The sequence below is a fragment of the Bacteroides sp. 1001302B_160321_D4 genome (genome assembly GCF_015667765.1).
GTDB classification, from domain to species: Bacteria; Bacteroidota; Bacteroidia; order Bacteroidales; family Bacteroidaceae; genus Bacteroides; species Bacteroides xylanisolvens.
On record NZ_JADPLO010000018.1, the window covers coordinates 1 to 80,771 of the forward strand.

Sequence of the window (80,771 nt, forward strand, 5' to 3'; positions counted from 1 at the left end):
TTTTATAGGATTAAGAAAGAAGAAGAGGAAAACCATCGAAATAAAAAAGAGATTACCACCAAATTTGACGAAGAACCTGAAAAACATAAAAACATCTGCCACCTGCAACCAAACGCATGTAATACAGTAGTTAATAAGTAGTTAGAACGTGGCAGATACCTGTGGCAGATAGGTTGCAGATAAAGTATCTGCAACACGTTATATAATCAAAGAAAAAGCCTTGATTCCTTTATGCAAAGCTATGGGATAATTGGGATCACTCTATGGAGAAATGACAGTGTCTCTACGGGGAAACGACAGTATCTGTAGTGTACTAAATAAGTTGACACTTCTTAAATGCGAAATTCCCATGAAAGAATTAAAAAAGAAGTACACTCCTTACACAGAATCCGAACGAATGTCTTATATTCGTGAGTATTTATCTACTTCGGAAACGAAGTATCAGTTTGCCAAACGTACCGGTATTTGCCGTCGTCTGCTGATTCTTTGGCTTGATAAGTATCATATAAATGATAAAGTTATGAGTACAGACCACCCCTCTTTCAACAAATACTCTGCTGAGTCTCTCAATGAACTGGAGAAAGAACTCGCTGCATTGCGTGCCGAAAATCGCAAACTTCAGCGTGCTCTTCAGGAGGAAAGTCTTCGTCATGAAGCTTGTGAGGAATTAATAAATCTTGCTGAGTCAACCTATCACATCAAGGTTCGAAAAAACTCCGATGCCAAGTAATCGATACCTTGTCACAGGGGAACTCTGCCCGTCATATGCGCGGTAGGCTACAGTTCCTCTGTGATTACTTCGGCATAACCAGACAAGGTTATTATAAGCATGTCAACAGAAAAAAGGAAATAGACATCCTCACATCAAGCATTGTGTTGTATTGTAATGAGTTACGTAAACTTATGCCTAAGGCTGGTATACGTGAACTCTATGCATGCTGTCTCCGCAAGTTTGGTGTCAGGATGGTCATTGGGCGTGATCAATGCTATAATATTTTTCGTGCTAATGGCCTGTGTCAACGTGTCAGACATGTGAGACCAAAGACAACAAATTCTAATCATAATTATTACATTTATCCGGACTTGCTAAATGTTACTCCTAAATTTGTAGCTGACACATTCGGTTCAATGGTTGTAGCGGACATAACCTATGTTGCCACGTACCAGGGATGGGCTTACCTGTCTCTTCTTACCGATGCGGGCAGTCGGGCGATAGTTGGATATGCCCTGTGCAAAACACTTGAAGCGGAAGGTCCCTTAAAGGCACTGAGGATGGCTATAGACTTTTACAACAGATACAATGTTGATTTGAGTAGTCTCATACACCATTCTGACCGGGGAGTGCAATACTGCTCAAACCTGTATGTGGATATGCTCAAGAAACATCATATCAATATTAGTATGACGCAGTGTGGAGATCCGCTACATAATGCCCTGGCTGAACGGATGAATAACACGATCAAGAATGGGTGGTTGTTTGACTGCGAAGATGACAGCTTTGAACAGTTGGATAAACGTATAAGCGACGCCATATATGCATACAATTATGTTCGACCCCATCAAGGTATACAAATGAAAACACCGATGGAACATATTCGTAAGTACGCGGAAAAAGGTAGTTGAAGTCCCGCTCGTCGGGACGGGTGCTCCCGCCCCTTGCCGCGAGGGCGATCCCCGAGCGAAGAGTTTTTGTTGTTTAATGAAGTTTACAGCCCGAAGTCTTGCATTTATAAGAAAAGATACATATGTTTGCAACATCTTTAATATGACAACTTATTAAGGAATTACAAAGGGACAAGTAAACTTATTTAGGTTTTAAAATATATTGAGTTAACTAACTTAGGTATAACAAACGAAGTTGTCAACTAAATCCAGTACAGTACAATCCTTACCTAGAAACTGTAGTGTCCCGCCTTAGAAACTCTCGTTTCCTGCCGTGGAAACTGTAATTTCTAATGCCGGAAACGACAGTTCCCCGCCTGGAAACGGGAAGTTAATGTATACAATAAACTTTTGCACTCATGGAGAATTAGTTTATGTAAGGTTTATACTGTGTTGCAGATACTTTATCTGCAACCTATCTGTCGCAGGTATCTGCCACGTTCTAACTACTTATTAACTACTGTATTACATGCGTTTGGTTGCAGGTGGCAGATGTTTTCATGTTTTTTCAACTTTATAGAGGAGGATTACGCATTAAAATTAGGGTCACAACCGTAAGTCATAAAACAAATTCACCTCTGTGTCCTCCGTGTCCTCTGTGGTGAAAACCGTGCAAGAATGAGCTAAATGATAATTTTCCAGTTAAACAAAATTATAACGCCCGTTCTTTGAGATATTGAAAACGAAATATTACGAAAATAATGATTATCTTTGAACCACTAAAAGGAAAATAACAATGAATGACCTGCTTCGTAAACTCCCTATCGGGATACAGACCTTTGAGAAACTTCGTAAGGGCGATTATCTATATGTAGATAAAACAGAGCTTGTATGGAAAATAGCTTATACATCTACTCCATACTTCCTGAGTCGTCCACGCCGTTTTGGTAAAAGTCTTCTTCTCTCTACCTTTGAAGCCTACTTTGAAGGAAAGAAAGAACTCTTCGAAGGGCTTGCCATTGAAAAACTGGAAACGAAATGGGAAAAGCATCCTGTGCTGCATCTGGATTTAAATGCCGAGAAGTACGATTCTCCGGAAAGACTTTATGATATCCTCAGCCGTCAACTCACCTTATGGGAAATCCAATATGGCAAAGGAATAGACGAGAACACTCTTTCCGGTCGTTTCTCCGGTGTCATCCGTCGTGCCTACGAACAAACCGGTAGCAGCGTCGTAGTCCTGGTAGACGAATACGACAAACCTCTGTTGCAAGCTTTAGGTAATGATGTCTTACTGGATGAATACCGTAAAACCCTGAAAGCCTTTTACGGAGTATTGAAAAGTGCCGACCGCTACCTGCGTTTCGTCTTCCTCACAGGAGTGACGAAATTCTCACAAGTAAGTGTATTCAGTGACCTCAACCAGTTGCAGGACATCACTTTATGGCCCGATTACGGAACCCTTTGCGGCATCACTCTTCAAGAATTATTGGATACCTTCCAACCGGAAATCAAGATACTTGCAGCCAATAATTCCATTTCTTATGATGACGCGGTACAACGAATGACACGTCTCTACGATGGCTATCATTTTTGCATTAATTCAGTAGGTATCTTCAACCCGTTCAGTGTACTGAATGTCCTGAAATCAAAAGTGTTCGACAATTACTGGTTCCAGACCGGCACACCGACTTTCCTCGTCGAGATGCTGCAAGAAACCGAATACGACCTGCGTACTTTGCTTGACGGGATCGAAGCACCGTCTTCCATGTTCTCCGAATATCGTGTAGATTCCAATAACCCGATTCCGTTGATTTACCAAAGTGGCTATCTGACGATAAAAGATTTCGATAGGGAATTTGGTAACTATCTATTGCAATTTCCTAATGATGAAGTCCGCTACGGCTTCATTAATTTCCTGGTTCCATTTTACACCGGAGTGAGAAACAGTGACCAAGGATTTTACATCGGCAAGTTTGTACAAGAACTTCGTTCGGGAGACTACGATGCCTTTCTTACCCGCCTGCAAGCCTTCTTTGCCGATTTCACCTACGAATTGAACGAGCAGACAGAGCGTCACTACCAAGTAGTTTTCTATATTGTCTTCAAACTTATGGGACAGTTCACCGATGCCGAAGTACGCAGCGCCCGCGGTCGTGCAGATGCCGTAGTGAAAACACCTAAATATATCTATGTCTTCGAATTCAAGCTGCATGACACAGCAGAAGCGGCATTGAAGCAGATCGACGATAAAGGCTATCTGATACCGTATCAGGCAGACGGACGTGAAGTGATAAAGATCGGGGTGGAGTTCAGTGCGGAAAAACGCAATATCAGTCGCTGGCTGGTGTGAACAGATAAAGTTAAATATTATCAGGAGTTACCCATATCCATGCGCGATAGCAACTTCTCCTATGAACAGGAACCAAAGGTAAATAACCGGAGTACACTCTACCTTCCCTGATTTTCAACGGATAAGTTGCGGACATTCGTTCATGTTCCTGCAAGGCTTCACCTTCCGAAGGATGATAATCAATCACAAAACGCCCTGTTGAACCAGAACGTACATAACGGTCATATAAAAAACGCGCAACAACTCCCATATTCATGCGCAGATTGATTTCCACACAGGGATGAATCCGAAAAACCGGCTTTTCATTTTCTGGAAACCGACAAATCATCATATCAACTCCAAGATAACCTTTATAAACGGTTCCTACCAACGCAGAAAGCCTATATTTCAAGCAGTTCTCCAAATCCGTCAAAACCTTTGAAGGGATATATTGCGAAAGTTGTTTCCAGATTGCCTCATTAGAAAACAAACGATTCCCTTCATACATTCCACTCTTTCCGGTATGGAAGAGGGAATATCCCATAAATGTCACTTCACCTGTACCATCGGAATAAAACTCCATGGCAAAATCCTCTACCTTATTATATATAGGTTCCGCAATGATTCCACCCTGCGAAGCAGCCACACGCGTACACCAACCGGATATAAAAGGAGTAAATATGCCTTTACACCAGTTCAAGCCTTTACCGCTTCCCGAAAGCGGAGCTTTCAACAGGCAGCATTCCCGCTCTTCCACAAAGGTTTTCCATTCTTCCTGTGTCTTCAAATAATAAGATTCTCCGCAGAAATATTCATTCAGTTGTAATTCCGGAAGTAATGAGACGGCTTTAGAACGATGGGAGTATTCCCGCAAACCGTCTAATTGCTCCATAGAAGGAAGCAGGGCTTCATCCATGCCCAGCCCTGAAAGCCGTTTCCGCAAAGCTACATCCCATCCCCAAGGACGAATATCCAAATTCGGTTCAATAGCAAGTTCCGGCTCTGTCATCAAATCAACCGAAAGTCCTAATAATTCCTGTATCTTCTTCACATAGCCGAGATTATAGGCGGAAGAAGCTAATACAGCACTCCCCTCCTCTACATACCACATCGGAAGCAAAGCCAACTCGGAAGCCATACGTCTGGCCGAAGCCGGAGCCATATAGTTCGTTTCGCCGCTAGCCAACGCCAAGTCATGTTCCGGATTGAATATATAAAGAGCCTTTTTTGTCATTTCAAATGAATTCAAAACTTTATTCTGCAAATATATACAGGAAATAGTCAGGAATGACTACAATAAACAGAAAGTTGGAATTAAACACACAATTTTGCCATCTCTACTTTGCAAATCCTAAAAAAAGCAGTATATTTGCCACCCGAAAAACAAAGAACTGAAATGGAATCATTCTACCGCACACACGCCTACCTCGTTGAGCACACCAATGCCCCCGTTCGCCGCGATCTTATGGACGAGATCGATTGGAGCGACCGCCTGATTGGTATCAAAGGGACACGTGGCGTAGGAAAAACCACTTTCCTTCTCCAATACGCCAAAGAGAAATTCGGGAACGACCGTTCCTGTCTGTTCATCAACATGAACAACTTCTATTTCTCGGGCCACAGCATTGTAGACTTCGCCAACGAATTTCAGAAACGTGGCGGAAAAGTATTGTTGATCGATCAGGTGTTCAAACATCCGGAATGGAGCAAAGAGTTACGCATGTGTTACGACCGTTTTCCTAACCTGAAAATTGTCTTCACCGGCTCGTCCGTAATGCGACTGAAAGAAGAAAATCTTGAATTACGTGATATCGCCAAGAGCTATAACCTGCGTGGATTTTCTTTCCGTGAATTCCTAAACTTGCAAACAGGCATGAAATTCAGGGCATATAGCCTCGAAGAAATTCTTAGCACTCACGAACAGATTGCCAAAGGAGTACTCTCCAAAGTTCGTCCGTTGGATTATTTCCAGGATTATCTGCACCACGGCTTCTATCCGTTCTTCCTCGAAAAGCGTAACTTTTCGGAGAATTTACTGAAAACGATGAACATGATGGTGGAAGTAGATATACTTCTCATCAAACAAATTGAACTGAAATATCTTTCAAAGATAAAAAAATTGCTATATTTGCTCGCTGTCGACGGGCCGAAAGCTCCAAATGTGAGCCAACTGGCAAGCGACATACAGACATCTCGCGCCACGGTGATGAACTATATCAAGTATCTGGCAGATGCGCGACTCATTAATCTGGTTTATCCGAAAGGGGAAGAATTCCCTAAAAAACCTTCAAAGATAATGATGCACAACTCCAACCTGATGTATTCCATCTATCCGGTGAAAGTGGAAGAGCAGGATGTGCTCGACACATTCTTTGCAAATTCTTTATGGAAAGACCATAAGGTACATAAAGGAGATAAAAACGTCTCTTTTATGGTAGACGAAGTAATGCCGTTCAAAATTTGCCAGGAAGGCGCAAAGATCAAGAACAATCCGAATGTAACGTACGCGTTGCATAAGGCTGAAATAGGTCGGGGCAACCAGATACCTCTCTGGATGTTCGGCTTTTTATATTAAAAGATTTATTTACTTAAATATTTAATTTAGTTATGACTAAACAGAAGAAATTCATCACTTGTGATGGTAACCAAGCTGCAGCGCATATCTCGTATATGTTCTCTGAAGTAGCAGCTATCTACCCCATCACTCCTTCTTCGACTATGGCTGAGTACGTAGACGAATGGGCTGCCGCAGGACGTAAGAACATCTTCGGCGAAACAGTATTAGTACAGGAAATGCAATCTGAAGGTGGTGCTGCCGGTGCAGTTCACGGTTCTCTTCAGGCTGGTGCGTTGACTACTACTTACACTGCTTCCCAGGGTCTTCTCCTGATGATCCCTAACATGTACAAAATTGCCGGTGAGTTCTTGCCTTGCGTATTCCATGTATCTGCTCGTACATTGGCTTCTCACGCATTGTGTATCTTCGGTGACCACCAAGACGTAATGTCAGCTCGTCAGACTGGCTTTGCTATGTTGGCTGAAGGCTCTGTACAGGAAGTTATGGATTTGGCTGGTGTTGCTCACTTGGCTACCATCAAATCTCGCGTTCCGTTCATGAACTTCTTCGATGGTTTCCGTACATCTCACGAAATCCAAAAGATTGAAATGTTGGAAAATGATGATCTAGCTCCGCTGGTGGATCAGGAAGCTTTGGCTGAATTCCGTGCCCGCGCACTGAATCCGATGAATCCGGTAGCTCGTGGTATGGCTGAAAATCCGGACCACTTCTTCCAACATCGTGAATCATGCAACAACTACTATGAAGCAGTTCCTGCTATCGTAGAAGAATACATGAATGAAATTTCTAAGATCACAGGTCGTAAATACGGTTTGTTCGATTACTATGGTGCAGAAGATGCAGAACGCGTAATTATCGCTATGGGTTCTGTAACAGAAGCTGCCCGCGAAGCTATCGACTACCTGGTAGCAAACGGCGAAAAAGTGGGTATGGTTGCCGTACACCTGTATCGTCCGTTCTCTGCTAAACACTTCTTGGCTGCTGTACCTAAGACTGCTAAAACTATCGCAGTTCTTGACCGTACTAAAGAACCGGGTGCTAACGGCGAACCTCTTTACCTTGACGTTAAAGACTGCTTCTACGGTGCAGAAAATGCTCCGGTTATCGTTGGCGGTCGCTACGGTTTGGGTTCAAAAGATACTACTCCTGCTCAAATCCTTTCAGTATTCGAAAACTTGGCTATGCCAATGCCGAAGAACCACTTCACTATCGGTATCGTAGACGACGTTACTTTCACTTCTCTTCCTCAAAAAGAAGAAATCGCTTTAGGCGGCGAAGGTATGTTCGAAGCTAAATTCTACGGTTTGGGTGCTGACGGTACAGTAGGTGCTAACAAGAACTCTGTAAAGATTATCGGTGACAACACTGACAAACACTGCCAGGCTTACTTCTCTTATGACTCTAAGAAGTCGGGCGGTTTCACTTGTTCTCACTTGCGTTTCGGTGACAATCCAATCCGTTCTACTTATCTGGTAAATACTCCGAACTTCGTTGCTTGTCACGTTCAGGCTTACCTGCACATGTACGATGTAACTCGTGGTTTGCGTAAGAACGGTTCTTTCTTATTAAACACAATTTGGGAAGGTGAAGAACTGGCTAAGAACCTGCCTAACAAGGTTAAGAAATATTTCGCACAGAACAACATTTCTGTATACTATATCAACGCAACACAGATTGCACTGGAAATTGGTTTGGGTAACCGTACCAACACAATCCTTCAATCTGCATTCTTCCGTATCACAGGCGTTATTCCTGTAGAACAAGCTGTTGAGCAGATGAAGAAATTCATCGTTAAGTCTTACGGCAAGAAGGGTGAAGACGTTGTTAACAAGAACTATGCTGCCGTTGACCGTGGTGGTGAATACAAGACTTTGGCTGTTGATCCTGCTTGGGCTAACCTTCCGGATGACGCAAAAGCTGAAAACAACGATCCTGCATTCATCAACGAAGTAGTTCGTCCGATCAATGCACAAGACGGTGACTTGTTGCCGGTATCTGCATTCAAGGGTATCGAAGACGGTACTTGGTATCAAGGTACTGCTAAATACGAAAAACGTGGTGTAGCTGCATTCGTTCCTGAATGGAATCCGGAAAACTGTATCCAGTGTAACAAGTGTGCATACGTTTGTCCTCACGCTTCTATCCGTCCGTTCGTACTCGACGCTGAAGAGCAGAAGGGTGCTAAGTTCGAACAACTGAAAGCTGTAGGTAAAGCATTCGACGGTATGACATTCCGTATCCAGGTGGACGTTCTCGACTGTCTGGGTTGCGGTAACTGTGCCGACATCTGTCCGGGTAATCCGAAGAAGGGTGGCAAAGCATTGACAATGAAACACCTCGAAAGCCAATTGGCTCAAGCTGAAAACTGGACTTACTGTGCTGAAAACGTGAAGACTAAACAACATCTTGTTGATATCAAGGCTAACGTGAAGAACTCACAGTTCGCTACTCCGTTGTTTGAGTTCTCCGGCGCTTGCTCTGGTTGTGGTGAAACTCCATACGTGAAATTGATTTCTCAATTGTTCGGTGACCGTGAAATGGTTGCTAACGCTACCGGATGTTCTTCTATCTACTCTGGTTCTGTTCCTTCTACTCCGTATACTACAAACGAAAACGGACACGGTCCTGCTTGGGCTAACTCACTGTTCGAAGACTTCTGTGAATTCGGTTTGGGTATGGAACTGGCTAACGAAAAGATGCGTGCTCGTCTCGTGAAAGTGATGAACGAGGCTATTGCTGCTGATTGCACTCCTGCTGAAGTAAAAGAACTGTTCGCTGAATGGATCAACAATATGCTGGATGCGGACAAGACTAAGGAATTGGCTGCTAAGATCATTCCGGTTGTTGAAGCTAACAAGGATAAATGTAACCACTGCAAACAAATCGCTGAACTGCAACAATATCTTGTAAAACGCAGCCAGTGGATCATTGGTGGTGACGGTGCTTCTTACGATATCGGTTACGGTGGTCTTGACCATGTAATCGCTTCCGGTAAGGACGTTAACATCCTCGTTCTGGATACTGAAGTTTACTCTAACACAGGTGGTCAGTCTTCTAAAGCTACTCCGGTAGGTGCTATCGCTAAGTTCGCAGCTGCTGGTAAGCGCGTACGTAAGAAAGACCTCGGTCTGATGGCTACTACTTACGGTTATGTATATGTTGCACAGATCGCTATGGGTGCTGACCAAGCTCAAACTCTGAAAGCTATCCGTGAAGCTGAAGCATATCCGGGACCATCTTTGATTATCGCTTATGCTCCGTGTATCAACCACGGTCTGAAAGCAGGTATGGGTAAGAGCCAGGAAGAAGAAGAAAAAGCTGTTAAGTGCGGTTACTGGCACTTGTGGCGTTACAACCCGGCTTTGGAAGAAGAAGGCAAGAACCCATTCCAATTGGATAGCAAAGAACCGAACTGGGAAGATTTCCAAGGTTTCTTGAAGGGTGAAGTTCGTTACGCTTCTGTAATGAAACAATATCCTACTGAAGCTGAAGAACTGTTCAAAGCTGCTGAAGAAAACGCTAAATGGCGTTACAACAGCTACAAACGTTTGGCTAGAGAAAACTGGGGTGCTGAATAATAGTAATACCCTATAAATATAAAACGGTAATCTTGTAGAAGATTACCGTTTTTTTATTGTATGAACTCTGTCTAACATAAACAATACTCCCTTTTTCCCACTAGAGTTCATGTCTATTTTATATTTAAAATTAAGAATAACAATGCTCCAATCTATTTATTCTCAGACTTCGGAATCCAACTATCCACCAACTGCCGATGTTCATCCCTCCATTTGCGGGCTATTTCTTCTTCATCCATCCGGGCATCCTTCATAGCTGTCATAAAAGAGCTAAGTTCTTCTGTCGTTAGTTTAATGTTGCCAAAGAATTCGGCAGCAAACGGATCTTTCTCACTGAATCCTTTCCATGCAATAGCATGTATTTCTTCCAAGTCTCCATATACTTTCTTCGGATCATCCAAGAATTTCAAGTCAAACTGGTCGAACATCCAATGCGGTGTCCACCCCGTAATGACAATCCATTCTCCTTTGTCCATCGCTTTTTTCAAAGAAGCCAGCATGGTGGAACTACTTGAAGTCATGAGGGTATACCCATCAAGTCCGTAAGCAGCAATGGCCTTATCGGTCGTCTTCATTATCCCTGCTCCCGCATCAATTCCTACTATTTCAGAAGAGAAACGGTCTTTATTAGCTTCCAGCTCACTAATAGACTGGATCGTAACATATTGAGGAACAACCAGTCCTACACGGGCTTCTCCATACACCTCACCCAGAAATTCGATGCTGTCTCCATACTGATCCATATAATCTTTCATCGTTATTGGTAACCAGGCATCCAAAAAGACATCAGATTTCTTTCCTGACATAGATACAAAGATGGGGGCAAGGTCAGCATTTTGCAGTTCAACCTCATATCCATGTTCTTCCAATACCACCTTTGCCAAATGACTCATGGCAATACCTTCCAGCCAATTGGCATAGGCTATTTTTACTTTCTTTTTCTCTAAGTCTGAATTAGTACAGGAAGCCAGCAAAAGCATAGCTGACAATACTATTCCTACTATTTTATATATTCTCATACGTATTTTATCCTTTCCGTTTAGTTCTTGTTTTTTCGTCCTGCCATTCCTTGTGTGATACGGTCTAAGATGATAGCTAAAATAACAACTGCGATACCACCTTCAAACCCAAGTCCGATTTTCATTTGGGTAATACCTTTCAATACAATTTCTCCCAGACCACCGGCAGCAATCATGGCAGCAATGACAACCATAGAAAGCGACATCATTATTGTCTGATTGACACCTGTCAGGATGGTTGGCAACGCCAAAGGAAGCTGCACTTTATACAATAACTGCCAACGGGTAGCCCCGAACGAACGGGAAGCTTCCACTACATTTTTAGGAACTTGCCGTATTCCCAATCCGGTAAGACGGACCACAGGAGGCATAGCAAAGATAATGGTGGCAAACACTCCCGGCACTGCTCCCAATCCGAAAAATAAAACGGCAGGAATCAGATAAACAAAAGCAGGCATCGTCTGCATCAAGTCGAGAACAGGACGGAGTATTTTCTCTGCACGCGGACTGTTTGCCGTCCACACTCCTAAAGGTACACCAACAATCAGAGCCAGACAGGTAGATGAAAAAACGAGAGCCAGGGTTTGCATAGTAGCCTCCCAAAATCCCATTCCATAAATCAGTAATAATCCCAATGCGGTGAAAATTGCCGTACCACGTCCTGCCTTCATCCATGCGAGTGCAGCAAGCACTAGAATGGTTATATAAAAAGGTATTCCAAAAAGTACGTGTTGGAATCCTATAATAAAACTACCGATGCCTGCATTTATGGCATCAAAGAAAGTGGAAAAATGTACCATCATCCAATTGATGACCGTCTCTATATATTGTCCTATATTTATCATAAATCTATTGCGTTTTGAATTATTTCGTTTATTTCTTCTTTATCTTTCCCCGTCACTTCGATGATTAAGGAGGAAAGCGGGATTGTTCCTAAAAACTCATGCGTCTCATCAATCACCCATACCGGCGAATTGCTCTTTGTCATTAAAGGAAGTATATCCTCCAACACTGTATCCTCCAATACAGAATGTACTTCTGTACGCACAATCGTTTCAATGGATTTTTCCTGTCTGCTACGTAACTTAAGCAGGTCGTTCAGACGTACTTCTCCGACCAGTTTATCATCGGCGTCTATGACAGGTAATACGGTGATATTCTTCGCACGCATCTTACGAATCAATACTTCAGGTCCCTCTTTCTTCAGACGGGCCACCAGTGGTTTGTCAATCATTAAAGAAGAAGCGGTGATAATTTTACTCCTGTCCACGTTTTCAACAAAACGGGCTACATAATCGTTAGCCGGTTCGGTCAGTATTTCTTCTGAAGTACCTACCTGCACCACCTCTCCGTCTTTCATAATCGCAATACGGTCGCCCAGTTTAATCGCTTCACTCAAGTCATGGGTAATAAAGACAATTGTTTTTTTCATCTTCGACTGCAAAGCCAACAGTTCATCCTGCATTTGCACGCGAATCAAGGGATCGAGCGCAGAGAAAGCCTCATCCATTAAAAGTACTTCGGGATTATTAGCCAGAGCGCGGGCCAGTCCGACACGCTGTTGCATTCCACCGGAAAGCTCGCCCACCATCTGATTTTCATATCCTTTCAATCCGACAAGCATCATACTTTCCATCGCTTTCTTCTCACGTTCCTCTTTCTTCACTCCTTGAAGTTCGAGGCCGAACGCGATATTGCTCAATACGGAACGGTGAGGTAACAGACCGAAATTCTGGAAAACCATCGCCAGTTCTTTCCGGCGAACCTGCAATAACTCTTTTTCGGATATTTTAGATATATCTACTCCGTTTACAAGCACTTGTCCGGCAGTAGGACGTATCAGACGATTGATACAACGCAGTAATGTCGATTTTCCACTTCCCGAGAGTCCCATTATCACAAAAAACTCTCCTTCATTAATTGAAAGATTGGCATCTTTCACTCCTACCGTACAACCGGTATCTTTCAGAATTTCCTCTTTACTCTTATCTTTTTTCAACATCTTGAGTGCTTTCTGCTTCTCGTGACCAAAGATAAGGTACAAATCCTTTATTTCTATTTTACTCATATAATATATTGGTTTAGATTATAATATTTGTTTTGTTTTCAACTGCCGCGTTCCTCATTCTCACTTACGATAAACAAGTTGAATGTTCGCATGGTTCAGTCATGTCACATGGTAACATGACGATCCGACGTTTTTAAATGGTTAAAGAAAACAGACTAAGTAGTTTAAAAGGAATAGAATTTGATAAGATTATCCTCTCAATGAACAGTAGAAAACAGTATTTTCATAAATAAATAACAGTCTGTTCTTGCATATTGTTGGCACAAAGGTAAGGAAAATAGATTAAATATGCAAATTTCATTCAGATACGGAGTAATTCCAAAGATGCTTTTTCAAGTCTACGCATCCATTTTGCTTGAAAGAGATCCCTTCTTCCAACAAGAGTTGTTTCTGCTCTGTCCACCCCGGAACAAGGCGTCCCGATGCATTGACAACCCGGTGACAAGGCACAGATAAATCATCCGGAATCTGTTTCAAAGCACGCCCCACCATACGGGAACATTGAGGCATTCCCAATAATGCGGCAATTCCCCCATAGGTAGAAACTTTACCTACCGGAATTTCCCGAACAACCTGATACACCTCTTGACAAAAGGATGCGGAGAGACTCGCTTTGTCTACTTTATAATCTTTCATCACTCAAACATTACTTTATTTCAGTTCCAAAACTAGATAAAAAGGAAAGAATTTGCAAATAATAAAAGTATTTCAAATAAAATATGCAACTTTATTTGCTTTATTTACAAATAATCCCGACCTTTGTACCCATTAAAAGCAACCCTATTATTAACAAAACAAGCACTGCTGTTATGAAAAAGAAGACAATTCTATTCGCTTCTTGTTTATTTGGAGTATTCGCTTTCAGCTCCTGTGAGAAGAACCTTTATGATGAAAGTAAACAACCCGAAAAAGAAATTCAAGTAAAAGACCTGAATATACCCGCAGGCTTTCAATGGAAATTAACTCAAGTAGCCGCAGGAACAGTAGCTGCTACTACCCCCACTATGGTTTCCTTCTTTTTGGATGAAGCATGTAGTAAAGAAGAGAAAATAGCCGACATTCCTGTAGATACAGAAATTTCAAGTCTCCCTTTGAGCATCCCAACCTACGTAAATACATTGTATGCCCAGTACAAAACCAGCACCAATGAAATCAAAAAAGTAGCCATACCTGTAAATGCAGATAGAAGTTTCTCACTGAACATTGCTAATGATGCCAAATCCAAATCTAACACCACCCGGTCAATCACTCGTGGGCATGATATAGAAGATGACATCCAATTGTCAAAAGGAGTCATTTCTCATCCCAAAGATGGTTGGGGAACAATCATGTTTGAAGACCAATTCCCATCATTAGGAGATTATGACTTTAATGATTTTGTAGTCAATTATAAGGTGCAGTTCCAAGGTATTAAAAAGGTTGACAAAAAATACACTGCACAGTATATACAAATAGGATTACGTCTAAAAGCTATCGGAGGAATATTCCCTTATTCTCCTTATTTAAGACTGAAAGAAATAGATTCTGACGAAGTGGAAAGTATAGAAGTTTATGAAACTAAAAACGTGATTCCTGCGATCGACGGAGTAGATCTTGTCCCCAATAAACATCTTATCATTGATTACAGCCCTTTAATTAAGAATCTGGCTAAACCTGCAGGCAGCCAATATTATAATACAGAAAAGAATGCTTTGGTAGCAACAAGTGATTTACCGGAGATCAATATTCTGATCACCCTAAAGAAGAGAAAAGAAGTAAAGGAAATATTAGAAGGCGATGAATTCGACTTGTATTTAAAACGTAATGATAGCGGAACAGAAATCCATATGAATGGTATTGAACCGATCACTTACCAATATCCATTCAATGATAAAAATCTGCTACCGGTATATACAAACGGGGACGAAGAAGATGATAATTATTATTTTAGTGCAGGACGCCTGATTTGGGGATTAAGAGTACCAGGCAACGCAGCACATGCTATTGAAAAAGCTAATTTCTTGGAAGCCTATAAAGGATTCGCAAAATGGGCGCAAAGTAGTGGCAAAAACGAACAAAACTGGTATAATCAAGGAAACGCAGATAAAAATTTATTGATTCATAACTAACACATATCAATAAATCCCGGTAAACATTGAAAATTCAAGTTACCGGGATTTATTGTATTCTGACGTGAATAGTTTTGATTCTATCCTTTCCTTTTCAGCAAATCTGTCGGACTTTCACCAAACTGCTCTCTATAACATTTGGTAAAATAAGAAGGAGAACTAAAACCGACTTCATAACCAATCTCCGCCACTGTCATATCTGACGAAGCAAGCAGGGAAGCAGCCTTCTTCAAGCGAGCGATGCGAAGCAATTCATTCGGAGAATAATTAGTCAGGGATTTTATTTTGCGATAGAGTTGCACACGACTTAATCCCATATCCTTACCCAAATCCTCTACATTCAAATTTGAATCTCCCATCTTTGCTTCAATTAAAGCCTTGAATTTTTCCACAAAGTCTTTATCCATATCACAGACATCCTCTTTCGCCAACGTTTGTCCGTCACCAAAGAACTGTTTCAGGCGGCGATGTGAATCTATCAGATTACGAACGCGTGCCAACAGCAATTGCGAACTGAAGGGCTTGGAGATATAAGAATCCGCACCTCCGTCATATCCCTGAATCCGTTGTTCATCCAAAGAACAGGCTGTCAATAGGATGACAGGGATATGGCAGGTTTGCAGTTCGCTTTTCAGCCGACGGCAACACTCTATTCCATCAATACCAGGCATCATCACATCAGAGATTATCAAGTCCGGAACATATTTCATTGCTTTGCGGATACCCTCCGAACCGTCTGCTGCTTCAATAACAGTATAATCGGTATGGAGTAATCCGCGTACATACGAACGGATATCTGCATTATCATCAATTACCAAAACAGAAGGTTTGGAAGAATCATAGCCTTTTTCCAGTTCCTCTTCTTCGACAGCTAAAGTTTCATTCAGGTTGGAAGAGGCAGGAGAACCGGGAGAAGCAGGATTTAAAGGAACTGCAGAGATTGATGACTTTAGAGAATCTTCGGCCAGAATAGTCTCACAAGTCTGTACCGGTAAATCAACGGTAAAGACAGTGCCCTGCTTTTCATCACTTTCCACAGAAATTGTACCTTTATGCAATTCAACGAAAGCTTTAACCAGTGCAAGCCCGATTCCCGAACCGGCGTGGTGCATGTCTATTTTATAAAAACGATCGAAAATACTCCGGATATGTTCGGCGGAAATCATTGAACCGGTATTGGCAACAGTAAAACGAATCCAGCGAGTATCCTCTTTCGTCAAGGAAGATAAACGAACCGTTATCTTTCCATTTTCCGGTGTGAACTTGAACGCGTTGGAAAGAAGATTAAAATAAATACGTTCCAACTTTTCCATATCCGCCAATGTATGGTAATCCGTATCCGGCATATTATCAAAAAAGAAATGAATGTGTTTCTTCCGGGCCGCTGCAAGGAATGATTCGTTCCAGCCCTCAAAAGAGGAAAGAACATCTACCTGAACAGGTGTATATTCCATCTTACCGTTCTCGTATTTACGGAAATCCAGAATCTGATTGACAAGACGTAAGAGGATATTCACGTTTCGTTGAATCAGCATCAACATTCGATGCTGATCTCCACTTAGTGTATGATCGGCCAATAAATGTTCTACCGGATCGGCAACCAATGTCAGCGGAGTACGGAAATCGTGAGATATATTTGTGAAGAACACCAGTTTGGCATGCGTTGCCTCTTCCAGTTGATGAGAAAGCTGGATAAGCTGATCCCGCTGTTCTTCCAGTTTATCCCGCTGTTCTTCTAATTGGTCACGTTGTTCCTCTAACTTGTCCCGTTGTTCTTCCAGCTGTTTCTTCTGCTCGGAAAGTTCCTTATTCAGACGATTTTTAGCACGAAGAGATTTATAGACCACCAATAATAAACCTGCCACCAATAGAAGAATAACCAAACCACCATACATCACCACCTGCTGTGTAGCAACCCGAGACAGATATCCGCCGATACGTCCGTTCAATGTTTCAATCTTCTGATCCAGTTCCGAGATATGAGTTGTCTGAAGTTGCATGACATGCGCATTTGTACGGTCGACCACCGCAGTGTTCATGACCGTTTCCCGGGGATAAGGCTTTTTCTCAAGGATATTCATTGCCAGTTGCATCACTTTGTCGCCATTGGTCGGATAAATAAAAGTAGCATTCAACACACTGTCGAGCACCATTTCCAATCCGTTACCTTTGCCGGGGAGAGCATCGATACCGACAAAAATCATTTCCTTCTCCCGTCCCACTTTCTTTGCAGCCTGATAAGCTCCCGGAGCAATACGGTCATTATGCGCATACACGGCGTCTATCTTCGGATGCCGACGGAGCATACTATCCATTTCCACTTCCGCCGGTTCACGCTCCCACGCAGCATCCGCTTTATCAATCAGTTTGATATCCGGAAAGTTACTGATAGCAGCCATAAATCCTTGATGGCGTTCCATGGCAGGAGTTGAGCCGCCCAGTCCGGTAAGTTCCACCACATTCCCTTTTCCTTTCAGGCTTGACGCAATATAATTACCTACCGCACGTCCTATTTCATAATTGTCGGCACCGATATAGGCAGTATATTTATCAGAAAGAATCTTCCGGTCTACCAGGATGACAGGTATTCCCTTTTGATAGGCTTCCTCTACAATCGGAGTCATGGGGGCCGCTTCGTTGGCAGAGATAATCAATAAGTCAACCCCTTCATCTATAAAATAATGAACGTCTTCCGCCTGTTTACGATTATCATCCGCAGCCGACCGGATTTCAACCGATACTCCATCATAAAACATTGCTTCGCGGAGAATTTCATCATTCATCTTATGCCGCCAGGAGTCATCGCTGCATTGCGCCACCCCGATACGGAAACGCGGTGCATCCTGCCGACAAGCCGTCATGCCAAGAAGACAGAGCAAGACTGCTATCCACTTCGTATATCCCATCATTCTAATCATTCTCATTTTTTTCGTATTTCTTTCTATGACCCAAATGGACGATTGAGAACAAAAATAAGAAATAAAACTGTGAGTATGCTATCTATCACCCGATTATTCTCATCACTACCCTCCAAAGAAATGCAAAACAGTTCCCAATATTCAACCGGAAACTATTAACAAAAGTATAAGACGTAATACAAACACTTAATCAATGTTATAAAACATCTCTTTTTATTTGGATTATTTGCAAATTTAGCAGAAGTCCGTATCTTTGCAATGTGTTTTTCATAGTATTAGATTTAAGGTTAACAAAGGTTGGAGCAAGGCGTTGCTCCTTTTTTTATGCCCCTACCTCTCATATCATACGAATCATGCAAAAAGAACAAGAGGTATATTCCCACGAATGAGATATACCTCTATACTTACTTTCCATCAAACAATTACATTAGTCTGTCTTTCAAAACCTGCGGAAGTTCGGGCATTGCACCGCTTTGCGTGCAGACATAAGCAGAAACTTCAACAGCAAGTTTGTGAGCTTCGGGAACCGGTTTTCCATTCAAAATGGAAGCACAGAAAGCAGCCGTAAAGGAATCACCTGCCCCCACCGTATCGGCAACCGGAACTCTCGGCGTCTCCTGGAAAGAGACAACACCCGGGGTAAACACATAACTGCCATTAATTCCGCAAGTCAGAATCAACATCTTCAGGTTGTATTTTGCCAACAGAATCCAACATTTATCCTGTAAGTCGATGCCGGGATATCCAAACATACGGCTGATGGTCACCAGTTCTTCGTCGTTTATCTTCAGAATGTTGCAACGGCGGAAAGATTCGCGCAATACCTCTTTGGTGTAGAAGTCCTGGCGGAGATTAATATCAAAGATTTTCAGTTGTCCGTCTATGTCGGGCATCGTATCCAGAAAACGGTTGATAGTGGCACGGCTCACTTCATTACGTTGAGCCAGGGAACCGAAGCAAACGGCACGCGTACTCAATGCCAAACGTTTCAGTTCATCCGTAAAAGGTATGTTATCCCATGCCACGCCTTCTTTGATTTCGTAACAAGGCACTCCCTCGTTATCCAGTGTCACCTGTACCGTACCGGTAGGATAATCCACTTGTTCAATCTGCGTTTTCAGTTTCTTTTCGTTGAATACGTTCAGAATCTCGTCTCCCAACTCATCTTTGCCCACGGCACTCACCACGCGACTGTCAAAACCAAACTGTGATACATGATAGGCAAAGTTTGCCGGAGCACCACCTATTTTCTTTCCTTCGGGCAACACATCCCAAAGTGCCTCGCCCATTCCTACGATTATATTATTCATGATCTACGGATTTTATTGTTTCCAAAGTTATAAAATTATTTTTTAATACGGAACGTATAGAACAAGAGATAAAGCACGCCCACTGTCATTACGGCTACTGCCCCACTCTGTCCCATGGCATCGGATGCTACTCCCATAGCCAACGGAAATACCGTGCCGCCGAACAGTCCCATAATCATCAGACCGGAAACTTCATTTTTCTTACCCGGCAGGTAAAGCAATGCCTGCGAGAAGACTACGGAGAACACATTGGAGTTACCGAAACCAATCAGACCGATGCATACATAAATCATTGTCTTGTCATGGAATATAAACAAACCTGCCATCGCTATCAGCATCATCACAACACTAATGCCGAAGAAAGACTTCGGTGACATCTTACGTAAAATGAAAGAACCGAGGAAGCAGCCTGCCGTACGAAAGATAAAATAAAGGCTTGTTGCAAAAGCCGCATCGTCGAGTCCCATGCCGAGACGTTCCATCAAAATCTTGGGGGCAGTGGTGTTTGTACCCACATCAATTCCAACGTGACACATGATACCGATAAAAGAAAGCAGGATAAACGGTTTGCCAAGCAAAGCGAGACATTGTCCGAAAGTAGACGGTTTGCCTTCTTCTTTTTCCTCTTTAATCTGTGTGACATTGAGCAATAGGATAGCAATGACGGCTACAATCATGTAAATCGGGAACAGGATGCGCCAGCCCAAATCAAAAGTCGGGATGGCTTGTGTCGCTCCCCACATGGCAATATAAGGAGCAAGGAAAGAGGCAATGGCTTTCACAAACTGGCCGAAAGTCAGGCTACTTGCCAAACGGTCGCCACGTACGATGTTAGAAAGCAACGGATTCAGGGAAGTCTGCATCAACGCGTTTCCGATGCCCAGAAGGGAGAAAGAAATCAGCATCAGCATATAACTGTCTCCGAAAACCGGTAATAACAAAGAAGCAAAAGTCACAAGCAAACTAAGCAATACGGTTTTCTTCTGACCGATGCGGCTCATCAACATGCCTGTGGGCACGGAGAAGATGAGGAACCAGAAGAATACCAGTGAAGGGAAGATATTCGCCTGCGAGTCCGACAAACCGAGGTCTGCCTTTACATAATTGGAGGCAATGCCTACCAGGTCAACAAATCCCATGGCGAAGAAGCAAAGCATCACCGGGATTAGTTTGGAAAGGGAAGAGTTTTTACTGTTTTCCATTGTTTTTTTTTATCTAAATATGTTATCATCATTAGTTTATATCATAAATCTAGGCACGGATTAAGCGGATTACACGGCTTCTCGAATGATGGCTGTCAGATAGCAACCGTGTAATCCGCGTAATCCGTGCCTAATAATATAAAATTATATTTTGCATGAGTACTTATTCTATTTATATCATGCAGTTATATGATTCAATTTACAATCTGCTGTTAGTCGTGTGGGTACTACCGTTAGTTATCTGTTCGTCGCCTATATGAATTACGCTCTCCTTATTGCATCAATACCTCAAGCCTACGGTATCTTTATCTTAAACCTACGGCATAGTAACCTTGAAGCTACGGTATTACTAACTTACCACGGCCGTGGTAGGAATTCGTCATGGCTGTGGGAAGATCTTTCCACGGCCATGGTAGGAACTCGTCACGGCCGTGACGAATCAGTAATACCGTAGGTTTAACACAAGTATATCCCTACTATCCACCTACTATCCCTTAAGGAAAGACGTATTCATCCATAGGGAAACATACAAAGAGCGCATAGGGCGAACAAGAGATATTTATGGCTTCAACTTATGGACCACAAACGAATCTACTTTATAAGCTCCTCCTTTACTGTAAAAATCGATATGATTGTAAGGTTCCGAAGGGAATACCTGATTGGTCATCACAAAACGTCCACCATCTCCAAAGGCTTCCACACTGGATTTATCCACAAACAGACGGAGTTTCAATGCCTCTTTGCCGCCTTGTTCCTCGTTTCCACCTTGTTCAATTGCTGTCCAGGTCAACATCGGGAAATTCTCATTGAAGCTGACCTCTCCGCTCTTGCGACGATCCATTGAGAATTTCTTTTCTTTCATGTCATACTGCATATCCACTTCTTCGCCTTTGTCATTGTAGAGACGGAAGCCGATTACGTCTGCATGTTGATTTTCAATCGTCAGTTCTATTTCGTATGCACCGTCATTGCTGGGAATCATTTCTTTAATTGTGCGTGTTCCGTTTACTTTGAACGAGCGTTTCTTGGAAGCATCACGCAAAGCCAGCAGTTCGGGAGAGGGAGCTGATTGGAGGTAAGTCTCACCATCTACGGTAAACAGGCTCAAGTCGCGGGGAACGGAGTTCGGGCTACGGTATTGGGAGGTAGGAACATCGTTGGCGTATTGCCAGTTGCTCATCCATGCGATAGCGATGCGGCGGTTGTCGGGAGCATCACTCCAAGTCACGGTGGCATAATGGTCTTTTCCCCAGTCCATCCATTTGGTTTTGGAGGGTGATTCGTTTACAAACTCTTTTCCGTTGAAGGAGCCTACAAAATATTGAGTAGCACTTCCTCCGAAAGGACCTCCGGGATTCAAATTACAAAGCAGCACCCATTTCTTATCATTGGTACCTTCTACTGGAAGTTCAAACAAATCGGGACATTCCCAAACACCACCATGTGCACCTTGCCCTTCACCGAAACGACTTTCAAAGGTCCAATCTTTCAGATTAGGAGAAGAGAATATCTGCATCTCCTGCCCTACTGCTAATACCATGATCCAGCGTTTGGTGCTTTCATACCAAAATACTTTCGGGTCGCGGAAGTCACGCGCTTCGGACGTCAGTACCGGATTATTCTCATATTTGGTGAAAGTACGTCCGTTGTCAGTACTGTAAGCAATGCTTTGTACTTGTCGGTCACTGTTTTGTGTATAGATGGCGATAATGGCACCTGCACCAAAACCAGCTGTATTATCAAAATCGACAACTGCCGAGCCACTGAAAATTGTCCCCAATGCATCGGGAGCAATAGCTACAGGAAGATGTTTCCAGTTTACAAGATCTTGGCTGATAGCATGTCCCCAACTCATATTTCCCCATTTGGAACCATAAGGATTGTATTGATAGAAAAGGTGGTATTCACCGTCTTTATATACCATTCCATTAGGATCATTCATCCACCCATAAAGAGGTGAGAAATGATAAGTAGGACGGAACTTTTCACGGTTGCCCGTATCGAACGTGTCGGACAATTTCATTTCCTTGCAACAAACAGCAGAAAGTTTCCCCCGTATAGGATCATTCGAGCCTAATTTAAATTTCAACAGTATGTTTTTACCAGCATAAGCCGAAAGATCCAGCGGAACAAAATAGTCCACTCTGTTCACTGCCAGACGAACATCCGCAACATTCACCTCTTTATTATTAACGATCATGCTGACACGTACATCAGGCATTACCTCCTCTACAGGTAAAAGCAAATAACGTTGATTTGTATTTATCTGTACCAGGCAATGTCCTTCACCCAAATCTTTTATTAATAAGGAAGAAGTATCGGCCGAAGCATCCAAAAATGAGAAAATCATCATAACCAGAATAGTCAAAAAGGTCTGTACTTGTTTAAACGAGAATAATACATTCATGTCAGATGGTATTAGAGTTAATTATTAATATTCAATGTCTTCTATTTGTCACCATGCAAAGATAGGTGCAACGGATAGTTACACCTATCACTTTTGTTTCAAAAGATAAAAAAAATGTTACCGATCTATTTCTTAGCGCTTAGATAATGTAATATATTCTTCGTCATGAGCACAATATTATCTTGATAAACGTTTATATTACTATTCTGATTCCATTCGTAAGCAGCCAGACCGAGAGCTATACATGTACCTTGATATTCCGCTGTCGGAGCAAACTCTACCATTCCGGCACAACAATAATCCGTTACGTGTCCCCAAGTCGCCAAAACGGTAGCTTTATTTTCTTCTTCAAACGCTTTCACCACATTTCCTGCATTGGGATAAAGAGCGGGGAAGCCATAAGAATTCAAGTCCCACATACAGTTATGGTCTTCACGCCGTCCAGGCCCGATCAACGGGAATGTTTCATGGGGGAATTGGGAAGAAGTAACCATACCAGCAAAAACCGGATGAGCCCGATGATCATACTCCATTCCGATATTGGCATTAATTGTCCAAATGTCTGCCCCATCTCCTCCTTCACCATCTGCAAATATTCCGGGAGCGCGTTCGGTACGTCCAAATGGTACAACCAATTGAGTCGCATGATTGCTTAAGAACAGATTTCCGCCATTCTTATAATAAGTAGCCAACGCGGCAATTGCATCAGCAGACAAAGGTAATTTATCCCATCCTGCTCCAATGCCGACACGGTCTATATGTACCCAAATAACATCATAAGCAGAAAGGTCCTCATCAGTCAATGTAGCGGAAGTAATGACTTTACCATTTACAAATTGCTTCTTGAACCACGCATAGGAAGCTTTTTCATCATCATCTTCTATCTCTTCGGGAGTATCATACGTTATCACGTAAGCTGCATTTGTCAAATCCTGCGCTTCGGAAGGTTTCACCTTTATATTTTCTTCCGTCACTCCACAATCTATCACTTCGGACGACTCGCTGATATAAAATACCTGATTGCTGCTCGTATTCTCTATCGTGAAACTTGCGAAACGATTATTTTCACCTTCCGCAGCATTTACAGTCACAGGGTTTTCTATATTGTCACTCCAAGACACCTGAATGGTGTTCGATGTGAAATGATTATATTCGCCTTTCACATGAATCACGCCATAGTCTGCTTCTTTGCCATTGAGTTGATTTTCGCTTCTGTTTACAGTGAACAAGTTATCGCTTATCAGATTGTTTTGTCCGCTTATATCAAAGAAAGTCATTTTGTTTCCTGTAAATTCATTATCCGAGATATTCACCCGGTTACAACCTATAAAATTAGCACAGCGATCATCATTTGCCGTTAGTTTGTTGTGAGAAAATATCAGATTACTTTCTCCGGAAATACGTGCCGTTACACCGCCCTGTGTTGAGCCGAATACAGAATTGGTTACCATATTCTGTATGCCACCATTCATATCAATGCCATTCACTACATCGGTTGCATCTATCCGAGCTAATGTTATGGCGTCACACCCTTGGAGTTTAATGCCCTGGTACATATTTTCCATTTTAATATTGAAGAAGTGCAGGCGGTCATTATCATGTTCTACATAAATTCCGGTTCCCTGATGGTCCCCCTTCCCCACAAGCGTAAGTCCGTTTACCTCCACACCGCTAATGCGGTTTTTGCGTCCGTCTATATCGGCAACAGGGGCAACGTGTAACGCATATTCGGCATTTCCAAGCACCAGACGACTTTCCCGCGTATCGGCAGCAGCAGTAACCGCTTCATCGTTCACACCTTTCAATGTTACGAAATTACGCGTAAGTTGAATGGGACTATCCAAACGAAAAGTACCTTCGGGAATAAGTATCGTTCCTCCCTCGGGCGGAAGATCGGCTATAATAGCATTTATAAGATCAGCACAATCAGTGGACCCATCGGTTGGAAGTCCGAATTGGGTTATGTCTATAATCTTCTGACCGTTACATTCATCACAGAGAGTATAGGTATCGTCATTGCTGCAAGATGTGCCCAACATCAGGAGCATTCCGCTTATTAAGAATTTATTTATCTTCATGGTGTTACTATATTAATAATGGTGTATGTTGAGGAGGTTATTCTACTATGCTCACCTTATCAGATGATACACAATTAGAAACTTCAGTTCCTGAGTTCACCAGGAATACCCGATAACTCTCCAAATTATCTATAAAGCAGTTTTTGAACACATTTCCTGTTCCTTGAGTAGCATTTACGGCCACAGCATCAGTATAAGCCCATTCACATGACAAACTGTTGGATACAAACATATTGTTGTTACCCTTTACATTGATTATGCCAAAGTCATCACCATGGTCGAGCATCTGATTTTGAAGAGCTCCGGTAAGCCAAAAAATATTCTTATTTACCCGATTATCATTACCACTCAACACGAGAATACCATTGTAGTAGCTTTTAAAATTATTACCTTCAACAATACAGTTATTACAACCATCAAGCACTAAATTTTCACGCCCGTCAGGATAGACCTGATTATTAACAAACGAAAGTTTGTTCACTCCCTGCGCCTTACAGGTTATGCCAGTGGGCTGAGCACCCAGTTGGCAATTCTTGATATTAATATTCTCGCCACCAATCAGCACCATACTATTGGGAAGCTCACATACCCAGCAATTGATTATCTGCATGTTTTTCGCTTGTTCTATCTTGACGCCTGTATGCAAATTTATACCAATAATATTAGAAAGCATTCCATCATCACTCGTACCGGCAAAGTGTATGCCGATGTTCTTAGCTTCCGTACCACCGGACACCATCAGGTTCATAATCTTTACACCCTTCACGCCTGTCTCTACTTTTATAGCAGCTTCGGCATTACGCGCCACCAATTTACTTCCGCCACCAGGGCCCAACAACTCATTTATTCCATTCACATCAATATTGCTACGCATACCGGGATTCAACCCTTTGAATGTCACATTGTGCTTATTAATCACAATGGGAGCGTCGAGCACAAAATCACCTTCAGGAATAACCACTACTCCCCCTTCGGAAGGCAAGGAAGCAATAGCACTATTAATGGCTTTCGAACAATCCGTCTTTCCATCGCCAACAGCTCCGAATGTGGTAACATCGCCTTCGATTTCAGTATGAGTGCCATAACACAACAGATTATCATCACTATCGCAAGCCGTGAACAAACACAGACAGAAAGTGCTAAGCAAATATCTTTTTATTTTCATCATATTTATATTTAAGGAATTTATACTAGTTAAACTTACCATATCCGGGATTCTGCACATAATTGCCTTCAGAGAAGTTATATTGTGCATTGGGAATAGGCAAATATTCATCTCTACCACGAACAAAGCGAGCACCACGATAATAAACGCGCTTATTCTGCTCCACACTAATGTAACTGTTCATGGTTTCCGCAGCAATCCCCCAACGTACCAAGTCGAAGAAACGGTCACCTTCCATAGCAAACTCCATACGGCGTTCCCAACGTAATGCCTTGCGGGCAAAGTCCTGACTCCAGCCCTCAGCAGGATATTCGCCTATCAGATAATTAGCTGCATCCTGTTCGGAATGTTTAAAGTCTTTTACATAAGGACTATTTTTGGCACGCAGACGAATACGGTTAATAATTTTGCGAGCCTCTTCCAGTCCGGTAGCTTCGCCAATCTCTATCAAGGCTTCAGCCTTCCATAACAATACATCAGCATAGCGGATTATCTGCCAGTTGAGATGAGAAGCTCCCCAAGGCCAACCTTGGAACATATCTTCACTTTCAGGCGAGATGTAGAAGCGCTTTGTACAATTAAAGCCATATTCACCGCTGTTACGTATCCAGTTTGCTTTACAAGGCTCAACGGTATATGTTTTCCAAGTGATACCAGGACGACCGGTAACGAAATCCAAACGAGGATCCACAGTTGCATCAATGTTGGTGAGCTCACTTCCTTCGTATATTCCATAGTCATCGGCGTTGAAAGTATCAAACAAAGGCAATCCATAGTTATCTGTCTTATAGGCATTGATCAAGTTCTGACTGGGTAAGAAAAATCCGTCACCACCATAAGGACCTTTAGGAGCATTCAACAGATTACTCCAGTTTATATTCCCGGCACCATCGGTTTCATCATCCATCGAATATTGTACGGCAAACACAGACTCTACCCCATTTTCATATTCCAATTGATCAAGTTTCTGAAAATCGTTCAAAAGAGTATATGCCTTTCCTTGCGCACCTACTTTGTCGCAAAGAGTCACCACTTCAGCTAACAATTGTTTATCAATAGCAACCACTTGGTTATTATCATCTTGTCGGTAAGCCTGATAAAGTCTAGCTTTGGCAGCATAAGCATAAGCAATGTTCTTAGTGACACGCCCTACTTGAGATTGAGTATCAGGCAAATCGTTAGCAGCATCAAGAAATTCTTGTGCTATTTTACCCAGAAGTTCTTCACGGGTAAACTGATTGTTGGGAATGTACTTATAGTCATCATTTTCCACATTCTCATCAAAATAAGGTACTTGCTTGAAAAGGCGAACCAGTTCAAAGAAGAAGTGTGCACGAATCACTTTCATTTCGGCTTTACGACTTTTAATCATCGGCAAAGCGTTCTCATCAAGCGTATTCATTACCCGCAATGCGCTGTTACAACGTTGCAAGCAACAATAAAGTTGAAACCATTTTTCGTCGGCATTGCCCCATGTAGCATCTATTTTAAAGGTTTCAAGCAGCGTACAAAAGTCTCCATCATTTACACCGCCACCACCTTTGTAGGCATTATCCGAACGTACTTCACCATACGTCCAATTGGTCATCGGCACCCAGTGCATATCACGATTAGGACCTTTCAATCCTGCATAAGCTGAAGTAACCAAAAGCTCTACACCATCGGCCGATGATAACAAATCGTCATTGAGTGTACCCTGAGGTTTAATATCTAGAAAACGACTCTCATCGCAACTTGCCAATAGTGCCATCACACCTACTGCAAAGATATATTTCAATTTCATAATGTTCTGTATTTAGGATAAAAATTAAAAACCAAGTGATAGACCGAATGTATAGGTACGAGGTTGGGGATATGGATAGCCCAATCCTTCCGGGTCGGCACCAGTATAATTAGTCAGCGTAAAAACGTTCTGTGCTTGCAGATACAAACGCAAATTGGAAAGATGCGCTTTCTTAATCCACTTATCCGGGAAAGTATAACCCACAGTTAGAGTTTTCAACTTCACATAAGAACCATCTTCAATAAAGAAAGTGGAACTGCGTGTTTCTACATTATTATCAACCACAGTCAATGCAGGGATATCACAATTATAAACTCCGGTTTGCTCATAAGCATTCCAAGCATGCATTGCATCCATCAAACGTACAGAGTGATTACCTGTCCAACCTTGAAAAAGGTCGGTATAAAACTTGGAATTGTTCCATGCATCGCGAATCATACCATTGAAGAATACAGAAAGGTCAAATCCTTTGTAAGATGCACCGATGTTCAAACCACCAATAAATCTAGGTTGGTCACTCCCTTGCCAATCCATATCAGCAGTATTGATAATGTTATCACCGTTAAGGTCTTTGTAGCGAATACGCCCTACGCCGGGAGCACCAATCTGTACATCATATTTGCTTAGGTATTCATATACCTCCTGTTTTGTTTTGAATACACCATCAGCTTTATAGGACATCCATGATCCGTAAGGTTGACCTACAATAGTTTTGTCCACACCATTACCACCTCCCCAAGTATATTTGATTACATCCGGAAGTTCGGTAATTTCATTTTTATAATAGGAAAGGTTGAACGAAATATCATACTTGAAATCCTTTATTTCATCTCGCCAAGTAAAGGTTGCTTCCACACCGCTATTATCCATACTGGCAGCATTGTACCATTTATATCCACCTTCACCGATCACTCCTATATAAGGTTTCTGGATTAACATACCAGTAGTCTTTTTTTGAAAATAATCCAGTGTCAGTCCCAAACGGTTGTCAAAGAAAGCAGCATCAATACCAAAGTTCAGTTGTTTGGTCTCTTCCCATTTCAGGTCGTTGTTACCCGAACGGTCTTTCTGTACTCCGGGCAATACCGTTGTACCATCCCCATTGAAATTGTATGAGCCATTGGACATGTTAGTGTAATAGAGGTTGTAAGTAGCATTGTTATCAATCTGATCATTACCATTTATCCCCCACGATGCACGCAATTTAAGATCTGAAAGCCAGTTTTGCGTACATTCCATAAATTTTTCACGCGATACTCTCCAACCGGCAGATACTGAAGGAAAGATAGCAGAATTATTCCCTTTACCGAAACGTGAAGAAGCATCACGACGCACTGTTCCTGATATAAGGTATTTATCATCAAACGCATAGTTCACCTTACCAAAGTAAGAGACCATAGCATAGGTAGAAGCATTGTTACTCACACTTTTTCCTTCAGTTACAGTGTCTAAGTAACGATAATCGAGATCTTCTATCACCAATCCGCGACCATATCCCTGTAAATGTTCACCATTCTCTTTCTTAGCTTCAGTTCCTATCACTGCACTGATATTGTTCTTCCCAAGGTCTATGCTATAATTGGCAGTGTTCGACCATACCCATTGCACGCTATTATCTTGTCGTACGGTCAGTTCATTTACATCTACCTTACGATCGGCTTCACTCCATTTGGGGACGAAAGTTGAGTTGAAACCGGTAGTATAGTTCAAACCAAATTGACTCTTCAACACTAGATTTTTAATGGGTTCCACTTCCAAATAAACATTGCCAAAGATACGCCAACTTTTGTGACGATTATTGGCTTCATTGTCTGTCAAGCGAATGGCATTCGGCTTATCCCCCAATATATCCACATAGCCACCGGCATACCCTCCATTTTCATCATACACAGGAATGGCCGGATGCTGGGCAATAACCAATTCTTCTATACCGGCAGGATTAAGATGCTCCAACCAGTGATTCACCGAAATACTTTCACCCACACGCACTTTACCATCTACAAAGCGAAAATTAGAGGCTAAACGCGAATTAAAACGTTCGTAGTCTGTATTACGGCAAAGACCATCCTGATTCATATAATTTAAGGTAAGAGCCACATTCCCATCCTTAAACCCTTTAGAAAGAGAAAGATTATAATTTTGCATTAAAGCCGTACCAAATATTTCCTTTGCCCAATCAGTGTTGCCCGACTTTATTTTCACTCCATTCTGGTCAAAATAATATTCTTGCAGTTGGGCCTTTTCTCCATTTCCATATACTACACTATTGGGATTGGTTCCAAAAGTATTTTTATAAGCCTGCCAATACACATCACCCCATTGGTAAGCGTCAAGCATATCAATACCACCAGTAAAAGTCTGGGCAGTGAGCGACATATCAAAACTTACTTTTACATCGCCTTCCTTAGCACGTTTTGTGGTGATAATAATGACACCATTGGCAGCTTGCGCACCATAAATGGCAGCCGAAGCTGCATCTTTCAACACCTGAATGGATTCAACATCATTGGATGAGATAATAGAAGCCACATTATCATGTGTCTGAACACCGTCTATTACATAAAGAGGAGAAGAATTGTTGATGGTAGTAATACCACGTAACTTAGTATCTGTGTTACCACCTCCGGGTTTACCATCAGTTGTTACGTTCATACCGGCTACACGTCCCTGCAAACCTGACATCACATTACCAGTAGGTATGTCAGCCACCTCTTTCATCTTCACTACAGCTACCGAACCTGTCAGACTGGCTTTCTTTTCAGCCATATAACCTGTCACAACCACTTCGTCAATCATCTTAGCATCCTCTTCCATCACTATCTTCAATGAAGGTTTAGCGGCAATAATTACTTCTTTATATCCTATATAAGAAATTGCCAATAATGCATTCGTTGGTACACTAAGAGTAAAGTTACCATCCAAATCTGTGATAGTTCCAGTTGATTTAGAATCATTTTGCACTACGGAAGCACCAATAATTGGTTGACCATCAGTCTTTGAAGTAACGTTTCCTTTCACTGTTATGTTTTGCCCCCAAAGGACTGACATGAAAGTAAACAGGAAACAAACGCTACAAAGAAGTTTTTTGTTCTTCATAATACTAAGCATTAGTTTGATGTTATTAAATTAAAAGTACGAATTTTACTAAATCGATGATGCAAATTACGGTTGATTTATATCAAACGACTGAAAAAAATGTTTCAAAGGCTATAACATTTGTTGCATAGAACGCTATTTTATAGGGTTTTATACATTATTCTTCGAAATAGAAGAATTATAGAATATCTATTCTCCAGTAAGTATGGAAAATATTACCTTTGCAGGTGATAAGAACTTAAAAAATGGAGTTAACTACTGGTTGTAGTCAACTGAAAAAATCAACGATATGAAAACAATCTCCAACAAACAACTCACGATTCAAGTATCTCCTCACGGAGCTGAACTCTGCAGCATCGTCGCCAATGGAAAAGAATATTTGTGGCAAGCCGATCCTGCTTTTTGGAAACGTCACTCTCCTGTCCTATTCCCCATTGTCGGGAGCGTATGGGAAAATGAGTATCGTAACGAGGGGATTCCTTATACGCTTACTCAACATGGTTTTGCCCGTGACATGGAATTTACTCTTATTTCTGAAAAAGAGGATGAAGTACGTTACCGCCTTGTCAGCAATGAAGAAACTTTGCATAAATACCCTTTTTCATTCTGTCTGGAAATAGGCTATCGCATCCAGGGAAAGAAAATTGAGGTTATGTGGGAAGTAAAGAATAGCGGTGAAAAGGATATGTATTTTCAGATTGGGGCACATCCAGCTTTCTATTGGCCGGAGTTCGATGCAAGCAATTCTGAAAGAGGGTTCTTCGGATTTGACAAGGAAAACGGTTTGAAATATATTCTCATTTCAGAAAAGGGATGCGCTGATCCTTCCACAGAATATTCTTTAGAGTTGACAGACGGATTATTACCACTGGACACGCATACTTTTGATAAAGATGCTTTGATACTGGAAAATGAACAGGTCCGTAAAGTTACCTTATATAATAAAGAGAAACAGGCTTATCTTAGTTTACATTTTAACGCTCCGGTAGTCGGTCTTTGGTCTCCACCTGCAAAGAATGCTCCTTTCGTCTGCATCGAACCTTGGTACGGACGTTGCGACCGCGCACATTATACTGGTGAATATAAAGATAAGGACTGGATACAGCACTTACAACCGGAAGAGATATTCCAAGGAGGATATACAATTGAAATTGATGAATAATTGATGAATAAAAAGTAGCTGCCGGATTTCACATCTGACAGCTACCAAATACCTAATTCTAATCTACAAAACCTAACTTATAAATCTAACCTATGAATCCTTAAAAAGCAATCAATACTTGTTGCTTTCACTGAATCTATGCAAACATCTATTGTGTAACTTCTACTTCTATTATAAACCCAACCGATACGCATTGAATGAATCTACTTGAAATGAACCTCCTTTGCTATAAAAACACATACGGTTGTATGGTTCCGATGGAAAGATAAGATTAGTCATTGCTACCTTTCCTCCATTCAGGAATATTTCTACAGAACATTTATCAACAAAGACATCCAACGTATATTTATTCTCTTTCTTTATCGGTGCCCAGGTAGCTAATGCGAAATCATCTATATAATTGATGGAAGTCGTCTTTCTACGGTCGTGAACCTCTATTTCATGAGGTACACTCTTCTTTCCGAAATCCACGATACCACTTTTCGTCCGGTCCATAACCAATCTCTTTTCCGGAAGATTGAAGTAGATATCCACCTTTTCCCCTTTATCATTAAAGAGGCTGAGTCCCATAATCTCCGCTTCCCCGACGGTAATTTCCAATGCCAGTTCATAAGCACCATCATTATTAGCCAATAAAGAATCAATATGATAATCATTGGCAACCGTAAATGCCGGAATTTCTTTCTTTTCTTTTCGCAGAGTCTTTATCTCCGGTACCGGAGCTGCTGAAAGATAAATTTCACCGTCTTGTGTATAAAGACTTAACTCACGCGGCAAAGCGTTAGCACTACGGAATTGCTTTGTCGGAACAATATTACAATATTGCCAGTTACTCATCCAAGGAACAGCAATCGTTCGTTCTCCAGTGTTTGAGAAACAAACGGTAGCATAGTGATCTTTGCCCCAATCCAACCATTTCGTGACATTCGGCTGACTGTCACAACTGAATTTCTTTCCATCAAAGTCTCCTGTAAAGTATTGAGTGGCACTTCCTCCGAAATAACATCCTGGATTGACGTTCACTATCAATGCCCATTTCTTACGGTTCAGATCTCCATCCACCGGAAGTTCCACCATGTCCGGACATTCAAATTGACAAGGTTGTACCCCGTATCCTTCTCCGAAATTACTCATATAGTTCCAGTCCTTCAGATTCTTAGAGTCATAGAAACGCATTTCTTTATCGGCGGAGACAATCATCACCCATTTATCTTCCGGTTCATACCGGAACACTTTTGGGTCACGGAAATCTCTCAAACCATCAGCAGGGCACAAGATGGGGTTCTTCTCATATTTAATAAATGTCCGTCCATTATCCTTGCTAAAAGCAAGACATTTGACCTGCCCGTTTTTGTCACTGGCAGAAGTATAAAAAACCAGGATGCTCCCTACTCCATACCCCGCTACATTCTCCTGATCGACAATAGAGCTGCCGGAAAAGATATGTCCCAATGTATCACGGGCAATAGCTGGGGCCAAATGTTCCCAATGTACAAGGTCCTTACTGACAGAATGTCCCCAATGCATATTTCCCCATTTAGAACCGTAAGGGTTATATTGAAAATACAAATGATATTCTCCATCTTTATACACCAATCCGTTGGCATCATTCATCCAGCCATAGAGAGGAGTATGATGGTAAACAGGGCGGAACTTTTCCGTATTGGCTGTATCAAAAGTATCAGATAGCTTGATTTCTTTCCAGCAAAGTGCATCCTTTGATTTATTACGAACACGGACGGTGGCAGCCTTCGCTCCGGCAGGCAAAGCAAAGGGAACAAAATAGTCCACTTGAGTCTGTGCCAGACGAATATCCATATCGGTATCCGCAGCCTCTCCGGTATCAAGCAGAACCTGACTTTCCGCAGCTTCCTCTTCTATAGGAAGCAATATATAATTAGTCGGATTGGTAATGTGGATGACAGTCAGGCTATCCCCTTTCTGTTCCAAGGTCAACTTGCTTTTAGTGGTGTGGCAATAAATCAGTCCGTAAGAGACTGCCAATGCAAGTATTGCACCTTTACATAGTTTCATCCAAGGGTTTGTTTTCATGGCAACAAAGTATTCCTAATTTATACAAGCTTTTAATCCAAAATAGACGAAGGCAAAGATAGGGGGTATCTTCGCCTTCGCCTATAAACTTTGTTTCAAAGGGTATCAAATTTGATACAAATCCTAAGAATTTTCTTTTATCATCCAAGAATAAAGACCTGTAACCTCTTTGTTTTCCTGAATTTATTTTTCTACTTTTGAAGCCAATCTTTATTCTTCTACTTATGCCAGCAAATAGAAATGCCTTAATCCGTTATAAAACAATTGATAACTGTCTGCGTAATCCTTATCGACGCTGGACGTTGGAAGATTTGGTAGATGCTTGCTCGGATGCCCTTTATGAATACGAAGGCATCGATAAAGGCATAAGCAAACGTACGGTACAAATGGATATACAGATGATGCGCAGCGAGAAGCTGGGTTATAACGCTCCGATTGTGGTGTACGAAAATAAATACTATAAATACGAAGATCCGGAATACAGCATTACACAAACTCCGCTGAACGAACAAGACCTGAAAACGATGTCGGAAGCAGTGGAAGTGTTGAGGCAGTTTAAAGGCTTCTCCTATTTTACGGAAATGAGCGATATTATCAACCGCCTGGAAGATCACGTTGCTTCTGCCCGGATGAAAACCACTCCTGTCATTGACTTTGAAAAGAATGAATCATTGAAAGGACTGGATTATCTGGATACGATCTATCACGCGATTGTAAACGAGCATCCGATACAGCTCAAATATCGTTCGTTCAAGGCACGTTCGGCCAACAGCTTTATTTTTTATCCTTATCTATTAAAAGAGTATCGCAACCGATGGTTCGTTTATGGTGTCAGAGGAAACGGACGGATCTTGCAAAATTTAGCTTTGGACAGAATACAATCATTGGAGGTTCTGCCACAAGAACATTACATAAAAAATACGTTCTTCGATCCGAACACGTTCTTCGATGATCTGGTAGGAGTCACTAAAAACACTGGAAGTGTAGCGGAGAAAGTCGGTTTCAAGGTAGCGGCTGCCGAAGCACCTTACATCATAACCAAGCCTATACACCGCAGCCAGCAAGTGGTGGAAAGATTAGCTGACGGAAGTGTCATACTGGAAATTGAAGTCGTCATCAACCATGAGTTAGAACGAGTATTCTTCGGATATGCCGAGGGAATACAAGTTCTTTATCCGAAGACTCTGGTAGAATTGATGGGTAGGAAACTAAAAAAGGCTGCTGAACAATATACCCATTCGAAATGAAAAGGGAACACGCCCAATTATCCTATCTGACATTCAAGAAAAACAAAAAAGCATGGAGAACCTGTCTATTGTTCAACTATGGAAACTTTATTCTTCAAGTAAGGCTCTCGCACATTCGTACCCTTCCTGATAAAACTCTGTCAGCTTTTGCACATCTTTCTCGATGCGGTCTACGGCTACAGGTTTTAACGGGCGAATAACAATAATCTGTCCTTCATCCTCCATGCGCTCTACCATTTCCAACTGCTCATTATAAACAGCACACCGCCGACTTAACGCTTCGCGCAACTTCGGATATTTCCGATATACAAACGAAGGGATACGAATGTCTTTCGAATCTTTCCGATACCCTCGGTTACGGGTGAGTACCACAACATTTCTCGTGCAGCCATCCGTAATGGCTCTTTGCAAAGGAATGGAATCTACAATTCCTCCGTCGAGCATGGGAACCCCGTCTACATAAGTAATAGGACATACAAAAGGGAGACTGCTGGATGCGCGGACAATATCAATCACCCTGCGACTGTCTTTTTTCTCTTCGAAATAGTTGGCTTCTCCCGTGATGCAATTCGTAGTCACCATCACAAAACGTTCCGGTGAAGCAAAATATGTTTCATAATCGTAAGGAAGAATATGTTCGGGGAATTCATTGAATAACAGATCAAAGTCCAGTATATTACGCTTTTTGAGCAAATGTTTCAGACCGATATAATCATACTTCTCCAACAAGTCAATGTTGCTGTACTTGGCACGTCCCCGTTGCCGTGATGCATACGACAACCCGTTGCACGCACCGGCAGACACTCCTATCGCATAGGGAAACCGGATATCGTGATCCATAAAATAATCAAGCACACCGCAGGTGAATACTCCACGCATTCCCCCGCCTTCCAACACTAATCCCGTAGATTCATCAATTTTCAAGTCCTTCATTTTTATCTCCCGTATTCTTATTCCGGCGGATTACCAGCAAAGATGACAATTCACGCATCACAGCCTCATCCTCGGATAATTTCGTATAAGAAAGATGGCTCATTATCAATAACCCGTCTTTCTCTTCAGTCACTAAATCTTCTACTCCCGCAAACCACACTATCATCGTTTGTTCCGGATAACGCACCTGCAAATCGTCAATGCGTCCACGGAACTCTTCATCATCCGTATCAAAAAGAAAAAGACGCACCGAATGTCCGTTCTGCAACATCTTATCCAAATAGGAAAAAAGAAACAGATCAATCATTCCGCCGAGTACGAAACTGACCGTCGTGCCTTCCCGATACTGACGATTGACAAATACGGCCACCGGACACTTCACCTGCTCCATAATCTCATCAATCTTATCCCGGAAGAGCGTTAACCATAAAATTGCTCCCGGAGTTCCCGGCATATCCGAACGATAATGACTCCCGGCTCCCAAAAGCAGCATATCAGGATGTTCTTTACGGACAAAGTGGATGATTTCCTGTACAAGTTTGTCTGTCACCCGATAATGGTTATCTACCTGGATATTCAATTTCGCTGCCTGTTGATTGAGCAAAGCAAAACTCTCGCTGGCATAATGTTCGGCATTCAACGGATTCAGATCCGTGCCCACCGTATAGTGTGCTGCAATCAAATGATTTTTCTTCAACTGCTTCCCAAATAACAAATCATAAATGGAAAGCAACACACGCCCGGATTCCGGACGCCCGAAACAAAATATCAATTTGTGCTTCAAAGATAATTTTTCTTCCCGACGTACGAAAATATGTTCCACCAAATGAAGCAAAGGAGTAGTCATAAAGGTCGTAACTAGCGCCATAATGACTAAAATTACAAATATAGAAGGAGGAAGAACTCCCATTTCATAACCGATATTCAAAGCGACAAGCTCCATTAATCCCCGTGTATTCATCAATGTCCCTATCGTCAGACTATCCTTCCACGACTCACCCACCAAACGGGCGGCAATGGCACATCCACCCAGTTTGCCGACAACAGCAACCGTCACCAACAGTAAACATACCATCCACAACTCCGGACTGTTTATCAAACCGATTTCCGTGCGCAATCCGGTGAAGGCAAAGAACAGAGGTAAAAAGAATACTAATGAAATATCCTCCACCTTTTCCATCATCACCTTCCGGAAACCCAGATTGGACGGCATCACTACCCCTGCCATAAAGGCTCCGAACAGTGCATGAATACCAATAATCTCGGTCAGACAAGAAGAAATAATAAGAATGAGCAGAATAAATGCCACGAATGTTTTATTGATTGCTTCCTGGTTGGCATATACTTCTCCCACTTTCTTCAGAAACGGTCGAACAACCAAAAACATGACCGCAATATAGACAACTGCCAGCCCCACTGAATAAAGTGCACTGGCAAAACTTCCTGCTTTGGAGATAGCAATCACCACTGCCAACAGACACCAGGCTGTCACATCATCATTGGCAGCGGAAGCAATGGTCAGCGTCCCTAAAGGAGTCTTCGTCATATTCCGCTCCTGAATGATGCGCGCCAATACCGGAAAAGCGGTGATACTCATAGAAATACCTATAAACAAAGCAAATGGAAGAAACGGAGTTTGGGCAGCTGCATATTCTTCGTACACCCAGTAAGAAGACAAGATGCCCAGGAAGAAGGGTACTAGGATTCCGGCATGGCTAATCACCAGCGTTTCATTGATTTTATTTTTCAGTACACTGAAATCCAGCTCCATACCGATGACAAACATAAAAAGGATCAGTCCCACCTGACTCAACAGTTCAAGATTGGTAAGCGAGTGTGCCGGAAAAAGGAAATGAAAAGCATCCGGAAAGAAAAAGCCGAGTACGGAAGGTCCTAACACAATACCGGCAACAATCTCTCCAATCACTCCCGGTTGCCCGATCAGACTGAACAAATAGCCAAAAAGACGCACCATCAGCAGTACGGCTATAATCTGAATCAACAAGGTAGTGAGCGGATGATGAAGATTATCCTGTATAAACTGGAGAAACATAGTGAATGGATTCCCCTGTACTATGTTCTGCGCATTTACCGCATAGTGCGAAAACCGGTCACCCTCTTCAATAGCAACATAAATCAACCCTCCAAACAGGAGTAACATCAGTACATAAATGACATAATTCTTCCGGACCCTGTTCCGCATAAACTTTATTTTTACGATTTGTGCATATTTATGGTAAAAACAAACGAAAAAGGCAGATAGTTTGGCGAAAATAACAAATTCTCAAACAAAATCTTGTTTTTTTGCTTCAATCTATGTAACTTTAGGCTAGCTTAATTGTTTAAGGAGGAAAAAATCAAAAAAGTCCTGCCCGCAGGCAAGCACCATGAGAATACAGTTTGAGATTAAAGAAAATTTGCCGGAAATTATCGAAGAAATCTTACACTCTGATAAGTGGCAAACTTCCGTGAAGGAAGAACTGAGCGGTCGGACGACCGTTGTGATCCGTGACCAAGCGTATGGTTCAGAAGCTACCATTGAAATTTATGCTACATCTATTGAAATCAAAACCGCATGGTCAAAGTACTCCTATCGTATATTTGTAACCAACGATATTGTATGGTGCGAATATAACGGTGCCTATCGTGGTCTGTTGGAACAAGTGCTCCTACCTACTATTACTCCTAAAGAAAACCTGCTCAATTCTGACGTGACCGAAAGTTCGCTCTACGGAAATGAGCATAAGAAATTGAGAGAGTATGCAGAAGATAACCTGAAACTGAAACAATTCCGCAGGGAAAACTTCAATGAACAGAAGAATGGAACCGCTCCATTCGATCATCCCAAGCGTGTGTATGATGAGTTTATCAAAGAAGATTATGTAGTAGCACCCAAAGAAGAAGAGAACAAATAATCTGTACTTAATGCTTTACCTTGTGCCATCGTATTGGCACTCCAGTGCCACCATATTGACACAGTCGTGCCAGTAAGGTGGCATGATTGTGCCAATAAAAAAGGTTGAACAATTATCAAACGCTCTCTCTCATAAATTTTATAGCCGTACCCACTACCTCCAACCCGGGTCACTTCCAAACGGTATCTATTTACCGGATGCACATACACATACATGATTCCCACTAAAAGCAGTAAGACAAAGCAACTAACACCTATTACTTTTTTATTTCTCTTCATATTCGTATGGTTTCAACTCCCAGGTATCATCGTAATAATAAGTGGAAGATCCTCCTGTAGCTATAATTCCCCGTTTTCCAGTAGAAAAACATACAGCTTTCGAGCGTGTGCTTCCTTCGAAATCGGTCAAATCCTCCCCATCTCACAGGTCTGTCAAAGGGTCGTAAATCCAGTAGTTAGAGCGGTAACTGCTTCCTGCAGTCTGTCCTGATCTCAATTTTCCTTTATCTTCCTCTGTGTCCTCTGCGTCCTCTGTGGTGAAATAATCTGTGTAAATCTGTGTAATCTGTGGTGAAACTTTCCTATATTTGTAGCCAAAACAATTTAATATTAATTTCATAGGAATGAAAAAGACAATCCTTATTGCTGCTTTAGGCTTGTTCAGCCTAAACATCATGGCACAAGATGCAAAACCTGAAGAAGGTTTTGTTTTCACGACAGTGAAAGAAAACCCGATTACTTCTATCAAGAATCAAAATCGTTCGAGCACTTGCTGGAGTTTCTCAACTCTCGGATTCATTGAATCAGAATTGCTTCGCTTAGGTAAAGGCGAGTATGACCTGTCTGAAATGTTTGTCGTACACAAAACGATGCAGGATCGCGGAGTAAACTATGTACGCTATCATGGTGACAGTTCTTTCTCCCCGGGCGGAAGTTTTTATGATGTAATGTACTGCATCAAGAATTATGGTATTGTTCCTCAAGAGGTGATGCCGGGTATCATGTACGGTGACACGTTGCCGGTGCATAACGAGCTGGATGCTGTTGCTTCCGGTTACATCAATGCTATTGCGAAAGGTAAGTTGAGCAAACTGACTCCGGTATGGAAAAACGGACTAAGCGCTATTTATGATACTTATCTGGGAGCATGTCCGGAGAAGTTCACATACAAAGGCAAAGAATATACTCCGAAGACTTTTTCTGAATCACTGGGATTGAACTGTGACGACTATGTATCACTGACTTCTTATACACATCATCCATTCTATTCTCAATTCGCAATCGAGATTCAGGATAATTGGCGCAATGGTTTATCCTACAACCTGCCTATCGAAGAGCTGATGGCTGTAATGGACAATGCTATAAAGAAAGGTTATACTTTTGCATGGGGTAGCGACGTCAGCGAACAGGGATTCACACGTGACGGTATCGCCGTTATGCCGGATGTAAACAAAGAATCTGAACTTTCCGGTTCGGATATGGCTCGCTGGACCGGCCTGACTGCTGCTAACAAACGTCAAATGATGACAACCAAACCATACCCGGAAATCGACGTCACTCAAGAAATGCGCCAAGTTGCTTTCGACAATTGGGAAACTACGGACGACCACGGAATGGTAATCTACGGTATCGCTAAAGACCAAAACGGAAAAGAATACTTCATGGTGAAGAATTCTTGGGGTAAATCAGGCAAATACAATGGTATCTGGTATGCTTCCAAAGCATTCGTTGCTTACAAGACTATGAATATTCTTGTACACAAAGACGCACTGCCTAAAGAGATTGCTAAAAAACTGGGAATCAAATAAACGAGTACCCATCCTTTATAAATAAAAAGCCTCATTAGCTACAAATAGCTTCTGAGGCTTTTTTAAGCAGTTATTTTTCGGGATTACTCCATGTTATCGAAACAAAAGTAAGACTGCTGTTTTCTTCCTCCAAATATAATCGACCAAAGAACGGATTTCAACGGTAAACAGTTTTGTTCTATTTTTAAGATTCTACCGTTTGACAGTGGCTATGAATCAAATCAAGCAGAGAATAAAATGCATGAATTAATGCAAGATTATACACATACAGCCCCTTATTATGCATAAATACAAGGAAAAACAGACGGTCTTTATGGTATAAATGCACCCTTGCTTTTAATGAAACGCAGGCTTGGTCGGTGAGAAACGCATCCTTGCTCACCGACCAAGCCAGCGTTCATCGGTGAGAAAGGATTTTTGGGCTGAAAGAAGAGCCATTTCCAAGTTATTTCACTTCAGAATCCATTGATTCTTTATATAGCAAATAGCTATATAATAGGAAAAGAATCATTCATTTACTCCGACTCTGAAAGCAAATAAGTACCAAAAATATCTTCCATCAGCAAAGCGCTGTCTTTTCGCATTTCCCTGATACATATTTAAGCGATTTTTTATCAACCTCTTGCATACCGGCTCTGATTGACAGCAGGGAGAATGTATAAAACATCCCATTTTTATGTATAGTCCAATTTTAAGCAGACGCAGATTTATTTCTCGCGATATTCCAGCGGAGTCATCTTCACCTTTTTACGAAAGTATTTATTGAAAAAAGAATGATTGTTAAAGCCTAACGAGAAAGCTATTTCTTTCACCGGCAACCGGGTGGTTTTCAATTGGGCCTTCGCATTCATAATAATAATTTCTGTAATGATTGCCAACGGACTGTATCCGCTTGCCCGACGGATGGCACTTGAGAAATGTGCCGCAGTAACCCCACACTTCTCCGCATAAAACGCCACTTCATGCTCTTTGGTATAATGAGCCATCAACAACTGTATAAACTGCCTGTACAACTCCTGTTCTCTTCTCAAAGGTTCATCGAGCTTCTTGCCATAGCGTTTATACAATTCTTTCGTTCCCTGCAAAAAAATAGCCAGTACGGAACGTATGATCTCTTTATTTTCTAATGAATGTGGGAGTGTATAAGCACGAATCAGTAAAAGATATACATTCCGGTATAAGCCGGCAACATCCTCTTGCAGAGAGATGACCGGACTGTTCAATATCATAGGCATAAAGTCCAGCAGGATTTCCACATAATTGCCCGAAAGCATAAAATCGGACGAGAAACCGGCAAAAGAAATACGGGTATCAGACGAAACTTCGTGTATCTGAATGAATGAATTAGGAAGAACAACGATGAAATCATTCTTACGAATGACAATCTCCAACAAATTAATGGTAGCTCTGACCATCCCTTCCGTACAAAGCACAAAGACACCGGCTTTTATTTTGCAGGGGAAATTACCATAGTAGTTTAAGATATCTCCGGTGATACTGTCATCTGCTATAAAATCAACCGGAAGGTCAAATTTAGGAAAGGATTCGTTAGTTGTCATCGTCAGTTCTTTTTTAATTTACCAAAAATATCCATTTCATCCGGATTCCGGGCAACAAGTTCAAAAATGGTATATTATATCCTACAAATAGAACATTATTTTCTTCTTTATTAGGATTGTATTTAAGAAAATAGCAAATATAGAATATTGAATCCCAAGAATGGAGCTTGACGGCAGTCACCTATTAGCCGTACTTTGCATCGTTTTAATAAATATGTTGAAATAAAACCTAGAAGAGAATGAGAACTTTAAAAAGACTTTTTTATGTAGTTTGTACGGCTTTCCTCCTTACATCTTGCGAGGAAACCTATAATGACAAGCTATTCTGGCCGGGTGAACTCTGCCAGGAGTATGGCTCATACATCAAACCGGCTACCTTAAACCTGACCTACAGCGGGGAGAAACTCGTTGGAAAAACTGTCGACTTTAAAACAGAAGACAGTGAAAAAGGAACCTTGACACTGAATGACATTATCCCGGGAGAGAAACAAACTCCTCTTCCAATCAGTCTGTGCGAACAGGAAAACTCTTATACATTTAGCGGCAAGAACATCACGATGGGAGGAGCAACCGTGACATACAGCGGTGCCATCACTCCGAAAACAATGAAACTGGATTTGGACGTGGTAATGCCGCAAAGTAAATGGGAGAAAAGTTATGGCATATCCAATTTCACTAAAGGAAAGAAAATGACTGTCACTTACAGCGGAGGGCAATATGTATGGAAAGAAACGAATGAAATCTTAACCGGAGGATTCTATGTCCATCTGGATGACGTGGAACTGACCAAAGCGGGCAGTACACTGTTTTTAAGGATGAAACTGATTCAAAATGCACTTTGCTATTTCATACCGCAACTTCTTCAGACAATCACCCTACAACCCGACGGTAACCTTGTAGCCAATTATACGACGAGTCCCGTTTACATCGGCAGCGTACCGATCAATAACATAGATCCGGATAAAGACGTCGGTACCATCGCAACATTTGTCACCAAGTTTATGATTGGTTTACTGACGGAAAAAGATATCAATAATGCATTGACAGACCGTACATGGACCGCTTCACCAATTAATCTAATCACCTGGACAGAGAAGAGCGGTAGACTTAAAATAAACCTGAACTTACCGGCAATTATCAGTCTGGCAACCAAGGACGGTGAAACTCCTATCGATTCAGGACTGGTTTCCGGAATTATGGAAGCTCTTGCCCAATCCAATCCTGTGCAACTGAAACTGTTGCTCGGAATCGTAAACTCCATGATCGACAATCCATTGCTCGGTATCATAACCAGTATGGATACGGCGAGCTTCCAACAGGTATTCTACTTACTGACTGAAGGAATTATCTTTCATATAGAAGAGGAAGACGGACATACCCATCTTTACTTAACCAAAGAGTCGACAACTGCTTTCATTCAGTTATTGCCCGGACTGCAACCGATAGTGGAAGGAATGTTGCCGGAAAGCATGGCCAACAATACTGTATTTAAAAACCTGCTCGGACTTCTCATGGGAAATGACGAAAACGGTCTGCCGGTTTTATGGAATGCAGCCAATACTATTGACTTAGGATTGGATCTTCTGCCACAAGAATAAACATCAACTATGAATATCAAAAAAGAAAACAATGAAGAAAATATATATTCTAACTTTGCTACTATGCTTCACCAGCCTTGGGAGTAGTTTTGCCCAAACGCTGAAAGGACATATATATGATGCAAATACCAATGAACCATTGGTGGGAGCAGCCGTTACGTATAAGTTACAGGGCAATCAGGGAGTAGTGTCCGACATCCATGGGGCTTATGAAATCAAGCTGCCCGAAGGGGGTGTCGATCTCGTATTCAGTTATGTGGGCTACGAAGATGTACTGATGCCGATCGTAATCGACAGACGTGAGGTAATCACCAAAAACGTCTACATGAAAGAAAGCACCAAACTGTTGGAGGAAGTCGTGGTCAGCGCCGGACGCTTTGAACAGAAATTGAGTAATGTCACTGTTTCCATGGATGTAGTGAAAGCCGGTGACATTGCCCGCCAGGCACCAACAGATATATCGTCTACCCTCCGCACTCTTCCGGGAGTGGATATTGTAGACAAACAACCTTCCATACGTGGTGGTAGCGGATGGACATACGGAGTAGGTGCACGCAGTCAGATTCTGGTGGATGGTATGAGTACCCTGAATCCCAAGACAGGCGAAATCAACTGGAACACCGTACCTTTGGAGAATATCGAGCAGATTGAAGTAATCAAAGGAGCCTCTTCCGTTTTATATGGTTCATCGGCTTTGAATGGTATCATCAATATCCGCACCGCACGTCCGGGGTTAGCTCCGAAAACACGTTTCAGCGCATATCTCGGTATCTATGGTGATGCGGAGAATGACGAATACCAATGGAGTGACAAGAATTTCTGGAAAGAAGATAAATATTCGGTCAAACCGATTCTGCGCGGAAATCTTCTTAGTGGTGTGCGTAATCCGATTTACGAAGGATTCGATCTCTCCCACGCCCGTCGTATCGGTAATTTCGACGTCAGTGGCAGCCTCAATCTTTTCACTGATGAAGGATACCGCCAGCAAGGATATAACAAACGTTTCCGCATGGGAGGTAACCTAACCTATCACCAACCGGACATGGGAATGAAACTGTTGAACTATGGTTTTAATATCGATTTCCTGTCTAATCAATATGGTGACTTTTTTATCTGGCGTTCACCGACAGAGGTGTACAAGCCCTCTCCTTTCACCAACATGGGCAGGGAAGATAATAATTTTCATATCGACCCGTTTGTCAACTACGTGAATCCGGAAAACGGTACGTCACATAAGATCAAGGGACGTTTCTATTATAGTGCCGACAATATCGTACGTCCTACCCAGGGAGCATCCATCATGGATATTCTGGGCAATATGGGGACAGATGCCCAAACGATACAGAATATTGCAGGCGGTGATTACAGTTCATTCTACCCGGCATTGGTGGGAATCGGTTCAGGACTAATCAATGGTAATCTGGAAGACGCCATGAATGGAGTATTCACTTCATTAGGCAATATCTTCCCTAACGCGACGACTGCCGATTATTGCGATCTGATTTCCTGGGTGATGGACAATGGGCTGCCCAGTGATTTGGGAGGACTGACGAACGGACAATTGCCTGGTGACCTGATTCCCTGGGTGTCCGACGTACTCAATCCTTCACGAAACACTCCTAAGACGCAGACTGATAAAAGCACTAACTATTATCTCGATTATCAGTTCAACAAGAAATGGGACAGTGGCGCACAAATCACTACCGGAGCCACTTATGAGCATGTACGGTATAATTCGGCCATCATGGACGAAGTCTACAAAAGCGATAACATAGCTGCTTTCTTCCAGTACGACCAACGTTTCTGGGACCGTCTAAGCGTATCTGCCGGTGTGCGTGCCGAATACTATCGTGTAAACAATCACCATCGTGAAGCAGAAACAAAGATATTCGGAACTAAAGTTCCATTCCGCCCCGTGTTCCGTGCCGGACTGAACTATCAGTTGGCAGATTACAGTTTTATCCGTGCCAGCTTCGGACAAGGCTACCGTAACCCGTCCATCAATGAGAAATACCTGCGCAAGGATATCGGAGGAGTCGGCGTTTACCCGAATCTGGATATCAAACCGGAAAAAGGGTTTAATGCGGAATTGGGATTCAAGCAAGGGTATAAGATTGGCAATTTCCAGGGATTTGTAGATGTTGCAGGATTCTATACGCAATATAAGGATATGGTCGAATTCCAGTTCGGACTATTCAATAATGCGGACTATACGATGATTAACAGCATCAGTGATGCCATCCGGATGATAACCGATGGTCAAGGTTTCGGAATCGGAGCACAGTTTCATAACGTATCGAAAGCACAAATCTACGGAGTGGAAATATCAACAAACGGCGTTTATAACTTCAACAAGAACACAAAGTTGTTCTATAACTTAGGGTATGTATACACCGAACCCCGTGATGCGGATTATAAGGAACGCAATGATGCGGAGGATCTTTATACCGATCCTCTTCAAATGAAAGAAAAATCGAACACCGGAAAGTATTTGAAGTATCGTCCGAAACACAGCTTTAAAGCGACGGTAGATTTCCAGTGGAAACGTATCAATCTGGGTGCAAACGTTGCCTGGAAGAGTAAAATCCTCGCAGTGGATTACCTGATGATGGATGAACGTCCGAAAGCACAACTCGACTTGATGGATTACGTTCGCGGCATCGCTTTCGGTTATTCTAAAGGAGAGACTTTGGCTACTTATTGGAAAAAACATAATACGGACTACGCCACTGTGGATATGCGCCTTGGAGTAAAAGCGTCCAAAGAGGTAGCTTTTCAGTTTATGGTCAACAACTTGTTAAATAAAGAATATAGCTACCGCCCGATGGCAGTTGCCGCTCCACGCACGTTTGTTGTTAAGATGGATATTACTTTCTAAATAACTTTTAGAATTTACAACCGATTCAGAAGCGGCTGCACGATGCAGCCGCTTTCTTTTTTTCCGCATCTGTCATCATTTATCTATATATTGCGTATCTTTACCCCGCGAAAATGAGAAAAAACAGTCGATAAAATGAAAAAACAAATCCTACTTATTGCTATCTTATTATGTACAGCCTTTGCACAGGCACAAGAAGTTTTTGTAACCGCAGATTTTGTAAGTAGCTACATCTGGCGTGGTATAGACAGCGGCAATGCAAGTGTACAACCCTCGCTCGGCCTCAACTGGAAAGGCCTGACCGTCTATGCATGGGGTTCTACCGAATTTCGCGAAAAGAATAATGAGATAGACTTGTCATTGGAGTACGAATACAAAAACCTGACTCTCTACGCCAACAACTATTTTACCCAAACAGAAGAAGAACCTTTCAAATACTTCAATTACAGTTCACATTCCACGGGACATACTTTTGAAGTAGGAGCCGGGTATATGCTTAGTGAGAAATTTCCATTATCAGTCAGCTGGTACACCACCTTTGCCGGAAACGACTACCGTGAAAACGGAAAACGTGCCTGGTCCAGCTATTGCGAATTGAGTTATCCGTTCAGCGTGAAGGATGTTAACATGAGCGTCGAAGCTGGTTTTACCCCTTGGGAAAGTATGTACTCCGACAAATTCAATGTAGTCAATATCGGATTATCCGCAACGAAAGAAATCAAAATAACATCCAACTTCTCTCTGCCCATATTCGGAAAACTAATAGCCAACCCCTATGAAGAACAACTTTATTTTGTATTCGGAATTACGTTGTAGATGATTCTTACACTCAATTATTAACTAATAAATTACCCCCATGAAAAAACACTTTCTTATTTTCGGAGCAGGCCTCCTTCTATTAAGCGCCTGTAATTCGGTCAAAGCACCGGAAGCTATCCTGCCCATTCCCGAAGCCAAGCAGGTAGAATGGCAAAAAATGGAAACGTACGCTTTCGTACACTTCGGACTTAACACATTCAACGACCGCGAATGGGGATACGGTGATTCCGATCCTAAAACATTCAATCCCACCCGACTGGATTGCGAGCAATGGGTACAGACGTTTGTGAAATCCGGCATGAAAGGAGTGATCCTGACAGCCAAACATCACGACGGATTCTGCCTGTGGCCTACTCAACTGACAGAATATTGCATCCGTAACACCCCGTATAAAGACGGAAAAGGCGACATCATTCGCGAACTATCGGATGCCTGCAAGAAGTACGGCATTAAATTCGCTGTTTATCTGTCTCCCTGGGACAGGCATCAAGCCAACTATGGTTCTCCCGAATACGTAGAATACTTCTATAAACAGCTCAACGAGCTATTAACCAACTATGGTGATGTTTTTGAAATCTGGTTTGACGGTGCCAATGGTGGAGACGGCTGGTATGGCGGAGCAAAAGACAGCCGTACTATCGACCGCAAAACTTATTACGATTATCCGCGAGCCTATAAGTTGATCGACGAGTTGCAACCACAAGCTGTTATCTTCTCGGATGGAGGTCCGGGCTGCCGTTGGGTAGGTAACGAAAACGGATTTGCAGGAGCTACCAACTGGTCTTTTCTCCGTGCCGGAGAAGTTTATCCGGGTTACCCCAAATATCGTGAATTGCAATATGGCCATGCCGACGGCAACCAATGGGTAGCCGCAGAATGTGACGTATCCATCCGTCCGGGATGGTTCTATCATCCGGAAGAAGACGACCGTGTGAAAACAGCAGATGCATTGACCGATCTGTATTACCGTAGCGTAGGTCATAACGCAACATTGTTACTCAACTTCCCGGTCGATCGTGACGGACTGATCCATCCGACAGACTCTGCCAACGCCGTAAACTTCCACCAGAACGTACAAAAGCAACTGGCACACAACCTATTGGCCGGACTTTCTCCCAAAGCCTCGGACGAACGGGGAAAAACATTCTCTGCAAAAGCGGTGACCGATGGTGAGTATGATACTTATTGGGCTACCAATGACGGCGTCAACTCTGCCACCATCGAGTTTGACCTGCCTCAAACGGAAAAGATTAACCGCATGATGTTACAGGAATATATACCTCTGGGGCAACGTGTCAAATCATTCGTTGTAGAATACAACCAGGAAGGCGAATGGCTTCCGGTAAAATTGAATGAAAAAACGACCACTATCGGATATAAACGCCTTCTTCGTTTCGAGACAGTCACCACAGATAAGATCCGTGTCCGTTTTACAGATTCGCGAGCTTGCCTCTGTATCAATAACATAGAAGCCTACTATGCAGGAGAGACTTCCGATACATATACCGCAAAAGCAGAAGAGTTGAAGAGTTATCCGTTCACGCTCACCGGAGTAGATGCGGAGGAAGCACAGAAATGTATGGATAAAAACAATCAGACCACCTGCTTCATCAACAGAAATACATTATTGATTGATTTGGGAGAGGAACGCACAATCACCTCATTCCACTATCTTCCCGACCAGAGTGAATATAATAAAGGAATAATCAGCTCTTATGAAATCTCTGTCGGAACGGATAGTAATGCTGTCAATCAGGTAGTAGCCAAAGATGAATTTTCCAATATAAAGAATAATCCGATTCTGCAATCGGTTTACTTTACTCCGGTTAACGCCCGCTATGTCCAACTGAAAGCAACACGGATGATACATGATGGTGAACCAATGGGACTGGCCGAAATCGGTATACAATAAAATAAGTAACTGTCATTTTAACACTTAAAGAGAATAAATAGCTGTATCTCTTGACTTCTCGAATAATTTATATAACTTTGTTCGTAAATAAAAAGCAATAAATATGAAACGTCCACAAATTGTAGAACGAATACGGAAGGCTTTAACACAGGTGGCACCGGAAGCTCAAGCCATTTTATATGGTAGTGAGGCACGTGGGGATGCCCGTCCTGATAGCGATATTGATTTATTGATATTGGTTGACGGTAATAAATTGACCGTCAAAGAAGAAGACCGTATCATCACTCCGCTCTACGATATAGAAATAGAAACGGGAGTGCAAATAAATGCACGTGTCTTGCTGAAAAAGATTTGGGAAAACCGTCCTTTTCAGACACCTTTTGGTATGAATGTAATGAAAGAGGGGATCGTACTATGAAAGAACAATTAAACAGGGAAAATATTGAGGCACTGTCAGCTTACCGTTTTCTACGTGCTAAAGAAACGCTGAAAGAAATACCCTATCTAAAACAACAAGGCTATTATAATACAGCTGTAAACCGTCTTTATTATGCCTGTTATTATGCAGCAGTCGCTCTGCTTATTAAACACGAGATAAATCCTGGTACCCATGCAGGTGTCAAACAGATGATAGGATTGCATTTCGTCGCTACCGGTCGTATGTCACGTGAATTGGGACGTTGTTTTTCCTTACTTTTCGAACGTCGACATAGTAGTGATTATGATGATTTTGCCTATTCAAGTGAGGAAGAAATAGACGAATTGCTGCCTAAAGCAACTGACTTTATTGAAGCCATCGAAGTTCTGCTGAAGGAATAAAAGGATGTTATATTTGTAACTTCCATTTCTATTCCGCCATTTTAAGAATCCTATAAAAACCCTCCTATTTTGCTCAAAATTCTTAAACCTGTGCATTTTTTACTCGGATTTCTTGTCAGAACCAAGTGTTTGAGTAAATTTGCACGCTGATAGTTAACCGGATAGTTTGGATAGCAAGAGATTACTACTTGACTACTGGCTGCTAACTTGTAGAAATACTAATACTAAAATTTATAGCATGAGTTTGAAAATTGTTGTATTGGCAAAACAAGTTCCCGACACACGTAACGTTGGGAAAGATGCCATGAAAGCCGACGGAACGATTAACCGTGCGGCACTCCCCGCCATCTTCAACCCCGAAGACCTGAATGCTCTCGAGCAAGCTCTCCGATTGAAAGATGCTCATCCAGGCTCTACCGTAACCGTTCTGACAATGGGACCGGGACGGGCAGCCGACATTATTCGTGAAGGACTTTTCCGTGGTGCAGATAACGGTTACTTATTAACTGACCGTGCTTTCGCTGGTGCAGACACACTGGCTACGTCTTACGCACTTGCCACTGCCATCCGCAAAATCGGTGAGTATGACATTATTATCGGTGGCCGTCAGGCAATCGACGGTGACACGGCACAGGTAGGTCCGCAGGTAGCAGAAAAGCTGGGATTGACGCAAATCACATACGCAGAAGAAATTCTGGAAGTAGGCGATGGTAAGATTAAGGTGAAACGTCACATCGACGGTGGTGTTGAAACTGTAGAAGGCCCGCTGCCTATCGTGATTACTGTCAACGGTTCTGCAGCTCCTTGCCGTCCGCGTAACGCTAAATTGGTTCAGAAATACAAGCATGCCAAGACTGTGACTGAAAAACAGCAAGGCAATCTTGACTATACAGACCTGTACGACAAGCGCGATTATCTGAATCTGGCAGAATGGAGCGTAGCCGACGTAAACGGTGACCTCGCACAATGCGGTCTGTCCGGTTCGCCGACAAAAGTGAAAGCCATCCAGAACATCGTGTTCCAGGCTAAAGAGAGCAAAACCATCAGCGGCAGCGACCGTGACGTGGAAGACCTGATTGTTGAACTATTAGCTAACCACACCATCGGATAATCATGAATAACTTATTTGTATATTGCGAAATAGAAGAAGGTAACGTTTTAGACGTCAGCCTCGAACTTCTGACCAAAGGTCGTTCGTTAGCCAACCAGTTGAACTGTCAGCTCGAAGCAGTGGTTGCCGGAACCGGCCTCAAAGATATTGAAAAACAAATCCTTCCTTACGGAGTAGACAAACTTCACGTTTTCGACGGCGAAGGACTTTACCCTTATACTTCACTTCCTCACACAGCTATCCTGGTGAACCTTTTCAAAGAAGAGCAGCCACAAATCTGTCTGATGGGTGCTACTGTAATCGGCCGTGACCTCGGTCCGCGCGTTTCTTCTGCTTTGACCAGCGGATTGACTGCCGACTGTACTTCACTTGAAATCGGTGACCACGAAGACAAGAAAGAAGGTAAGACTTACAAGAACCTGTTGTATCAGATCCGTCCGGCTTTCGGCGGTAACATCGTTGCTACGATTGTGAACCCGGAACACCGCCCGCAGATGGCAACCGTTCGCGAAGGTGTGATGAAGAAAGAAATCCTCTCTCCTACTTATCAAGGAGAAGTGATCCGTCACGATGTGAAAAAATACGTAGCCGATACGGACTATGTAGTGAAAGTAATCGAACGCCACGTAGAAAAGGCAAAGAACAACCTGAAAGGTTCTCCGATTATCGTAGCCGGCGGATACGGTGTAGGCTCGAAAGAGAACTTCGACCTGTTGTTCGACCTCGCTAAAGAACTTCACGCAGAAGTAGGTGCCAGCCGTGCTGCTGTTGACGCTGGTTTCGCAGACCATGATCGTCAGATCGGTCAGACTGGTGTTACGGTTCGTCCAAAACTCTACATCGCTTGCGGTATCTCCGGACAGATTCAGCATATCGCCGGTATGCAGGAAAGTGGTATCATCATCTCCATTAACAACGATCCGGATGCTCCGATCAATACGATTGCCGATTACGTAATCAACGGAAGTATCGAAGAAGTTGTGCCGAAGATGATTAAGTATTATAAACAAAATAGCAAGTAAGGAAAGATGGCTAATTATTATACAGACATACCGGAACTCAAGTTTCACTTGAACAATCCGATGATGAAACGTATTTGCGAACTCAAAGAACGCAATTACAGAGATAAAGATGAATTCGACTACGCTCCGCTGGACTTCGAAGATGCTGTAGACTCTTACGACAAAGTATTGGAGATTACAGGAGAAATCACAGGAGAAATCATTGCTGCTAACGCAGAAGGTGTAGACGAAGAAGGTCCTCACTGTGCTAACGGTCGCGTAGAATATGCTTCCGGAACCAAACAGAACCTAGACGCTATGGTGAAAGCCGGCCTGAACGGTATGACCATGCCACGCAGATTCGGCGGTTTGAACTTCCCGATCACTCCGTACACCATGTGTGCAGAAATCGTGGCTGCTGCCGACGCCGGTTTCGGAAATATCTGGTCTTTGCAGGACTGTATTGAAACACTGTATGAATTCGGTAACGCTGACCAACACAGCCGTTTCATTCCTCGCGTATGCCAAGGTGAAACGATGTCTATGGACTTGACCGAACCGGATGCAGGTTCCGACTTACAGGCAGTTATGCTGAAAGCAACTTATAGCGAAAAAGACGGTTGCTGGTTGCTGAACGGTGTAAAACGTTTTATTACAAACGGTGATGCTAATCTTCACTTGGTATTGGCTCGTTCGGAAGAAGGTACAAGAGACGGTCGTGGTCTTTCTATGTTCATCTATGACAAGAATGAGGGTGGTGTGAACGTACGTCGTATCGAAAACAAACTCGGTATCCACGGTTCTCCTACTTGCGAACTGGTGTACAAGAATGCAAAAGCTGAACTTTGCGGTGACCGCAAACTCGGTTTGATTAAATACGTTATGGCTTTAATGAACGGTGCCCGTCTGGGTATTGCTGCGCAGTCTGTAGGATTGAGCCAAGCTGCTTACAATGAGGGATTGGCTTATGCTAAAGACCGTAAGCAATTCGGTAAAGCAATCATCGAATTCCCGGCAGTATACGATATGCTAGCTATCATGAAAGGTAAGTTGGATGCCGGACGTGCTTTGCTGTATCAAACAGCTCGCTACGTAGACATTTACAAAGCATTGGATGATATTTCCCGCGAACGTAAACTGACTCCGGAAGAACGTCAGGAACAGAAAAAATACGCCAAACTAGCAGACAGCTTTACTCCGCTGGCTAAGGGTATGAACTCTGAATATGCTAACCAGAATGCTTATGACTGTATCCAGATTCACGGTGGTTCAGGATTCATGATGGAATATGCTTGCCAACGCATCTATCGCGACGCACGTATCACCAGCATCTACGAAGGAACTACCCAGTTGCAGACTGTAGCCGCTATCCGTTACGTGACTAATGGTTCTTACATCGCTACTATCCGCGAGTTTGAGGCCATTCCTTGTTCACCGGAAATGGAACCGCTGATGTCTCGCCTGAAGAAGATGGCTGACAAATTTGAAGCAAGTACCAACGCTGTGAAAGAAGTACAGGATCAGGAATTGCTTGACTTCACCGCTCGCAAACTGGTGGAAATGGCTGCTGATATTATCATGTGTCACTTACTGATTCAAGATGCCAGCAAGTCTTCTGAACTGTTCTCCAAATCTGCACACGTATATTTGAACTATGCAGAAGCGGAAGTAGAAAAGCATACAAATTTCATCGAAAACTTCGACAAAGAAGATTTGGCGTTCTACAAAAAGTAACAAATAATCGACTAAATCTGATAAAAGCATCCTTTCTTACGAAATGGATGCTTTTTTTATTTGTCATATTCTATTATTTTCCATTATTATTCTATACATTTGTCAGTGAGATAAGTAATTTTTTAATTGATGAATGTAGATAGAGATAGAAATATGGCACTCAAACCTTCATATAATGACAAACTGTATTTGCCAGGTTTATCAAACACGGAAATCCTTATATTGGCTCTCGAAGCCTCTCAAAAACTTGAGTGGAATATCGAGGAAGTAACTCCGGAAGGAATCCGGTTTGAAGTCCCGTTCAGTATACGCTCCCATGGAGAGGCAATAACCTTTACCATAGAAAAGGGAAGTGACGGGGAAGTATCCGTTCGCAGTCAGTCTTCTTCCGTACAATTTGTTGATTATGGAAAGAACAGAAAAAATATCCAGAAGTTACGGGAAACAATGGAAGAAATAAAAGCCTCACTCACTCCGGAAGAACTAGCCCAAAGGGCCAAAGATTTCGAAGAAGAGTTCAACCGCCCGCTCACAGAAGAAGAAAAAGCCTACATAGAGGAAGAAAAGAAGAGGAACTCTTTCCTGTCTTTCTTCATTCCCCACAAAGGATTTATAGCAACTCCCATCCTGATAGACATCAATATTCTTGTATTCATTGTAATGATTGCTTCCGGAGTGGGTATTATGTCTCCTTCCACTCTGTCACTACTGAAATGGGGAGCTGACTTCGGACCGCTGACTCTGACCGGTGACTGGTGGCGCACAGTGACTTGCAACTTCATACATATCGGAGCTTTCCATCTCCTGATGAACATGTATGCTTTCATGTATGTAGGACTTCTGTTGGAAGAACTGATAGGAGGACGCCGTATGTTCGTTTCATACCTGCTAACCGGATTATGTTCGGCTGCATTCAGCCTGTATATGCACGGTGAGACAATCAGCGCCGGAGCTTCCGGATCTATCTTCGGACTTTACGGTATATTCCTTGCATTCCTCCTCTTTCATCGCATCGCCAAAGAACAACGAAAGGCATTGTTAACCAGCATCCTCATTTTTGTGGGGTATAATCTGGTTTACGGGATGAAAGCCGGCATTGATAATGCCGCCCATATTGGCGGGTTGTTAAGCGGGTTTGTTCTGGGAATTATATATGTGGTCGGCTACAAGTTCGAGAAACCCGATGCACAGCGGACTGTCTCCATCATCGGGGAGCTTGGTATATTCTGTATATTCCTGTTCAGCTTCATGATCCTGTGCAAAAACGTTCCTCCTCTTTACCCGGAGATACGCAATGAATGGGAAAGCGGCATTGTGGAAGCCTATCTGAATGGTGAACTGGAAGAGGAAAACGAGAACAGTAATCATTCCGCTGTGAATGCTACGGACAATCTTTCCAGCAGGAAAGTTCCGGCATATACGCCTGTCGGCAATGACGATACGTGGCTATCTTATTATGATGCAGCCACCAAATTCAGTTGCCAGTATCCTACCAACTGGATAAAAATAGCAGGAGCAAAAGGAATTATTGATGGTGCGGAACCTCCATTACTCATGCTGGTCAACGGAGGGAATCAATTAACGATTACCGCCCTCACCTACGACACGCAGAAGGAGTTTGAACACATGAAAGAGTTATCACTCACTCTCCCAAGAAATGCACAAGGGGAACCGTCAGAAGATTACCAACTAAGCAATGTCAACATCAACGGACTCCCCATGACAAAGATCACGAATCCCCTGCACATCGGGGCTCCTGATGAACCGGGAGAGGATGTAAAACAAATAGCGTTGCATTACTTTCAAGAGAGCAAGAAACGATCTTTTGCTATTGTCATGCTTGTCTATGACGAAGAAGCTGAAACCGATCTGAATGCCATTACATCAAGTATCCAGATCACCCAATAAAGAGAATATGAGAGTATATATCCAAATCAAACAGTTAGGAAAGCGAAAGTGCAGTATCGAAAAGATTCCTATCGATTTTCCTGTTCCGCCTGTCAATGTACAGGGGTTGATCGAAGCCATCGTCAGTTGGCAAGTCTGCGAATACAATGAACGCTTGCAACAGAGCGAAGTGCTGAAATACCTCACACAGGAAGAAGTGGAAAATAAAACAGCTTCCGGCAAAGTAGGGTTTGCAGTAAACTATAATGGCAAACCTGCCGCAGAAGTCGAAGCCATCACCAATGCTTTGCAATCCTATGAGGACGGAATTTTCCGTATCTTCATGGATGATACGGAAACCGGAGACCTATCCTCTCCCATCCAACTTAAAGAAGAATCTACCTTAACCTTCATCCGGCTCGCTATGCTGTCGGGAAGATTATGGTAATCATTATCCTATAAAACACATTTAAAACGAAAAGAATCATGAGACTGATTTACAATGACGCATTAAATAAACGGATTGCTCCGTACCTGGAAAGGTTAACGAAAAAGAGAACCAGTTTAGACAAAGAGACAATGGCACTGTTGGATGTATTTATGCAATACTTCAACATGGATACCCGGTATGGTGCATACAGCGATAAATTAGAGCCTTGCATCATCTATATTATCCAAGAAGAGAAGATTAAAAGCGTTGCCAATCTTTTCGATGGTAAATTGAACAAGCTACTCCACTATCTATTGGGAGACGAGTACGCCCACCTGTTCCACACCTATCTGAAGCTCAAAGCACGGTGCCCGTACACTCACGGATACTCGCGCCGGTCACAACGGTCGGCAAATCCTCTTCTGCATATCGGCCACGTTATAGATGCACTGACCCAGTTTCTGAAACTGCGCGCCACCGGATTTACGGTTCAAGCCATACTGAACGGAGGAAACACTCCGGAAGAAATAGAAGCATACAAGGATTCGATGAACTGCCAAAACTGGATGGCCGCCCAAATAGCAGAAGGCAACCAGACTGTCATTGAATACCTCAACAATGTGCTGACCAGTGAGAATAACGCCAACCGCCTCAACCAGGGACATCTCCAGGCTATCGCAGTAAGTGGATACCGCCCCTTGCTGGAACTGGAAGGGAAGTTACTTCTGGCAGCCAAGTTACAGGAGGGTCTCCGCCAAGCTATCGTGGAAACGATGGACGAAGGTTGTCCCGAAAGTTATCTCCATCTTTTCTCGGTCATCTGCGACAACGGCCTGCAACGATTTGCTTCCGTGAAACGCGGTATTGCAGTCAGTACGGGTATCGGAGAACAAGACAGCAGCGAACGTATCACCAATAAATATGTAGAACTGATCCATCGTTTTCTGAACGACCGGAAACAAGCACACAGTGCTCTTCAAAGCAAAGATACAATCGAACTCTATCTGGCTTTATGGAGCATCGGATTCTATAATACGGAAGAGATTCAGACGCTCGTACCGGAAATTATCAAGAAAGGTGCTAAATACCAGGTACAGACATTACTTTATTTCTTACGCTGTACGCAATACTCCGGCATGAACCACCGCATCAGTAAAAATGCCTTTGAAAGATGGTATAAGGAACCGTCGGTGGTGGCGGCTATCTTACCGTTGTATCTGTCCGGTCTCTATCTTAGCCGGTACGGAGGGCACAAAGACGCCCCGTCACTCCACGACTATTTTGATAGCAAAGAAGAGGCGGTCCGCCATTATGAATATCTGAAGCAAATCTATCAGTCCATCTCTGCCAAAGAGATTTATTCTCCTTATGTATTCCCTTGGGAAAGCACAGAACTCACCCGTTCGGAAATCGTTCTCAAAATGGCATATATCACCTGGATGACTAATAATTCTGCATTGAAAGACGATCTTTGCAGCTATCTGCCCTCTCTGGATACTTATATGCGGGCAGGCTATATCGGTGTTGTATTAGCTCCACCGACCAGTCCGCTACAGGAAGAATATGTACTGCAATCACTGGGAGACCGTTCGCAAGATGTGCGTGAAGAAGCATATAAAGCATTGTCCGAGATGACCTTATCGCCCGAACAAAACCAGAAAGTAGAAGAGTTACTGCGCTTCAAATACAGCGAAATGCGTATCCATGCTATCAATCTGCTGATGAAACAGCCCAAAGAACAGCTAGCCGACAGCATCCGCCGCTTGCTAACAGACAAGGTTGCCGAACGCCGCCTGGCAGGATTGGACATGATGAAGACCATACACAATGTAGAATTCCTGCAAGATATCTATCAGGAATTGATCCCGACAGTCAAAGAGATTCAGAAGCCGAACCCGAAAGAAAAAGTATTGATAGAATCTCTGATTGGCGATGGAACAGAAGAGAGCGTCACACAACATTATACCAAAGATAACGGTTTCGGTCTGTACGATCCGTCTCTTGAAGTCAGTCTGCCGGAAATTACCCAGGACAAAGGATTCAACGTTAAAAAAGCATTCGAATTCATCTGCTTTGGAAGGGCCAAACTCGTTTTCAAAAAACTAAGCAAATACATCGAAACCTACAAGAATGAAGAATTCAAAAATGGTTACGGAGAAGCACGTCTGGTAGGTAACAGTGTCCTGATAAACTGGAGCAACTACGGAGGATTGAGCGGACTCGGATTCCCGGAATTGTGGAAAGCCTTCTACGAAGAAGAAATAGGAAGCTACGACAAATTGCTGATGATGAGTTTCATGCTTGCATCGACAGGTACCGCTAAAGACGAAGACGACTCCGACGAGGAAGATGAAGAAGACATCAAGGCAGACCAGAAATCAAGTAATACTTTTGAGCCGCTTGTCAACCGGATGTATGCCGGCATCACTTACCGCGGATTGCAGAAAGACCTCCGCAAGATGCCGTACTATGAACAGATGAGTGACATCATCGAAGCACTGGCATACGAATACAAAGATGAAGCCGTCTATCAACGCCTGGCCGTCAATATGCTGCTCCAACTATTGCCTTTGCTAAATACCAAAAACATCTTCCGCCAGTACACCAGTAAGCATGCATGGCTTCGGGACAAACTGGAATACGGAGAAAAACAGGTCGTTTATCCGATACATAACAACAAATTCGTGAACTTCTGGCTCGAAATGCCTCAAAAGCCCATGAATGATGATCTATTTATCCGTTACTTCACAGTGCGCTATCAGCTTTATAAGCTCACCAACTACATGGAGCACACCCCCGAACTAGAGGAAACAGACTCTTATCTTCATGCCACAGACTTCGCCCGTGCCTGGATGCTGGGAATCATCCCGACAGAGGAAGTATACCGTGAAATGATGGGACGCATCAGCTCTCCCAGCCAGATCAAAGCAATCACCATGGTATTGAACGACAACGTTCGTTTCAACAAGGAAAAAGAAAGATACGCCGATATCAAAAACATCGACTTCTCCCTCTTCCGTTCCCTCGCCCAAAAGGTGGTAGACCGGATTCTTGAAATTGAATTAAAACGTGGAGACTCCGAGACACAAGTCACCTCCCTTGCAGAAGAACTAAGCTACGTCTATGGAGCTGAAACATTTATCCGTATTCTGCAAGCATTCGGCAAAGATACTTTCATACGTGACAGTTACAACTGGGGCAGCACCAAACGGGGTGTATTGAGCAGTCTGCTCCATGCTTGTCATCCCCTGCCTACGGACACCAGCGAGAATCTGAAGAAACTGGCGAAACAAGCCGAAATCAGCGACGAGCGACTGGTAGAAGCCGCCATGTTCGCCCCACAATGGATTGAACTGACTGAAAAGGCAATAGGCTGGAAAGGACTGACAAGTGCAGCCTATTATTTCCACGCCCACACCAATGAAACGTGTGACGACAAGAAGAAAGCGATTATCGCCCGCTACACCCCCATCGACGTAGATGACCTGCGGGAAGGTGCTTTTGACATCGACTGGTTCAAAGATGCATTTAAGACAATTGGCAAGCAACGCTTCGAAGTGGTCTACAATGCCGCCAAATATATTTCATGCAGCAACAGCCATACCCGTGCCCGTAAGTTTGCCGATGCTACCAACGGTGCAGTGAAGGCGGCAGATATAAAGAAAGAAATAATAGCCAAGCGCAACAAAGACTTATTGATGAGCTACGGCCTCATCCCATTGGGACGGAAGCCGGATAAAGAACTGCTGGATCGTTATCAATACCTGCAAAAGTTCCTGAAAGAGAGCAAGGAATTCGGTGCTCAAAGACAGGAAAGCGAAAAGAAAGCGGTAAACATCGCTCTGCAAAACCTGGCACGCAACTCCGGTTACGGAGACGTTACCCGCCTGACCTGGAGCATGGAAACCGAACTGATTAAAGAACTTCTTCCCTACCTGTCCCCCAAAGAGATAGACGGCGTAGAAGTGTATGTACAAATCAACGAGGAAGGTAAATCGGAGATTAAGCAAATCAAAGACGGCAAAGAGCTCAACAGCATGCCTGCCAAGCTGAAAAAGCATCCGTATATAGAAGAACTGAAAGCAGTACACAAAAAGCTGAAAGACCAGTACACCCGTTCGCGCATCATGCTGGAACAGGCGATGGAAGACTGCACTCATTTTGAAGAAAACGAATTGCGCAAGCTGATGCAGAATCCTGTTATCTGGCCATTACTGAAACATCTCGTCTTCATCTGCAACGGACAGACGGGCTTCTACACCGATGGATTGCTGATTACAGTAAATGCCGTTTGCCTCCCGTTAAAACCGAAAGACGAGTTACGCATCGCGCACCCCACAGACCTGTATACAAGCGGAGACTGGCATGCTTATCAAAAATTCCTGTTCGATAAATCAATCCGCCAACCTTTCAAACAGGTATTCCGCGAACTTTACGTTCCGACTCCGGAAGAAATAGAAGCCACTCAATCCCGCCGCTATGCCGGCAACCAGATCCAACCGCAGAAAACGGTTGCCGTACTGAAAGGCCGTCGCTGGGTAGCCGACTATGAAGACGGTCTCCAAAAGATCTATTACAAAGAGAACATCATCGCCACCATCTATGCGATGGCAGACTGGTTCTCTCCTGCCGACATCGAAGCTCCGACATTAGAATATGTCTGCTTCCACAACCGCAAAGACTACAAGTTAATGAAAATCTCGGAGATTCCTCCTGTCATCTTCTCCGAAGTAATGAGAGACGTAGACCTGGCAGTAAGCGTAGCCCATGCCGGAAGCGTTGACCCGGAAACCAGCCACTCTACCATCGAGATGCGCAGCGTACTGGTGGAACTGACGATGCCGTTGTTTCATTTCAAGAACGTGACAATAAAAGGAAGTTTTGCTCACATCGAAGGTAAACTGGGTAAGTACAATATTCATCTGGGCAGCGGTGTGATCCATCAGGAAGGTGGTGCACAGATAGCCGTTCTTCCGGTACATTCGCAAAATCGCGGACGCCTGTTCCTGCCTTTCGTAGATGAAGATCCGAAGACTGCCGAGATACTGACTAAGATTATCTTCTTTGCAGAAGACGATAAGATAAAAGATCCGAGCATTCTGAACCAAATCAAATAGTAAAGAGATGGCAGAAAATTTAATCATCCACACAGGAAGCAAGGAAGAAAAGTATCGGGAGTTACTTCCGCAACTGCATGCTTTGGTAAGTACGGAAGCAGATCTCATTGCCAATCTTGCCAACATGGCAGCAGCCTTAAAGCAGACTTTCGGTTTCTTCTGGGTAGGCTTTTACCTTGTGAAAGAGGAAGAACTCGTACTGGGTCCGTTTCAAGGCCCCATTGCCTGCACTCGCATCCGCTTTGGCAGAGGAGTTTGCGGAACCGCTTGGAAAGAAGCCCGTACACTGATTGTTCCTGATGTAGAGCAGTTTCCCGGACACATAGCCTGTAGTTCGGACTCGAAATCGGAAATAGTAGTACCGATCCTCAAGCAGGGGAAAGTTGCCGGGGTGCTGGATATCGACAGTGATACATTGGATAGCTTCGACACTATCGACGCACGCTATCTGGAAGAGATTTGCACGTATATTGTATTATAAAATAACGGCATAAACATCCTGAAAAAACGGAGGCTCTGATTGAATGAATCAGAGCCTCCGTTTACTATAAATAGAGCCTCTGTTCGAATCAAACAGAGGCTCTATTTTTTTACCAGTCCATATCTTCTATTTCCCGTTCCCGGTACAGCAAAAGTTGTTTGCGAAGCGAACGCATTTCGTGCCTCATATCTTCCATCCTTTCCAGCAAATGATGAATGGCATCGATACCTTCCATGTTGATGGATAAGTCATAGTACATTCTGCTATAACGTTCCACGTTCGGGAGTTCCGACAAAAGCAGATAATGTTCACCGCCTTCGGTATGCACGTTAATCAAACCGCCCTCTTCCAACATTTCGATGAATGAAGGCTCAATATGACATTTGTGACAGTATTCACTGACAATTATTAATTCGGTCTGCATAGTACTCATTCATTTTAGTTCATACTCTGTAATTGACGGAACAACTCTTTCTGTTTGTCGGTCAAGTTCGTAGGAATCTTGACAGAATAGGTCACAATCAAGTCACCGAATTGTCCTTCCTTCTTATAAACCGGGAATCCTTTACCTTTCAGACGGACTTTCGTACCGTTCTGCGTTTCCGGTTTTATCTTCAGTTTCACTTTACCGTCCAGCGTGTCGACTACTTTCTCGCCTCCCAATACGGCAGAGTAAAGATCTACCTCCACATCTATGTACAGATCGTCGCCCAGGCGTTTGAACACCGGGTCTTCGGCTATAACGAACGTAATGTACAAGTCGCCCGCAGGTCCTCCGTTGACACCTTCGGCTCCGTAGCCTTTCAGTTTAATAACCTGTCCGTCGGCTACACCGGCAGGGATAGTGATACGTACCTGTTTACCATTTACAGTCAATATCTGCTTATGCGTTTGAGCAGCATCACGAAGGGAAAGATGAAGTTCGGCATTAAAGTCCTGTCCGCGGAATCCCGCAGAACCTTGTCCTCTTCCTCCCCGATGTCCGAACATTGATTCGAAGAAATCGGAAAATCCACTAGCGTTGCCACCGGAAAATCCTTCTCCATCGGAACTATACCAATAGGTTCCGTTACCGTCGGAGAAACCCTGACCCGCACCGCCGAATCCGCCGAAACCTCCTGCACCGCCAAAGCCTCCGGCTTGTTGCTGTGCACGTTTCTGCGCTTCGAATTCATCGGCATGCTTCCAATGTTCTCCGTACTCATCATACTTTTTACGTTTCTCGGGGTCACTCAGTACTTCATTGGCTTCGTTGATTTCCTGAAATTTATCCTTTGCACTAGGGTCATTAGGATTCAAATCAGGGTGATATTTCCGGGCCAACTTACGAAAAGCCTTTTTGATATCATCCTGAGAAGCACTTTTGTCTACTCCAAGAATCTTGTAATAATCTATATAGGCCATGTTTTATGAATTTAATCGTTCATACATCATACGGCAAATAACACGCCAATCCCATTTTTGGATGCAAAAATTAACAAGGATTAATACCTAATACTTAATACTTGATATTCCTCTTTTCCAGCATCTGGAAGTCTTGCTTCTTCATGCCCAAATCATCCAACGGACGGGGATCATTGTGATCGTTCAGATAAACCCTCGGTTTCAGGACGTAGTACGAAGCCGTCACAGCCTGAGAATCATCCCGGTAAGGAGTTTCTATTCCGCCTAAAGACAGCATGGTCGGGAAGAAAGAGCTGCTGGAAGAAACATTCTTATCCTTATTTTCAATAGCGGTATTCCAACGTTCGGGATACGTTTCGCGGTAGTCATCGGACATCCAAATCAGGAATGGCACATGAAGCTGATAATAAGAAGGTACGGGAGAAGCGTGGAGGAACAGATGACGGGAATCGTCGAAAATGTCCTCTCCATGATCGGAAGTGTAGAGCATGGCGGCATCTACCTGCTGTTTTTCCAACATACGGATAAGTCGTGACAGAAAATCATCCGTGTAACGAATAGAGTTGTCATAGGCATTCACCAGGTTATCCCGGTATTTTCTCTCTGCTTCCATCGGATAATCGGGCGTAAAGAAAGCATCTTCCGACGGGTAACGTTCGCGATAGTTAAAGTGGGAACCGTAGGTGTGAAGTACGATGAATTGTTTCGTTGCACCTTTCGCCAGTTCCTCCTCCACCAATTTCAGAAGTTCGTCGTCAGAAGGATTATAGGTAGAACTGACCGAATCTTCTTTTATAAAATCATACGTATCGGCTTCCATTCCGAAGAAGTCGATAAATGAATGGTTGTAACGTTGGTTGGAGAAAAAAGCCGTCCGGAATCCTGCCTCTTTGAAAGCGGTGATGATTCCTTTTTGATGGTAGATAGAGTCGTAGTTGCAGGCAGTAGCACCCGACATCAGCATGGGGACACTTTTATGTGTCGTATTCGACTCTGTCAACACTTTTGGGAAAGCAATCAGACCCGTTTGCCGGGATAAGAGCGGGTTCGTTTCACGTTCGTAACCATACAATTGCCAGTTTAGGGCACGAGAGGTTTCTCCTATGACCATTACATATACTTCCCGTTTTCCCTCCGGATGAGTAGGCCGGGCATGGAAAGTAAAGTCTTTGGATGTACGGTGGTAATCCTGTGTCAGAGCTGTTCTTTGAAAGGCAAGACCTACGTTGTAGCATACGTTTAGCGGGTATAAATCAGATTTCAACTCATATCCCGAATCCTGCACATAGGCTCCGACAAGACTAAGGAGGGAGATTCCAAAGACCAGGAAGGCTCTCTTCCGTTCCCTGCGAATGAACTCTACCGTAAGTTTCCGTTTACGTATAATTGAAATCGTCCCTAATATCAGGGCAGGTACATAGAGTATGATTACAGCAATAATGGCAGGTGTGAGATTATCGAGCAGTTCCAATGCCTCACTCGAATTGGTGGTGACCAGATTCAGAAACATATCGACAGCGATAATGGACTGGCCGAATAAATAAAGCAACACGATCTGAAAGGCTCCGAAGAACAGGAACAGGAATAAAATCCACAGCATCTTGCCGCAATTCCTCGACAAAGTCATCAACAGGTAATAGCAACCGAAAGGTAACAACACATTGGCGACTTTTGCCATAAATGGTAAAGGTTCTGTAAAACAGAGTACCATATTAGGTACTATCAAGATAAACAGGAACAGATAAAACAGATGTTCCTGATTTTCCAACCAATTCTTTATATTTTTAAAAAGCTTCATTGATGTTAAAAATAAATCCGGTCTGGTGTTTGCCAAACCCTAAATCCAAACGTACATTTACTCTCTTCTTAAATTCCCAACGATACCCGAAGCCATAATTAGGCAGAATGTGTTTCGGGGTGAACTCGGAAAGTCGTGGAAAAATCGTTCCCGCTCCTACCCATACAGCTACTCCATTCCGTTTCCAGACGTGTTGCCGGAGTTCTATTTGCGCGTCCATTGCTCCCTTGTCCCGATAGCGTCCTTCGTAATATCCGCGCATGGAGTAAGAACTTCCCAATGTTGCCATCAATCCCCAAGGGGTATCGCCATAGGTAAGCAATGTGTGGAATTGCCCTGCCAGCACTCCACCTTTCCATACCGGCTGATAATAACTGGTAGTCAGTTCTGTACTGCTAAACGCATATTTATTGCCGAGAAAAGCCGGACTGAACCGCTGGTCTATCCGCAAATAATAGCCATGATATGCATTTGTCAGGAAATCACGTGAATCGTAAAGGAGGGAAAGTCCCAGGCTGGTATTAGTGGTTCGCGCGGCCATTCCTTCCCATAGTTCCGGTTTCTCAAAGTTCCGTCCGTCGATATAATCGAATACGGCCATCGGGCCGATGTAGAAGTTCTTTGCCAGCCGAAACATAAAATCGACTTTCACCTGTGCCTGAAAACGTTTATAATCGCTTTCGTTATCAGAGTTCGCTCCATTGTCATATCCCCGTCCCCAATACAGACTGGGAAAAGAATAGAAATAGAGATTGTAATTCAAGCGGTATTTATCTTTTGGAAACAGATGATTTCCGCGGACTCCCAACAGATAGAAGCCGACAGTCGACACATCTCCGTAAAGAGAGACATTGGAGGGAGGAAGAAGCGTATCAATCCGATCGGTTCGATATAGTCCGGCTGCCACCAGTCCGAGTCCGAACTTGGTGTCACTGGAATAATGTGGGCCGCCTATCACACTGAAATCAAACTTTTTATTCTTTTTTTCCTTATTGGCGTCATTGAAGTAATCAAGAAACTTTTTAAAGAAACTGCGCTTTGCCGGAATGGAATCTTCCATGGTTGCAGATATAGAATCCTCCGGCAGTTCAATTTTAGTAGAATGCAGCTGTGCGCCCAACGGGGTTTGTGTCAACAACAAAAGCGCGAATATGATTAGCCTGTTCTGTCTAGTATTCATAATCATAAGAAGTAGAAAACTTTGCGGACAAAGTTAGTTTCAAACTTCCTATAAAAACAGATATTCAGGCGCTTTTGTTGTTCCGGATTTCCTTTTTAACGTTTTAAAAGTCTTATAAACTCGTCTACATCTTCTTCTGTCGTATCAAAAGAAGTTACCAGACGGATTTCATTCCTCTCTTCGTTCCAGAAATAAAAGAAATAAGACTCCAGCATGCGGTCGATAACCGGGCGGGGCATGGTGAGGAATAACTGGTTACTTTCGGCTTTTTGAGTGAAAGTTACTTCGGGCAGTTTCTTCAATTCAGTGTAAAGTTTGGCAGCCATTGCATTGGCATGGTTGGCATTCTTCAGCCAGAGGTTATCTGTGAGGTATGCCGTAAACTGGCAAGAGAGGTAACGCATCTTCGAAGCGAGCTGGGCGGATTGCTTACGGATGAAGCGGGCTTCCGGTTGCAGGTCTTTATTAAATACAATCACGCACTCTCCCATCATCAGTCCGTTCTTCGTTCCGCCAAAACTAAGAATATCGACTCCGCAGTCTACTGTCAGTTCCTTTAAGGAAAGATTCAAAGCGGCACAGGCATTGGCTATTCTGGCTCCGTCCATGTGTACATACATACCATTCAGATGGGCAAAGTCAGTCAGACGTTTTAACTCTTCGGGAGTATAGATGGTGCCAAGTTCGGTACATTGGGAAATATAGAGAGCTCTGGGTTGCGAATGGTGCTGATCGCCGAAACCATGCAGATAGGGTTGCATCAATTCCGGGGTAAGCTTACCGTCGGGAGTAGCAATCGGACAAATCTGACAACCTGTCATTTTCACAGGAGAGCCGCATTCATCTACATAGATATGAGCCGTTTCCGCACAAAAGATGGAATGATACGGACGGGTCATCAGCTGCAATGCTACCACGTTGCTACCTGTTCCGTTAAATACAAACAAGGGGACACAGTTGGGCGTAAAGGTTTCCTTTATCTTCGCTACGGCTTCTTCTGTCCATTTATCATCGCCATATCCTAAAGAATGGTCTATATTAGCCCGGTTCAATGCTTCCATTACCAACGGATGCACACCGGAATTATTGTCGGAGGCAAAACTTCTCATTGTTTCTTACATTTTAATTCGTGATGCAAAGTAACAGAATTATTTCCGGAAATCCATTGAAAGGAAGAAACATAAAGCAGAAAAAGGATAAAAAAACAAGAATCTCCGAAGTGCTGACTATGCTGTCATTCCTCTGGAGATTCTTCTGTTCTCGTTAAAGCGTCAAACTCTTTCAGCCAATATAAACATTCACACAGAGATATACATAAAGCTCTTCATCGCACTGATCGAACTCTATTTTGCTCTCTCTTGACAACCACCCCAAAGCGGCACCCAGCTCTTTATCTTTCAGCCCGGATTTTCTCTTCAAAAGTCCATAGCTCCACTTCTCATTATTACTAAGCAGTTGCCAAACCTTACCGGCATTCACACCGATTTCATTTCTGTTCATTTTTCTAGAGTAATTAAGAGGTTTAATACATTAGGTTAAGATTTCGCCTATAAAGATAACAAAAGGATATTGCAATTGTTTATACATCTTTACTAAAAAGTTGTTACAGAATTAATTTTAACATAAAAGTGGTGATGTGTCCCGACACAAAGGCGTTATTAGCATATGTTAAATCAGAACTTTTCTTTGCAGCCATCTGTTATTACATAAAAATCAATCCTAAACCAATTACAGCTATGGCAAAAAAAATAGCAGAACAGTTGATAGATACTCTGGTAAAATCCGGAGTTGAACGCATCTACGCCGTAACAGGCGACAGTCTGAATGAAGTAAACGAAGCAGTCAGAAAAAACGATCAAATAAAATGGATACATGTGCGCCACGAAGAAACAGGGGCGTATGCCGCTGCGGCAGAAGCACAACTGACCGGTCGCCCGGGATGCTGCGCGGGAAGTAGCGGGCCGGGACATGTTCATCTGATTAACGGCTTGTATGACGCACACCGGTCCGGCGCACCGGTAATCGCCATCGCCTCTACAATTCCCACCGGAGAGTTCGGTACGGAATATTTTCAGGAGACGAATACCATCAAACTTTTTAACGATTGCAGTTATTATAATGAAGTAGCCACTACTCCCACACAATTTCCACGTATGCTCCAGTCGGCCATACAAACGGCTGTCACCCGCAAAGGGGTGTCCGTTATCGGGCTTCCGGGTGACTTGGCAAAGGCTTCTGCCGTTGCTGTCGACTCGTCGGTTATCAACTATCCTGCCCCACCGGAAGTTTGTCCGTCGGAAGAAGATCTGGCTCAATTAGCTGACATGTTAAACAAACATACACGTATCACTCTTTTCTGCGGCATCGGTTGCCGGGGAGCTCACGAGGAAGTGATCGCGCTTTCCGAGAAGCTGAATGCTCCGGTGGTATATACTTTCAAAGGAAAGATGGAGGTGCAATATGAAAATCCGTATGAAGTGGGTATGACCGGATTGTTGGGAATGCCGTCAGGCTATTACAGTATGCATGAAGCCGAAGTGCTTCTCATGCTCGGCACAGACTTTCCTTATTCCGCTTTCCTGCCGGATGACATCAAGATAGCACAGATTGATATAAAGCCCGAACGTCTGGGACGTCGTGCAAAGGTGGATATCGGACTTTGCGGTGATGTTAAACTGAGCATCCAAAGTCTATTGCGTATGCTGAATCCGAAGACAGATGATTCGTTCCTGTTGAAACAACTCAAAAGATATGAAGGCGTAAAGAAGGATCTGGCTGCTTACACGGAAGATAAAGGCGACGTAAATAAGATTCATCCCGAATATGTGATGTCCGAAATAGACAAACTAAGTTCGGACGATGCTGTGTTCACAGTAGATACGGGAATGACTTGTGTGTGGGGAGCACGTTATCTGCAAGCGACAGGCAAACGCCACATGCTGGGTTCTTTCAATCATGGTTCTATGGCAAATGCTTTGCCGCAAGCCATCGGTGCCGCACTAGCTTATCCGGATCGCCAGGTAGTGGCGCTTTGCGGAGATGGTGGCTTGTCTATGACTTTAGGAGACTTGGAAACCGTTGTACAATATAAGTTACCAATTAAAATTATCGTATTCAACAACCGTTCATTGGGAATGGTGAAGTTGGAAATGGAAGTGGACGGATTGCCGGACTGGCAGACAAATATGTTGAATCCAGACTTTGCTCAAGTGGCCGAAGCAATGGGAATGACCGGATTTAATGTCAGTGATCCGGAAGAAGTGTTGACTACCTTACTGAATGCATTTGAGTTGGACGGTCCGGTACTTGTTAATATCATGACTGATCCGAACGCACTGGCCATGCCTCCCAAAATTGAATTCGGTCAAATGGTGGGCTTTGCACAATCAATGTATAAGTTGTTAATCAACGGTCGTTCACAAGAAGTAATTGATACGATCAATTCTAACTTTAAGCATATACGGGAGGTATTTTAAGTTATTCTATTTTGAATATTTTCATAACCTCTCTCAAGGTATGACCTACTATTATTGTCAATTTCAATAAGGTAAGTCATACCTTTTTATAGTCTATCTTGAGGTGATAATCATTTTATTTTCTTATGTTTGTAATCATCAAAAAGCAAAAACACATGGAAAAGACCGACTCTTCGCCTTTATCCCGACAAGCGCTGTACGCAGATAAAAAACAATGGAATCAATTCCTTTCTATTTTTTTATTGGCAGTGGGCGTTGGTTTTACAGTGGCAGGAATTATCTTCTTCTTTGCCTACAACTGGGAGGAATTACCCAAATTTGCAAAGTTAGGAATAGTAGAAGTGTTATTAGTAGCTTCTGTCCTGCTCGCTACATTCACGCATTGGAATAAGCTCGTCAAACAAATTCTCCTGACCGAAGCTACATTCCTGATAGGCACGCTTTTCGCTGTCTTCGGACAAATCTACCAAACGGGAGCCGATGCTTACGATCTTTTCCTGGGATGGACTCTCTTCACTATTCTCTGGGCGGTTGCTATCCGTTTCGCTCCGTTATGGCTGACGTTCATCGGATTACTTTGTACTACGATATGGTTGTACAATATACAGATTGCCAGTGCCAACTCCTGGGAAATGACTTTGCTGGCCAATGCAGTAACCTGGATATGTGCCTTAACAACGATCATCACGGAATGGATGAGTGTAAAAGGTCATTTGGACAGAAACAATCGCTGGTTTGTCAGTCTTCTTTCACTGGCTACTATTATACATACCAGTTTTCTGTTAATGATGGCAATCTGCGAAGAGAATGCCATATTGTCTGTTCCTCTCATAAGCACCCTCCTTTTATTCTCTGCGGGACTTTGGTATGGATGGAAAGTAAAAAGCCTGTTCTATCTGGCTATCATTCCGTTTGCTGCGTTAATGATTCTATTGACTACATTCATATCACAAAGCGGTCTTAGGGATGTTCAGATATTCTTCTACGGAGGGGTTATTGTCATCACCGGAACAACTTTACTCATTTACATCATTCTTCATCTAAAAAAGCAATGGTATGGCACAGAAGCATAACCTCACCATTCAAGCCGTATCTATTATCGGAGGAATCCTGACGGCTATTTTCTTTCTGGGATTTCTGGCACTTGCCAGAATCCTCCGCTCCGATATTTCTTGCCTGATTGTAGGAAGTATATTAATTCTCACTACCCTAACAATCAGCCGCATGGTGATTCGGTCTTTTCTGGATGCAATGAACATCACTTTATACATAGCCGGGTGTGTATTGATTGGTTTTGGTATAAATGCCAGCATTAATATCCTCTTCACTACACTTATGGGAATCAGTATTCTCACATTCTTGTTATCAAGAGGGTTTATCCTCCCCTTTCTTTCAGTCATTCTGTTTAATATATCTTTCTTCGGAGAAGCCGCCCATGTCTTTTCTTCGTTTTATCCCTTGCAAATAGCTGTAGTTCCTATCCTTGCACTATTTTTATTTGCCAACATCTTTGAAACTAAGTTGTTTGAATGTATAGGAACAGAGAATTACTTTTCCAAATACAAACCATTTCATTTCGGATTATTCATATCCGGTATCGTCTCACTGGGAGGATTATCAATCAATTATCTGATATCAGAAACAAATAGCTGGCTTGTATCCTGCATACTGTCTGTTTGTATATGGATCGGTATTCTTATAATGGTTCAACGAATCATGCAGGTCATGAAAGTGGATCATCCGGTGAACCAGATTGGTATCTATATTCTTTGTATTGTTATCTGTCTGCCTACCGTGTTTGCTCCTTATTTATCCGGCAGTTTGTTGCTGATTCTAATATGTTTCCATTATGGCTACAAAGCGGAGTGTGCTGCCTCGCTTCTTCTTTTTATCTATGCCGTTTCCAAATACTATTATGATCTGAATTTAAGCCTGCTCACCAAATCCATGACACTTTTCTTCATCGGAATTGCATGTATTACAGCCTGGTATTTCTTCACTCAAAAAAGAACAAGACATGAAAAAGTATAGCCGAATATTGATTATTGCAAACCTGATACTGCTACTGGGATATTTCAACTGGTCGGTTTATAAAAAAGAGCAAACTTTGAAAGACGGACAGTTGATTTTGTTACAGCTAGCTCCCGTCGATCCCCGCTCTCTTATGCAAGGAGACTATATGAGGCTTAGCTACAAAGAAGCTTCATCAGATCTGCTAGACCAACAAACTGCCATACGCGGTTATGCCATACTTCAAATTGACAGTAATCAAGTAGGAAAAATAGTGCGGCTGCAAAACGCTTTAGAGCCTGTAAACGACAATGAGCTAGTCATCAAATATAAAATAGTACGTCACCGGATCTTCCTCGGTGCCGAGTCTTTCTTCTTTGAAGAGGGACAAGATACTCTTTATCAAAAAGCCGTATATGGCGGGCTGAAAGTGGATGGTAAAGGCCAAAGCCTGCTCGTAGGACTGTATGACGAGAACTTCCATTATATTCAATCCGATAAATAAATAATAATGAAAAAGCCCGTACTTTCGCAAGCCCGGGCTTTCTATATTCTCAAAACATCTCCTTAATCTATAGGGAAATAAGGGACTAGCAAATTGGTTTCTAGTGCAAATAAGGAGATGTTATGAAATAAAAAAAAGGGATACCTGTGGGAAATAAGGGAGGTATCCCTTTCTATAAGAAGAACAGAATTGGAAGGATTGACTTTCACAAGCCAAATCCTTCACTCTGTTTCTTCTCGGCGTATTCTTCACACAAGGTGAAGAAGGGTTTTATTATTCTGAATTTGGAGTAGTTTCAACTGTAATACAATCCTTTGCTTATATAAAGCATTAAGAGGTTTGAAGCAACTCTCCAATTTTTCTTCTTATTCTGCCGGAATAGTTACTGTAATTGTATTCTTTCCTTCATAATTCTTAATTGTACCCCACTTAGATGTAGCTTTTACTTCTACAGTATAAGTTACAGCTTCGTAGAAATGGTGAGATTTACCTTCTGCTGTAAAGGTCACCTTTCCTGTAGCATCATCAAGAGACAGATAAGTTGACGCAGCTGCTTCTTTGAATTCAAAAACAGGAGCTGCCAGACCATAGATATCAAGAGGATTAGTAACTGAATTTGCAAATCCATTGCTTCCTGTTCCTGCTACCACAGCACCATCCTTCCACATAGTCTTACCTGCCAAATCATTCCAAGCAAAACCTGTTGAAACATTATATTCTACAGACTTATCAGATAAAGAAAGAGTCGTTGCAGTCGGAGCAACCCAAGTTCCACTAATATCTTTCACTTCAACAATACCTTCAATCGTATCCTCAACTTTACCATTATAGCTAGCTTTAATAGTAAACTTAACTACAGCAGGTACAGTCTTACCACCAACAGTCATCTTACCAGTATAGAGATCTTTATCAAACGTAAACTTAGCCTCGTTTTCATCATAGCTAACGCCAGCAATGCTATTTTCCGTAATGTTAGTAGTAATTACGAAAGTACCACCTTTAGCCAAAACAGCAGCTTTAACAGCATCAAAGTTGGAGAATATAGTAGCAAGCTTAAATTCGGAAGTAATAGCAGTAGCCGCTGTCTCAGAATCTTTTGTCGGAGTAAAGCCTGTACGAGTTTGATCTGAAGACCACATTTCCGACACTCTAGCCAATTTAGCCAAAGTGATAGGCTTAATCTTAACTGGAACATTTACAACAAGCGTATAGCCATCTCCTTCGAACTTAGCTGTTGCGGTATAATCACCAGCAGCTGTATTTTTAGGAATGATTAAAGTCAAGGCATTATTTGCACCATTTTCTAAGCGTATACCTATTGTAGGAAGAAGTTCAACCAAACTCAAACTTTCATAAGCTGATGGGCGGATATTCACAGCCGGATCGTTATAAATGTCAGCAACATTTAGAACTACTCTCTCCTCTGCAGCAACTGCTGTTTCATTAGTCCAGTCACGTTCTACCAAAGCATACGCATGTGTAAGTTCATCAATAGTACGTGTTACTTTTACAGTTCCTAACTTTTTAGGATTATCAGAACTAGTTTCCAAATAGAAACCTGGAGCCGTTACTTTAGCCATAACATTAGCAGTTTTATCCAAAGAAGCAATCAGACCGGATGTTTTTAGACTAACGCTACCTGCAGTAGAAACTTCAAATAGATTTGCATCTGTTCCAGTCAAGCTATAAGTCGTCGCAAAGATATTCTCTACATTCAGTTCTTCTAATGTTTTTGTAAATGCTGTGCTTCCACTTGCAGTTGTTGTATATGAAACCGTCAAAGTTCCAACTCCTGAATAATCAACCGGTTGGGGAGCATCATAGATAATCTCGCCTGCTTTCTCTGTTGCTACCTCATAATAAGCAGTCTTCAGATAATAACTAGACTGTATCACTGCGATATAATCAGAATTAACATTTGTCGGAGTCAATCCTTCTTTACCTTCCGCATCTTTTGTACTTACAATATTCAAAGATATCGCATGGCTCTTTTCGCTTGAAGTTGTTAATGATACTGTAAGAACACCAGCTTCACAGTTCTTCACTTCTACGGCAAACGGTTCAGCAGCACGAGTCCAGTTACGTTCTTCAGCATTTAACTTGATTTCGTAGTTTTTATTGAAATCCTCCAATGTCATAGCAGCAGAAGCCGGAGAAATACGGAATTGCAATTCTTTTGCATCTGCACTCTTCGCTGCAACAACATAAGAAGATGAGGTTGAAGTTTTCTTAGCATACAAAGTATAGAAATCTACGCTACGATCTATGCTTGTAGGAATATATACTACACTCTGAATCATACCTTTAATAGCAACACCCAGTTTTGCAAGGTCATCTTCTAACGTATCTATACGGCTATTTACAGTCGTCAGTTCTGCTGAAACAATCGCCTTGACTTTTTCACTGAATTCTGCGCTTGCATAAAGACCGGAAAGAGTCGTTTTAAGAGATTTCACCTCTGCAATAACGGCTTCTACACTCTCGAAACCATTTTCTACCGCTTTATCTTCCAATGCTGTTTGATAGTCTTCCAGCGCAGTCAGTTTAGCAAGGATACCAGTTTTATCAGCATTAATAGCAGCATACAATTCTTTAATAACATCTGCTACAGTTGCATCCTCTCCGGCAAGAGCAGCAACTTCCTTCATACTGCCAAAGTCTGCAAGAACCTTTGTTTGAATAGCATCATTTATTGCAGCGGCAATCTCCCCATCTTCTCCCAAAGCTGTGGCAATTTCATCACTGATAAGTCCTGACAGTTTTGCAGATTCAACGTAGTTCTTCAGCTCTTCTTTTGTAGCGAAATTGACTTTTAAACCATCCAATTCCTCTTTAAGGGCTTCCAGCTTTACAATTCTTGCTGTCAAACCATCAATATCAGACTTTTGAAGTTTCTTCAGTGCTTCTAAATCATTCTTAGCTGTTGCCAAGTCTTTTGTCAGCTGGTCGACCGTTGCCTTATCAGCAGTCTTTGACAATTTGTCCTCCAAATCAGTAATTTTCAGACCCAAATCTTTAATTTGAGAATCCTTATTCTCCAATTTTGTCTTTAAATCAGCCAACTGACTTTCCAAAGCACTTTTAGCCACATTAATGGCAGTTTGCATGTCTCCCACGCTTACAGGATTGTTTGACTTGATCTGGTCAATTTGTTCCTGTACACTTTTTATGTCATCATCATAGTCCTTACAACCTACATAGGTGACAGTAGAAAGCGCCAACGCCCCGAAGAACATCACTTTTACAAATTTTCTTTTCATAACTACTTAAAAATTACATTAATAATATATTATTAAACACTAAGTTTCAATAATAGCACAACCCGTTACTCTGTAGGTAACAGAGAAACCTTTGTGCCTGCTCTTCTGGAGTAGTCGATACTGAAAAATGATACCAAATGTGATGAAATTTTTTTACCCCTGCTTCTGAAAGGCAGTAGAGGGGAAGGAAATCTTTTGCAAAATTTAGAAGTTAACAAAGCCCTAATACAAAGAATCCGCGTGTTTTATTTGTCCTAGTTCTACTTTTGAATGCTTTATTAGAAAAAATGTGTGATTTCGTTTGGTTGTTTTAAGAAATATGCTCATATTTGCACCGATATTCATTCCCGTTACCTACAGAGTAACAGAATAATTTTCAAGCACTTACACCTGTCACTGAACGCTTTACAAAATCGAGAACTTGCTTATTTGCTTCATCAATTTTCTTATTCCTGAAAGGCTTCAGATAAGTTTCAGTGACGGTGATAGACGAATGTCCCATCGCTTCGGAAATAATACCCGGATGGATTTCACAATAATAAGCCGTCGTAGCCCAGGTATGACGGGCAGTGTATGAACTAAGTTTATCTCCCAATCCGAGCAATTCACCCAATAACATCAGCTGTTGGTTAAAACTACGTAATGCAAGCTGATATTCGCGATAGGCTTCTTTAGTTCCTTCCCGACTTCTCAACAATGGAAATAAATAAGGAGAAGAAGAATCACGATTCATGTATTTCTTTACCAAAGCCATTGCTTCCGGAGTCAATGTCACCGACAATGGTCGCCCGGTTTTACGTCTGCGATACGTTATTACATTACCGCGCAAATCACTCTTACGCAAATAAGCAAGATCGACAAACGGCATACCACGAAGCGAAAACATCAGGATGAATAGCTCCTGCGCCTGATATACCGCTAATGGTACACCCGATGCACGAGATAATTTAGTAAACACCTTCTTCATATCGTCATCACCCAACGCACGTTTATGGTCAGCCCGCGTTCCGGTATAAACAGAACGAAATAAATGAGGAACATAAGGAGCCTTCTGAAGATCGACCGCACGATTGTAAACCGCACGAAAGGTCCGTAAATAGGTGGAAACGGTGTTCCAACTACATCCACGACTGCGAAGATATACTTCGAACCCTTTCAACCACTCCGAAGTCACTTCACTAAAAACAAAATCATTTTTCCCACGATAAGCAATGATGGCATTCAGACTACTACGATAGACATGTGCAGTCCCAAAGTTTCCCTCCATCTGTAACCCAGTGGCTACCTGCTTCATAAATGCTAGTACTTTCAACATCTCATAATTTATTAATAATTTAGACGATAAATATACGAGTATTATCCCATCAATGGAAATACCCCGCATGAACAAACAAAGGAAATAGCTAAGATGTTCCAAAGACAAAAGAGCACGAAAAGCCCGGACTTTCACAAGCCCGGGCTTTCTATACTCTCAAAACATCTCCTTAATCTATAGGGAAATAAGGGACTAGCAAATTGGTTCTAGTGCAAATAAGAAGATGTAATGAGACAAAAAAAAGGGATACCTGTGGGAAATAAGGGAGGTATCCCTTCCAAGAGACAAACATTTGAGAAAACATACTTTCACAAGCATAATTTTCAGTCTATCTCTTAGCATATTTCTTTTTAAAGGATTTATTATCCTATATTACAACTTGTAAAGAGAAGGCATCTTAAGTCTAAGAAGAATTAGGATGCCCTCAATTACAAATCCTTTAATCCTGATTACTTATTTACTTTTACGTAGATTGATACAGATTTAGTTCTGCCCCACTTATCAAGAATATTAACATTTACTTTACAAGTAGGAGGAGTTAGGATTACGGCACCCTCCTTCTTAGATATAACAACTTTCTTTGGATCATCAGTAAGATTACCATCGTTCTTCGCCAAATAAGTTGTAGCGTCATCATCTGCTAATACAACTGAAACAGACTCTATTCTGTTATCGCTGAATTCATAGGAATTACCACGAGCATCTATTCTCTTGAAATCTTTAGCTGATATTTCTACAGTATTTCCTTCGATTATGAACGGATTTGCTTCTGTTCCTATAATTTTCTTATCTACTTCTTTGGTATATTCGAAAGTACCTTCAAAGATTTCTGATAGTATTGTCAAATTGAATCTATCAGTAATAGCTTTCAAACGAGAATTTCCGAATGGTGCATAAGACACAGTAATATAACGACCAGTATAAGCACCACCCCAATTTTCATCAGTTGCTGGCTTAGAAACATAAGGGAAAACTTTAATTTTTGAATTCTTTGTTGGTTGTGGGAGAGTCTCATCCAACCATGCAGGAGCAAACTGCTTTTTACCACTTACCACTCTAGAAGGTTTCTCTTCAGTGAATGTAATAGTATTCTGTTTATCCGCTGATATAGAACCTTCTTTATATAGGGTGTAAAGATCGAAGCCAATCTTTGTATCAGCAGTAGCAGCAAGAACTGCAGTAGTCGGTACTGTACCATAAGCCTTGGCATTATCACCATCAAAGTAAGCAGTTGCACGTTTAAATGTGAACAATTTATCATTCTGCTGATCTACAGTAATCTTGAATGTAGTTTCATACAAAAAGTCATTACCCAAACCTGCTTGGGAATCCTTATTTTTGAATTTAACTGTAGCAGTATGAGATACGGCAGCCACATTTTCTTCGTCAAATGTAGCTTGGATTACAAATTTAGTAATTTTAGCTATATCAGCTTCACTTGTTCCTGATACAGGCTTTCCGTCTTTATCCAGACCTACCAATTTTAACTGAATACTACCATCCATATAAGACTGAACCACCTTTCCATTGATCATTGCCTTATCATCAGTATAAGCAATAGTCGCAACTATTGGGTCTGACAGTTTAATTTGTCCTTTAATCTCATCTACTGAAGGACCTACTATTTCAGAAGTAGCTGTCTTATTGCTAGCATCTACGACCCAAGTCATATCTTTGATTTCAGCTTTCTTAGACACATAAGTAAACGTCAATTCAACTTCAGGATCTTGAGTACTTCCATCAACAAGAAGACAGTGAATCTTAACTTTCACCTGACCCTCCTTATTTGCTAGAATTGTATTCTTCTCTTTATCAAATTTTGCATCAGCTTTTTTAGCTTCTTCATCAGTTACCTCATAATAATAAGCTACCACCTTATCCAATTCACTACCAAACAATTCATCCAAATTATAGGTAGTTTGGTAAGGCATAGGTTCAGGAGCAGTAAAATTAACATCCGGTATATTTTGGCTGCTAGCCTTAATTTTCACACCATACTGGGAAATGATTTCATTACCCCATGCATCTTTTGTTGTAAGCGCATAAGCAGTTTCAGCACTTTCCAAAGCTGTCAATTCGTCCTTAGTCAATCCGTCTACAAACTTCAGAGTCAAATCGTATACACCTTTATTTGCTGTAGGCTCTTTTTCCGGATCCGCTGCACGAGTCAAAGCATCTATACTAAAATTATCTGCTATATTTGCAACAGCAAAATTAGTATTACCCTTAGAGTCCGTCAAGCCTATTTCATAAGCTTGAATATCTGCTGCTTTCAAGTTTACAGGATTAATCAATGCATGAATCTTGCTGCCACCTCTAGCAACAAGCAAATCCCCTTTCTTCTTGAAAGTTTTGTTTCCATTAAACACAATATCTTTGCCAGCTATGCTATAATATAAAGTAGTTTCAGCCTCTGTAGAACCAACATCAACAGAACCATCGCCTTTTATACCAAGCACACTCATACTAGTGATACGAGCCGATTTCGGCATAGAAACCGTTTCCCATTCTTTAGTCTCCTTATTGAAAATATTCAATATCCAAACCAATGGATTACTAGCATCAGCAGCTACATAAATATCAGTAGCAGCTTTAATTTTTGTCTCTACAGGTTTTTTAGTTTCAGCATCCCAAACCATCCAGAATCCATTTTCTGAAATTTGAGGTGCATATCCGTCTTCTCCTTTACCACCCGGAGATCCTGCAGCGCCCGGTTTGCCATCAGCACCTTTCTTTCCTTCTGCACAAATACCAAGATCATTATCATTGACAATCCAGTTCTTTGTTACCGGATCAATCTTAATAGTCGTTGGTGTAGCATCCTTACCGCTTGTAATAGAATAACTTTTATTATCATTAAAAGTTATCTTAAATCCATCGGTAATTTGTTCAACATTGGTAACCCATTTACCTTCTTTCACAAAATTCTGCAACTCGGCTATACTAGCTTTGTTTGCGTCAATCTGTGTTTGCAGATTGTCGATGTCATCATCGTAGTCTTTACAGCCTACATAGGTGACAGTAGAAAGTGCCAGCGCCCCGAAGAACATCACTTTTACAAATTTTCTTTTCATAACTACTTAAAAATTACATTAATAATATATTATTAAACACTAA

General features: G+C 42.4%; 54 protein-coding genes and 1 pseudogene. 27 read left to right on the top strand and 28 right to left on the bottom strand.

From position 1 onward, the window contains the following. Positions 1 to 349 precede the first annotated feature (349 nt). The 3 genes from KFO40_RS09210 (at position 350) to KFO40_RS09220 (ending at position 3,955) form a co-directional block, all read left to right on the top strand. Positions 350 to 730 (top strand): hypothetical protein, encoded by a 381-nt coding sequence (locus tag KFO40_RS09210; RefSeq protein ID WP_015532999.1) that lies wholly within the window; start codon positions 350 to 352, stop codon positions 728 to 730. Between the two features lie 35 nt (positions 731 to 765). Beyond that, positions 766 to 1,623: an IS3 family transposase gene (locus tag KFO40_RS09215; protein WP_015533000.1), complete on the top strand. Its 858-nt coding sequence runs from the start codon at positions 766 to 768 to the stop codon at positions 1,621 to 1,623. A 775-nt stretch (positions 1,624 to 2,398) separates the two neighbouring features. Continuing rightward, positions 2,399 to 3,955 carry an ATP-binding protein gene (locus tag KFO40_RS09220; protein WP_004315119.1) on the top strand — a complete coding sequence of 519 codons (1,557 nt, stop codon included), beginning with the start codon at positions 2,399 to 2,401 and terminating at the stop codon, positions 3,953 to 3,955. 10 nt (positions 3,956 to 3,965) lie between these two features. Here KFO40_RS09220 and KFO40_RS09225 read toward each other — a convergent pair whose 3' ends face one another. Beyond that, on the bottom strand, positions 3,966 to 5,168 hold the full coding sequence (locus KFO40_RS09225; protein WP_211146287.1) for a hypothetical protein: 1,203 nt from the start codon (positions 5,166 to 5,168) through the stop codon (positions 3,966 to 3,968). 162 nt (positions 5,169 to 5,330) lie between these two features. Here KFO40_RS09225 and KFO40_RS09230 point away from each other — a divergent pair, with 162 nt between their 5' ends. Beyond that, on the top strand, positions 5,331 to 6,509 hold the full coding sequence (locus KFO40_RS09230; protein WP_004311727.1) for an ATP-binding protein: 1,179 nt from the start codon (positions 5,331 to 5,333) through the stop codon (positions 6,507 to 6,509). 32 nt (positions 6,510 to 6,541) lie between these two features. After that, positions 6,542 to 10,090, top strand: a complete 3,549-nt coding sequence (nifJ, locus tag KFO40_RS09235; RefSeq protein WP_211146288.1) for a pyruvate:ferredoxin (flavodoxin) oxidoreductase — start codon at positions 6,542 to 6,544, stop codon at positions 10,088 to 10,090. Positions 10,091 to 10,242: 152 nt separating this feature from the next. Here nifJ and KFO40_RS09240 read toward each other — a convergent pair whose 3' ends face one another. From KFO40_RS09240 to KFO40_RS09255, 4 genes are all read right to left on the bottom strand, one after another. Beyond that, positions 10,243 to 11,109 (bottom strand): glycine betaine ABC transporter substrate-binding protein, encoded by an 867-nt coding sequence (locus tag KFO40_RS09240; RefSeq protein ID WP_049703481.1) that lies wholly within the window; start codon positions 11,107 to 11,109, stop codon positions 10,243 to 10,245. Between the two features lie 20 nt (positions 11,110 to 11,129). Further along, positions 11,130 to 11,954, bottom strand: coding sequence for an ABC transporter permease (locus tag KFO40_RS09245; RefSeq protein WP_004311730.1), 825 nt, complete (start codon positions 11,952 to 11,954; stop codon positions 11,130 to 11,132). Beyond that, positions 11,951 to 13,177, bottom strand: coding sequence for a glycine betaine/L-proline ABC transporter ATP-binding protein (locus KFO40_RS09250; protein ID WP_004300984.1), 1,227 nt, complete (start codon positions 13,175 to 13,177; stop codon positions 11,951 to 11,953). The genes KFO40_RS09245 and KFO40_RS09250 overlap by 4 nt, the downstream gene beginning before the upstream one ends. A 297-nt stretch (positions 13,178 to 13,474) precedes the next feature. Further along, positions 13,475 to 13,813, bottom strand: a complete 339-nt coding sequence (locus KFO40_RS09255; RefSeq protein WP_004300985.1) for an MGMT family protein — start codon at positions 13,811 to 13,813, stop codon at positions 13,475 to 13,477. An 83-nt stretch (positions 13,814 to 13,896) separates the two neighbouring features. Here KFO40_RS09255 and KFO40_RS09260 point away from each other — a divergent pair, with 83 nt between their 5' ends. Beyond that, the gene (locus tag KFO40_RS09260) at positions 13,897 to 15,285 is read left to right on the top strand and encodes an LruC domain-containing protein (RefSeq protein WP_118407249.1); all 1,389 of its coding nucleotides are present in this window, start codon (positions 13,897 to 13,899) and stop codon (positions 15,283 to 15,285) included. Positions 15,286 to 15,365: 80 nt separating this feature from the next. Here the strand turns inward: KFO40_RS09260 and KFO40_RS09265 are convergent, their stop codons facing one another. From KFO40_RS09265 to KFO40_RS09300, 8 genes are all read right to left on the bottom strand, one after another. Continuing rightward, positions 15,366 to 18,191 (bottom strand): substrate-binding domain-containing protein, encoded by a 2,826-nt coding sequence (locus tag KFO40_RS09265; protein WP_317194778.1) that lies wholly within the window; start codon positions 18,189 to 18,191, stop codon positions 15,366 to 15,368. Positions 18,192 to 18,625: 434 nt separating this feature from the next. Beyond that, positions 18,626 to 19,513, bottom strand: coding sequence for a carbohydrate kinase family protein (locus KFO40_RS09270; RefSeq protein WP_008025948.1), 888 nt, complete (start codon positions 19,511 to 19,513; stop codon positions 18,626 to 18,628). 35 nt (positions 19,514 to 19,548) lie between these two features. After that, complete coding sequence (locus KFO40_RS09275; protein ID WP_004300990.1) at positions 19,549 to 20,715, bottom strand: MFS transporter; 1,167 nt, start codon at positions 20,713 to 20,715, stop codon at positions 19,549 to 19,551. Positions 20,716 to 21,274: 559 nt separating this feature from the next. Continuing rightward, the gene (locus tag KFO40_RS09280; RefSeq protein ID WP_117683573.1) at positions 21,275 to 23,122 is read right to left on the bottom strand and encodes a DUF4980 domain-containing protein; all 1,848 of its coding nucleotides are present in this window, start codon (positions 23,120 to 23,122) and stop codon (positions 21,275 to 21,277) included. Positions 23,123 to 23,247: 125 nt separating this feature from the next. Beyond that, complete coding sequence (locus tag KFO40_RS09285; RefSeq protein WP_151934417.1) at positions 23,248 to 25,200, bottom strand: DUF4960 domain-containing protein; 1,953 nt, start codon at positions 25,198 to 25,200, stop codon at positions 23,248 to 23,250. A gap of 37 nt (positions 25,201 to 25,237) precedes the next feature. Then, the gene (locus KFO40_RS09290; protein WP_015531542.1) at positions 25,238 to 26,368 is read right to left on the bottom strand and encodes a glycosyl hydrolase family 28-related protein; all 1,131 of its coding nucleotides are present in this window, start codon (positions 26,366 to 26,368) and stop codon (positions 25,238 to 25,240) included. A 22-nt stretch (positions 26,369 to 26,390) separates the two neighbouring features. After that, positions 26,391 to 28,148, bottom strand: coding sequence for a RagB/SusD family nutrient uptake outer membrane protein (locus tag KFO40_RS09295; RefSeq protein WP_117683572.1), 1,758 nt, complete (start codon positions 28,146 to 28,148; stop codon positions 26,391 to 26,393). Positions 28,149 to 28,172: 24 nt separating this feature from the next. Then, positions 28,173 to 31,256, bottom strand: a complete 3,084-nt coding sequence (locus tag KFO40_RS09300; protein ID WP_117683571.1) for a SusC/RagA family TonB-linked outer membrane protein — start codon at positions 31,254 to 31,256, stop codon at positions 28,173 to 28,175. Between the two features lie 277 nt (positions 31,257 to 31,533). Here KFO40_RS09300 and KFO40_RS09305 point away from each other — a divergent pair, with 277 nt between their 5' ends. Continuing rightward, positions 31,534 to 32,406 (top strand): aldose 1-epimerase family protein, encoded by an 873-nt coding sequence (locus KFO40_RS09305; RefSeq protein ID WP_015531545.1) that lies wholly within the window; start codon positions 31,534 to 31,536, stop codon positions 32,404 to 32,406. A gap of 171 nt (positions 32,407 to 32,577) precedes the next feature. On the opposite strand, the gene KFO40_RS09310 is transcribed toward KFO40_RS09305, so the two are convergent. Beyond that, entirely contained in the window at positions 32,578 to 34,458 is a 1,881-nt protein-coding gene (locus tag KFO40_RS09310; RefSeq protein ID WP_211146289.1) for a DUF4980 domain-containing protein, read from the bottom strand. Between the two features lie 224 nt (positions 34,459 to 34,682). Here KFO40_RS09310 and KFO40_RS09315 point away from each other — a divergent pair, with 224 nt between their 5' ends. Further along, complete coding sequence (locus tag KFO40_RS09315) at positions 34,683 to 35,705, top strand: helix-turn-helix transcriptional regulator (protein ID WP_015531547.1); 1,023 nt, start codon at positions 34,683 to 34,685, stop codon at positions 35,703 to 35,705. An 87-nt stretch (positions 35,706 to 35,792) separates the two neighbouring features. On the opposite strand, the gene KFO40_RS09320 is transcribed toward KFO40_RS09315, so the two are convergent. Further along, entirely contained in the window at positions 35,793 to 36,638 is an 846-nt protein-coding gene (locus KFO40_RS09320; RefSeq protein WP_004321607.1) for a patatin family protein, read from the bottom strand. Next, a complete protein-coding gene (locus tag KFO40_RS09325) occupies positions 36,619 to 38,841 on the bottom strand; it encodes a cation:proton antiporter (protein ID WP_211146290.1) in 2,223 nt (740 codons plus the stop codon). Before KFO40_RS09325 ends, KFO40_RS09320 begins: the two co-directional genes overlap by 20 nt. 184 nt (positions 38,842 to 39,025) lie before the next feature. On the opposite strand from KFO40_RS09325, the gene KFO40_RS09330 reads away from it, so the two are divergent. Next, complete coding sequence (locus tag KFO40_RS09330; protein WP_004314253.1) at positions 39,026 to 39,553, top strand: hypothetical protein; 528 nt, start codon at positions 39,026 to 39,028, stop codon at positions 39,551 to 39,553. On the opposite strand, the gene KFO40_RS09335 is transcribed toward KFO40_RS09330, so the two are convergent. Both KFO40_RS09335 and KFO40_RS25665 read right to left on the bottom strand, forming a co-directional pair. Beyond that, positions 39,517 to 39,831: a hypothetical protein gene (locus KFO40_RS09335; RefSeq protein ID WP_008025926.1), complete on the bottom strand. Its 315-nt coding sequence runs from the start codon at positions 39,829 to 39,831 to the stop codon at positions 39,517 to 39,519. The genes KFO40_RS09330 and KFO40_RS09335 overlap by 37 nt on opposite strands. Further along, positions 39,818 to 40,042, bottom strand: a pseudogene (locus tag KFO40_RS25665) (hypothetical protein); the annotation flags it as partial. The gene KFO40_RS09335 and the pseudogene KFO40_RS25665, both read right to left, overlap by 14 nt. A gap of 133 nt (positions 40,043 to 40,175) precedes the next feature. On the opposite strand from KFO40_RS25665, the gene KFO40_RS09345 reads away from it, so the two are divergent. After that, on the top strand, positions 40,176 to 41,360 hold the full coding sequence (locus KFO40_RS09345) for an aminopeptidase C (protein WP_049703468.1): 1,185 nt from the start codon (positions 40,176 to 40,178) through the stop codon (positions 41,358 to 41,360). Between the two features lie 707 nt (positions 41,361 to 42,067). Here the strand turns inward: KFO40_RS09345 and KFO40_RS09350 are convergent. Continuing rightward, a complete protein-coding gene (locus KFO40_RS09350) occupies positions 42,068 to 42,919 on the bottom strand; it encodes a helix-turn-helix domain-containing protein (RefSeq protein WP_004314250.1) in 852 nt (283 codons plus the stop codon). Positions 42,920 to 43,158: 239 nt separating this feature from the next. Between KFO40_RS09350 and KFO40_RS09355 the strand changes: the two genes are divergently transcribed. The 13 genes from KFO40_RS09355 to KFO40_RS09415 all read left to right on the top strand — a co-directional run bounded on the left by KFO40_RS09355 (position 43,159) and on the right by KFO40_RS09415 (position 62,706). Continuing rightward, positions 43,159 to 44,517 carry a DUF4925 domain-containing protein gene (locus KFO40_RS09355; RefSeq protein ID WP_211146291.1) on the top strand — a complete coding sequence of 453 codons (1,359 nt, stop codon included), beginning with the start codon at positions 43,159 to 43,161 and terminating at the stop codon, positions 44,515 to 44,517. Between the two features lie 31 nt (positions 44,518 to 44,548). Continuing rightward, positions 44,549 to 47,395, top strand: a complete 2,847-nt coding sequence (locus KFO40_RS09360; protein ID WP_211146292.1) for a TonB-dependent receptor — start codon at positions 44,549 to 44,551, stop codon at positions 47,393 to 47,395. A gap of 135 nt (positions 47,396 to 47,530) precedes the next feature. Beyond that, the gene (locus KFO40_RS09365) at positions 47,531 to 48,211 is read left to right on the top strand and encodes a hypothetical protein (RefSeq protein ID WP_120067354.1); all 681 of its coding nucleotides are present in this window, start codon (positions 47,531 to 47,533) and stop codon (positions 48,209 to 48,211) included. Between the two features lie 40 nt (positions 48,212 to 48,251). Then, on the top strand, positions 48,252 to 50,126 hold the full coding sequence (locus tag KFO40_RS09370; protein WP_211146293.1) for an alpha-L-fucosidase: 1,875 nt from the start codon (positions 48,252 to 48,254) through the stop codon (positions 50,124 to 50,126). Between the two features lie 103 nt (positions 50,127 to 50,229). Continuing rightward, on the top strand, positions 50,230 to 50,544 hold the full coding sequence (locus KFO40_RS09375) for a nucleotidyltransferase domain-containing protein (protein WP_009039295.1): 315 nt from the start codon (positions 50,230 to 50,232) through the stop codon (positions 50,542 to 50,544). Further along, positions 50,541 to 50,945, top strand: coding sequence for a HEPN domain-containing protein (locus tag KFO40_RS09380; RefSeq protein WP_009039294.1), 405 nt, complete (start codon positions 50,541 to 50,543; stop codon positions 50,943 to 50,945). The genes KFO40_RS09375 and KFO40_RS09380 overlap by 4 nt, the downstream gene beginning before the upstream one ends. Before the next feature lie 238 nt (positions 50,946 to 51,183). Next, positions 51,184 to 52,056 carry an electron transfer flavoprotein subunit beta/FixA family protein gene (locus tag KFO40_RS09385; RefSeq protein WP_004314244.1) on the top strand — a complete coding sequence of 291 codons (873 nt, stop codon included), beginning with the start codon at positions 51,184 to 51,186 and terminating at the stop codon, positions 52,054 to 52,056. A gap of 2 nt (positions 52,057 to 52,058) precedes the next feature. Continuing rightward, positions 52,059 to 53,078, top strand: coding sequence for an electron transfer flavoprotein subunit alpha/FixB family protein (locus tag KFO40_RS09390; protein WP_134985146.1), 1,020 nt, complete (start codon positions 52,059 to 52,061; stop codon positions 53,076 to 53,078). Between the two features lie 6 nt (positions 53,079 to 53,084). Then, positions 53,085 to 54,791 carry an acyl-CoA dehydrogenase family protein gene (locus KFO40_RS09395; RefSeq protein WP_004301030.1) on the top strand — a complete coding sequence of 569 codons (1,707 nt, stop codon included), beginning with the start codon at positions 53,085 to 53,087 and terminating at the stop codon, positions 54,789 to 54,791. A gap of 153 nt (positions 54,792 to 54,944) precedes the next feature. Beyond that, complete coding sequence (locus KFO40_RS09400; protein ID WP_134985153.1) at positions 54,945 to 56,699, top strand: rhomboid family intramembrane serine protease; 1,755 nt, start codon at positions 54,945 to 54,947, stop codon at positions 56,697 to 56,699. Positions 56,700 to 56,706: 7 nt separating this feature from the next. Then, positions 56,707 to 57,126 carry a hypothetical protein gene (locus KFO40_RS09405; protein WP_004301032.1) on the top strand — a complete coding sequence of 140 codons (420 nt, stop codon included), beginning with the start codon at positions 56,707 to 56,709 and terminating at the stop codon, positions 57,124 to 57,126. 38 nt (positions 57,127 to 57,164) lie between these two features. Then, positions 57,165 to 62,225, top strand: a complete 5,061-nt coding sequence (locus tag KFO40_RS09410; RefSeq protein ID WP_134985145.1) for a DUF4132 domain-containing protein — start codon at positions 57,165 to 57,167, stop codon at positions 62,223 to 62,225. A gap of 7 nt (positions 62,226 to 62,232) precedes the next feature. Then, positions 62,233 to 62,706: a GAF domain-containing protein gene (locus tag KFO40_RS09415; RefSeq protein ID WP_004307141.1), complete on the top strand. Its 474-nt coding sequence runs from the start codon at positions 62,233 to 62,235 to the stop codon at positions 62,704 to 62,706. A gap of 109 nt (positions 62,707 to 62,815) precedes the next feature. Here KFO40_RS09415 and KFO40_RS09420 read toward each other — a convergent pair whose 3' ends face one another. The 6 genes from KFO40_RS09420 to KFO40_RS09445 form a co-directional block, all read right to left on the bottom strand. Then, positions 62,816 to 63,130 carry a chaperone modulator CbpM gene (locus KFO40_RS09420; RefSeq protein WP_004307142.1) on the bottom strand — a complete coding sequence of 105 codons (315 nt, stop codon included), beginning with the start codon at positions 63,128 to 63,130 and terminating at the stop codon, positions 62,816 to 62,818. A 14-nt stretch (positions 63,131 to 63,144) separates the two neighbouring features. Next, positions 63,145 to 64,110, bottom strand: coding sequence for a DnaJ C-terminal domain-containing protein (locus KFO40_RS09425; protein ID WP_004301036.1), 966 nt, complete (start codon positions 64,108 to 64,110; stop codon positions 63,145 to 63,147). Positions 64,111 to 64,204: 94 nt separating this feature from the next. After that, complete coding sequence (locus KFO40_RS09430; protein WP_008644785.1) at positions 64,205 to 65,908, bottom strand: phosphoethanolamine transferase; 1,704 nt, start codon at positions 65,906 to 65,908, stop codon at positions 64,205 to 64,207. Further along, positions 65,895 to 67,094 (bottom strand): BamA/TamA family outer membrane protein, encoded by a 1,200-nt coding sequence (locus KFO40_RS09435; RefSeq protein ID WP_004301038.1) that lies wholly within the window; start codon positions 67,092 to 67,094, stop codon positions 65,895 to 65,897. Before KFO40_RS09435 ends, KFO40_RS09430 begins: the two co-directional genes overlap by 14 nt. Positions 67,095 to 67,183: 89 nt before the next feature. Further along, entirely contained in the window at positions 67,184 to 68,197 is a 1,014-nt protein-coding gene (locus tag KFO40_RS09440) for a threonine aldolase family protein (RefSeq protein ID WP_117683556.1), read from the bottom strand. A 172-nt stretch (positions 68,198 to 68,369) separates the two neighbouring features. Continuing rightward, a complete protein-coding gene (locus tag KFO40_RS09445; RefSeq protein WP_004301053.1) occupies positions 68,370 to 68,588 on the bottom strand; it encodes a winged helix-turn-helix domain-containing protein in 219 nt (72 codons plus the stop codon). A gap of 236 nt (positions 68,589 to 68,824) precedes the next feature. Here KFO40_RS09445 and KFO40_RS09450 point away from each other — a divergent pair, with 236 nt between their 5' ends. The 4 genes from KFO40_RS09450 to KFO40_RS09465 all read left to right on the top strand — a co-directional run bounded on the left by KFO40_RS09450 (position 68,825) and on the right by KFO40_RS09465 (position 73,079). Next, positions 68,825 to 70,564, top strand: coding sequence for a thiamine pyrophosphate-dependent enzyme (locus tag KFO40_RS09450; protein ID WP_032843878.1), 1,740 nt, complete (start codon positions 68,825 to 68,827; stop codon positions 70,562 to 70,564). 155 nt (positions 70,565 to 70,719) lie between these two features. After that, positions 70,720 to 71,637 carry a DUF2157 domain-containing protein gene (locus KFO40_RS09455; protein ID WP_032852997.1) on the top strand — a complete coding sequence of 306 codons (918 nt, stop codon included), beginning with the start codon at positions 70,720 to 70,722 and terminating at the stop codon, positions 71,635 to 71,637. Next, on the top strand, positions 71,621 to 72,595 hold the full coding sequence (locus KFO40_RS09460) for a DUF4401 domain-containing protein (RefSeq protein ID WP_004301056.1): 975 nt from the start codon (positions 71,621 to 71,623) through the stop codon (positions 72,593 to 72,595). The genes KFO40_RS09455 and KFO40_RS09460 overlap by 17 nt, the downstream gene beginning before the upstream one ends. Beyond that, entirely contained in the window at positions 72,582 to 73,079 is a 498-nt protein-coding gene (locus tag KFO40_RS09465; protein ID WP_004307158.1) for a GDYXXLXY domain-containing protein, read from the top strand. The genes KFO40_RS09460 and KFO40_RS09465 overlap by 14 nt, the downstream gene beginning before the upstream one ends. 365 nt (positions 73,080 to 73,444) lie before the next feature. On the opposite strand, the gene KFO40_RS09470 is transcribed toward KFO40_RS09465, so the two are convergent. From KFO40_RS09470 to KFO40_RS09480, 3 genes are all read right to left on the bottom strand, one after another. After that, on the bottom strand, positions 73,445 to 76,339 hold the full coding sequence (locus tag KFO40_RS09470) for a MepB protein (protein WP_128859259.1): 2,895 nt from the start codon (positions 76,337 to 76,339) through the stop codon (positions 73,445 to 73,447). Positions 76,340 to 76,715: 376 nt separating this feature from the next. Next, a complete protein-coding gene (locus tag KFO40_RS09475) occupies positions 76,716 to 77,654 on the bottom strand; it encodes a tyrosine-type recombinase/integrase (RefSeq protein ID WP_004311770.1) in 939 nt (312 codons plus the stop codon). A 449-nt stretch (positions 77,655 to 78,103) separates the two neighbouring features. Continuing rightward, a complete protein-coding gene (locus KFO40_RS09480) occupies positions 78,104 to 80,728 on the bottom strand; it encodes a PL29 family lyase N-terminal domain-containing protein (protein WP_004321643.1) in 2,625 nt (874 codons plus the stop codon). Between the last annotated feature and the right edge of the window lie 43 nt (positions 80,729 to 80,771).

Coding starts and splice junctions, on each gene's coding strand:
- KFO40_RS09210 (WP_015532999.1), top strand. CDS start 350: ATGAAAGAATTAAAAAAGAAGTACACTCCTTACACAGAATCCGAACGA.
- KFO40_RS09215 (WP_015533000.1), top strand. CDS start 766: ATGCGCGGTAGGCTACAGTTCCTCTGTGATTACTTCGGCATAACCAGA.
- KFO40_RS09220 (WP_004315119.1), top strand. CDS start 2,399: ATGAATGACCTGCTTCGTAAACTCCCTATCGGGATACAGACCTTTGAG.
- KFO40_RS09225 (WP_211146287.1), bottom strand. CDS start 5,168: ATGACAAAAAAGGCTCTTTATATATTCAATCCGGAACATGACTTGGCG.
- KFO40_RS09230 (WP_004311727.1), top strand. CDS start 5,331: ATGGAATCATTCTACCGCACACACGCCTACCTCGTTGAGCACACCAAT.
- nifJ (WP_211146288.1), top strand. CDS start 6,542: ATGACTAAACAGAAGAAATTCATCACTTGTGATGGTAACCAAGCTGCA.
- KFO40_RS09240 (WP_049703481.1), bottom strand. CDS start 11,109: ATGAGAATATATAAAATAGTAGGAATAGTATTGTCAGCTATGCTTTTG.
- KFO40_RS09245 (WP_004311730.1), bottom strand. CDS start 11,954: ATGATAAATATAGGACAATATATAGAGACGGTCATCAATTGGATGATG.
- KFO40_RS09250 (WP_004300984.1), bottom strand. CDS start 13,177: ATGAGTAAAATAGAAATAAAGGATTTGTACCTTATCTTTGGTCACGAG.
- KFO40_RS09255 (WP_004300985.1), bottom strand. CDS start 13,813: ATGAAAGATTATAAAGTAGACAAAGCGAGTCTCTCCGCATCCTTTTGT.
- KFO40_RS09260 (WP_118407249.1), top strand. CDS start 13,897: ATGCAACTTTATTTGCTTTATTTACAAATAATCCCGACCTTTGTACCC.
- KFO40_RS09265 (WP_317194778.1), bottom strand. CDS start 18,191: ATGGGATATACGAAGTGGATAGCAGTCTTGCTCTGTCTTCTTGGCATG.
- KFO40_RS09270 (WP_008025948.1), bottom strand. CDS start 19,513: ATGAATAATATAATCGTAGGAATGGGCGAGGCACTTTGGGATGTGTTG.
- KFO40_RS09275 (WP_004300990.1), bottom strand. CDS start 20,715: ATGGAAAACAGTAAAAACTCTTCCCTTTCCAAACTAATCCCGGTGATG.
- KFO40_RS09280 (WP_117683573.1), bottom strand. CDS start 23,122: ATGAATGTATTATTCTCGTTTAAACAAGTACAGACCTTTTTGACTATT.
- KFO40_RS09285 (WP_151934417.1), bottom strand. CDS start 25,200: ATGAAGATAAATAAATTCTTAATAAGCGGAATGCTCCTGATGTTGGGC.
- KFO40_RS09290 (WP_015531542.1), bottom strand. CDS start 26,368: ATGATGAAAATAAAAAGATATTTGCTTAGCACTTTCTGTCTGTGTTTG.
- KFO40_RS09295 (WP_117683572.1), bottom strand. CDS start 28,148: ATGAAATTGAAATATATCTTTGCAGTAGGTGTGATGGCACTATTGGCA.
- KFO40_RS09300 (WP_117683571.1), bottom strand. CDS start 31,256: ATGCTTAGTATTATGAAGAACAAAAAACTTCTTTGTAGCGTTTGTTTC.
- KFO40_RS09305 (WP_015531545.1), top strand. CDS start 31,534: ATGAAAACAATCTCCAACAAACAACTCACGATTCAAGTATCTCCTCAC.
- KFO40_RS09310 (WP_211146289.1), bottom strand. CDS start 34,458: ATGAAAACAAACCCTTGGATGAAACTATGTAAAGGTGCAATACTTGCA.
- KFO40_RS09315 (WP_015531547.1), top strand. CDS start 34,683: ATGCCAGCAAATAGAAATGCCTTAATCCGTTATAAAACAATTGATAAC.
- KFO40_RS09320 (WP_004321607.1), bottom strand. CDS start 36,638: ATGAAGGACTTGAAAATTGATGAATCTACGGGATTAGTGTTGGAAGGC.
- KFO40_RS09325 (WP_211146290.1), bottom strand. CDS start 38,841: ATGCGGAACAGGGTCCGGAAGAATTATGTCATTTATGTACTGATGTTA.
- KFO40_RS09330 (WP_004314253.1), top strand. CDS start 39,026: ATGAGAATACAGTTTGAGATTAAAGAAAATTTGCCGGAAATTATCGAA.
- KFO40_RS09335 (WP_008025926.1), bottom strand. CDS start 39,831: ATGAAGAGAAATAAAAAAGTAATAGGTGTTAGTTGCTTTGTCTTACTG.
- KFO40_RS09345 (WP_049703468.1), top strand. CDS start 40,176: ATGAAAAAGACAATCCTTATTGCTGCTTTAGGCTTGTTCAGCCTAAAC.
- KFO40_RS09350 (WP_004314250.1), bottom strand. CDS start 42,919: ATGACAACTAACGAATCCTTTCCTAAATTTGACCTTCCGGTTGATTTT.
- KFO40_RS09355 (WP_211146291.1), top strand. CDS start 43,159: ATGAGAACTTTAAAAAGACTTTTTTATGTAGTTTGTACGGCTTTCCTC.
- KFO40_RS09360 (WP_211146292.1), top strand. CDS start 44,549: ATGAAGAAAATATATATTCTAACTTTGCTACTATGCTTCACCAGCCTT.
- KFO40_RS09365 (WP_120067354.1), top strand. CDS start 47,531: ATGAAAAAACAAATCCTACTTATTGCTATCTTATTATGTACAGCCTTT.
- KFO40_RS09370 (WP_211146293.1), top strand. CDS start 48,252: ATGAAAAAACACTTTCTTATTTTCGGAGCAGGCCTCCTTCTATTAAGC.
- KFO40_RS09375 (WP_009039295.1), top strand. CDS start 50,230: ATGAAACGTCCACAAATTGTAGAACGAATACGGAAGGCTTTAACACAG.
- KFO40_RS09380 (WP_009039294.1), top strand. CDS start 50,541: ATGAAAGAACAATTAAACAGGGAAAATATTGAGGCACTGTCAGCTTAC.
- KFO40_RS09385 (WP_004314244.1), top strand. CDS start 51,184: ATGAGTTTGAAAATTGTTGTATTGGCAAAACAAGTTCCCGACACACGT.
- KFO40_RS09390 (WP_134985146.1), top strand. CDS start 52,059: ATGAATAACTTATTTGTATATTGCGAAATAGAAGAAGGTAACGTTTTA.
- KFO40_RS09395 (WP_004301030.1), top strand. CDS start 53,085: ATGGCTAATTATTATACAGACATACCGGAACTCAAGTTTCACTTGAAC.
- KFO40_RS09400 (WP_134985153.1), top strand. CDS start 54,945: ATGGCACTCAAACCTTCATATAATGACAAACTGTATTTGCCAGGTTTA.
- KFO40_RS09405 (WP_004301032.1), top strand. CDS start 56,707: ATGAGAGTATATATCCAAATCAAACAGTTAGGAAAGCGAAAGTGCAGT.
- KFO40_RS09410 (WP_134985145.1), top strand. CDS start 57,165: ATGAGACTGATTTACAATGACGCATTAAATAAACGGATTGCTCCGTAC.
- KFO40_RS09415 (WP_004307141.1), top strand. CDS start 62,233: ATGGCAGAAAATTTAATCATCCACACAGGAAGCAAGGAAGAAAAGTAT.
- KFO40_RS09420 (WP_004307142.1), bottom strand. CDS start 63,130: ATGCAGACCGAATTAATAATTGTCAGTGAATACTGTCACAAATGTCAT.
- KFO40_RS09425 (WP_004301036.1), bottom strand. CDS start 64,110: ATGGCCTATATAGATTATTACAAGATTCTTGGAGTAGACAAAAGTGCT.
- KFO40_RS09430 (WP_008644785.1), bottom strand. CDS start 65,908: ATGAAGCTTTTTAAAAATATAAAGAATTGGTTGGAAAATCAGGAACAT.
- KFO40_RS09435 (WP_004301038.1), bottom strand. CDS start 67,094: ATGATTATGAATACTAGACAGAACAGGCTAATCATATTCGCGCTTTTG.
- KFO40_RS09440 (WP_117683556.1), bottom strand. CDS start 68,197: ATGAGAAGTTTTGCCTCCGACAATAATTCCGGTGTGCATCCGTTGGTA.
- KFO40_RS09445 (WP_004301053.1), bottom strand. CDS start 68,588: ATGAACAGAAATGAAATCGGTGTGAATGCCGGTAAGGTTTGGCAACTG.
- KFO40_RS09450 (WP_032843878.1), top strand. CDS start 68,825: ATGGCAAAAAAAATAGCAGAACAGTTGATAGATACTCTGGTAAAATCC.
- KFO40_RS09455 (WP_032852997.1), top strand. CDS start 70,720: ATGGAAAAGACCGACTCTTCGCCTTTATCCCGACAAGCGCTGTACGCA.
- KFO40_RS09460 (WP_004301056.1), top strand. CDS start 71,621: ATGGCACAGAAGCATAACCTCACCATTCAAGCCGTATCTATTATCGGA.
- KFO40_RS09465 (WP_004307158.1), top strand. CDS start 72,582: ATGAAAAAGTATAGCCGAATATTGATTATTGCAAACCTGATACTGCTA.
- KFO40_RS09470 (WP_128859259.1), bottom strand. CDS start 76,339: ATGAAAAGAAAATTTGTAAAAGTGATGTTCTTCGGGGCGTTGGCGCTT.
- KFO40_RS09475 (WP_004311770.1), bottom strand. CDS start 77,654: ATGTTGAAAGTACTAGCATTTATGAAGCAGGTAGCCACTGGGTTACAG.
- KFO40_RS09480 (WP_004321643.1), bottom strand. CDS start 80,728: ATGAAAAGAAAATTTGTAAAAGTGATGTTCTTCGGGGCGCTGGCACTT.